A 115343-nucleotide genomic window follows, 5' to 3' on the forward strand; every position below is an offset into this window, starting at 1 on the left:
GGGCGGCCTGTTGGTGCCCGCGACCAAGCGCACACGGGGCGGCGGCAGGCGCGGGGGCGGAAGGCATGCGGCGTAGGTGCCGGTTCGGCAGCGCCTCTAAGGGGCGCGGGGCTGTGTCGATCTGCGGCTCCGCCGCGCGGGCGTGACCAGCCACGACGGCGCCGCAGCAAAACGACGGCACATCGCGGCACAGCCAGCGGAGCGCCTAGCGGCCGCTCGGCGCCTCCGGGAAGCCCAGTTGCGGGGCCAGCGCCCGCGCCTCTGCGGCCCACCCCGCGAGGAAAGCGAGGGTCAATCCCCGCTCCCGGTACCGGAGTTCGGCGGAGACGCTGCGCTCACCGCCGTAGTCCAGTTGTTGCTCCTCGCTCGCGCGGGCGAGCATGAGGGCGGTCAGCCAGTCGTACTTCACGGCGGAGGCACACACCCCGAGGCGGACGAGCCGTTCGTCGACCGGGACGAACAGGTCGAAGACGGAGTCGGGGAGGTAGTTGCCGAGGTCCTCGCCGAGGGCTCCGTCGCCGGCGAAGGCCCAGTCGAAGAGGACGCTGTCCCGGCCGTCCGAGCGGACGTTGGCGGGCCACTGGTCGAGATGGCTGAGGGCGCGTGGCAGCGCCTCCATGATCTGCAGGAACCACTCGCGGTCGTGGTGCAGCCGGACCATGTCCCGGCGCAGTCCGGCGGGGAAGTGGTCGCGGACCAGGGGCTGTTGCCAGGCCGCGTCGTCGTCGAGGAGGTCCTCGCCGAGCGTGTTGCTGCCGACGTACTGGCGCAGGAAGCGGCGCGTGAGCCAGGGTTCGTCGGAGGCGGGCGCGGCTCCCTGCGCGGCGCCGAGGCGGCGGGCGTGTGCGATGTGCCGGGCGAGCGGCCAGGCGGTGCCCGGCTCGCCCCGCACCTGCTCCAGCCACAACGCCACGTCCCCGTCGGCCCGTTCGACGCGGGCGAGCAGCCGGGGCGCGCGGATGCCGTACGGCTGCCAGCTCCGCGCGAGTCCGGAGTCGTAGATGTTCGCCTCGCGCAGCCAGTAGTTCCAGTGGCGGGGGTCGTCCGAGGACGCCCACCGGCCGATGGCGTCCTTGCTGCGGGTGAGGACCTTGAGGACGGCCGTGCGGTCGCCGGCGGTGACGGTCCAGACACCTGCCGTGACGCCGTTCTTCGGGTTGTGGGTGAGCGGTGTCGCGGAGACCGGTCCGGTGGCGCGACCCAGAACCTCGCGTGCTTCGGACTCCGTGATCTTCCACATGGTGAGCAATCCTTTCACCAGCTGGACGGGGAGCGATATGTACGGCCGTATCGACTAGCGTCGGCTGCATGACCAGCAACATCCTCGCCGACGCCCTCGCCGCCGGAACGCTCGTCCTTGACGGCGGTCTGTCCAACCAGCTCGGGGCCGCGGGGCACGACCTGAGTGACGAGCTGTGGTCGGCACGGCTGCTCGCCGACCGGCCCGAGGCGATCACCGAGGCGCACCTCGCGTACTTCGAGGCGGGCGCCGATGTCGCGATCACCTCCAGCTACCAGGCCACCTTCGAGGGCTTCGCGAAGCGCGGGGTCGGCCGTGAGCGGGCGGCCGAACTCCTCGCCCTGAGCGTGGAGTTGGCACGCGAGGCAGCCGTACGGGCCCATGCGAAGGGCGTCACCCGCCCGCTGTGGGTGGCCGCCTCCGTCGGCCCGTACGGGGCGATGCTCGCGGACGGCTCCGAGTACCGGGGGCGCTACGGCCTGACGGTCGACGAGTTGGCCCGCTTCCACCGGCCCCGCCTGGAGGTGCTGGCCGCCGCCCGGCCCGATGTGCTGGCCCTGGAGACGGTTCCCGACGCGGACGAGGCCGACGCGCTGCTGCGGGCGGTGCGCGGACTGGGCGTGCCGGCCTGGCTGTCGTACTCGATCGCCGGCGACCGCACCCGCGCGGGGCAGCCGCTGGAGGCGGCGTTCGCCCTGGCCGCCGACGCGGACGAGATCATCGCGGTCGGCGTCAACTGCAGTGCGCCCGAGGACGTCGACGGTGCGGTCGAGACCGCGGCCCGCGTCACCGGGAAGCCGGTCGTCGTCTATCCCAACAGCGGCGAGACCTGGGACGCCGAGGCCCGCGCGTGGACGGGCCGTGCCACCTTCACCGCCGAGCAGGTCGAGGGCTGGCGGACGTCCGGCGCACGGCTGATCGGCGGCTGTTGCCGGGTGGGGCCGGGGGCGATCACGTCGATCGCCCGGACGCTGACCTCTACGGCCTCCTGACTCGGCGCCTGTTCCCGAGCTCGTTGCACGCGCCCGTCAGCCGTGCTTGGCTCCCCCGATGAACCTTCTGTTGACGGCGAGCGGCCTGCGCAACGAGACACAGCGGGATGCGCTGCGGGACATGCTGGGAAAGCCGTTCGGATCGGCGAACATCGTGTTCGTTCCCACGGCATCCGTCGCCGAGCCCGGGGACCACGGGTGGCTCGTCGAGGACATGAACCGGCTGCACGGCCTCGGCTGGCGGGAGTTCGACGTCCTGGAGCTGAACGGCCTGCCCCGGCAGCTGGTGCTCGACCGGCTCCTCCACGCCGACGTCATCTATGTCGAGGGCGGCAACCACTACCACCTCGCACGCAGCATCACCGGCAACGGCCTGGCCGACGGCTTCCTGGAGGCGCTGGAGAACCGGGTCTACGTGGGGGTCAGCGCCGGATCAATGATCTTCAGCCGTCATCTCACCGCGCACTCCGCCGACGTCATCGGGGACACCGCGGACCTCCAGGTGCTGGGCGCGACGACCGTGGAGCCGCCGTTCGGCCTCTTCGACTGGTATCTCAAGCCCCACCTGTACTCGCCGAATTTCCCCGAGCGGGTCGACGCCTGGGCCGACCGCATCGTCGCGCGGGCGGACTTCCCGATCTACTTCATCGACGACGAGACGGCCGTTCGCGTCAGGGACGGCAAGGTGGATGTCGTTTCTGAAGGCCGGTGGCGATTCCATCCGTGACGCAACACGTGGACGCGACTCGTGGACGCAACGCGTGCGCGACGCTCAGGAGTTGACCGCCGTGATCGAGTCCCGCACCACCACATGCGTGCCCAGCAGCAGGTGCTCGTCCGGGGACTCCGGTGTGCGCCCCAGGGCGGTGCGTACGGCGAGGCGGCCCAGTTCCTCGTAGGGGACATGGACCGTGGTCAGGGCGGGGTACAGGTCGCGGGCGAAGGGGATGTCGTCGTAACCGGCCAGTGAGACGTCGCCGGGGACGGCAAGCCCCGCCTCGTGCAGCGCGGTGAGCGCGCCCGCCGCGACCATGTCGGTGGCGGCGACCACGGCCGTGAACTCCAGTTTCCGGCTCAGGGCGAGGCGCATCAGCCGGTGGCCCGAGTCGCGGGTGAAGTCGCCGTGGAGCAGGAGTTCCGGGTCGGGTTCGAGGCCTCGGGCGCGGTGGGCGGCGAGGTAACCGCGCTCGCGGCCCTGTGCCGTCGCGTGGTCCGGCTTGCCGCCGAGGAACAGGACGCGCTGGTGGCCCTGGGCCAGGACGTGCGCGACGAGAGCGTAGGCGCCGCCCTCGTTGTCGTACTCGATGACCGTGACCGGTGCGCCCGGGCCGAGCGGCGGGCGCCCGCAGAGCACGAGCCGCGAACCGGCCGCGGCCAGCGAGTCGGCGATACGGCGGGTGCGCTCGCGGTACTCGGGGGTGTCGGCGGTGCCGCCGACGAGGATCACGGCGGCGGTGCGCTGGGCGCGCATCGTCTCGATGAAGTCCAGTTCGCGCTGGACGTCGCCCTCGGTGCTGCACACCAGGCAGAGGTGGCCGAGCCGGGTCGCCTCGCGCTCCACGCCGTGCGCCATCAGGGCGAACGACGGTCCCGTGATGTCCTCCAGGACGAAGGCGAGGGTCGGCGTCCCGACGCCCGCCACGGCCTTGGCGCGGGCGTCGGCCACGTAGTCCAGTTCGCGTACGGCCCGCAGCACGCGCGTGCGGGTCGCGGTGCTCACCGGGTACTCGCCGCCGAGGACCCGCGACACCGTGGACGCGGACACCCCGGCGCGGGCCGCCACGTCCCGGATGGTGCTCCCGCTCGCGTCCTGGCTCTTCCTGGTCATGTACCGCCTCGTTCCTCCCCGGCCTGTGGCAACACGTCCGGCAACCGGTTCCCTGCGCGGAGGGTAGCAGTGGGCGATGGGCTGGAGGAGAGGCGTGCGTCGGCCAATTGGCCTACGTCAGCACGGCAGTTGTCGGCGGCCGACGGTGGGCAACCGGTTTCCGTCCTGTATCCGCACGCTCACGACGACCGCCGCACATCCCCGGTCCGCCGCAGCCGCCGTACGACGGACCGCAGTTCGGTGGCGCTCCGCGCGGGCGGCGTGCCCTCGACCGGAACCGGCGCCTCCTTGGCCTCGGCGTCGGCCGTCCACAGGGCGAACTCGGGGTCGCGCGGGCCGTACGCGACGTAGGGCGCGCCCTCCCCGAAGATCCGTACCGGGTGGGAGTCGTCCCAGGTCTGCCAGCCGGGGTCGCCGTCCACGGCGAACCGCACCCAGGCCCCGTGCATGGCGTCGGCGAGTTCTTGGGGTGCGCCCTGGCCCGCGAGTTTGGCGGACTCGGGGATGTCGCCCGTGTCGAAGACGAAGCCGAGTTCGAGGGCGTGGCAGGAGCCGAGGTCGGGGCGGTTGGAGGGCCAGGCGAACTCGTAGAGGTGGGAGGTGCCGGGGCGGGCGTCGGCGAGGCGGTGCAGCGGGTAGCGGAGGAGGTGGTCGGTGACCAGTTGGCCGACGGTCTCGGCGGTGCCGGCGTCGGGGTGCAGGGCGCGGTAGCCGCGCGGGACCTCGACGCCGCAGTGGCAGCGGGCCATCGCACCGGCCAGGGCGACCGCGCCGAGCCGGTCGACGCGCTCGTGGAGGCCGCCGGGGACCAGCCACAGCCGGTACTCGTCGCGGGTCCAGCCCATCATCAGGTCGACGCCCCGGCCCACCTCGCCGTCGACGAGCGCCTCCAGCGGGTCGCGGGGTACGAGGTCGCCGTCGATGACGATGCCGAACGTGGGTCCGCCGAGCACCGGGCTGCTGAGTCTGCCCACGTCGGCCTGGGTGCGCAGCAGCAGTTCGCGGTCGACGGCGGCGAAGGCCTCGGCGGTGGCGGGGATCTTGAGCCGGGTCGCCATCCGGCGCACCATCCGCCGTACCTTGTCGCGGTCGAAAGCTTCCGGGGGCCCGCTCTGCAGGACGGCCCGGCGGACCAGCCCCTGGGCCTGCGGGACGGCGAGCAGGGCGCCGGTGCTGATCGCGCCGGCGGACTGGCCGAAGAGGGTGATCCGGTCGGGGTCGCCGCCGAACGCCGCGATCGACTCGTGCACCCAGCGCAGTGCGGCGAGCTGGTCGCGCAGGCCGGGGTTGGCGGGGGCGTCCGGGAAGAGGCCGTAACCCTCCACGCCCAGGCGGTAGTTGACGGAGACGAGGACGACGCCGTCGCGGGCGAAGGCGCGTCCGTCGTAGACGGGGACGGCCGACGAGCCCCGGGTGAGCGCGCCGCCGTGCAGCCAGACCATGACCGGCAGCCGGGCGCCCGGGCCGGGTTCCGGGGTCCACACGTTGAGGTTGAGGCAGTCGTCGCCGGGCACGACGGGGTCGGACAGCAGTTTGGCGAAGGCCTCGGAGTACGGCGGTTTCGGCGGGGTCGGGCCGAAGGCGAGCGCGTCGCGCACGCCGGTCCAGGGCTCGGGCGGGACGGGCGGGCGGAAGCGGCGGGGGCCGAACGGGGGTGCCGCGTAGGGGATGCCCCGGAAGACCGCGATCCCGTCCTCGTAGCTGCCGCGTACCGCCCCGTACGGGGTGCCTACCACGGGGCCCGTCTGCTCTGCCGTCATCTGCCCACCAGCTCCTCACCAGGCTCGTGAACCACGCTGATCAGAGCATCACATCGCGTCCGGCTATTCCGGGGGACGAACTCCGCTGGACGGGTCATGCCCCGGCAGGCCGTACCCCTTCGGTCCCGGAACCGATCGAAATGTTTCCGCGTGCTGCGCCCGCTCTCACCGATTGACCCCCGCTCCACAGCAGATCTACGGTAGAAGACGCTTTCAGAAAACGTTTCTTACTCCGTACGGGAGGGTCATGCCCAGCGCCCAGCCGCCGAGGGCCGTGTTCGCCATGGATCCGGTGCACCTGCCCCTGCTCTTCCCCTCACCCCTGATGGCACGGCTCCGCCGGACGGCCGCGATCGACCCGGGGCTCGTCGTGCGGGACTTCGCCGCCCCCGAGACCGCCGTGGCCCTGGCCGACGCCGAGGTCCTGATCACCGGGTGGGGCTGCCCGCACCTCGACGCCGACGCCCTGGCGGCGGCACCCCGGCTGCGCACCGTGCTGCATGCGGCGGGCTCGGTCCGTTCGCTGGTCGGCGAGGCCCTGTGGGAACGCGGGGTAACCGTCTCCAGCGCGGTCACCGGCAACGCGCTCCCGGTCGCCGAGTACACCCTCGCGATGATCCTGCTCGCCGGGAAGGACACCTTCGCCCAGCGGGAACGCTTCCGGAACACGCACACGTACCCGACGCCCGCAGAGACCGCGCCGATCGGCAACCTCGGCCGCCGCATCGGCGTCATAGGCGCCTCCCGGGTGGGCCGCCGCCTGCTGGAACTGCTGCGGCCGTACGACTTCGAGGTCCTGCTGCACGACCCCTACGTCAGCGTCACCGAGGCCGCCGCGCTGGGTACCGAACTCCTGCCACTGGACGACCTGTTGAGCCGCAGCGACATCGTCAGTCTGCACGCCCCCGACATCCCCGAGACGCAGCGCATGCTGGACCGCGGGCGGCTCGCCCTCATCCGGGACGGCGGCGTGCTGATCAACACCTCCCGGGGCGCCCTGATCGACCACGACGCCCTCACCGACGAGCTGTTGTCCGGTCGCCTGACCGCGATCCTGGACGTCACCGAGCCCGAGCCGCTGCCCCCCACGTCCCCGCTGTACAAGCTGCCGAACGTCTTCCTCACGCCGCACATCGCGGGCTCGCTCGGCAACGAGCTGGCGCGGCTCGGCGCCATCGTCGTCGACGAGCTGGAGCGCCTGGCCGCGGGCCTGCCCCCCGCCCACGAGGTACGGCACGCGGACCTGGCCCGTGTCGCCTGATCCGCGCTGTCCACAGGCCGTCCTGCCTGGAACAACGATGGGATACGGTTTCCGGACCGGCGCGCGAGCAGGCCCTCGCGCGCCCGGCGGGGACCTGGTCACGGTGAAGGAGTCGCTACGGTGAGTCAGCGCAGGGCGTCCGGCGACGCCGGCCGGGCGACGATCCGGGACGTGGCGGAGCGCGCCGGGGTCTCCGTGGCGAGCGTCTCGCGCGTGCTGTCCGGCAACTACCCGGTGTCGGAGGAGCTGCGCCGCCGGGTGATGAAGGTGGTCGGCGACCTGGACTACGTGACCAACGCGCACGCCCGTTCCCTGGCCGGCGGGGGCACGCCCACGGTCGCCATCCTCATCAACAACATCACCGGCGCGGCATTCGCCCACGTGGCCAAGGGAGTTGAGGGCGCGGCCACGCTGCGCGGCTGGCTCTCCCTGGTCGGCACGACCGGCGACGACCCGGAGCGCGAGCTCGCGCTGGTCAACCTCATGCGCCAACAGGGCGTCGCCGCGGTGGTGTTGCTGGGCGGTGCGTACGACTTCGACGAGTACCAGTTGCGGATGGCCCGTTTCGCCCGCTCTCTGGACGCGGCGGGCTCGCATCTCGTGCTCGTCGGCCGCCCGCCGCTGGAGGGCGACGTCCCGGCGACGACGGTCGACTACGACAACGAGGGCGGCGCCTACGCCATGGCCAGCCACCTCCTCTCGGCCGGTCACCGCCGAGTCCTGGTGCTGCCGGGACACGCCGAACTCACCACGGCCCAGGGCAGGTTGAGGGGGGCGCAACGGGCCTTCGAGGCGTACGGCGTGCCGTTCGACCCGGGGATGGTGCGGCACGGTCCGTACGACTACGAGCACGGGTACGAGGCGGTGGAGGACACCCTGAAGGAGGGCGTGGACTTCACCGCGGTGCTCGCGGGGACGGACGTGGTCGCCGCGGGCGCCATGCAGGCGCTGCGTGCGGCGGGGCTGCGGGTGCCGGAGGACGTGTCGATCGTCGGCTACGACGACATCCCGCTGGCCTCCCAGCTCACGCCCCAACTCACCACCGTGCACGTCCCGTACGAGGAGATGGGCCGGGTCGCCCTGCGCGCGGTGGCCGACCGGCGCGAGGGCGGCGGCACGGGTCGGCGCAGGGGCAGCGACGGCGACCATCTGGTCCTGGGCACGCATGTCGTCGTGCGGAACTCGGTACGGCCGCCGGCCCGGCGGGACTAGTACAGGGACTGGCGCGACCCCCCTGCGGGACTGGCGCAGCACACGGAACCAGGGCGTTACGTAACCGGTTTCTCTTCAAATCCCCTGGCCAGACTGGGTCTGTCCAGGGCGATCGAAACAACTTGCTGCACACCTCTTGCTCCGAACAGGCCATCCTGCCTACCTTCCCAGCAACCGGTTTCTACCTCTTCTCTTCCGAAGGAACACGGTCTGATGAACTTCACCAGCCCCCGGAGAAGGTTCGCTCGTGCAGCCGTCGCGGGCCTCGCACTGACAGGTCTCCTCTGCGCCTGCGGCGGATCCGGCTCGGGAGACTCCAAGTCCTCGGGTCCGGTCACCCTCCCCCTCTGGGGCTGGGCCAACGGGCAGGACGCGGTCGTGAAGGCGTTCAACGCCGCCCACAAGGACGTCAAGCTCAAGTACACCAAGGTCACCGACCAGTTGACGATGCAGAAGCAGCTGACCAACGCGGTCAAGGCCGGCAACGCGCCCTGCCTGGTGCAGAACACGGCGGAGTACGTGACCACCTGGGTCTCGCAGGGCGCGCTCGCCGACATCTCGCAGTACGTCTCCGCCGACAAGGCCAAGTTCAACGCGGGCGCGTGGGCCAGTGCGCAGGTGCAGGGCAAGTCCTATGGCGTGCCGACCAGTTCGGCACCCGCGTTCACGATCTACCGCACCGACATCTTCAAGAAGTACGGCCTGAAGGCGCCGACGACCTGGGCCGAGTTCATCGCCGCGGGGAAGGTGCTCAAGAAGCACGGCGTCAAGATCACCAACTACGCCGGTGAGGACCCCAGCACCCTGGAGGTGCTCGCGATGCAGGCGGGCGCCCACTGGTACGCCATCGACGGCAACTCCTGGAAGGTCGGCTTCCAGGACGCGGGCAGCCTCAAGGCGGCCGAGGTGATCCAGGAGATCGTCGACAACGACCTCGCCTCCAAGCTGTCGTTCGCCGACTACGCGGCCGTCCAGCGCAACTACGACGACGGCGGCACCGCGACCCGGCAGATCTCCACCTGGCAGATGGCGGGCATGGTGCAGAACTTCACCAAGTCCGACGGCAAGTGGGCGCTGTCGCCCTGGCCGACGTTCCAGGGCGAGGCCGCCAAGACGCCCGCCGGCACCAACCAGAGCGGTGGCGTCACCCTGGTGACCAAGCAGTGCACTCACCAACAGCAGGCCACCGAGGCCGCGTTGTGGATGTCCACCAACACCGGTGCGGTGAAGACGATGGCGAGCCCGACCACCGGCAACGGTGTGATGCCGGCGCTGGCCGACAGCAACGCGTACGTCGACGAGGCGATCTCCGACAAGCTGCTCGGCACGAACTACGAGCCCGCGAAGAAGGTCGTCACGGACAGCCTGAACACCGTCACCTCCGACTGGGTGTTCGGCCCCGACTGGACCGCGATGTTCACCGAGTTGCAGACGGGCTGGGCGAAGGTGATGAACAAGCAGGAGAAGGTCACCGATCTGCTGGCGCACATGCAGGAGTGGACGGTCAAGGACCTGAAGTCCCGCGGTATCAGCGTCAAGGGCTGAGGCAGCGCCGATGATTCGCTCCCAGCGCTGGAAGGGTGCCGCGTTCACGGTGCCCTTCCAGCTCGGTTTCGTGTTCATCTACCTGATACCGATCGGGTACGCCGTCTACGAGTCGCTGTTCGTGGAGCACCAGTCCGGTCTCGGTCTGGGCGGCTCCACCGAGAGGTTCTCCGGCCTGGACAACTACCAACAGGGCCTGACCGACTCGGCGTTCATGAACTCGGTGCTGCGCGTGGTGCTGTTCGCCTGCGTGCAGATCCCGGTGATGCTGCTCGTCAGCCTGCTGCTGGCGCTGTTCCTGGACGCGCTGTCGTCGAAGGCGGCGGGCCGGTTCAGGATCTTCCTCCTCGTGCCGTACATGATCCCCGGAGTGGTCGCGGCGATCGTGTGGATCAACCTGTACAGCCCGGACGTGGGCCCGTTGACCCCGCTGGGCAAGGTGTTCGGACTCTCCTGGAACTTCTTCGCGCCCTCGATGGTGTGGCCGTCCATCGGCAACCTGCTGACCTGGCACGGCATCGGCTACAACATGGTGATCATCTACGCGGCGCTCCAGGGCGTGCCCCGCGACCTGTTCGAGGCGGCCCGGCTGGACGGTGCCTCCGAGTTCCGGGTCGCGCTGAGCATCAAGATCCCTTATGTACGGGGGGCGTTGGTGCTGACGGGGATGCTCTCGATCATCCAGATGCTGCAGATCTTCAACGAGCCCGCACTGTTCCGGAACGTCACCCCGCAGACGGTGGACGACAGCTTCACCCCGATCATGGTCATCTACAACCAGGCGTTCAACGCGGGCAACTACCACTACGCGGCGGCACTTTCCGTCCTCCTGGCCCTCATCCTCGGCCTCGCCTCCTTCCTCTTCTACCGGCTCACCGCGAAGGAGGCCGACTGATGACCCTCACCGAAGAACGCCGGAAGGCACATCAGGTCCGCCGCCTCAACAAGCCCGATCCGAGGGCACGTTCACACGGCGGCCAGCGCTTCCTGCTCGTCGGTCTGGTCCTGGCGAGCGCCTACAGCCTGTTCCCGGTGTGGTGGCTGATCGTCGCCGCGACCAAGAACCGCACGGGGCTGTACCAGAGCAACGGCCTGTGGTTCTCCGGCATGCACCTGTGGGAGAACCTGCGGCAGGTCTTCACCTACGAGAACGGCATCTTCCTCCGCTGGACCGCCAACTCCTTCCTCTACGCGGGCGTCGGCTCCCTGGGCGGCACACTCGTCGCCCTCGCGGCGGGCTACGGCCTCGCGCGCTTCGAATTCCCGGGCCGCAGCGCGGTGTTCGCGTGTGTGGTGGGCTCGTTCCTGATCCCGATCGCGCTGCTCACCCTCCCGCTGTACCTGATGTTCTCGAAGCTCGGCCTGGTCGACACCCCCTGGGCGATGCTGATCCCCTGCCTGATCAACCCGTTCAGCGTGTACCTCGCCAAGGTCTACACGGAGGCCACGGTCCCCTTCGAACTCCTGGAGGCGGCACGGCTGGACGGCGCGGGCGAACTCCGGATCTTCTTCAGCATCGTGCTGCGGATGATGACGACCGGCGGCGCCACGGTGTTCCTCCTCGCGTTCGTGAACACCTGGAACGCCTTCTTCCTCCCGCTGACCGTGCTGCGCGGCGAAAGGAACTGGACGCTCAACATCGGCCTCTACAACTGGTCCGGCAAACGGCTGGAGTCGGGCGTCGACCTCACCAGCCTGGTCCTGACCGGCGCACTGCTGTCGATCGTGCCGATGGCCGTGATGATGGTCGCGATGCGCCGCTACTGGCGTACCGGGGTCACCCTGGGAGCCCTCAAGTGACCTTGCTGCACAACCCTGTTGTCCGCGGATTCGCCCCCGACCCGTCCATGGTCAGGGTCGGCGACCGGTACTACGTGGCGAACAGTTCCTTCGAGTGGTTCCCGACGATCCCGATCCACCGCTCGCGGGACCTCGCGCACTGGGAGTACGCGGGTCATGTGCGAGGCGCGGCCCCCGGCGACTCCCTGGCCGGGGTGCCCGACTCGGGCGGCATCTGGGCCCCTTCACTCAGCTGGGACGGCGAGCGCTTCTGGCTGACGTACTCGATCGTCCGCTCGGTCGGCACACCGTACTTCGACCTGGACACCTACGTGACGACGGCGACGGATGTGGCCGGGAAGTGGACGGCCCCACGGCGGGTGACGAGTCACGGTTTCGACCCTGCGCTGTTCCACGACGAGGGCCGACTGTGGCTGCTCAACCTCCAGAACGACTGTCGCCCCGGCGGCCGGCGCTTCGCGGGCATCGTCGCGACCGAGCTGGATCGCGACACGCTCGCCCCGACCGGCCCGACCCACCTGCTCCTCCAGCACGAACGGCTCGTCGAGGGGCCGAAGTTGGTGCGGCGGGGCGGCTGGTACTACCTCCTCCTCGCGGAGGGCGGCACAGGGTTCGAGCACGGGGTGCTGGTGGCGCGCAGCCGTACGATCACCGGTCCGTACGAGTTGGACGACCGCCCCCTGCTCACGTCCCGGGACGACCCGTCGGTGCCGTTGCAGAAGGCGGGACACGGTGAGCTGGTCGAACTGCCGGGTGGCGACTGGGTGTTGAGCCATCTGGCGGCGCGACCGGTCCGGACGCCCGACGGACCGCGCTGCACCCTGGGCCGGGAGACCGCGATCCAGGCCGTGACGTGGGACGCGGAGGGCTGGCCGCGACTGCGGCACGGGGGTTGGCACCCGGCGGTGGAGGTGGCCGTACCGACGCCTCCCGCCGCCCCGAACGCCCAAGTCCCGGATTCCGGCGGTCCGTTGGGCTGGCCGTGGAGCAGTCCGCGTGGGTACCCGGACCCGTCCTGGGCCGACACCGCCACCCGCCCCGGCTGGATCCGGCTGCGCGGGCGGCACGGGCCGGAGTCGCGATGGGCGCACAGTCTGCTCGCGCAGCGGATCACGGAGCACCGTGCGCAGGTCGAAGTCACGGTCGAGGCAAGGCCGTTGACGTTCACGCAGGCGGCGGGGCTGGTGCTCTGGTACGGCGCCGAGGCGTACTTGAGCCTGCACCTGACGTGGGCGGAGCCCGAAGGTGAGGGGCAGCGCGGGCAACAGTGGCAGGACGGCGGTGGCCGTACGGTGCTGAGCCTGGTGGAGCGGGACGAGGACGGCACCCGCCAGGTGGCCGCCGTAGGGGTCGATGTCAGTGCTCCGGTGACGTTGGGGGTGACGGTCGAGGGGGCCGATGCCGGGTTCTGGTATGTGCGGGAGGGGGTGCGGACGGCGGTCGGGCCGGTGCTGGACTTCAGTCGGCTGTCCGACGACTACGGGTCGCGGCTGCGGTTCACCGGTGCGATGGCGGGGATCCATGCGTGGGATCTGGTCGACGCGGGGTTCACCGCCGATTTCGGCCGCTTCCGCCTCGACTGCACGGCCGGCTGACCTGTTCGGGGTTTCGAAAGATCGGGTCGGTGCCATCACGTGAATTCCCTGGTCTTCCCGCCGTGTTGACGCGCACCTATCGTAGGAAGCGCTTTCTGAGCGGTTGGTGGTCGGGCCGTGGAAGCAGCGCTGGTCGAAACTTTCGATGGCCCTCGGGCGGGCTGGAGAGGTGGTTCCCGATGGTCCGTACGGGGAGCGCGAGCATGACGGCAGGGCCGACGCTGGCGGTCGTGGCGCGGGAGGCCGGGGTGTCCGTGCCGACGGCGTCCAAGGTGGTCAACGGCCGGGAGGACGTGGCGCCGGAGACGCGGCGGCGGGTGACGGAGGCGCTGGAGCGGCTCGGGTATGTGCGCAGGCCCCGGTTCGACGCGAGCAAGGCGCCGGGGATGGTCGACCTTGTCGTGCACTCGTTGGAGAGTTCGTGGTCGGGGGCGGTGCTGCACGGGGTGGAGGAGGCGGCGTACGAGGCCGGCTTGGAGGTGGTCGTCTCGGCCGGGCTGACCCGGACCCGGGCCGACCGCCCCGAACGGGGTTGGCTGGACAAGCTGGTTGGCCGGGGTTCGGCCGGAGTCCTGTTCAATCTGGCCGAGTTGACGCCGTCCCAGTACGCCTGGCTCGACCAGCACCGCATCCCGTTCGTCATGATCGACCCGGTGCACGAGCCGCCGCCGGGTGTCGTGTCGGTCGGCGCGGCCAACTGGCAGGGCGGGGTGACGGCGACCGAGCACCTGCTTGCCCTGGGCCACGAACGCATCGCCGTCATCGCCGGCCACCGCCACAAGATGTGCAGCAGCGCCCGCGTCGCCGGCTACCGCTCCGCGCTCGCCGCCGCCGGAGTGCCCGTGCGCCCCGACTACATCCGCCACGGCGGCTTCGACCAGTCCATGGCCCGCACCCGCATGCACGAACTCCTCGACCTGCCCGAGCCGCCCACGGCGGTCTTCGTCTGCTCCGACCGGATGGCTCTCGGCGTCTACGAGGCCCTGGCGGACCGGCAGTTGAGCGTCCCGGACGACATCAGCGTGGTCGGCTTCGACGACCTTCCCGAGTCCCGCTGGGTGACTCCGGCATTGACCACGATCCGGCAACCCCTCTCGGAGATGGCGGCCACCGCTCTGCGGCTGCTGCTCCGGCTGATGGACGGGGACCGGCCGGAGGGGACGCGGACGGAGTTGTCGACGCGGTTGGTGGAGCGGGCGAGCACGGGGGTGCCGGGCGGCAGGTGAGGCCACCGTCTCGGCGTACGGGGCAGCGAGCAGGACGGGGCAGTGGACCGGTCGTCCGCTGCCCCGTCACGACGTGGCGTCGGGTGTCAGACGAACTGGCCTCCCACCGCACGGAGTTGTCTGCGCAGGATCTTGCCGTTCGCGTTGCGCGGCAGCGTGTCCAGCCGGACGACGTCCTGCGGGACCTTGTACCAGGACAGCCGGGACCGGGCCAAGGCGATCAACTCGGCGTCCAGGGCAGGGTCGTTGGCTCCGTTGCCCGACTCCTCCTTGTCGGGGACGGTCACCACGTAGGCGCGCAGGCTCGTGTCCCCGGCGGGACGGCGGACCGAACTGACCGCCGCTTCGAGCACGCGCGGATGGCTCTCAAGCAGCCGTTCGACCTCGCCCGGCACCACGTTCTGGCCGCCGATCACCTCGACGTCGTCCAGTCGGCCGTGCACGTGGAGGACTCCGTCGTCGTCGATCGACGCCAGGTCCCCGGTCGGCCACCAGGTGTCCCTCACTTGATCGGGGCCCAGACTCCCCCGCTCGACTCCCCGGGACGCGAAGTCGGCGTAGACGTGCAGCTCGCCCTGTCGGCCCGCGGGCATCGGATGGCCGTCCGCGTCGACGACGCGCACCGGCCGGCCGGGGACGGCGGGGCCGACCGCCGAAGGGGCCCTGTACGCGGCGGGCCGGCCCATGGAGATCACGCCGATCTCGGTAGCGCCGTAATTGTTGACCAGCCGGTCCCCCAGGATCGGTACCAGTCGCTCGCGCAACCGTAGCGAGAGGACCTCCCCCGCGCTCGACACCTCGCGGAGGCGGCCGAGCGTGTCCGCGTGGCCGGGCTCAAGGAGCATGCGGGCCAGGAAACTCGGCTGCGCGAAGAGGTCCGTGACCTGGTAGCGGTCGATGAGGTCGATCGCCGTGGCCGGGTTCGCCCGGGTGCGCGACAGGACGACGGTCTGCCCCGTGACGAGGGTGGTGAGCACCGAGAAGTGCAGTCCGCCCAGGAAATACATGCGAGACACCGACAGCCCAACTGTCGTACGGCCACCGCCGTTTGGACCGGGAGGGCCGGGAGGTGCGGCGAAGTTGCTGTGCAGGAAGAAGCAGAGTTTCGGGGCGCCCGTCGTGCCGGACGTGAAGACCGCCAACGCCGGAGCGTCCCCGCCCTCGGCGAACCCCGGGTCCGGTTCGCCCGCGACGAGTGTCGCGACCTTCATGGCGGGGGCGAAGCCCGGCAGCTCCAACTGCCCTGCGAGGTCCGGGTCGATGACGGCCAGCGCGGGCTCCACCGTCTCGACGGCCCGCGTCAGATCCTCCCCGCTCATCTGGACGTTGACCGGGACGGCGACGAGACCGGCCTGCCAGGCGCCGAGCACCGACCAGACCATCTCCAGGCTGTCGGGCAGCGCCAGCAGGACCCGGTCACCGCGGCGCAGTCCCGCGGACCGGTACCCCCTCGCGGCCCGTGCCGCGCCGTCGAAGACCTCGGCGTACGTCCAGGCACGGTCGTCGGCCAGGAAGGCGATCCGCTCCAACCACCCTCTGGCGTGGGCGAGTCGGGCCAGATCCTCGGTTACGTTCCCGGGCATGGCTACGGACGCTCCTCTCCGGCGGCGGACGGTGCCGCGGTCCGTTCCGGGATTTTCGGCGCCTCGTCGAGATGGATCCCGAACCAGGTCCCGAGTGCCTCCTTCAGCCCTTCTTCGGTGACGATCCGTTCCCTGGTCCGCTGCCCGCCCTGTTCCCTGATGAGGACCCTGTTCGCGAGAGTGACCCTTCCGTCCTCCCGGGGCTGGACACAGATCAGCCGGTTCCTGAAAGGCGATTCGGGGGCCGTCTGGTACCACCACATGGAAGGCAGGCCGAATTCGATTTTCCGGGGTTTCATTTCCATCCGGTACAGCGGCGAACCGTCACGGAACACATCGATGTCCCCTTCGGATGTCTCCGTGATGAGGTACACACCGTGCGGGTCGTTCTGCGGTGTGCGCAGATCCAGCCGCATGGGCCATCGGCTGTGACTTCCCTGCCCCACGTCCACCAGCCAGGAATGTCCGTCCGGTTCACCGGTCTCCACCCGAAGCGCCAGATGACCGATAGGGCTGTCCAGTACCTCACCGCGGTAGATGCACCCGGCCAGCAGGGTGACCTGGAATCCGAGAGCTTCCAGCAACATCGCGAAAGCAGAATTCAGCTCGAAACAGCCGCCGCCGCGCCGTTCCTGCACGATTTTCTTGACCGCGTCCAGCGAGTACGGGATCGGTTCGCCGAGAAGGAAGAACAGGTTCTCGAACGGAACGGACAGCACATGGCGTTCGTGAAGATGCCGCAGGGCGTCCGCGTCCACCCGCTCCGGCCGCTTGGCGCCTATGCGTTGCAGATAGGCGTCGATGAGTTCGTCGTCCATGGCGCTCTCACTTCTCCAGGCAGAACTCGTTGATGGGATAGCCGACATGGCGGTCCTCGGCGGGCAGATAACCCAACACACGGTCGCCCGGCTTGAGTTCGGTGCTGTTCAACACCGCCCCGCCCGGACCGAGCACCCGCACATGCCAGTCGTCCTGCAGAATCAGATTGACCGCGCGCCCGTCCTCGGACTTCGCGTCGATGGAAATGAGCGGCCGGCTCTCGATCTTGACCCGCCCGACAGTGACGATACGGGTCTGCCCCTTGACGTCGACGGCCATGACCTTGCTGCCGGATTTCAGCTCGCTGAGGTAATGGGTACGCCCGTCACGGGAAAGCGTGTAGGAGTGAATGGCGCCCGCGTTCACCCGGAACGGCCGGGTGGGCATATAGGGAAGCGGATGCGTCTCACTCACACAGAGGATCATTCCCTTGGAGTGCGAGCCGACCAGGATTCCCTCGTCCTCACGGAAGTGGCTGCACGTGTCGACGCAGGCCCGCTCCCCCATGCCCACGTGCTCGGTGGCGACGATGGTGAGCTCGACGAGGTCGAGGGGCTCGGTCACGACAGCGGATGCCTGCTTGAGTGCGGTGGCGTCGCCCACGGCGTTCGGCGCCATCATCACGCCGTCGGAACCGTGTTCGAGCACCCCGAAGATGATCTCCGCCTCCGTCACGTCCCCGGCGACGGTGATCAGACTGCCCTCGGCACCGGCAGCGGCGGCGATGACGATCTCCAGCGGAATCTTCGTGGGATCACGGAACAGCAGCAGGCTCCACTGTTCGGCACGAGCAGACTGACAGGCGTCCTCCAGAGTCTCCGCGTCGACGATCTCCACGAACCGTCCGAACTCGACTCCCGGATACGCCGACGAGAGCTCCGCAGGCGTCTGGTGCTCACGCGGGTCGACGATCACCACGTCGGCCGCACCGAGATCGTCGGGAAGCTCCTTGCCCAGCGGGAAGAAGACCTTCTTCACCGTAGGGGGCAGGTCGTCCAGATCCGCCAGGGTGTCGGAGACGATGCCGTCCAACCGCTGGTGCAGCGCCTCTTCGAGGATTGCCCGCTTGTCGTCGGCACCGCGAATATCAAGCCACGTGAGCTTCATGATTTCCCGTCTCTTTCATGTCTTTCATGTCTTTCATGTCTTTCATGTCTTTCATGTCTTTCATGTCTTTCATGCAGAACTCGACCGGAGCGGGCGGAGGCACATCCCCGTGCACGAGGCGGGCCAACTCACGTGTCGTAGCGGCCGGGTTGTCGGATTCGAAGATGTTCCGGCCCATGGCGATACCGGCCGCTCCGCCCCGAAGTGCGGAATCGACGAATTCCAGCAGTGCTTTCTCGTCGCCGACCCGTGGGCCGCCGGCCACCAGAATCGGTACCGGACAGGAGGCCGTCAGGCGCAGCATGTCCACATCGGATTCGAGGGCGTAGGTCTTGATCAGATCGGCCCCGAGTTCGGCCGCGACCGTCACAGCGGCGGAGACCAGCGCCGGATCACGAGGGTCGGTGACACGCGGCCCTCTCGGATACATCATCGCCATCAGCGGGATGTTCCAGCGGTCGCAGGCTTCTGCCACCACCGCCATATCGGCTATCTGCCGGGCCTCTTCCCGAGAACCGACGTTGACGTGCACGCTCACCGCGTCGGCACCGAGACGCAGCGCCTCTTCGACGGTCGCGACCAGACATTTCGCGTCGGGGTCGGGGGCGTGGGCGGTGCTCGCGCTCAAATGCACGATGAGCGACATCTGCGTGAACCAGGCCGGATCCACCCGGCGGACGCTTCCCTTGTGCAGGACCACGGCGTCCGCGCCATTCGTCGCCAACTGGCCGACCAGGCGATTGAGGCCGAAGCCACCCCCGGCGATCGGCCCGTCCGTCAAAGGATGGTCCAGGGGAACGACCAGCATGCGTCGCGGATTGCGTCGACAGAGCCGAAGCAGCCTCAGTTTGCGGGCGCTCGAAGCGCCGTCGAATATCTGCATCCAGTCCATTCCCATTTCCGTGCCTGGCCGGTTGTCCGGTCTCCGGAAGGGGCTCATCGGGCCGCCCTCCGTGGTCGGCTACGGCTGCCACCCGGGAGAGGTTCACTCCGCGATCCGGACAAGGGAGACCCGGCCGCCGCGGCGATGGGATGGGCCCGGTTCCCTCCTGCGAACAAGACGAACCAGGCCGCGGACACCGGCGACGGCACCGGCGCCCGCGTGTTGCTCGGACCGCCGGCTCAGCCCGACGGCCGAGTTGGTCCCGCCGAGCAGACGCGCGAGGAAGCCTGTTTCGCGTCGCGCGCGCTCAACCGCTGGTGCCCACGCTGTTGTTGGGTGCTCCGTCACCGGCCGTCGGCAGGTCACCGCGTTCCACGGGCGCGGTGGCCGTGCGGGCGGGCGGGAGGATGACCGGGAGTTCGCTCTTGTACGGGCGGCGGAGCGACTGGGCCGCCTTGTGCAGGACCGCGCGGGTCACCTTGCCCTGCTCGGCGTCGACGTGCACGAGATGGCCCTTCTGCGCCAGCACGTACTCGGCTTCCCCTCCGCCGGTGCGGTACCAGGCGTTCCCGTCGCGTACGCAGGTCATGTGCTCGCTGATCACCGCCTGCGTCGCGCAGTTCGCGTCGGTCATCGTGCCCGGCTCCACGCGCAGGTTGATCACGGCACCGGTCTTCGGCGACGTGTACGAGACGGAGAGACCGACGTCCGACACGCCGACCGACTGCTGGGCGAGGGTGAAGCCGGGCGGGTCGATGACGTAGACGAGGTCGGGGTCGAAGCCCAACGACCTTGCGCGGGAGGCGATTTCGGCGGACGTGGCAGGGACGGCCGAGGCCCTGGGGGTGCCGGGATCCGCGCCCGCCTTCTCGGTGCCGCAGCCGGCGAGCAGCAGGGGCAGTGCGGGCAGCAACAGCAGTGGCAGGGCGCGCACGGCACGGGTCATGCACCCATCCTGCCGTACAGGTGTTCCACCGTTTCAGGACTTTTCCCTCGTGCGGTGCGGTTCCGCCGCGTAGCCTCGGTGGGGATGAATGCCATTCCCGTACTCCTGGACCACCTCGTCCTCGCGACCCCCGAACTGGCGGCGACAGTCGCCGACTTCACGCTGCGCACGGGCATCGCACCGGTCGCCGGCGGAGCCCATGTCGGGCTCGGTACCCGCAACTACCTTGTCTCTCTCGGTGGTTCGCGCTACCTGGAGATCCTGGGTCCGGACACCGGGCAGGCCGAGCCGTCCGGGCCCCGCCCGTTCGGTGTCGACGGGCTGTCCGTCGCCCGGACGGTGACCTGGGCGGTGAGCCCGCCCGACCTGGACGCGGCGGTCGCGGCGGCCCGTGCCCAGGGGTACGACCCGGGGCCCGTGCGGGCGATGAGCCGCCGTCGGCCCGACGGCACGCTGCTGGAGTGGCGGCTCACCGACGGGGACACGGCGCACCCCTCCGGTCTGGTGCCGTTCCTCATCGACTGGAGTTCCTCGCCCCACCCGACCGCCTCGGGCCTGCCCGTCGCACCCCTGCTGGACCTGACCGCGACCTGCCCGGCCCCGGACGAGATCCGCCCGCTGCTGTCCGCGGTGGGCGGGGAACTGCCCCTGGCCGAGGGACCGGTGGGCCTCACGTTCACGCTGGACACGCCTCGCGGACCGGTGACCTTCCACTGAGGAGTCCGCTGGGAACGATGTCCGATTCCTTCAAGACCAGCCCCCCGGCCCCCGCCTACCGTGGCCCCATGACTCCACGATTCGACGCGATCGGCCTGGTCGTCTCCGACATGGCCGCCTCTGTCGCCTTCTACCGTCGGCTCGGGTTCGGGCTCCCCGAGGGTGCCGAGAACCAGCCGCACTCCGAGGCCCAACTGCCCGGTGGGCTACGGCTGTTGCTGGACACCGAGGACACGGTCCGCTCGTTCCATCCGGGTTGGCGGTCACCCAGTGGGAGTGGTCGGGCCGGGCTCGCCCTCCTCTGCGACGACCCCGCCGAAGTCGACCAGGTGTATGAGGAGTTGGTCGGCGCCGGGCACCACGGCGAGCTGAAGCCGTGGGACGCCTTCTGGGGCCAGCGGTACGCCGTCGTGCATGATCCCGACGGCAATGGCGTGGACCTCTTCGCTCCACTGAAGCCCGCCTAGCCGACCCCGGCCTGGCCGACCCGGCCGAGCAGCTCCCCCAGCGGCATCCCGGCCAACTCCCTGACGTCCCGGGCGAGATGGGCCTGGTCCGCGAAACCGGACCGGGCCGCGGTCTCCGCGAACGGCACTCCGGCGCGGGCCAGCGCGAGGGCCCGTTGCAGGCGCAGCACCCGGGCGAGTGTCTTGGGACCGTAGCCGAAGGCAGTGAGGGAGCGGCGGTGCAACTGGCGGGCGCCGAGGCCGAGTTCGTCGGCGGTGGCGGCGACGTGGCGACCGGTGTCGAGGGCCGCCACGAGGTGCCGTAGCAGCGGGTCGGGTGGGGGTGTCTGTGCCGCGCGTTCCAGTGCCAGTTCCTCCAACGCGGTCACCGGGTCGGGGGACTTGTCGACGCGGGCGCGCAGGCGTCGTACGGCAGCGGCGGGCCACAGGTCGGTCAAGTCGACGCGGCGGTCGCGGAGTTCGTGGGCTGGGACGCCCAGGAAGGTGGGTGCGGTGCCGGGGAAGAAGCGGACTCCGGCCCAGTGCGCGGGCTCGCCCTCGGGGACGTGGGCGCGGGTGTCGGGGCCGGCGACCAGCAGGCGGCCCTCGTTCCAGAGAAGGTCCATGCAGCCGTCGGGCAGGACCGGTCCGACGGTGGGGCCCTCGACGGTACGGCTCCAGACCACCGCGCCCGGCAGCCGGGACGCCCTCTCCACGTACACAGCGAAAAGGCTACGCCGACCGCGTCCGGTGCCCAGCCGGTGAGGTGCGTGAGCCTCCCCCATAGCCTTAAGGGCATGGGAGGTGCCCCCAATCGATGTGCGGGACATCGCAGACGTGGTCGTCGGTGTGCTGACGGCCGGGGACCGGTATGCCGGGCAGGCGGTCACCGTCTCCGGGCCGCGGCTGCTGACATTCAAGGAGGCGGTCGCTGAGGTCTCCGCGGCGGCGGGGCGTGCGTTGACGTATCGGGCGGTGTCGGCCCGTCAGTGCGGGGAGAGTCTCGCGGGGTTCGGGGTGCCGGCCGAGGAGGTCGAGTTCTTGGTGGAGCTGTTCGAGTCGCTGCTCGACGGGCGGAACTCGTATCTCTCGGACGGGGTTCAGGAGGTGTTGGGGCGGGAGCCGCGGGACTTCAGGGAGTTTGCGCAAGATGCCTCGGCGGCGGGCGTCTGGAAGGCCGGTGCGTAGTTCCCTGCGGGTTCGTTGGGGCTGGTCGCGCCGTTCCCCGCGCCCCTTTCAGGGGCGCTTCACTTCTCCGGTGAGTGAGAGTTCCCGGTTCCCTTGTGGGTGCTCTTCGCGTGGGTGCGGAGTCGGGACGTCACGTCCTCGGGGGGCAGGAAGCGGGACCAGCGTTCCGGGAACTCGGAGGGCATGTCGGGGTCGTCGGGGTCCTCGTCGTCCTGGGTGCGGGCCGCGGCCATGCGGGCGACGTACTCGGCGGCCTGTTCCTCGTGCCGGCGCTCGTTGGCGGCGCGGGCCGCGGCCGTCGCGGCGGCCGGCCAGACCCGGTCGATGGCCGCGTTGACGGCGGCCCCGACGAGTACGGCGAACGCGGACACGCCGATCCACAGCAGTACGGCGACGGGCGCGGCGAGGGAGCCGTAGATGGTGGGGCCCTCGACCGTGCCGGTGAGGTAGATGCGCAGCAGGTAGCTGCCGAGGACCCACATGGCGAGGGCGACCAGGGAGCCGGGTACGTCCTCGATCCACGGGGAGCGGACGGGGACGGACACGTGGTAGAGGGTCGTCAGGAAGACGACGGACAGGACGAGGACGACGGGCCAGTACAGGACCTGTACGACCGTCGCCGACCACGGCACCACGTTCACCACGGCGTCCGGTCCGGCCACCATGAGGGGCAGCGCGACGGAGCCGATCAGCAGGGCCGCGATGAACAGGGCGAAGGACACTATCCGGGTCTTGACGATGCCGCGTACGCCGTCCAGGCCGTACATCACGGTGATGGTGTCGATGAAGACGTTCACCGCGCGGGAGCCCGACCAGAGGGCGAAGAGGAAGCCGATGGAGATGACGTCGGGTCGGCCGCCCTTCATCACGTCGTGCAGGATCGGCTGGGCGATGTCGTGCACGCCCTTGTCGGACAGGACGGTGCGGGACGCCTCCAGGATGTTGTTCTCCAGGCCGGCGATGCTGTCGGCGCCGGTCCAGCTGTCGACGTAGCCGAGCAGGCCGATGAGGCTCAGCAGGAGCGGCGGCACGGACAGCAGCGTGAAGAACGCGGCCTCGGCCGCGAGGCCCAGGATGCGGTACTCCATGCAGGAGTTGACGGTGTCCTTGACCAGCAGCCAGGCGGTCCTGCGCTTGGAGACGTTCCGGTAGAGGGCACGTGCCCGGTGGAACCGGCTGGAGGGCCGCTCGGGGGTTTCACTTGCTGACTGCACGCCCTAAAGGTATCCGCCGTGCCGGGATGCACTCATCCCCCGGGGGCCTCGGCCGGGCGGGGCGCCCGCGACGGGAGTCGTGTCATGCTCGCGCTGGCTGAATTGTTCAGTCCGGAAATCGGATCCGTATTCGATTATTTCAGGCATGTTTCGGAGAGTGTCCCGGTGGAGCCTTCGGCCGTCAATTACAGTTGACCCGCCCATCGGTCGGCGCTGACGAAAAAGCGCCATTGACCGAAACAGCCTTGACCCGTTCCAGAATGTCCAGAAATAATCCGGACTGCATTCGTTGCGCGCGTTGGGACGACGTCAGCGCACACGACTCGGGGGAATCAATCGGCCCAGGACCAGGGCCTCGTCCAAATGGAAACTCTGTACACAATGCGGAACTCCACTCTCACGAATTCCCATTCACCACACCCGTTTCGCGTGCTTTTTATTTTGCTCCTGCCGTGAACAACGGGCGCGACTCCACCGTATTTGTCTTTGTCAATTCAAAGACGCGATCAGTATCAAGGAGCCACGTGGTGGGAAAACCCGGCACCGGCACCGAGACCGTTCTCGCAGAGGTCCTGGCCGGTGTCGTACGCAAGGAAGTCATACCGCTCGACAGTCACTTCTTCGACGATCTGGGCGCCAACTCGCTGGTGATGGCGCACTTCTGCGCACGGGTCAGGAAACGTGACGACCTGCCGTCGGTGTCGATGCGGGACGTCTACGGCTATCCGACGATCCGCAGTCTGGCGGCGGCACTCGCCGACACGTCCGAGCCTTCCGCGCCGGCCGAGGCCGAGGCCCCGCCGCCCGGCAGCACGGCACGCTATCTGCTGTGCGGGGCGCTGCAGTTCATCATTTTCGCCACGTACTGCGCGCTCGCCGGAATGGTCACGGGCCGCGGCTACGAATGGGTTTCCGGCGGGAACGGAGTGGCTCAGGTCTATCTGCGTTCCGCGATATTCGGTGGCTCGGTGTTCGTCGGCGTGTGCACGGTGCCGGTGGTGGCCAAGTGGGTACTCGTGGGCCGCTGGAAGGAGACCGAGTTCCCGGTCTGGAGCCTCGCCTACGTCCGTTTCTGGACAGTCAAGGCGCTGCTGCACGCCAACCCGATGATCCTGTTCGCCGGCAACCCGCTCTACGTCCTGTACCTGCGCGCCCTCGGCGCCCGGATCGGCAAGGGCGTCACGATCCTGTCCCACTCCGTACCGGTCTGCACCGACCTGCTGACCATCGGAGACGGAACGGTCATCCGCAAGGACTCCTTCTACCTCTGCTACCAGGCACACGCCGGCCGCATCCGCACGGGCCGCGTCACGCTCGGCAGCGAGGTGTACATCGGCGAGAAGACGGTCCTCGACATCGGCACGACCATGGGGGACGGGGCCCAACTCGGCCACTCCTCCGCCCTGTACGACGGCGCACACGTCCCGACGGGCGGGCGCGCGCACGGTTCGCCTGCCCAGCCCACGGACGTCCACTACGTCCGGATCCCGCACGCGGACTGCTCCACGGCGCGCCGCTTCGGCTACGGCCTGGTCGCGTTCCTGCAGATGCTGCTGGTCTACGTCCCGCTCGCGATCGGCGGCACCTACATGCTGCTGACCGTGGTCCCGGCCCTCGACCACCTGCTGGACCCGAACACCAAGGACCTCAACTCGGGCCGTTTCTACGTCGAGGCGCTGGCCCTGTCGCTCGTGGCGTTCGTCGCGTTCGTCGTCCTCGGCTTCGCCGGGGTGTCGCTGCTGCCGAGGCTCCTGCGTCCGCTGCTGCGCCCGGACCGGGTGTATCCGCTGTACGGCTTCCACTACTCGGTGCAGCGCGCGGTGGCCCGCATGACCAACCTGAAGTTCTTCAAGTGGCTGTGCGGCGACAGCTCGTACATCGTCGGCTATCTGAAGGCCATCGGCTACGACCTCGGCGAGGTGGAGCAGACCGGCTCCAACTTCGGTACGGAGGTGCAGCACGAGACGCCGTACCTGGCCACCGTGGGAAGCGGCACGATGGTCGCGGACGGTCTGTCGATCGTCAACGCGGACTTCTCCAGTACGTCGTTCCGTGTCTCGCGCGCCTCGATCGGGCCGCGCAACTTCCTGGGCAACAACATCGCCTACCCGTCGGGGGGACGCACCGGCGACAACTGTCTGCTCGCCACGAAGGTGATGGTGCCGCTCGACGGTGAAGTCCGGGAGGGCGTGGGCCTGTTGGGCTCGCCGTGCTTCGAGATCCCGCGCTCGGTGGAGCGCGACAGCCGCTTCGACCATCTGCGCGAGGGCGACGAGCTGAAGCGCCGCCTCGCCGCGAAGAACCGGTCCAACCTGCGCTCGATGGGCCTGTACCTGTTCGTGCGCTGGCTGCACTGGTTCCTGCTCACGGTGCTCGGCTTCGCGGCCGTCGACCTGTACGGGGGCGAGGGCATCGGCGGGGGGCTCCTGATCGGCGCGTCCCTGATGCTCGGGCTCGGCTTCACCGCCGGGTACTACGTGCTGGTGGAGCGCCTGGTCGGCGGGTTCCGGCCGCTGGAGCCGAAGTTGTGCTCGATCTACGACCCGTACTTCTGGTGGCACGAGCGGCTGTGGAAGGTGCCGGACACCTATCTGAACGTGTTCAACGGGACGCCGTTCAAGAACGTGATCTGGCGGCTGCTGGGCGTGCGGATCGGCCGGCGGGTCTTCGACGACGGCGCCTACATCACCGAGCGCACCCTGGCCGCGATCGGCGACGACTGCACGCTGTCGGCGCACACCAAGGTGCAGTCCCACTCGCAGGAGGACGGCACGTTCAAGTCCGAACTCATCACCATCGGCGCGGGCTGCACCCTCGGGGTGGGGGCGCTCGTGCACTACGGCGTGTCGATGGGCGACGGGGCCGTACTCGCCGCCGACTCGTTCCTGATGAAGGGCGAGGAGATGCCGGCGTTGTCCCGGTGGGGCGGGAATCCGGCGGTGGCCCAGCGCGGCGCCGTCCAGCACATGTCTCCCTGACGGCGCACGCCGTAGGGGGAAGGAAACAGGGGGGAAGAGAAAGATGGAGATCATTCCGCGGTGGACGCTCGCTCCGGTGCCCGGTGTGGCGGAGTACGAAGTGTCCCTGCCCGACGGGCTGTTGATCGAGCCCGCCGCATTGAAGACCGCTCACGCGAAGGTGCTCGGGGCGCTCTCCGGTGAACCTGTCGAGGAGGACCCCGCGGTGCGGGTGAGTGTCGGCGACGGCACCCTGCGACTGCGGTACCGCACGGACGTCCTCGACGCCGAGGCCGCCGCCCGGGTCGCCGGCTACCACGTCACCGCGCTCACCGAGCAGGATCGGCCGATCCTGCTCTCCGAGGCCGAACTCCGGTTCCAGCTGGACGAGTTGGCAGGCCCGGACCGCGAGCTGCCCGACCGGCGGGTGCACGAGCTGTTCGAGGAACGGGTGTCGGCGCATCCGGACGCCGTCGCCGCCGTGCAGGGCGACCGGCAGTGGACCTACCGGGAGCTCAACTCCCGCGCGAACCAGCTGAGTCGGGCTCTCCTGTCCCGGGGACTGACCCGTGAGGGTGTCGTCGCCGTGGTGCTGGAGCGGAACCTCGACTGGATGGCCGCCGTGCTCGCCGTGTTCAAGGCGGGCGGGGTCTACCTGCCCGTCGAGCCGCACTTCCCGGCCGACCGCGTCGCGCGGGTGCTCGACCGCGCCGGGTGCGAGGTGGTGCTGACCGAACACGGCAGCGACGGCGCGCTGAACCCGTCCGACCACACGCTCTACGTCGACGACGCGTACGCCGAGGGCCACTCGGACGGCGATCTCGGTATCGCGGTCTCCCCCGGTCAACTCGCCTACATCTACTTCACGTCGGGCTCCACGGGTGAGCCCAAGGGCGCCATGTGCGAGCACGCGGGTTTCCTCAACCACGTGTACGCCAAGCTCGACGACCTGGGGATCGGGGCCGGGCAGGTGGTCGCGCAGACCGCGCCCCAGTGCTTCGACATCTCCCTGTGGCAGCTGGTCTGCGCGCCGCTCGTGGGCGGGCGGACGCTGCTGGTGGAGCAGGACGTAATCCTGGACGTGGCGCGGTTCGTCGACACGATCGAGGCGGGGCGCGTCGACGTGCTCCAGGTCGTGCCGTCGTATCTGGAGGCCGTCCTGGCCGAGTTGGAGCGCCGGCCGCGTGAACTCCCGGACCTGCGGTGTGTGTCGGTCACCGGGGAGGCCGTGAAGAAGGAGCTCGTGGAGCGCTGGTTCGCGGCCCGGCCCGGGGTGCGGCTCGTCAACGCCTATGGCCTGACGGAGACTTCGGACGACACCAACCACGAGGTCATGGACCGGGCACCGGACGGGGCTCGCGTCCCGCTCGGGCGGCCGGTCTCCAATGTGCGGGTGTACGTCGTCGACGAGGATCTGGTGCCCGTGCCGCTGGGGGCGCCCGGCGAGATCGTGTTCTCCGGTGTGTGCGTCGGCCGGGGGTACGTCAACGATCCCGAGCGCACGCGGGCGGCGTTCACCGAGGACCCGTACCGGCCCGGTGAGCGGCTGTACCGCAGCGGTGACCACGGGCGCTGGCGTCCCGACGGCAAGCTGGAGTTCCTGGGACGCCGGGACAGCCAGGTGAAGATCCGCGGCTTCCGCATCGAGATCGGCGAGATCGAGAACGCGCTGCTTCGGGTGGACGGAGTGCGGGACGGTGCGGTGGTCGTCGTCCGCGGGACGCAGCTGGTGGCGTTCTGCACCGGCCCGCGGCCCGTCGGGGCCGACGCCGTGCGGGCCCGGCTCGCCGAGTCGCTGCCCGCGTACATGGTGCCGTCGGTCGTGCACTGGCGGGCGTCGCTGCCGTTGACCGCCAACGGCAAGACCGACCGCAGGACGCTCACCGCGCTCGCCGGTGACCTGGAGGCGGTCGGCGACGGGCCGGGTACGCCCGCCGAGCGCCGGGTGGCGGCCGCCTGGGCCGCGGTGCTCGGCATCCCGGCGGACCGGATCGGCCGCCAGGACCACTTCTTCGACCGCGGCGGCACCTCGCTGGCCGCCGTGAAGCTGGCGGTCGCCCTCGACCGGGCGGTCAGCCTCAAGGACGTCACCCGTCACCCGGTCCTCGCGGACCTGGCCGGACTGCTGGACCCGCCGGTCTCCTCCTGAGCCCAGCCGCACCCCCGGTCGAACGCTCAACTGCATCACCGAAAGGAACACCGAGATGTCGCTCTCATCCGCGACCCTTCTCCACGCCGTCACCCTGAGTCCGGACGGTCCACCGCTGCTGCAGGCCGACGCCGGCTCGGACCCGGTCGGCTGGGCCGCCGGGCACCGTGCGGCGCTGCGGGCCGTCGTCGCCGAGCACGGCTGCGTCCTGGTCCGTGGTCTCGGCCTCGCCGACCCGGCCGGCGCCGAGACCGTCTTCCGGCGGCTCACGGACTCCCTGATGCCCGACCGGGAACCGTTCGCGCCGCGCCGCACCTACGCGGAGGGCGTGTACTCCGCCACCAAGTGGCCCACCGACCAGCCGATGTGCCTGCACCACGAGTCGAGCTACGCCCTGGAGTTCCCCGGCCTGCTGCTCTTCGCCTGCCTCGACGCGCCGACGGAGGGCGGTGCGACCCCGGTCGCCGACGCCGAGGCCGTACTGACGTCGTTGCCCGCCCCGCTGGTGGAGCGGTTCGAGCGGGAGGGCTGGCTGCTGACCCGGACGTACCACGAGGAGATCGGGGCGTCGGTCGCCGAGGCCTTCGGCACCGAGGACCGTTCCGTCGTGGAGCGCTACTGCCGTACGCAGGGCATCGAGTTCGCCTGGCAGTCCGACGGTTCGCTGCACACCCGGCAGCACCGCGCCGCCGTGCTGCGGCACCCGGTCACCGGCCGCCGCTGCTGGTTCAACCAGATCGCGTTCCTGAACGAGTGGACGATGGAGCCCGAGGTGCGCGAGTACCTGATCGACGTCTACGGCGCCGACGCGCTGCCCTTCAACACCCGCTTCGGGAACGGCGATCCGGTCGACGCCGACATCGTGATGTCCGTCAACGAGGCCTACGACGCACACGTCAGGCGCGAGCCGTGGCGTTCCGGGGATCTGCTGCTGGTGGACAACGTCCGTACCGCGCACGGCCGGGACCCGTTCGAGGGCCCGCGCGAGGTGCTCGCCGGACTCGGCGACCCGGTGCGGCTGACGGACTGCGCTCCGACGGGAGGGGTGAGGGCGGCATGAGCGACTTCGGCACACCGTCGTTCACGGTCATCAGCGGCGAGCAGGTCCAACAGGCCCTGACCGGGCGGGAGTCCGAGATCGGCGCGCTCGTGGAGGCCACCTACCGGCTGCACGGCGCGGGCGAGTCGGTGAACCCGCCGTCGTTCTTCCTGCGCTTCCCGGACCGCCCGTCGTCCCGCATCATCGGGCTGCCCGCCTCACTGGGCGGGCCACTGCGGGTGGACGGCCTGAAGTGGATCTCCAGCTTCCCGGGGAACACCGGGTCGGGGCTGCCCAGGGCCTCGGCGGTGCTGATCCTCAACGACCCCGAGACCGGCTATCCGTATGCCTGCCTGGAGAGTTCGGTGATCAGCGCCACCCGTACGGCGAGTTCGGCGGCCCTCGCGGCCGACCGGCTCAGCCAGGGACGCGAACGGCCGCTGCGGGTCGGGTTCTTCGGCACCGGCCTGATCGCCCGCTACATCCACACCCATCTCCGCGCCACCGGCTGGGAGTTCGAGGAGACGGGCGTGTACGACCTGTCCGCGGAGAGCGCGGAGGGGTTCCGGGGGTATCTGGAGCGGTCGGGAGCGCAGGGGCGGATCACGGTGCACGACAAGGCCGAAGGTCTCGTCCGCTCCAGCGACCTGCTGGTCTTCGCGACGATCGCCGGCACGCCGCATGTGCACGATCCGGCGTGGTTCGACCACCATCCGCTGGTCCTGCACGTGTCGTTGCGGGACCTCGATCCGGCGATCCTGCTCGCGTCCGCCAACTTCGTGGACGACGTGGAGCACTGCCTGAAGGCCGACACCTCCCCGCATCTCGCCGAACAGGCCACCGGCGGGCGGGAGTTCATCGACGGCACGCTGGACGACGTGCTGACCGGGCGGGTGACCGTACCGACGGACCGGACGGTGGTGTTCTCGCCCTTCGGCCTCGGGGTGCTCGACCTCGCGGTCGGCAGGTTCGTCCATGACGAAGTGGCTCGACGGGGCGAACTGCGCGTCGTCGACGGGTTCTTCCACGAGCTGCGCCGGTACGGCTGACGGCGATCGTGGCGCACCACTAGGGGGAAATCATGACCGTCATATCCGATCCCGCGGAGTTCAACGAGGACGAGCTCTACGTCGATCTGCGGGCCTCACTGGGGTTGCCGCTCTATCTGAAGTGTGAGGGGTTCAACTTCGCCGGCTCGATCAAACTCAAGGCCGCCACCGAGATGGTGGACGCCGCCGAACGGGACGGCATCCTGCGGCCCGGCTCGGTGCTCGTCGAGTCGTCGTCCGGCAACCTGGGGGTGGCACTGAGCATGATCGCGGCGAGCCGCGGTTACGGCTTCCTCTGCATCACCGACAGACGGTGCAACCTGCCCACGGTGCAGCTGATGGAGGCGCTCGGCAGCCGGGTCCACATCATCGACCAGCCGGACGGACACGGCGGCTTCCTGGGCGCCCGGATCGCGTACGTGCGGGCGCTGTGCGCCTCCGACGAGCGGTACGTGTGGCTCAACCAGTACACCAACCAGGGGAATTGGCGGGCGCACTACCGCACCACGGCACCCGCCATCGCCCGCCGGTTCCCGCAGCTGGACGTGCTGTTCGTCGGGGCCGGCACCACCGGCACCCTGATGGGCTGCGCGCGCTGGTTCTGGCAGTGGCGGCGCCCGGTGCGGATCGTCGCCGTGGACGCCGTCGGCTCGGTCACCTTCGGCGGGGAGGCGCGGCCCCGGATGATCCCGGGGCTGGGCACCAGCGTGGGGTCGGCCTTCCTCGACGAGTCGTACGTCGACGACGTCGTCCACGTCGAGGAGACGGACACCGTGCAGACCTGCCACCGGCTGGCCGCGCGGGGCTTCCTGTTCGGGGGGTCCACCGGCACGGTCGTCAGCGGGGCCGGCCAGTGGCTGGCCCGGAACGGGTGGCCGGACAGGCGACACGGCCCGACCGCGGTGGCCATCGCCCCTGACCTGGGCGAACGCTATCTGGACACCGTGTACCGCGCGGGATGGCTGGAGGAGGAGACACCGGAGAGAGAGATGCTGACGGCCATGTCCCAGTCGGCCTGACGTGCACGGCGGTGGCTGTGTCAGTGTGGAGATCCAGACCACCGCCGTCCGCACGGGTAGGTTCCAGCCATGGCACGCACCACCCACACCGTGACGAACCAGACTCCCCCACTGGTCGGATACGACGTCTTCACCGCCGACCGTGTCCTCACGGCGGCGGTGGAGCGGCACACGGCACCCGAACTGCTCGGCGAGGTACGGGCCGACCTGTCCGCACTGGGCCGCTCCGCCGGTTCGGCCCAGCTGCAGGAGTGGGGTGCGCAGGCCAACGACAACCCCCCGGGCCTGCGCACCCACGACCGCTACGGCCACCGGATCGACGAGGTCGAGTTCCATCCGGCCTGGCACCGGCTGCTCGGCAAGGGTGTGGCGGCCGGGCTGACCGCCGCCTGGAACCGCCCGGCCGGCCATGTCCGCCGGGCCGCCGGACTCCTGGTCTGGACCCAGGTCGAGGCGGGCAACGTCTGCCCGCTGTCGATGACCCACGCGGCGGTGCCCGCCCTGCGCGCCGATCCGGCGCTCGCCGCCGAGTGGGAGCCCCGGCTGACGTCCATGGTCTACGACCGTGAGCTGCGGCCAGCCCACCTCAAGGCCGGGGTGGTCTTCGGGATGGGCATGACGGAGAAGCAGGGCGGCAGCGACGTCCGCGCGAACACGACGGCCGCGCGACCGCTCGCCGAGGACGGGACGTACGAGCTGACCGGCCACAAGTGGTTCTGCTCGGCACCCATGTCCGACGGTTTCCTCGTGCTGGCGCAGGCACCCGGCGGGCTCACCTGTTTCCTGGTCCCCCGAGTGCTGGCGGACGGCACCCGCAACGTGTTCCTCCTCCAGCGGCTCAAGGACAAGCTGGGCAACCGGTCGAACGCCTCCGCCGAGGTCGAGTTCGACGGGACCTGGGCGCGCCGGGTCGGCGACGAGGGGGACGGCGTACGGACCATCATCGGGATGGTCGCGGCGACCCGGCTCGACTGTGTGCTGGGCTCGGCCGGGCTGATACGGCAGGCGGTCGCGCAGGCCGTCCATCACACCGCCCACCGCGAGGCGTTCGGCGGCACGCTCATGGACAAGCCGTTGATGCGCAATGTGCTGGCCGATCTCGCCCTGGAGTCGGAGGCGGCCACCACGCTCGCGCTGCGACTCGCGGCCGCCTACGACGACGGTGGTGAACAGGAGCTGGCCTTCCTGCGGTTGGCGGTCCCGGCCGCCAAGTACTGGGTGACCAAGCGCTGTTCACCGGTCGCGGTCGAGGCGGCCGAGTGCCTCGGCGGCAACGGGTACGTGGAGGAGTCCGGACTGCCGCGCCTGGTACGGGAGTCACCGCTCAACTCGATCTGGGAGGGCGCCGGGAACATCCAGGCCCTCGACGTACTGCGCGCGCTGCAACGCGAACCGCAGGCACTGAACGCCTTCCTGATCGAGGTCGGCCGGGTGCGCGGCGCCGATCACCGGCTGGACGGGGCCATGAAGAACCTGCTCGTCGAACTCGCCGACCTGGAGGGCATCGAGGGCCGCGCCCGGCGCCTGGTCGAGCGGATGGCGCTCGTCCTCCAGGGGGCGCTGCTCGTGCAGCACGCGCCACCGGAGGTCGCCGACGCGTTCTGCGCCTCCCGGCTGGGCGGCGACTGGGGTGCGGCCTTCGGCACCCTCCCGCCGACCCTGGACCTCACGTCGATCGTGGAACGCGCCCGGCCGACGGCCTGAGCAGCACCGGTACATCGCGAGGGTGGTGCTGCGCCGACACGGCACCACCCTCGCAGCGTGGGACAAGTTTCAGACACCGTACGGCTGTTCACCAGGGTTGCAGAGGGTTGCAACTTGATGGCCACTGTGTCCGGACTGTCTCCCTCCGTCACCGCGGAGCGGCACTATGAGAACAACAGTCGATACGGGACCGGAGAGAAGGACCCATGGCGAACCCGCCGGCCGGCCTGTCGCAGCGCGCCACCGTCGACGCCGCGCGGACGGCACGGATGTTGAACGACGCCCGGCACACCACGCTCTCCGGACAGCGCGCCCGCACCGCACCGCGCCCGGTGATCGAGGAGTCCTGGGAGCGCGCGTTACGCGGCGGGACCCACCCCGACCACGATCTGCGGACCGGGCTGCTCTCCCGCGAGGAGGTGGAACGGCGGCGCGGCACCAGCCCGTTGCGGCACGTCCTGCCGGTGCTGCGGGAGGGCCTGGTGTCGGTCGCGGACGCCGCGCACCACATCGTGCTGATCGCGGACGACGAGGGCCGGGCACTGTGGCGGGAGGGCAGCGCGGCCGTGCTGCGCAAGGCCGACGAGGTCGGCATCGAGGTCGGCACGGACTGGCGCGAGGACGTCGTCGGCACCAACGGCGTGGGCACCCCGGCGGTCGTACGACGGCCCGTGCAGGTCTTCGCCGGTGAGCATCTCTCTCGCGCGCTGACCGCGTTCACCTGTGCGGGCGCCCCGATCACCGACCCCAGGGACGGCCGGCTGATCGGTGTCGTCGATGTCAGCGGCCCGCTGGAGACCATGCATCCGGCCACCCTCGCCTGGGTCGACTCGGTGGCCAAGCTCGCCGAGGCCCGGCTGCGGGAGCTGCACCTGACCTCGCTGGAGCGGCTGCGCGCGGTGGCGGCGCCGATCCTGCCCCGGATCGGCGGCCGGGCCCTGGTGGTGGACCGGGACGGCTGGACGGCCGCGGTCACCGGAATGCCGTACGTGAGGCGGGTCGCGTTGCCCAAGTCGCCTTCCGGGGGCCGCCGTTGGCTGCCCTCGCTCGGGCTGTGCTCGCTGGAGCCGCTGGCCGGGGGCTGGTTGATCCGTGCCGGGGACGAACCGGTGACGGGCGCCGCCACCCGGATCGTCCTCGACCTCGCGCTGCCGCGCCGCTGGTCGGTGACCGTCTCCGGCAGCGCCGGCTCCTGGACCCACGAACTGAGCCCCCGGCACGCCGAGTTGCTCTACCTCCTGGCCCTGCACCGCACCGGCCGCAGCGCCGCGGCCCTGGCAGAGGACATGTTCGGCGACCCGGGCCGCACGGTGACGGTCCGCGCGGAGATGTCGCGGGTACGGCGCTATCTCGGGGCGTTCCTGGAGCACCGTCCGTACCGCTTCCGCGAGGACGCGGAGGTCGAGGCGCTGCTGCCGGACGACCCGCGCGAGCTGCTGCCGCACTCCACGGCGCCGGGGGTGGCCGGGGGGCGGACGTCGGTCCGGGTGCCGTAGCGGACAGGTGGCGCAAAAGACACGTCCGGCAGCATCTTCCGCATATTTGCAGGGTCTTACCCATGGGGCGGCCACGACTGCCGTAGCATCCCCCTACGGGCCACCCCACCTGCTCCCTGGTCAACGCACGGATCACCAGGCGCAGTTGGCTCGCCTCGGGAGGACACTATGAGTGCACGTGGGCGACACCGCCGGCGCAAGCGGGGCAGGGCGCTGCGCGCCGTGCTGACCGGGGCCGCCCTCGGCCTCACCGCCGCGGCGACGATGATCAGCGCCTCGCAGGCGACGGTCGGTTCCGATCCCGGGGCGCTGAAGCCGCTCACCGCGGCCTCCGATCTGGGCGCGTTGCGGTTGCGGGAGACTCTGGAGCCACAGCAGTCCCTGGACCGGCTCGCCTCGGCGATGGGCCGCCCGGTGGGCGTCGACACCGTCCTGAAGAGCGCCGATCACACCCTGCGCGACGCCGCGGACTGCACGGCCGACGAGAAGACGGCGCTGCCCGTCGCACCGGCGGCCACGCGCGCGTACTGCTGGGACAGCGGCGACGCGGCCGACCCCGCCTGGACACCCCGCGCGGTGACCACCTCGGGCGACGCCGACGAGGACGGCTGGTGGGGTTCGAACCGGGTGATCCTCTCCGGCTGGACCGCGAACACCCGCGGCCTGGCCAAGGTCGCCTTCGTGAACGCCGCCGACCCCGCCCACCTGACCTACACCTGGGCCCTCCTCGCCGTACCGACGGACGGCGGACGCGACTACCGCGGGCTCGTCTCGAAGGTCTCCGGCATGGTCTGGTACGAGGACAAACTCCTGGTCACCACCACGAGCGGGACCCGCGACGCCCTCTACGTGTACGACATGAACCGCATCCAGCGCGCCACCGTGACGGCCGGTGCGGTCGGCCGGGTGCGTGACGGCTGGTCGGCGGCAGGGTACCGGTACGTACTGCCCGCGGTCGGGTCGTACCGGCTGACCGGCGGCACGTCGGCCGTACGGCCCGTGGGCCTCTCCCTGGACCGCAGCACGGTCCCGGACAGTCTGGTCGCGAGCGGAGCGAAGCGCCTGTGGCGCTACCCCTTCAGCCTGGATCCCACGCGGCCGGGGCTGCTCGCCACCGACTCGGCGGGGCGCGCGGTGCCCGAGGAGGCGTACGCGACGAAGGTCAGCGGTACCGGGGGCGTGCTCGCGAACCGGTCCGCCTGGTACCTGGGCGGCGCGGCCGGGTCGGAGAGCGAGCGCGGCTCGATGTGGCGCCAGAACACCGGCGGCGCGAAGGCCACCGAGTGCGGGGCCGACGAGACGCACCGGTGCTGGAGCACGCAGTCCGATTCCCTCTCCTACTGGCAGGAGACGGGCGAGGTCTGGTCGGTGTCCGGCCGGATGCTGTTCGCGCTGCCGCTGAACTCGATCGACAGCTCGCTCAATTGATCAGCTGATCGACAGATCCCCCGGCCGGATGATTCCCTGACGGGCATGACGAACATCCCGGTGACCACCTGGTCCCTGGAGCAGACCGACCCGAGCGACCTCCTTCCGGCCATCGCGCCGGACGGGGACGTGCGGATCGTCCGCTCCGAGGTGCCCTCCCCCGAGTTCAGCCGCTTTCTGTACGCGTCCGTGGGCGGGGACATCCTCTGGATCGACCGGCTGCACTGGACGTTCGCGCAGTGGCAGGAGCACCTCGACCGGCCGGGCGTGGAGACCTGGGTCGTGTACGACCGGGGCACGCCGGGCGGGTACGTGGAGCTGGAGCCGCAGGACGACGGGGTCGTCGAGATCGTCTACTTCGGCCTGGTCCCCGCCTTCCGCGGCCGGCGCCTCGGCGGCCACCTGCTCGCGTACGGTGCCGCCCGCGCCTGGGACCTCGCCGACCGCTGGCCCGGACGGGCGCCCACGAAGCGGGTCTGGCTGCATACCTGCAGCCTGGACGGCGTGCATGCAATGGACAACTATCAGCGCCGGGGCTTCAAGCTCTTCGACACGCAGGTCGAGGAGGTGACGCAGGCGCCCACCCCGGGCCCCTGGCCGGGGGCCTACCCTGCCTGACCTGCGCCGACAAGACAGCGTGCGTACCTTGTGACCGACGACACCCTCGTCTCACATAGTGGGACCAGGGTGTCCGCATGGCGGACGAAGCTGGACTGTGTCCAGAACGCCATGACACGCTTCCGTCATGTCCGGAACTGGAATTGCCTTGGTGAGTCGGCGGCACGTCGACCTCGGCCGCATGTCCAGCGCCATCTGTCCGGCCGTCTAGCCGAGCCGCAGCACCGCCGGATCTCCCCGTATCTGCCTCATACTGCGCAAAGACGCGCGCGTATGCCCGCATGCGCCCGTACGCGCAGGTCAGAGCCGATCACCCGCCTGTCCCGGAGGACGTAGAACCATGGCCGCCACCCCTGAGAACCCTGCAGCCGCAGCGCCCCGCCGCAAGGTGAGCCGTCACCGCGGTGAGGGTCAGTGGGCAGCCGGACACTTCACCCCGCTCAACGGCAACGAGCAGTTCAAGAAGGACGACGACGGTCTCAATGTGCGGACACGCATTGAGACGATCTACTCCAAGCGCGGGTTCGACTCGATCGACCCGAACGATCTGCGCGGCCGTATGCGCTGGTGGGGGCTGTACACCCAGCGCAAGCCCGGGATCGACGGCGGCAAGACCGCGATCCTGGAGCCGGAGGAGCTGGACGACAAGTACTTCATGCTGCGCGTCCGGATCGACGGCGGCCGGCTCACCACGGACCAGCTGCGGGTGATCGGCGAGATCTCGCAGGAGTTCGCGCGCGGCACGGCCGACCTCACCGACCGGCAGAACGTGCAGTACCACTGGATCCGCATCGAGGACGTGCCCGAGATCTGGAACCGCCTGGAGGCGGTCGGTCTCTCCACCACCGAGGCCTGCGGTGACACGCCCCGCGTGATCCTCGGCTCGCCCGTCGCGGGCATCGCCGAGGACGAGATCATCGACGGCACCCCGGCGATCGACGAGATCCACCGCCGGATCATCGGCAACAAGGACTTCTCGAACCTGCCCCGCAAGTTCAAGTCCGCGATCTCCGGCTCGCCGCTGCTGGACGTGGCGCACGAGATCAACGACATCGCCTTCGTCGGCGTGAACCACCCCGAGCACGGCCCCGGCTTCGACGTCTGGGTCGGCGGCGGCCTCTCCACCAACCCGAAGATCGGCCAACGCCTCGGCGCCTGGGTCCCGTTGGACGAGGTCCCGGACGTCTACGAGGGCGTCATCTCGATCTTCCGCGACCACGGCTACCGGCGGCTGCGCACCCGCGCCCGCCTGAAGTTCCTGGTCGCCGACTGGGGCATCGAGAAGTTCCGCCAGATCCTCGAAGACGACTACCTCAAGCGGAAGCTGATCGACGGCCCGGCCCCCGACCAGCCGGTCGCCCGCTGGCGCGACCACGTCGGCGTCCACCGCCAGCAGGACGGCCTGTTCTACGTCGGTTTCGCCCCGCGCGTCGGCCGCGTCGACGGCACCACGCTCACGAAGATCGCCGAACTGGCCCAGGCGCACGGCTCGGGCCGGCTGCGCACCACGGTCGAGCAGAAGATGATCGTGCTCGATGTCGAGGAGGGGCAGGTCGAGTCCCTGGTGGAGGGTCTCGAAGCGCTCGGCCTCACCGCCAAGCCCTCCCCCTTCCGGCGCGGCACCATGGCCTGCACCGGCATCGAGTACTGCAAGCTCGCCATCGTCGAGACCAAGCAGCGCGGCATCACGCTCATCGACGAACTGGAGCGCCGCATCCCGGAGTTCGACGAGCCGATCACCATCAACATCAACGGCTGCCCGAACGCCTGCGCCCGTATCCAGGTCGCGGACATCGGCCTCAAGGGCCAGTTGGTCCTCAACGACCAGGGCGAGCAGGTCGAGGGCTTCCAGGTGCACCTCGGCGGCGCGCTCGGACTGGAGGCCGGCTTCGGCCGCAAGGTCCGTGGCCTGAAGGTCACTTCGGAGGAACTGCCCGACTACGTCGAGCGGGTCCTCACCCGGTTCCAGCAGGAGCGCGAGGACGGCGAGCGCTTCGCCGTCTGGGCGACCCGCGCCTCCGAGGAGGCCCTCTCATGAGTGAGCGGGCCGCCCCCTTCTACTGCCCCTACTGCGGTGACGAGGACCTGCGTCCCAATGAGCAGGGCCATGGCGCATGGGAATGCGCGGCATGCAATCGGGCCTTTCAGCTGAAGTTCCTCGGGCTCCTCGCCCGGGGTCTCCAGCAGACCGAAGCAGGGGATGACGGGATATGACGACGACTCAGAAAGCGCGCCCCACCGACGACTTGAAAGCCCTCGCCGAGCAGGCGGGCCGTGACCTGGAGGACGCCTCCGCGCTGGAGATCCTCCAGTGGGCGGCTCGGACCTTCGGCAAGCAGTTCTGCGTGACCTCCTCGATGGAGGACGCGGTGGTGGCCCACCTCGCCTCCCGCGCGATGCCCGGCGTCGACGTGGTGTTCCTCGACACCGGCTACCACTTCCCCGAGACCATCGGCACCCGTGACGCGGTCGAGGCCGTGATGGACGTCAACGTCATCACGCTCACCCCGCGCCAGACCGTCGCCGAGCAGGACGCCGAGTACGGCCCCCGACTGCACGACCGCGACCCGGACCTGTGCTGCAAGCTCCGCAAGGTGCAGCCCCTGGAGCAGGGCCTCACCAAGTACGCGGCCTGGGCGACCGGGCTGCGCCGCGACGAATCCCCGACCCGGGCGAACACCCCCGTCGTCGGCTGGGACGAGAAGCGCCAGAAGGTCAAGGTCTCCCCCATCGCCCGCTGGACCCAGGACGACGTGGACGCGTACGTCGCCGAACACGGCGTGCTGACCAACCCGTTGCTGATGGACGGCTACGCGTCCGTCGGCTGCGCGCCCTGCACCCGCCGGGTCCTGGCGGGCGAGGACGCACGCGCCGGCCGCTGGGCGGGGCGCGGGAAGACCGAGTGCGGGCTGCACGAGTGACCATCACCGAGAAGGAGTTGCACGTGACGACCGGAGCCACCGTCTGGCTCACCGGACTGCCGAGTGCCGGCAAGACCACCATCGCGTACGAGCTGGCCGGCCGGCTGCGCGAGAAGGGCCAGCTCGTCGAGGTGCTCGACGGCGACGAGATCCGCGAGTTCATCTCGGCGGGCCTCGGCTTCAGCCGCGAGGACCGGCACACCAACGTGCAGCGCATCGGCTTCCTCGCCGAACTGCTCGCCCGTAACGGTGTCCTGGCGCTCGTCCCGGTCATCGCGCCGTACGCCGACAGCCGCGAGGCCGTCCGCAAGCGGCACCAGGAGAGCGGCGCCGCCTACGTCGAGGTGCATGTGGCGACCCCGGTCGACGTGTGCTCCGTACGCGATGTGAAGGGTCTCTACGCCAAGCAGGCCGCCGGTGAACTGACCGGGCTCACCGGGGTCGACGACCCGTACGAGGAGCCCGAGTCGCCCGACCTGCGGATCGAGTCGCAGCACCAGACCGTGCAGGAGTCGGCGGCGGCTGTCCACGCGCTGCTCACCGAGAGGGGACTGGCATGACGACGACCGTTGCCAAGGCCGACGAGGGTACGGACACGCCGTACGCCCTCTCGCACCTGGACGCTCTTGAGTCCGAGGCGGTGCACATCTTCCGTGAGGTGGCGGGTGAGTTCGAGCGGCCGGTGATTCTGTTCTCCGGCGGCAAGGACTCCATCGTCATGCTGCACCTCGCGCTGAAGGCGTTCGCTCCCGCGCCGGTGCCCTTCACGCTGCTGCATGTGGACACGGGACACAACTTCCCCGAAGTCCTTGAGTACCGGGACCGTGTGGTCGCCGCACATGGGCTCCGCCTCCATGTGGCCTCCGTACAGGACTACATCGACCGTGGTGTGCTGCGCGAACGTCCCGACGGGACCCGCAACCCGCTCCAGACCCTGCCACTCACCGAGAAGATCCAGAGCGAGAAGTTCGACGCGGTCTTCGGCGGCGGACGTAGGGACGAGGAGAAGGCCCGCGCCAAGGAGCGGGTGTTCAGTCTTCGCGACGAGTTCTCGCAGTGGGACCCGCGACGGCAGCGGCCCGAGCTGTGGAACCTGTACAACGGGCGGCACGCGGCCGGTGAACACGTCCGGGTGTTCCCGCTGTCCAACTGGACCGAGCTGGACGTCTGGCAGTACATCGCCCGCGAGGGCATCGTGCTGCCCGAGATCTACTTCGCGCACGAGCGTGAGGTGTTCGCGCGTGACGGCATGTGGCTGACCGCCGGTGAGTGGGGCGGGCCGAAGGAGACCGAGACGGTCGAGAAGCGGCTCATCCGGTACCGGACCGTGGGCGACATGTCCTGCACCGGGGCTGTCGACTCCGACGCGGTGACGCTGGAGCAGGTCATCACCGAGATCGCCGCCTCCCGGCTGACCGAGCGGGGCGCGACGCGTGCCGACGACAAGATGTCCGAGGCCGCGATGGAAGACCGCAAGCGCGAGGGGTACTTCTAACCATGAGCACCATCACGACCGAGGAACTCATCTCCACCACGCTGCTGCGGTTCGCCACGGCGGGCTCCGTCGACGACGGCAAGTCCACGCTCGTAGGACGGCTGTTGCACGACTCCAAGTCGGTGCTGACCGACCAACTCGAAGCCGTGCAGCGGGTGTCGGCCGACCGCGGCCAGGACGGTCCCGACCTCGCGCTGCTCACCGACGGCCTGCGGGCCGAGCGGGAGCAGGGCATCACGATCGACGTGGCGTACCGCTACTTCGCCACGCCGCGGCGCCGGTTCATCCTCGCCGACACGCCCGGTCACGTGCAGTACACCCGCAACATGGTGACGGGTGCCTCCACGGCCGAGCTGACGGTGATCCTCGTCGACGCCCGCAACGGTGTCGTCGAGCAGACCCGGCGCCATGCCGCGATCGCCGCGCTGCTGCGTGTCCCGCACGTGGTGCTCGCGGTCAACAAGATGGACCTCGTCGAGTACAAGGAGACCGTGTTCGCCGCCATCGCCGAGGAGTTCACGGCGTACGCGAGCGAGCTGGGCGTCCCGGAGATCACCGCGATCCCCATCTCGGCGCTGGCCGGCGACAACGTGGTGGACCCGTCCGCGAACATGGACTGGTACGGCGGGCCGACCTTCCTGGAGCACCTGGAGTCGGTGCCGGTCAGCCACGACCTGGCGCACTGCCACGCGCGGCTGCCCGTGCAGTACGTGATCCGGCCGCAGAACGCCGAACACCCCGACTACCGGGGGTACGCGGGTCAGATCGCGGCCGGTACGTTCCGCGTCGGCGACGCCGTGACGATCCTGCCGTCCGGGCGTGCCACGAAGATCTCCGGCATCGACCTGCTCGGCAAGCCGGTCAGGACCGCCTGGACCACGCAGTCGGTGACCGTCCTCCTGGAGGACGACATCGACGTCTCCCGCGGCGACCTCATCGTGCCCAGCAAGGACGCCCCGGCGACCACGCAGGACATCGAGGCGACCGTCTGCCATGTCGCCGACGCGCCGCTGACCGTGGGCCACCGGGTGCTCCTCAAGCACGGCACCCGCACGGTCAAGGCGATCGTCAAGGACATCCCGTCCCGGCTCACGCTCGACGACCTGTCCCTGCACCCGCATCCGGGACAGCTCGTCGCCAACGACATCGGCCGGGTGAAGATCCGCACCGCGGAGCCGCTGCCGGTCGACTCGTACGCCGACTCGCGCCGTACGGGCTCGTTCATCCTGATCGACCCGGCGGACGGCACCACGCTCACCGCCGGCATGGTCGGCGAGTCGTTCGCGGCGCCGGAGCCGGTCAAGGACGCGTCGGACGAGGACGGTTGGGACTTCTGACATGACGTCCATGGACTTCTACTCCACGTTCGCGAAGGAGGGCGGCCGCGTCGGCAGCGGCGCCCTCGGCAGCGGGCAGGGCGGAGTGGCGCGATGTGCGGGCTGACGTACGCGCACTGCCTGCGCGCCCCGTCCCCCCACCCGCCGTCCCGGACGCGACGAAAACGAAGACCTGCCGACCTCCCGGCCACGACCTGAGACCGTGACCGCCGGGCCAACGAGAGGAACACCTCCCGTGCCTGCCAACCGCTCGACATACCTGCGTCGCGGCATAGCCGTGATCGCCGCGCTCCCGCTGCTCACCCTCGCCGCCTGCGGTTACGGGTCGGACTCGAAGAGCACCAACACGAAGGAAAAGGTCGCCGCCGGGTCCTCGAAGATCGAGGGTCTCGACACCGTGAAGATCGGCTACTTCGGCAACCTGACCCACGGAACCGCGCTGGTCGGCCGTGAACAGGGCTTCTTCCAGAAGGCGTTGGGCGCGACCAAGGCGTCCTACGCGACCTTCAACGCCGGCCCGTCCGAGATCGAGGCGCTCAACTCGAACTCCATCGACATCGGCTGGATCGGCCCCTCCCCGGCGATCAACGGCTACACCAAGTCCGACGGCAAGAGCCTGAAGATCATCGGCGGTTCGGCGTCGGGCGGCGTGAAGTTGGTCGTCAACCCGAAGAAGATCAAGTCGCTCGCGGACGTCAAGGGCAAGAAGATCGCGACGCCTCAGCTGGGCAACACGCAGGACGTGGCGTTCCTCAACTGGATCGCGGACCAGGGCTGGAAGGTCGACGCGCAGAGCGGCAAGGGCGATGTGACCGTCGTCCGTACCGACAACAAGATCACCCCGGACGCCTTCAAGGCCGGTTCCATCGACGGCGCCTGGGTGCCGGAGCCGACCGCGTCGAAGCTGGTGGCCGAGGGCGGCAAGGTGCTGCTCGACGAGTCGACGCTGTGGCCCGACAAGAAGTTCGTGATCACGAACATCATCGTGTCGCAGAAGTTCCTCAAGGCGCACCCGAAGGTCGTCGAGGCCGTCCTGAAGGGCTCGGTCGCGGCCAACAAGTGGATCAACGCCAACCCGACGGAGGCGAAGGCCGCGGCGAACAAGCAGCTGGAGGCCGACTCCGGCAAGGCGCTGCCCGCCAACGTCCTGGACCCGGCGTGGAGTTCGATCCAGTTCACCAACGACCCGCTGGCCGCCACCCTCAACTCCGAGGCGCAGCACGCGGTGAAGGCCGGTCTGCTGGAGAAGCCCGATCTGAAGGGCATCTACGACCTCACGCTCCTCAACAAGGTCCTCAAGGCGGACGGCGACAGCACGGTCGACGCCGCCGGCCTCGGCACGAGCTGATCGAGGGAACCCGATGACTTCCCAGGAGGTGACGACCATGGCCACGACGTTCGCCAAGGAGACCACCGCGTCGGTCGAGTACGCGGCACGCCTTGAGCATGTCTCGAAGTCCTTCGCGACACCGGGTGGGCAGCAGCTCGTCCTGGACGACATCACCATCGATGTCGCGCCGGGCGAGTTCGTCACCCTCCTGGGGGCCTCGGGCTGCGGCAAGTCCACCCTGCTGAACCTGGTGGCGGGCCTCGACAAGCCCACCGCCGGGTCCATCACGACGGACGGCCGCCCCGCGCTGATGTTCCAGGAGCACGCCCTGTTCCCGTGGCTGACCGCGGGCAAGAACATCGAACTCGCCCTGAAACTCAGGGGAGTTCCGAAGGACGAGCGGCGCGGCAGGACCGAGGAGCTGCTCGAACTGGTCCGGCTGCAGGGCTCGTACGGCAAGCGCGTGCACGAACTGTCCGGCGGTATGCGCCAGCGTGTCGCCATGGCCCGTGCGCTCGCCCAGGAGAGCCGGATCCTGCTGATGGACGAGCCGTTCGCGGCGCTGGACGCCATCACGCGGGACGTCCTGCACGACGAACTGACCCGTATCTGGGGCGAGACGGGACTCTCCGTCCTGTTCGTCACGCACAACGTGCGGGAGGCGGTACGGCTCGCCCAGCGGGTCATCCTGCTGTCCTCGCGACCCGGCCGGATTGCCCGCGAGTGGACGGTCGGCATTCCGCAGCCGCGCCGCATCGAGGACGCGCCCGTGGCCGAACTGTCCCTTGAGATCACCGATGTACTGCGTGGGGAGATCCGCCGTCATGGCCAGCACTGAGACGACGACCGTCCAGGACGGCGGGAGCGTCGAGGCCGGCCTCGACGCTCTGGAGAATCAGGTCGCGGGCCGTCCGACCTTCCGGCAGACGTTCGTCAACAAGATCTTCCCGCCGATCGTCGCCCTCGCGGTCGTCATGGTGATCTGGTTCATCCTGACCCCGATCGTCGACGACCCGAGCAAGCTGCCCTCGCCGGGCGCCGTGGGAGCCGAGTTCAAGAACGCCTGGCTGCAGGGCAACCTGCTCGGCTACATCTGGACCAGCGTCTCGCGCGGTCTGCTGGGCTTCTTCTTCGCGCTGCTGATCGGCACCCCGCTGGGCCTGGTGGTGGCGCGGGTGAAGTTCATCCGCGCGGCGATCGGCCCGATCCTGTCCGGACTCCAGTCGCTGCCGTCGGTGGCCTGGGTGCCGCCGGCCGTGATCTGGCTGGGCCTGAACAACTCGATGATGTACACGGTGATCCTGCTCGGCGCGGTCCCCTCGATCGCCAACGGCCTGGTGTCCGGCGTCGACCAGGTGCCGCCGCTGTTCCTGCGGGCGGGCCGCACGATGGGCGCGACCGGCGTCAAGGGCATCTGGCACGTCACCCTGCCGGCGGCGCTCCCCGGCTATGTGGCGGGTCTGAAGCAGGGCTGGGCGTTCTCGTGGCGCTCCCTGATGGCGGCGGAGATCATCGCGAGCTTCCCCGATCTCGGCGTGGGTCTGGGCCAGTTGCTGGAGAACGGCCGTACCGCCAGCGACATGGCGATGGTGTTCGAGGCGATCGTCCTGATCCTGTTCGTCGGTATCGCCATCGACCTGCTGCTCTTCAGCCCGGTGGAGCGCTGGGTGCTGCGCAGCCGGGGTCTGCTGGTGAAGAGCTGAGCTGATCCCATGCACCAGAGGCCGGTCCTCCTCGTCATCGCCCACGGCAGCCGCGATCCGCGGCACGCCGCGACCGTCCACGCCCTCGTGCGGCGGGTACGGTCGCGGCGGCCCGGGCTGCGCGTGGAGGTCGGCTTCCTGGACTTCAACATCCCTTCCGTACACGGGGTCTTGGCGTCGCTGGCGGCGGAGGGCGTGCGGGACGTCGTGGCGCTCCCGCTGCTCCTGACCCGCGCGTTCCACGCGAAGGCGGACATCCCCGCGGTCCTCGCCGCCGCACCGCCGCAGCTGCGGATCAGGCAGGCAGAGGTCCTTGGCCCGTCGCCACTGTTGGTGCGGGCCCTCGAACGGCGGCTCTACGAGGCCGGGTTGACGTCCGCCGACAAGTCCTCGACCGGGGTCGTCCTGGCCTCGGCGGGGTCCACCGACCCGGAGGCGATCGCGGTGATCGCCGACCTCGCCCGGCAGTGGTGGGACACCGGTTGGTGCGCGGTGCGCCCCGCGTTCGCGTCGGCGGCCCTGCCCCGCACCGAGGACGCGGTCCGCGAACTGCGGGCCCTGGGCTGCGCACGCGTCGCGGTCGCGCCGTATGTCCTCGCGCCCGGTTTCCTCCCCGACCGCATCGCGCGGGGCGCGGCCGAAGCGGACGTCCTCGCCGATGTGCTGGGCCCCGCACCGGAGGTGGCGCGGGTTCTCCTGGAGCGCTACGACGCAGCCCTGACCCCGGCCCTCGTGACCGTCGGCGCCTGAGACCTTCACGGTTCCCACCTGCCCCGATTCCCGAAAAAGGGTCTCCCTCGGGCCCTGGATCTGCTGGGATGGTTCCTCGCGGAGCTAGCGGGGGAGCAGTACACGTGGCGGGTCGGGACTTCGGGCATCACTTGGGGCTGCCCCGAGCGCTGTCCGGGCTGCCGCTGAGCCCGCTCGTCGCGTCCTACGGCAAGCTCCTCGCCGCCCAACACGGGCTCGGCCTACGGCACTTGGGCGAGGTGCTGATGCCGCCGGGCGCCGGTGGGCTCGGTGTCCTCGACGGGGTGTACGTGCCGTCCGGCGCGCGCGGTCGCCGTCGTGTGGACCTTCCGTTCCTGGAGGACCTCGCCCGCGCCCCGACCCCGACCGCCGCACTCGCCGGCCTGCTGGCCGAGGTGCACCGCAGTGATCCGCAGGCGGTGCGCAGGGTCCTGCTCTACCAACTGATCGGCCTGCTCCAGGACCGGCCGGTGGCGGAACGTCCGCACCTGGCCGCCCAGTTGGGGGTGCACGCCGACGAACTCGCCGGGCTCGTGGCGGCGGCACGACTGCGGCCCGCCCTCGACAAGCGCCGACGGCACGCCGCCGAGTCCGTCGCCGGAGCCTGGGAACAGCACCGACTGCATCGGGTCCGCACCCTGCTGGAACGGCTGCCGGAGGGCGCCGACGACCCGGCTCTACGGTCGCTGCGGGCCGAGTCGGCCGCGCGGTTCGCCGTGGTCGACGGGGCGTTGCTCGCGGCGCGGCGGGCCGAGGACGACCGGGACGCGGAAACCGCCGGTGAGGAGTATCTGCGCGCCCTGCGTGAAGTCGCGGACGACCGGCGGGCGTTGCGCGGGCTGGTGCGGGTGCGTCGGCCGCGGGCCGCTGAGCGGGCGCCGCTGCGTGCCGAACTCGGTCTGGATCACGTCGAGTTGACGTGGGACGAGGACGACGCGGGCCGCGACTGGCGCCTGCTGTGCCTGCACCGCGACGAGCAGGGCGCGCCGACCGTGCGTGAGGTGTCGGCGCGCGATGAGGCGCTCGTGCTCGGGAGCCCGGTCCGCTACGCCGCCCTCCCCCTGCGCGACGGGCTCGTGGACGGCCCGCCGCTCGTGTCGCACCAGTTGCTCGTCACCCCCGAGGTGGGCGGGCTCTCGGTGACGGACGGGCCGGAGCGGATCGAGGGTTCCTGGGAGCGGCCACCGGGTGCCACGGACGTCACGGTCGAGCGCACCGGTCCTGACGGCACGGTCGAGCAACTGAGCTGCCGCCAGGACGGGTTCACCGCGAAGGGCCTGCCGACCGGCAGCCACGGCATCCGCGTCGTCTGCCACTACCGAGCCCCCGACGGACAGCCGGTCACCTCCCCCGGCGTCCGCGCCACCCGCACCGTCCACCCCTGGCCCTCCCCCGTCCGCACCCTCACCGCACAACCCGAGGGCGACGCCGTCCGGTTCGCCTGGACGGGGGCCGAGGACGCGGACGTACGGCTGGTGGAGTGGCCCGGCGAGGCCCCGGCCCCCGGCGTCGAACTGCGCACGCGGGAGCTGCCGGCCGGGCTCGGCTGGCCCGAGCGGGACGGGGCCCGGCGTCCGCCGCCCGGCCTGCACGTCCGGGTCGCCGCCGTCGCCGTGCTCGGTGAGCGGGCACTGGCGGGTCCCACGGTGGAGGTCGAGGTGCTCCGTCCGGTGACCGGGCTCGCGGCCCGGCGGCTGCCTGGCGGGGAGGCGGAGGTCACGGTGGACTGGCCCGACGACACCGGTCATCTCAGGGTGAGTTGGGACACCGGTGAGCGCAGTGTCACCGCGCACGCCTACCGGCGCGGCGGGCTGCGCCTGTCCGTGGGACCGCAGGCCGTACGGATCCGGGCCGCCGCCGCTCCCCAGGTGCCCGGAGCGGTCGTCGTGGCGCCGGACGCGGCCGAGGCGCTGCTGCCGCCCGACACGGCCATCGGCTATCAACTGGTGCGCGCGCCACGCCGGTTGCTCGGGCGGGGCCGTACCCTGCTGCGGGTCACCCTGTCCGCGCCGGAGGGCGGCGACGGCCGCGACGCCCCCGAGTTCGTGTGTGTCGCCCGCAGCGGCACGCTCCGGCCGCGCAGCGCGGCCGACGGCACCACTCTGCTGCGGATCCCCGGCACCGACCTGCTGCGCCTCGGCACGGTGGAGCAGGAGTTGCCGGCCGCGCCCTGCCCGGCGCCGTACACCTTGCGCGGCTTTCTGCTGGGCGAGCACGCGGCCTCGGTACGACTCGAAGAACCGTCCCCCGCGACCCTGGTGGTGCGCTGAGCCATGACGACCGTCATCTGCCCCTACTGCTTCGCCCGCAACTCGGCGGCCAGACTGCCCTACCGGTGCCTGATGACCCGGAGCGGAGTCCGCGGGGACACACCCTGCGGGCCCCAACGGGACGGCGCCTGGGCCGGGTTCGTGGGTCCTGGCGTCAATCCGGCGGCCCTGATGCGGGGGCCGGTGTTCGCCCCGGCGCGCGGGATGACCGCGCTGGCGTCCGGGCTGCGCGGCGGCTCCGGGAGCAGCGTGCCCTGCCCGGACTGCGGGGTGACCACCACGGTCCGGGTCTGCGCGTCCTGCCACAGCGACCTGCCCAGTGACTACTGCGACCAGGACAGCCGCATCATCGCGCTGGTCGGCGCGAAGGCCTCCGGCAAGAGCACCTATGTGTCCGTGCTGGTCAACGAGTTGAACCAGCGCGTCGGGCAGGCCTATCACGCCTCGCTGGCGGCGATGGGGCAGTCAACGCAGCAGCGGGACAGGGAGATGGCGGAGGACCTGTACGAGCGGCTGCGGCTGCCCGACGCGACCCGCCCGGCGGCGCTCGGCTTCAACGACCCGCTCCTGTACCGGCTCAGCGTGCCCCGCCGCAGGCGCCTCGGCAACGGCACCCGGCACACCACGCTGGTCTTCTTCGACGCGGCGGGCGAGGACCTCGCGGGCGCCGAGGCGATGGACCGGTACACCCGCTACCTCAGTGCGGCCGACGGCATCGTCCTGCTGGTCGATCCGCTGCAACTCGGCTCCGTGCGCGACCGGTTGCCGCTCCAGGACGGTCCGCCGCTGCCCACCGTGGAGACACCTCCGCAGCAGATCGCCGCCGACCTCGCGGCCCAGCTGCGCGCCCACGGCAAGGGCGGCGCGCGAGGCCGGGTGACCACACCGATAGCGGTGGCGGTGACGAAGACGGACATGCTGAAGCCGCTGCTCGATCCGCACTCGCCGGTGCTGCGCAACGCCCCGCATCCGGAGGGCATGTTCGACGAGGACGACCGGCTCGCCGTGCACGAGGAGATCCGGTCGCTGATGGCGGACTGGGACTCGGGCGCGCTGATGCGCCAACTGGAGCTGGACTTCGCACAGTTGTCGATGTTCGGGCTCTCGGCGCTGGGTGCGCCGCCGCCCGCCGACGCGCCCGCCGACGTACCGAAGTCGGGGCCGCAGCCAGTACGGGTGGAGGATCCGCTGCTGTGGCTGCTGGCGCTGCGCGGGGTGCTGCCGGTCCGTACCGCCGGGAAGGGACGAGCCAAGTGACCCTGGCCCAGCTGCACTACACCTCGGCGCCGCCCGGCCCCGACGGCTCCGGCTTCCGGTTCACGGCGGTGAGTCCGGGTGTGCCGCAGGGGTTGTTGCGGGAGGCCGAGCAGCTCATCGGGTACGAGCCGCCGCGCGACTGCCCGGCCCGGCCCGACGCCGAACAGCTCAAGGGCTTCCCGAAGGCCTTCAGTTTCAGCGAACTCGCCGACGGCGGACGGCTGTTGAGCCGGTCCGTGTACATCGGCGCCGACTACAGCGGGCGTTGGGGCAACTTCCACGCGCACGCCGTCCATCTGCCGTCCGGTACCCGGCTGCCGGACGGTGCGTTGCCCATCACCGCGTGGGAGTCGCCGCGTTGGGCGGATGCGACTCCCCCGGACGGCAGGCCGGAGCCGGTCGACCGTATCGAGCCGTCCGGGCTGCTCCGCAAGGAGGCGCTGGTCGCGTTCGCGATGTCCCGGGCGGGGTGGCTCGCGCCGTTCTTCGCCGATCTGCGGGCGGTCGCGGCGGACCCGGGTGCCGGGCAGATCGTGGTGGTGGAGCACGACAGTGCCGACGTGGCGCAGTGGATCGCGCTCGCCTGCGCGGTCCTGCCCCGTGAGCAGGCGCACCGGCTCACCTTCACGACGTACACCCGCCGCCCGCAGCAGGCCCGTCAGCAGATCGTCGGCGCGCTGCCGTCCTCCGAGTCGGTGGCCCACGACCACCGCTACCGCGTGCACGACTGCACCGGGCGGCAGCCGTCCGGCCCGGTCACGGACACCTGGGCCGAGGTGTGCGCCCGGATCTGGCGGGCGGGCCGCACCGACCTGTTCCGCAACGCCCCCGAAGACCTGGGGCAGTTGGCGGTGACGGCGCTGACCGCGGGCATCGACCTGCGCGCCGACGCCCGTGCGACGGCGGCCCGTTGGGCGGCCGAGCACGCGAGCGCACTGTCGGACGAGACACTGACGGCGCTGGTCGCCGGGCTGTGCGCCCGACCGCCGGCCAGCTCGGGGTGGGCGGGCGACGAACGGTCCTCGTCGGCCGGGGGCCCCGGAGGTTCGGCGCACGACGGACCCGCCTCGCTGCCCGCCTCGGGCTCGGCGGACGACGAACAGGCCGCGCTCGCCGCCCTGTTGGCCCGGTTGGACGGGCAGGTACCGGCCGTCGTGTCGGCACCGCTCGCCGCGTGGGTGCTGGCGTCGGCGGTGCTCGGCAAGGGCCCGGTGCCCACGCTGCGGGCCGGGTCGCTGACCCCGCGCGCCCATGACGACCTGGCCCGCGATCTCGCCCCCGCCCTGCGGGCCGGCCTCGCGGACCCGGCGGAGCAGCCCGCCGGACGGCCGCTCGCCCTGCTGCGGGTCGCCGACCTGCTCGACATCGACTGCCAGGACCAACTCCCCGAGCTTGCCGGGCGGTTGGCCCGGACGTTGGTGAGCGAACCGTCGACCGACCCGACGGGCACCCGCAAGCCGGACGGCGACCTGCACCGGTCACGGGACCTCCCCGCGCCCGGTCAGCCCACGCCAGAAGCCCGGCAGGGCGACGCCCGTCCCGCCGTGGGCTGCCCGCCCGCGCTGCTCGACGCGGTGCACGCTCATCCCGGGTTGCGGGTGGCCCTGTTCGGGTCGCTCAACGCGCTCGCCGCCGCCGAACCGACGGCCGTATCAAGGGCGTTGACGGGCTCCGGGCTTCCCGTCGGCCTCCAGCCCGGCTTCCCGCATCTGCGGATGTGTGTCACACCCGCCGGGTCGCGTGACCGGCTCGCGCGGTTCCACGAGGTGCTCCGCACCGCGGGCGTCTCCCCGCACGCAGACCCTGCCGTACTGCGCACCGCACTTCGTCTCACCTGGCCCGGCGAGCTGCCGACCGGCCTGGAGGCGAGCCTGCTGCTGAACGAACTGGGGTCCGACACGCATCGCGCGGCCGGCACCCGGGACTTGTTGATCGAGGCCGCCCTCGCCGCGCCCCCGGACGACCGTGACGTACCGGCGCTCGCCGTCGACCTGCTGCGCTGCTTCAGCACGGACCTGCGGCAGGAGCAGCGGGCAGCCCTGCTTCTCCTTGAGTTCACGGGGCTGTTGGGCACCGACGGCGAGGGAGAGGAGTGGGTCGGCCGGGTGCTGAGCCTGAAGAACGGTGCCGCCGAACCGGTGCCGGACACGGTTGTCGAGCGTGCCTTCCAGGTCCTCGCGTGGCGGCTCCTCGACGGGGTGGTGCCGGAGAACGAGCTGTACGCGCTGGCCCGTTCGGGCGAGCCGCGCCTGCTCGCGGCGTACGAGCGGGCGGGCCGTTCGGACCGGGTGGGCGACCGGCTGCGGACCGTGCCGGGGTATGTCGCCGCCCGGTTCTGCGACTGGAGCGCGTTCCCGGGGACGCATCCGGCCTGGGACGAGACCCGGAACGCCCTGCTGACCAAGGTGCTGCGGCCGATCGTGCGGATGCTGCCCGCCGAGGACCAGACGGAGGTCGAGGCGGCGCTCGGCCGCGCGGGCCGCGGCAAGCTCGACGCGTACCGCGCCTGGAACCGCCCCGGCGCCCTGGGGCGTCTCGCGGGACGGCTGTCCGGGCGCGGGCGGCGCGCCGACCAGCCCGGAGTGTGGCCCGGGGACGTGGAACCACCGACCGAGGGAGGCCGCCGATGAGCGCCCTGGCGCCGGTACTGATCCTGGCCGTCTGGACCGCCGTCATCGCCGTCGGCCTGTGCCTGGGCCGGGTGCTGTGGGTGTTCCTCCGGTTCGGCGCCCGGGCCGTCTGGCGAGGTCTCGGACCGTGGCAGCCGGGCCGCGCCGACCAGCGGGTCCCGCGGGTCGCCCCGGGCGCCGAACCGGCCCATCTCAGCTACTACTGGCGGCAGTTGTGGGTGGACGCCTGGTCGGCCGCCGGCTTCGGGATACGGGTCGTGTGGAAGGAGTTCTCCGATCCATGGGTGCACCGGACCGTGCGGAACCTGTTCCGCGGACGGCACCCGTCGGGCCGCCCGGGCCGGGCGCCGATCAACCGGTTCGGATACGTCGTCCTCGTCGCGCCCGGCACCTACCTCGGCGCCCTGCTCGGCGCGGTCCTCGCCACCGTCCTGCTCGGCGTGTCCCTGGCGTTCTTCGGACTGCTGGTCGGCCTGGTGTGGCTGGGCTGCGCGACGGCGGTGCCAGTACTGCGCGGGGTGGAGCGCGGCTGGGCGCTGGCCCGGGGCATCCGCGTCAAGTGCCCCTATCCCGGCTGCTATCGCCCGGTGCCGCTGGCCGTGCACCGCTGCCCCGGCTGCCGGGCCTCGCACGGTTCACTGCGGCCCGGACGGTACGGCGTGCTGTGGCACACCTGCGTGTGCGGGCACCGGCTGCCCACGACCCGGCTCGCGGGGCGCGGCAAGCTCACCGCCCTGTGCCCGCACTGCGAGCGGGTGCTGCCCGAGGCCGTCGGCACCACCCGCGTCGTGCACACCCCCCTCGTCGGCGGCACCTCTTCCGGCAAGACGATGCTGATGGCCGCCATCGTCGAGGGCCTGCACGCCTGGGACCGGAACGGCGACCTGAGCGTCGAGTACGCCTCGGCGGACGACCGGCACGCCTTCAACGACCTCAACCAGGAGCTGAACAGCACCGGTTGGGCCCACGCCACGACCGGCGGCCAGCCGCGCGCCCTGATGCTGACGGTGACCCGTGGCCGTCGGCGCCGGCTGCTCTATCTCTACGACCCGATGGGCGAGTCGGTGAGTGATGCCGAACGGGTGCGCGCCCAGCAGTACTTGAAGCACGCGGACGGCATCGTCCTGGTCGCCGACGTGCTGGCCGACTCCGCGGTGCGCCGGCGGCTCGGCCCCGAGGACACCGAGCGGGCCGGAGCGGCTCGTCCCTCCGCGCAGGGCCCGTGGGAGACGTACCAGAAACTCACCGGCGAGCTCAACGCGCTGACCGGCCGGCGCAAGCGGCTGCCCGTGGCCGCGGTCGTCACCAAGCGGGACGTCCTCGACCAGCTGCTCAAGCTGCCGAAGCCCGGAGCGCGGGTCGATGCCTGGCTGGAGCTGGAGGAGATCGGTCTCGGCCGGCTCGTCCGGGCCCTGGGGCACGACTTCAAGGCGGCCCGCTACTGGGCGGTGAGCGCCCGGGCCGCCACCGGCACCGCACCGCTGGAGGGCGAGCAACTCCGGGCCGCGGAGCCGGTGTTGTGGTTGCTCGCGGCCTCGGGCATGAAGACCGCCGCACTCAGCGCGCCCGGCCCCGAACCCGAGAAGAGGTACACCCCGGCATGACGAAGGTGACCCCACCGATCGGACACGGACGACGGCTGATGGCCGGCCTGTTCGTCACCTCCCTGGTGCTCACGGCGGCCACCCTGGCCTACTTGGCCTATCTGTTCCTCCCTCGATCGTTCTGACCTGTTCCTCCCCAACTCCCAGAAAGGACACGGAGTGAGCGACATTCCCGGCGGGCCCATGGCGAACCGGCCGGTCCACTTCATCTGGCTGCTCGACTGCTCGTACTCGATGCAGGGCGAGAAGATCGCCCGGCTCAACTACGCGATCAGAGAAGCGATTCCGGAGATGCGGTCGGTGGCGCACGACAACCCGGCGGCCCAACTGCTGCTGCGGACCGTCACGTTCTCCACCACGGCCCAGTGGCACCACCAGACCCCGGTCCCGGTCGACGACTTCACCTGGCAGGACGTCGAGGTGGACGGCATGACCAACCTCGGCGAGGCCCTGCACCTGGTCTCGCGCGAGCTGCAGAGCCCGCCGATGCCGCAGCGCGCCCTGAAGCCGGTACTGGCGCTGGCGTCGGACGGAGTACCGACGGACGACTGGCGGGCGGGCCTGAAGGCGATCGACGCGACACCGTGGGGCCGCAAGGCGGTACGGGTCGCCATCGCGATCGGCGCCGACGCGGACCGCAGTGTGCTGCAGGAGTTCCTGGGCAACCCGGAACTGCAACCGCTGGACGCCAACAGCCCCAAACAGCTTGCGGCGGCGATCCGTTGGGCGTCGACGGCGGCGGTCAAGGCGGCCTCGCAGCCGGTCGCGGGCGACTCCTCGGGGCTGACCCTCGCCAAGCAGCCGTACGCGCCGCCGGTCATCGACGACGACGATGACGACGACGTGTGGTGACGCTCGGGGTGCGACGTTGGGAGACGCTGGCCGAGAGTGTGCGGGGCGTCGGCAAGAAGCTCAACCAGGACTGGTTCGCGTGCGAGGGCACCGGTTCCGGCGACGACCCGCTGCTGCTGGCGGTGGCCGACGGCCACGGCTCGGCCGCCCACGCCCGCAGCGAGATCGGCGCGCGCTTCGCCGTGGACCGGTTCCTGGGCCGGGCGGAGATGTTCGCCCGGGCGGCCCGCGACTGCCATGAACGGGGCCGCCTGACCCGGCTGATGACCTACGCCCGGGACGACTTCCCGCGCGCCCTCGTGCAGGACTGGCGGGAGGAGGCCCTCGGCCACTGGGACCGGCACCGCCCGGCCGCCGACACCGGCGCGCCGGAACCCCGCCAGGGCGAGAAACTGCTGCTGTACGGCACGACGCTGATCGGCGCCGTCCTCACGCCGTGGCTGTTCGTGGCCTGGCAGATCGGCGACGGGGACCTCGCGGTGGTCGAGCACGATGGCACGCTGAGCCGGCCGCTGGCCCCCGCCGAGGAGGATCTCGGCGACGAGACGGAGTCGCTGTGCGGCCGGGAGGCCTGGAGCGCGGTGCGGATGCACTGGGCGCCGGTGTTCGACGAGGCCCGCAGCCCGCGCCTGGTGGTGCTGTCCACGGACGGACTGTCGAAGAGCTTCGCCTCGGCCGACGGCTACCGGCAGTTCGTGGCGGGCCTGGACGGCCGGCTGACGACGGAGGGCAGCGAGGGAGTACGTGCCGTGCTCCCGGAGTGGCTGCGGCAGGCCTCGCAGTACTCGGGCGACGACACGACCCTGGCGGCCGCGCTGCGCCACGCGTCGACGCCGTCGGAGGCGGTGCGGGACGTCCCCGCGCCCATGCATACGGAACGGAAGACGGAGACATAGATGAGCGGCATGCTCGACAGCGGTACGCGGCTGACCGCGCAGAACGGCGAAGAGATCCAGATCGTCGACATGCTGGGCGCGGGCGGCCAGGGCGAGGTGTACCGGGCCAAGACCCCGGGCGGGGACAAGGCCCTCAAGTGGTACTACCCGACCTGCGCGACCGCCGAACAGGAGGCGATCGTACGGGAGTTGGTGGACCGGGACTTCGACGACGACCGGTTCCTGTGGCCCGAGGCGTATGTGCCCGCGTACCGGGGTTCGTTCGGGTATCTCATGGGGCTGCGCCCGGACCACTTCAAGGGGCTGCCCGCGCTGTTCCGGCGCCAACTGCGCACCACACCGCGCGCGTTGCTGACGGCGTGCCTGTACACGGTGGAGGCGTACCAGGCGCTGCACTCACGGGGCATCGCCTACCGGGACATCTCCTGGGGCAACATCTTCTTCGACCCGGACACCGGTGACGTGCTGGTCTGCGACAACGACAACGCGGTGGTGGAGGGGGACGTCAGCGGCATCTCCGGGACGATGGAGTTCATGGCCCCGGAACTGGTGCGCGCCGAGCCGGGCGCCCGCCCCGGCACCCAGTCCGACCTGCACTCGCTCGCCGTGCTGCTGTTCATGTTCCTGATGAACCATCACCCGCTCAAGGGGAAACGCGAGTTGGGCATCCACTGCCTCGACGAGGCGGCGGAGCGCAAGCTGTACGGCAGGAGTCCGCTGTTCGTCTTCGACCCGGCCGACGACTCCAACGCGCCGGACCCGATGGAGCACGCGACCGTGCTGGCGACCTGGAACGCGGCGGCCGGGAAGTTGCAGGACCTGTTCCGGCGCGGGTTCACGGTCGGGCTGCACGATCCGGCGGCCCGGGTCCGCGAGTCGGAGTGGCGGGACGCGCTGCGGGCGGTACTGGACTCGGTCGTGGAGTGCGCCTCGTGCGGGCGGCAGAACATGACGGAGCCGGGCGAGAACCCGCCGGCCCGCGCCTGCTGGGGCTGCGCAACCCAACTCGCCCTCCCGCCCCGCCTGGTGGTTACCACTCCCCCGCCGCGCGCCGAGCACCACATCCGGCTGCGCCGGGCGGCCCGGGTGCAGGCCCACCACCTCCAGCCGGAGCCGACCCGGCACGACTGCTCGGACGCGAGCCTGGTCGCGGAACTGGTCGAACACCCCTCGAAACCGGGCCGGTTCGGCATCGCCAACCGCTCGCAGCAGTCCTGGACGGGGACACGCTCCGACGGCGACTCCCAGCAGATCGGCCCCGGCCAGACGGTGCCGCTCCGGTCGGGCCTCGAACTGGACCTCGGGGGCGGGGCACGGGCGGTGGTCAGGGCCAAGTGAGGCCGAGGTCGTGTCCGCAAAGTCCCGTCGTCCGCCCGAAGGGCGGGCCCCGCGGCGTCCGGTGCGTGCTCTCGGCGTGCCGGGCGGGAGCCCTCGTACTGGGCGTACTTGGGCTTTCGCCCGGTGCGGCGAGAGTGCGTGCCGGGCGTCGCGGGGCAGGCGGGACTTTGCGGACACGGCCTAGGGGCGCCGCGTTGGCCTCCGGCGCCCCTGTCTTCTCCGCGTTTCTACGGCCTCACAGGCCGAGCGCGTGCTTCAGCTGCTCGACGAGGGCGATTCCGCCGCTGCCCGCCCCGACGCCGATGGTGATGGTCTCCAGCGCGGCCCGGATACGGCCCCGGTTGGCGGCCCGCCCCTCCTCGCCCGCCTGGACCAACTCGCCCTGGATGACCTGCGCCTGAGGGACGAGCGCCGGGTTCTCGCCGCGCATCCGGTCGACGAGTTGTTCGGCGAGCCCGAGGACGGCCGCGGGGTCCGTTCCGTAGTTGTTCTCGACGCGGCCGTTGTCGCCGATGTGGCTGTTGGTGATGTTGCCGCCGTTGAAGTTGAACGTGCTCATGTCCTGCTCCCCGTTCGTGTTCAGGGCTGTGGTGCCCCGCTCTGACCCGAAGGCCCTTGGCCCTGTGGCCCGTTGTTGGTGACGTGGCCCTGGTTGCCCACGGCGCTGTTGTGGATGTCCCCGGAGATGTTGTAGGTCTGCGTGCTGATGTTGGCCTGTGCCTTGTCGAAGGAACTCGTGTCGACGTGGTGGTCCTTGAGGAACTTCTCGGTGGCGACGAGCACACCGCCCTGAAGCCTGAAGAGGAAGTCCTGCGAGTCGATGCGTTCCGCGTAGCCCGCCTCGCCCCAGTCCCCGATCCGTTCGCGCAGGCTGTCGGTCGCGCCGACGTCGAGGACGATGTGGTGGTCCAGGATCTCCCGCCGTCGCTCCGCCATGAACTTCTCGCGGTTCCGCCGGACTCCGCGCCGCCGCAGCAACCGTCCGACGGCGCCCCTGAGTTCGGGCCAGGTACGCGAGTTGGCGTACCGGACAAGGCTCCACCACCGCTTGGCGGGGGTCACGGGCAGACGGTCCACCAGGTAGAAACGCCCGCCCAGCGGAGGAATCGCATAGGCGGCGACTTCCCAGGTCAGGCTGGGCCCGCTGAGGATCGCCCGCAGGTACATGGAGACGATGATCCGCCCGCCGTCACCGACCCTCTCCAGGCACAGATGGGTTCTCATGCCCGCCCCCGGGGTCTGCACGCCCGCCTGCACCAGTCGGCTGGGGATCTTCGGGAGCGGGCGCTCGGTACGGTCGGGCAGCAGCTCGGGAAGCAGGTAGGCGTTGCTGCCGAGGACGTAGAGCCGGTTCTTGGTCCGCAGACCGTCCAGCCCGGAGAGGCCCTCCATCTCCTTGGCCACATAGGTGTGGAGATCGACGGCGTCGAAGGGACGGATGGTGAGCTTGCCGCCCTGCGGCGCGTCGGCCGGTTTGCTGACGTCGATCGGCTGCCAGACGACTTCCTTGATCTTTCTGCCGCTGCCGACGAACGGGTTGGTGCGAGCGGCCGCGTCGGCGTACGGCAGGACGTTGGCGCGCTTGATCGAGTGCTCCTGCAGCCAGGCCTCGGTCTCCGTCTCCACGGGCGGGGCCAGCTTCTCGACCTTGTCGGGGTTGCGGAACACCTCCTGCGCCGCCTCGCGGGCCTGGGACTCCGCGCGGTGGACCAGCCACCAAGAGGCGCAGAGAACGCCGACGGGGCCGTAGACGCCGACCAGGGCGACCGATCCGAGCCCGTCCGCGAGTCCCCAGACCGCCACCAGCAGCGAGGTGCCGAACGCGACGCTGAGCCAGCGGAGTTGGCGGTCCAGGGTCTCGCGGCGCAGCAGGGCGGCGCGGGCGTGCCTGGCGAGGGCGACGAGGTTGATGCCGAGCGTGAGGCCCAGGGCGTTGAACCGGTCCCCGGTGAGTTCGTGGTCGACCTCGCGGGCGAACTCCTCGTCGAGATGGACCGACGCGCACAGCCGCCGGGTCACCCCGTCCTTGCGGTACTGCGGCAACGACGGTAGGACTCTGCCCGCCACTGTGACCTGCCCTTCCGTCCGAACTCGCGCACTTTACCCTAGGGACAACAAGCCTATTTTGTCCCGGAGTTCGGCGAGTCGGCGAGGTGCCGGCCGGAGGGCGTGCGGGGGGCGTCCGGTTTCCGGCACTCCCCTGTGATGTCGGACCCCGGACGACCCGTCCGCAGCGCCGCCCCCCGGTCGGCGTGAGCCTTTACGGAGGGCGGCTTTCTGTACTGCGTCTCTTCCGGCGATCTTGTCACTCCGCCACCGCGTCCGGTCAGCCCGCGGAGTCGAAGGACAGCCCTCCGGTACGGGTCCGCTTCAGCTCGAAGAAGTCGGGGTGCGTGGCCAACACCCGGAAACTGTCGAAGAGTTCGGCCGCCTTCGCGCCGCGCGGAATCGCCCGCAGCACGGGGCCGAACCACACCGTTCCGTCGACATGCAGGGTCGGCGTCCCCACATAGCCGCCCGACTCCTCCTCTACGCCCGCCTCATGACTGCGGCGCACGGCGTCGTCGTACGACGGATCGTGGGCGGCGTCGGCCAGTTCGGCGGGGAGTCCGAGTTCGGCGAGGGACTCGGCGATCACCGCGTCGAAGTCGTCGAGGCCCCGCTCGTGGATGCGGATGCCGAAGGCCGTGTACAGGTCCCGCAGGACCTTGTCGCCCTGCTGCTCGGCGGCGGCCACGGCGACACGCACCGGGCCGATCGACTTGTCGACCAACTCCCGGTACCAGTCGGGGAGTTCGTTGCCGATGTTGTGGAGGTAGAGGCTCATCGCGTGGAAGCGGAGGTCGAGCGGGCGCTCGCGCTCGACCTCCAGCAGCCAGCGGGAGGTGATCCAGGCGAAGGGGCAGGCGGGGTCGAAGTAGAAGTCGACGCGGACCGGGTTGTCGTGGCTCATACAGAGAACGCTAGCCGTCGATTGGGCCGAATACTCGACCCAATCGGTCAATCCCCTACTGGTCCACTTTGCTCATGGCCTTCTGCCGCGGGTCCCGTCCGCTGGACCCGAGGGCGCGGTCGAAGACGGGCGCGTCAGCCGGTACGGGCACCGGGTCGGCGAAGCCGTCGTACTGGCGGTAGAGCTCGCCGTGCTGCTCGACCACGTCGAGGACGAGGCGGGCGGCGCCGTCCGAGACGCGGTACTCCTGGCCGGTGGCCGTGGCGACGTCCCAGCCGTGCACCGCCAGCTCCTTGATGATCATCGGGGCGATCTCGTCGGCCGGCATCTTCGCCATGCCGAGGTCGATCTCGCCCTCCCAAACCGCCGGGTCGGCCCAGGCGGCGACGGCCCGGTCCAGCTGGGCGGCGTACGCCTCCGCCCAGTCCGGATCGGCGGTGAAGTCGCGGGCGGTCAGCTCCTCGGAGAGCTGCTTGCGCAGGGCGCGGTGCTCCATGCCGTGCGAGGTGTAGAGGACCCAGTGGTTGACCATCGCACGGACGTCCCAGTCGGGGCAGTGCGTCGGGTCGTCCAGCTGTGCCGCCGTGACGCCACGCGCGACACGGGCCGCCTCGGCGGCGCATTCGATCATGTACGGGTGCAGGTCGTGGTTGCTCATGCACCCCACGCTAGGGAGCGCGCCGTCAGGACTCTTGAACAAACGCGACAGCCTCGTCGGCGAGCCGGACCAGCTCGTCGAACGGCAGCGAACCGGCCGCCCGATGCTCGCGCGCGAACCTGTTCGCCAGCCGTTGCAGCAGGTCGTTGAGCGGTGTCGGCACGCCGTGCAGCCGCCCCAGCAGCGCGATCTCGCCGTTGAGATAGTCGGCCTCGATGGTGCCGGTGCCCCGGTTCAACGACTGCCAGGAGGAGCCGCCGCCGCGCGGGGCGCCGTCGATCTCCACGAGCTGGATCTTGTCGCCGCGCGCCTCCTTCTCCTCCTCGGCGCTCGCGTACGCGATACCGGCCGCGTCGAGCACGGCCGCGCCCTCGACCCGCACCCGCCGGTAAAGGGCCAGGCCCGCCTCGCCGCCGAGCGGCCCCGCGACCGCCTCGATCGCGTTGGCGAGGTTGCCGAGCAACTTGGCGTACTGCCAGCGGGTCACGTCCGGCACGACCGGCGCCTCGAACCTCGACTTCTCCAGGTCGGCGGCGATCAGCTTCGCGGTCTCGTCCATGCCGTGCGGGTAGCGGCCCAGGTGCAGGATGCCGGTGAGCGGGGCGCCCTCGGCGGCGACCACACCCGGTTCGACGAAGGTCGCGGGCAGCCAGACGCAGACGCCGTACACCCGCCGGAACCTGCGCAGCGCCAGCCGCCCGCTCTCCACCCCGTTCTGCGCGCAGACGACCGGCAACCGCTCGGCCGCCGTACCACCACCGGCGACCGGCGCGGCCCCCCAGACCGCCAGCGCCGCCTCACTGTCCTGTGTCTTGACGGCCAGCACGAGCACGTCGTCAGCCCGCAACTCACCCAGTTCGGCGGGCCCTTCGACGACCGGCAGCCGATACGTCGACTCCCCCTCCGGCACCTTGAGCCGCAACCCGCCCTCGGCCAGCGCCGCCTGTTGCGCACCCCGTGCGACCAGTACGACCTCGCACCCCGCCCCGGCCAGCCGACCACCGATGGCCCCGCCGACCGCCCCTGCTCCGATGATGATGTAGCGCATGGGACGAGCCTCGCACAGCGCTGATCTCCCCCTCCACGGCGGGAGGTCGCTCAACTGCCGGTCAGCTCCACGAGCTTGAGGACCGTGTTCCAGTTGCGGCTCGTCGCGATCAGCCCCTTGGTCCGCCGCGGCCGGGACAGCTCCACGGCGAGCTTGGAGCGGCCGAGGCCGTCGGGGGCGTAGAGGTACAGTGCGCGGTCGCCGAGACGGAACTCCTCGGGGAGGAACGCGGCCCGGTCCAAGTCCGCGAAGCGGTCCTCCGCGACCGGTGCAGAGCAGTACGTGACGTGGAGCTGCTTGCCCTCCAACTCGGCGGCCGGGAAGGGGCAGTTGTCGGCGATCGCCGCCAGATAGGCGTGGTCGCGGACGATGACGTCGACCGTGAAGTCGAACCGCTTCTCGATCGCCTGCGCGAGTTCCGCCGCGAGGGACTCCTCGTTCCCATGACCGCTCGCGAACACGGCCTGGCCGCTCTGCAGATAGGTGCGGACGCCGTCGTGGCCGAGGCCTTCCATGAGCGTGCGCAGCTCGGCCATCGGGAGCTTCTTGTTGCCGCCCACGTTGATTCCGCGCAGGAGCGCCGCATACGTCGTCGTCATCCGCACACCATAAAGCGGCCTTCGTGCCCCGTGGGGGTGGGCACGACGGCCGTTCCATGTGGTGTGCGGGTGTGCGGAAACTCTGGCGGATGAGGTGGCTCCGGATCAACACCTACAGGCACACCTACCGACACCTGTGACTTGTTCAACAAGGTTTCGTAATAACAAAGCGGACCCCGGCCGACGCATCGGACACCCTGATCATCACCCCCGAGCCGGCCGGATAGATGTAGGGGGCCGTCGTCCTCCCCAGTGGTGAGGGCCCGGGGTCCGTGCGGAGGAGCCGGTCGTCCGATACCTCACCGGTCAGCACGAGGGGACGTTCTTATTCCGCGCATACCTTCGAACCATGAGGTGGCGGCAGGGGGCTGTCACCGTGCACAAGGGGGCAAGCCCGTCATGGGGAACGGAGATTCGCGGGTACGGGGGCTCGCCGCCCGGGCCGGCGGCTGGAGCGCCCGGCATCGGTGGGCCGCGGTCGGCATCTGGATGCTGTTCGTGGTGCTGGCGATGGGAATCGGTTCGGCGGCGGGCCGTGTCGATGTCGACGAGAGCGACCAGCTCAGGGGCGAGACGCACACCGCCGCCACGATCATCGACGACGCCGGGATCAAGGAACCGGCCGGTGAGACCATCCTGATCCAGTCGAAGGACGCGTCGGTCACGTCCACCGACAGCGAGTTCCGTACCGCGGTCACCGCCGTCGTCACGGCCGTCGAGGGGACCGGCAAGGTCACCGACGTCACCTCGCCGTACGACACGAGGACGATCTCGAAGGACGGCCGCAGCGCGCTCGTCCAGTTCGACATGCGGGGCGACGCGGACACCGCCGGTGACCGGGTGGAGCCGGTGCTGAAGGCCGTCGCCGGGGTGCAGAAGGACCATGGCTCGCTGCGGATCGAGGAGATCGGCGGCGCCAGCATGGCGAAGCAGTACAAGGACGCGTTCGGCAACGACTTCAAGCGGGCCGAGTACTCCGCCGTACCCGTCGCCTTCGGCATCCTGCTGATCGCCTTCGGCGCGCTGGTGGCGGCGCTGCTGCCGGTAGCTCTGGCCATGACCGCGATCGTGGCGACGATGGGTCTGATGGGCCTCGTCAGCCACATCCAGCCGATGAGCGACACCGCCAACTCCGTGATGCTGCTTGTGGGGTTGGCCGTCGGCGTCGACTACTGCCTGTTCTATCTGCGCCGCGAACGCGAGGAGCGCGAGGCCGGCCGCGACGCCGGGGCCGCGCTGCGGATCGCCGCCGCGACCAGTGGCCGCGCCATCATCGTCTCCGGCGTCACGGTGTGCGTGGCGATGGCGGGCATGCTGTTCACCGGGCTCGCCGAGTTCGAGGCGATGGGCCTGGCCTCGCTGATGGTCGTCGCGGTCGCCATGGTCGGCTCGGTGACCGTACTGCCCGCGCTTCTCTCGCTGTTGGGCGAGCGCGTCGAGAAGGGCCGTATCCCGTTCCTGCGTCGGCGCGGTCGCCGGGGCAACGGGGAGAGCCGGTTCTGGACCGCCGTCCTACGACGCGTGCTCGCCAAGCCGCTCGTCTCCGTCCTCGTCGCGGCCGGCGCGCTGCTCGCCATCGCCGCTCCCGCGGTCGGCATGAAGACCGAGAACCTCACCCTGGACCAGGAGTTCGGCAACTCCCTGTCCATCGTGGGCACTTACAACCGCGTCAACGACGCCTTCCCCGGCGGCTCCGATCCGGCCGAGGTGGTCGTCAGGGCGAAGGACATCAACGCACCTGAGGTCAAGCAGGCGTTGGCCGACTTCAAGGCCCAGGCGGTCAGTTCGGGTGCCTCGCGCGGCCCGGTCGACATCAAGCTGCACGACGCGCAGAACGTCGCCTTCGTCTACGTCCCGCTCGTCGGCGGCTCCGACCAGGACAAGGCGGCGAAGAGCCTGGAGAAACTGCGCGACGAGGTACGGCCGGCCACCCTCGGCAAGGTCGACGGCGTCCAGGCGCCGATCACCGGACAGGTCGCCGGTTCGAAGGACTTCAACGACCAGTTGATCGGGTCGGTCGTACCGGTCTTCGCGTTCGTCGTGGTCTTCGCCTTCCTGCTGATGCTGCTCTCGTTCCGCTCACTGACGGTCGCGATCACCTCGATCGCCCTCAACCTCCTTTCCGTGGGCGCCGCCTACGGCATCCTCGTCGCCGTGTTCCAACACGGCTGGGGCGCCTCGCTGGTGGGCGCGGAGGGCGTCGGCGCCATCGTCACCTGGCTGCCGCTGTTCCTCTTCGTCATCCTGTTCGGCCTGTCGATGGACTACCACGTGTTCGTCGTCTCCCGCATCCGCGAGGCGCGCCTGCGCGGCCGTACGACACAGGACGCGATCCAGCACGGCGTGGTCACCACAGCCGGCGTCGTCACCAGCGCCGCCGTCATCATGGTCGCCGTCTTCGCGATCTTCGGCACGCTGTCCATGCAGTCCATGAAGCAGATGGGCGTCGGCCTCGCGGCGGCGGTCCTCATCGACGCCACCGTCATCCGAGGCGTCCTGCTCCCCGCGGTGATGGCCCTGCTCGGCGAGCGCAACTGGTACTTCCCGAAGTGGCTCCACCGCCTCCCCGACCTCACCCACGACGAGTCCCCGGAGGAGGCCACGTCCACCGTGGCGGGCGAGGGTGAGCCCCTGCGGGTGTAACTCCCCCTGACTGAGGGCCTGTTGGTATCCCGGGGGAACCAACAGGCCCTCACCCATGTCCTACGGCTGCTCTACGACGCCAGCGCCTCGTGCAGCCGTAGCCAGTGGTCCGGCGGCACCTCGCCCACGAGGACGTGGCGGTCGAGCCGCGCCGCACGGAACGCGGCGTCCAGGCGGCGTCTCGGGTGTGCCCGGCGCAGCGAGGCGTGCAGCGAGCCGCCCACCCCCGAGAAGCCCAGCTCGACCAGGTGCCGCCAGTCGTGCAGCGCCGCCGGTTCGAGCAGCGGGGTCCGGCGGCGCTCGATCCGTACGATCCCGGCGTCGACGCGCGGCACGGGACTGAACCGGCGCCGGTCGACCCGCCCGACCAGCCGCCACTCGTACCGGGGCCAGCTGCGCACTGTCAGCAGGGTCCAACTCCCGTAGTCCCCGGTGCGTTTGCGGGCGTACTCCAGCTGGGTGAGCAGGGTGGCGTCGGTGAGGGCGGGGGCGCGCAGACACCAGTCGACGATGTCGGCGGTACGGGAGAAGGGCACGTTCCCGGCGACGGCGAACGGGGTGCGTGGGGGCCGGGTGTCCATGAAGTCCCCGGCGACCACGCGCACTTGGGGTGTGGTGGAGAAGCGGGTGCGGAGCTTCGGTACGAGGCGGGGGTCGATCTCGTGGGCGTGCAGTTCGTGGCAGTGGGGCGCGAGCTTCTCGGTCAACGCGCCTTTTCCTGCGCCCACTTCGAGGAGAAGGGGCACCTGTCGTCCGTGCGGGACGGCGAGGCGGGCGACGTATGCGGTGGTGGCGCGGTCGGCGAGGAAGTTCTGCGAGAGCGCGCGGGAAACGTGGGTGGGGCGGGCCATGGCCTGCGGTCCTTGTCATCCGTGAAGGGCATACGGGCAGACGAAGGCCCTGACCGGAAGAACAGGGAGAGGAGTCAGCGGGCGTGCATGCCCGGGCCGGTCAGGGCACCGGGGCTGCGGCGGATGCGGATCGCATACGTGCAGCTCCGGCCGAGACCGGAGTTGATGATCGCGTTCGCGGCTGACATGTGGGGAACGCTAGGGGGTTCGGGTGGGGTGGGGCAACGGGGTTTTCGTGGTGGGGAGCGCCATCCGGGGAGGGGGGTGCGGTTGTTCGGCGGGTGCGGGCCTGTGGGGGCTGGTCGCGCCCACGCGGCGGAGCCGCATATCGATACAGCCCCGCGCCCCTAAAAGAAGGGCGTCACCCTCATCAGCGTTGATATCTCGCCAGGACCAAGTTGCCGTCCTTCTCCAGGCGTTGGCGTAGGTCGGTCAAGGTGATCGCGCCGCTGTAGTACTCCTGGAACGCCGGGGTTGCCACCTTGTCCTTCCACTCCGGGTAGCCGCGTACGGATTGCGCGGGCGCCGAGTTGAGGTCCCCGGCGAGTGCGGTGCCGGTTGCCCAGTCGTCCTTGGTGGTGTGCAGGGCCGGGTCCTTGAGGGCCTGGGTGCCGGTGGGGAGCATCCAGTCGCCCAGGGCCAGCCGGACCATGTTCTTGGGCTGGAGGAGGAAGTCGATGAACTCGGCGGCCTCCTTCTTGTGCGGGCTGTCCTCGGCGACGGACAGGGTCTGCGGGCTGACGCCCTGGGTGAGCCCGTCGGCGCCGGCCGGGGCGGGCAGCACCTGCCAGTCGAAGCCCTTGGGCGCCTGCTGCACGATCTGCTGGCGGTAGGAGAAGCCGAGCGGGATCATCGCGTATTTGCCGCCGAAGAACCCGGGCAGGGTGTCCGAACCGCCGCTCCCGAGGGTCGTGGGCGAGGCGCTGTGGTCCACGTCCACCTGGTCGTGGATCGTGCGCGGCACGACCTGGTCGGCCGCGTCGAAGCGGACGGTCACCTTGCCGTCGGCGCCCCGGTGGAACAGCTCGCCGCCCGCCGACAGCGACAGGTTGAGCGTGGCGGACACGGGCTCCTTGAGCGGCCAGGCCACGCCGTACTTCCCGTCCCCGCTCAGCCGCCGGGTGATGTCCCTGAACTCCGCCCAGCTCCAAGGGTGTTCGGGGGTCGGGATGCGTACGTCCGCCTTCTTCAGCCAGGTGGCGTTGGCGATGAGTACCCGTGGCTCCTGGAGGAACGGTACGCCGTAGATCCCGTCCCCGAAGGTCGCCGTATCCCAACTCCGTTGCGGGATCTCGGACTTGAGCCGCGAGGGCAGCAGGTCCCTCAGATCCGCGAGGTAGCCGCCGTAGGCGAAGTCCGCGAGGTCGTCGGAGGCGTCGTGGATGATGTCCGGTGCCTCGCCGCCCTCGAAGGAGGTGAGCAGCTGGTCGTGGACGCTGTCCCAACTGCCCTGTACGTACTCGACCTTGACGTCCGGGTGGGTGGCGTTCCACTCCTTGACCAGTTCCTTGTTGGCGGTGACGGACTCGTCCTGCCAGGCCAGGGACTGGAAGCGGAGGGTGATCCTGCCGTGCGCCGAGCTGTTTCCGCCGCCGCCCGTGCAGCCGGCCAGGAGCAGGATCAGGGCGGCGAGGGCGAGGATCCATCGGGGGCGCATCAGCTCTTCACCGCCCCGGTGAGCATGCCGCCCGTGATCCGCCGTTGGATCAGCGCGAAGACGACGAGTGAGGGCAGGGTCGCGAGGAACGCGGCGGCGGCCAGCGGGCCGAGGTCGGCGACGCCCTCCGCGCCGATGAAGTGGGTAAGGACGACCGGGAGGGTTTGTTTCTCCGGGGTCTTGAGGAGCACCAGCGCGAAGAAGAACTCGTTCCACGCGGTGACGAACGCGAACAGCGCCGTCGCCACGATCCCCGGCGCGAGCAGGGGCGCCGTCACCGACACGAGCGTGCGGAGCCTCCCTGCGCCGTCGACCGCCGCCGCTTCCTCCAACTCGGTTGGTACTGCCCGTACATAGCCGACGAGCATCCACAGCGCGAACGGCAGCGACCACACCACGTACACCAGCACCAGCCCGGCCAGGGAGTCGATCAGCCGCAGGTTCTTCAGCACCAGGAACAGCGGGATGATCACCAGCACGAACGGGAACGCCTGGCTGACCACCACCCACCCGGTCGCGGCCCGCGCGAGCACCGTACGGCGCCGGGCCATGACCCACGCCATCGGTGTCGCGATCACCACGGCGATCAGTGCGGCTCCGAGCGCCGCGAGCAGGGAGTTCAACGCGGCGCGCAGCAGCGGCTGTTCGTCGAAGGCCTGGCGGAAGTTGGCGAGGGTGGGGTGCCTCGGGATCCAGGTGGGGTGCAGACTGCCCAGCTCCTGCGGCGACTTGAAGGCCGTGGAGATCAACCAGAGGAGGGGGAAGACGAGGAAGACGAGGTACGCGAGCAGGGCGACGTACTGTCCGGCTCGGGCTCCGGTGCTTGTCCGCATCCCTGATGTGTTGCCGGTCCTCATGAGTCGTCTCCTCCCCTCAGGCGGCCGACAAGGAAGACGGCGAGGAGCACCGAGATCACCGCGACCATCACGCATCCCATCGCCGCCGCGTAGCCGAACTGCCCGTAGCGGAAGGCCTCTTCGTAGGCGAAGAGCATGGGCAGCCGGGTGCGTCCGCCGGGTCCGCCGTTGGTCAGGACGTAGACCAGGGCGAACGAGTTGAAGTTCCAGATCAGGTTGAGCGCCGTGATCGCCAGCGCGACCGGTCTGAGGGCGGGCCAGGTGACCGTGCGGAAGCGGCGCCAGGCGCTGGCGCCGTCGACCGCCGCCGCCTCGTGCAGTTCGCGCGGGGTGTTCTGCAGCCCGGCGAGCAGGGCGACCGTGGTCTGGGGCATTCCGGCCCAGACGCCGACGACGATCACGGCGGGCAGCGCGGTCGTCAGGCTGCTGAGCCAGTCCCGGCCGTGCCCGAGACCGAGGTTGCGCAGGGTCTCGTTGAGGATGCCCGCGTCCGGGTTGTAGACGATGCGCCACATGATGCCTACGACGACCTCGGGCATCGCCCACGGGACGATCGCCAGCGCCCGGGCCAGCCAGCGCAGCCGCAGGTCCTGGTTGAGCAGCAGGGCGAGGCCGAGGGCGAGCAGGAACTGCGGCACGGTCACCCCGACCGCCCACACCAGCCCGATGCGGAACGACTCCCAGAACAGCGTGTCGTGCAGCAGATCACGGAAGTTGAGACCGCCGATCCACTGGGTGGGCACGGTGCGGCCCGACTGGGAGTCGGTGAAGGCCAGCAGGATGCCGTAGAGGAGGGGTCCGACGCTGAGCACGAGGATCGGGATCAGGGCGGGTAACACCAGGAACCAGGCCGCGTGGTCGGGGGCGCGCCGCTGCCCGCCCCGGCTCGGCGCGCGGTTCGATGGCCTCCTCACCTCCGTCACCGATGTCATAAAATCAGCCCCTTTGCGCGACCCGGTCGGGCCCCGTCATGGTCGTGAACACGTCGTACCTCGTCAAGGCACCTCGCACGCCGTCCCACCTGTGCGAATGCGACACTGGCCGTCGGATGGCGGGAACCCGACGCCGTACGCACACGCACAGGGATCACTCGGAGGCGGACGATGGACGAGGCACGGGCCCGGGACGTACTGGCCGCGGCGGACGTACTGCCCGGCCCGGCGCGGGACGCGCGGCTCCTCGCCCTCGGCGAGAACGCGGTGTTCGCCGCCGGTGACCTGGTCGTCAAAGTGGGCCGGGACACCGAACTCCTCGACCGCGCCCGGCGCGAGCTGGACGTCGCGGTGTGGCTCGCCGAGTCGGGCGTCCCCGCGGTGCGGGCCGCGGACCCGAAGGCACGGCTGGTCGAGGGACATCCGGTGACCGTGTGGCACCGGCTGGCCGATTCCGTACGCCCGGCCGACGCCCGGGATTTGGCCGAACTGCTACGGGTCGTCCACGCGCTCCCCGCTCCCCCCTTCGACCTCCCGCCCCGCGAGCTGCTGGGCGGTGTGGAACGCTGGCTGCGGCTCGCGGGCGATGCGATCGACCCTGCGGACGCGGCGTATCTGCGGGAGCGCCGGGACGGTTTCGCGGCTGCCGCCGCCGCGCTCACGCCGCGTCTGGCGCCCGGCCCGATCCATGGCGACGCGCTGCCCCGCAATGTGCACGTCGGGCCGGACGGGCCGGTCCTGGTCGATCTGGAGACCTTCTCCTCCGACCTGCGCGAGCACGATCTGGTGGTGATGGCTCTGTCTCGCGACCGGTATGCCTTCCCGGCACGGGCGTACGACTCGTTCACCGAGGCGTATGGCTGGGATGTGCGGGAGTGGGACGGCTGCGGGGTGCTCCGCGGTGCTCGGGAGACTGCCAGCTGCGCCTGGGTCGCCCAGCATGCGCCGAGCAACCCTGAGGCGCTGGGTGAGTTCGAGCGCCGGGTGGGGTCCTTGCGGGACGGGGACGAGACGGTGCGGTGGTTTCCGTTCTGAGCGCCTATTGATTGGGGCCAGTCGGTATTCGGGCGACTGACGGTGCTCTGTGGCTGGTCGCGCAGTTCCCCGCGCCCCTTACGGGGCGCTCGCCGACTCAGACGGTCTCGTCCTCCAGCTCGCGCAGTGGCCACGTGCCGTCGATCACCGCGTCCTGGTCGCCCTTGCGGCGGAGGAAGCTCTGGAAGTCCGCGGCCCATTCCGCGTACCACTCGATCTGGCGGCGGTGCAGTTCCGCCGGGCCGAGGGCCGCGACCTTGGGGTGGCGGTCGGCTATCGCGCCGGCCAGCCGGGCGGCGGCGAGGGCGTCGGCCGAGGCGTCGTGCGCGGAGTCGAGGACCACGCCGTACTCCTGGCAGACCGCTTCGAGGTTGCGCTTGCCGCGGCGGTAGCGGTCGACGGAGCGGTCGATCGTGTACGGGTCGATGACCGGGGCCGGGTCTGTGCCGCCCAGGCGGTCGCGCAGGGACGGCAGTCCGTGCCGGCGCAGCTCGGCGGAGAGCAGGGTGAGGTCGAAGGCCGCGTTGTAGGCGACGACGGGGACGCCTGTCTTCCAGTACGTCACGAGGACGTCCGCGATCGACTCGGTGACCTGGTCGGCCGGGCGGCCCTCGGCGGTGGCCCGCTCGTTCGTGATGCCGTGCACGGCGACGGCGTCCGCCGGGATCTCCACGCCCGGGTCCGCCAGCCACTCCCGGCGGCCCATCGACCGTCCGCCCTTGACCTCGATGACCGCGCCCGTGACGATGCGCGCCTCGCGCGGATCGGTCCCCGTCGTCTCCAGGTCGAAGCCGATGAGCAGCTCCTGGTGCCAGGCCATGACGGCCCCCCTTCTCGGTGGTGCTTTCCCCCAGTGGTCTCCACGATCGCATGAGCCACTGACAATCCGAGGACCGCGTTCCGCTTGGCCCGCTCAGCGGCTAACCGGCCCGGTGACAGGTCAGGACACCGGTCGCGAATCCGCCCACATCTGCTCGAACTCATCGCGATAGGTGGGGAAAAGTGCGCTGTCATCCATTTCGTCCGACTTGACGAGTCGGCTGCCGTTCCGCAGCACCAGCACCGGCGCTTCCATGCCGCGGGTGCGGCGCAGATAGGACTGCACGACGGCTATGCCGTCCGAGCCGTCGCCGTCGACGAGGTACGCGGTGAAGCGGGGCGTCTCGTCGAAGACCTGGATCTCGAAGGCCGCCGGATCGCGCAGTTTGGAGCGCACCCGGCGCATGTGCAGGATGTTCATCTCGACGGCGCGGCTCAACTCGCCCCGCTTGATGCCGAGTTCACGCTCGCGCCGCTTCACCGCACTGGAGGCGGGGTTGAGGAACAGCAGGCGTACCCGGCAGCCCGACTCGGCGAGGCGGACCAGCCGGCGGCCGGAGAAGTTCTGCACGAGGAGGTTGAGGCCGATGCCGATGGCGTCGACCCGGCGGGCCCCGCCGAAGATGTCCTCGGCCGGGAACTGCCGCATCAGCCGCACCCGGTCGGGGTGTACGGCGACCACGTCCGCGAACCGGTCGCCGATCAGCTCCTCGACCGCGTCCACGGGCAGCCGGCGCGCCGAGGGCACGTCGCTGCCGGCGCCGAGGGTCTCCAGGAGTTTCGCGGAGGCCCGCTCGGCCTGGTTGAGGACGGCCTCGGACAGGGCGCGGTTGCGGGAGACGACGTTGCGGGTCACTTCCAGTTCGTCCAGGGCGAGTTCGACGTCCCGGCGCTCGTCGAAGTACGGCTCGAAGCACGGCCAGTGCTGCACCATCAGCTCGCGCAGCTGCGGCAGGGTGAGGAAACTGATGACGTTGTCGTCGGCCGGGTCGAGCAAGTAGCCCTTGCGGCGGCTGACTTCGCGTACGGCGACCGCGCGCTGCACCCACTCCTGCCCGGCCGGTCCGGCTGCGGCGACCACCCACTCGTCGCCGTGGACGGGTTCGTAGATGGGACGCAGAACGGCGGCCACGACAGCTCGCAGCCGCTGTTCGACGAGGTTCAGCCAGATGTAGGCGCGGCCGGCTCGCTGGGCGCGCGTACGCACCTCGCGCCAGGCGTCGGCGTCCCAGTCCAGCTCCGGACCGATGGAACCAGCCGCGTCCATCGGACGTGCCAGGGACACCGCGCCGGGCGGGACTTCTGCGGAGTTCCCCTCGTGACCCTCGTCACCAGGGGGCAGCTCCAGCCCTCCCGAGCCCACCCGTGCACCGCCTTCCGCTCCCCCGAGCTCTCCCCAGTCTCAACGATCAAGGAAGGGTACTCCGGGACCGGTCGGCGGTGCAGCCGGATGGACAGGGTCGTTTCTCAACTTCCGCCGTTCACATTGCCGTTCTGGTTGGCGAGCGCGGGCGGAGTGAGCGGATTCATAGCGGTGACGTCACGCGGGGCGATGGAGAATCCCTGCCAGTGGACCGGCATCGGCTGCTGGTCCTCGTCGCGGGCGATGTGGTGGAAGCCGACGTTCACCCAGACCACAGGGTGGGTGAGGGTCTGTCCGTCGACCCACTTGTCGACCTGCTTCGGGTGCCCCGCACCGCAGTTGGGCAGGTTGTCGCTGGCGAACTGCTCGCACTTGTTGTACTCGGTGAAGTAGACGTCGTGCGTGGTGAAGCTGCGGCCCGGGTACTTGGTGGAGACGCCGGGGACTATCTCGTAGGACCGGGCGTGGTCGTCCTTGTTCTTGCCGGTCGCGCTGACGACACGCCACCAGCGCATGTTCTTGGCGTCGCCCGCGAGTTCCTTGGTGACCTTGGTCAACGTGGTCTTGTTGGTGGGCGTGTTGGCGCCGCGCGGGGTGACCACGGAGTCGTACTGCTCGATCCGGCCCTTGGAGGAGCCGTCGAGGGCGAAGTCCAACTTCCAGAAGACGTCGTGCTGGTGGCTCGTCGCGTACGCCTTGGCGCCCTTGCCGAGCGGCCAGCCGCGGCCGTCGCCCGCGTCGTAGTCGTAGGGCGAAAGGCTGCCGGTGGCACCGACGTTCATGTTGATGGTGCCGTCGTCCTGGAAGCGCCACTCGGTGATGTACTCGTACCAGCCGACCTGGTTGACCGTGTAGACGAGGAAGTCCTTGCCCTGGGTCTGGAAGACCTTGTTGGCGCTGTCGCCCTGCATGCGGAAGGCGTGGCCGCGCGAACGGGTCGTCGTGCAGAGGCCCTTGACGTTCGGGTGGTCCGGGTCGATGGCGTCGGGGACCTTGACGGTCTTGATGGTGCCGCCGGGGCACTCGCCGGGCGCCATGTTCATCAGGCCCGTGCCGAAGCCGTACTGGGTGAGGTCGCTGTACTCGTTCTTGCCGTCGTCGTACGGGACATGGATCTGGGCGAGCTTCGCGTCGGCGAGCACCTTGATGGGGGTGGCCTGGCCGGGCGGCTGGTAGGAGATGTTCTCCAGGACGAGGCCGGCCTCGCGCTCGTAGTGCCAGCACATCCGCCAGGTGGTGCCGGTGGAGAGCTTCTGCTCGATGGTGTAGGCGGCGCTGCAGCTGGGTGCGGCGGCGGCCGGGGCGGTTGTCGGCTGGGCGACGGCCGGGCCCGCGCCCGCGGTGGCGCCGGCGGCCAGGGCGGCCACCGCGAGGCCCACGGCCCCGCGCCTGCGGGCACGGTTGACTCTGTTCACGCGCATGAAGAAGTGACTCCCTTACAGGAGAAGCAAGTTGGGACAGTGGACGAAGGACTGCGCGGTCGACTCAGCCGGTGAGCTTGCCGACCTTGCGGGCGCTCAGATCGATGACGAAGTCGCGGGCGTCGATCCACGGCCCGTTCTTCACCTTCGGGAACAGCCGCACGCACCGGTGCTCGCCGCACTGGTCGAGGACGCCCGACTGGGCACCCGGAGTGGCCTTGTAGATCATGGCGGTCAGCAACAGCTGGTCGGGCGAGGTGAGTTCGTTGCCGGTGGCGTCCTTGTAGTCCGCCTTCAGACCCGCGCCGAGCGGGTCCTTGAGCAGCAGCTCGGCCGCTTCGACGTCCTCGGCATGGCTGGCCGGCGGCTGCACTCCGTGCTGGGTGCCGGTCTGCTCGACCTTGCCGGTGTCGAGGTTGACGGTCTTGGTGACGACCGTGTCGTCCTTGTAGTCGTAGAACGTCACGTCGGCGCGGCGCGGCGCGTTCGGGTTGTCCAGCTCGCTCGTCTCGGGGTCGGCGAGTTCGACGTCGAGGCGCTGCGGGCCGCGCTTCCCTTCCACGTTCTCACTGGAGTTGAGCAGTTGTTGGTTCACGGCGATCTGCTCGACGCGCTTCATCTCGTCGTCGGTGAGCGGGTCGCGGCCCTTGCCCTTCTCCCCCTCGGCCGGGACCTGTTGTACGACACCGGGTGCCGCGCCCTGCCCGTCCGCGGCCTGCTGGGCGGACCCGGCCGCCTTGCCGGTGCCGCCCGACTCATCGGCCCCCGCCGTGCCCGGCAGGGTGATGCCGACCATCACGGCGGTCCCCGCCACCGCTATGGCCGCACCGGCCACCACCTTGCCCAGGTGGCGGTGCACTGTCTTCCGCACTTCTCCCCCTACTCCCCCTGGATCCTTCCCCCTGGATCGCTGGGAGTGGTGTCTGTCCCACTTGGCTCGGCATACGGCATACGTCGTATGCACTGGTCATTTGGTAAGAGGGACGTAAGTCATAGGTGGTTCCCTCACTTTCGGGGAGACTCAGGACCAAGGCGCCCCGGCAGCGGGGCCCGGCTGAGAGAGTCGTGACCATGCAGGTCTGGCCTGGAGAGGCATATCCACTCGGTGCCACGTACGACGGCGCCGGCACCAACTTCGCGGTCTTCACCGAAGCCGCGGACCGAGTAGAGCTGTGTCTGCTGCACGACGACGGCTCGGAGACGGCGGTCGAGCTGCGGGAGAGCGACGCGTTCGTGCGGCACGCGTACGTGCCCGGCATCATGCCCGGACAGCGCTACGGCTTCCGCGCGCACGGCCCGTACGCCCCCGAGCGCGGCCAGCGGTGCAACTCCGCGAAACTGCTGCTCGACCCGTACGCGAAGGCGGTCAGCGGATCGATCGCCTGGGGCGAGGAGGTGTACGGCTATCACTTCGACGCCCCCGACAAGCGCAACGACCTGGACTCGGCGCCGCACACCATGTCGTCGGTCGTGGTCAACCCGTACTTCGACTGGGGCGACGACCGGCTGCCCCGGCACGGTTACCACGAGACGGTGCTCTACGAGGCCCATGTGAAGGGCCTGACGATGCAACACCCGGGGCTGCCGGACGAGTTGCGCGGCACGTACGCGGCGCTCGCGCATCCGGCGGTGATCGAGCACCTGGTGGAGCTGGGGGTGACCGCCCTGGAGCTGATGCCGGTGCACCAGTTCGTGAACGACCACCGGCTGGTCGACATGGGCCTGAACAACTACTGGGGCTACAACACGATCGGTTTCTTCGCCCCGCACAACGCGTACGCCTCCTGGGGCGACCGCGGCCAGCAGGTCCTGGAGTTCAAGTCGGCGGTGCGGGCGCTGCACGAGGCCGACATCGAGGTCATCCTGGACGTCGTCTACAACCACACCGCCGAGGGCAACCACCTGGGCCCGACGCTGTCCTTCAGGGGCCTCGACAACCCCTCCTACTACCGTCTCGCCGAAGACCCCCGCTACTACACGGACACCACGGGGACGGGCAATTCACTGCTCATGCGGTCCCCGCACGTGCTCCAGCTGATCATGGACTCGCTGCGCTACTGGGTCACCGAGATGCACGTCGACGGCTTCCGCTTCGACCTCGCGGCCACGCTGGCCCGGCAGTTCCACGAGGTGGACCGGCTGTCGTCGTTCTTCGACCTGGTCCAGCAGGACCCGGTGGTCTCCCAGGTGAAGCTGATCGCGGAGCCCTGGGACGTCGGCGAGGGCGGCTACCAGGTGGGCAACTTCCCGCCGCTGTGGACCGAGTGGAACGGCAAGTACCGCGACACCGTGCGGGACCTGTGGCGGGGCGAGCCGCGCGCGCTCGCGGAGTTCGCGTCCCGGCTGACCGGCTCCTCCGACCTCTACCAGGACGACGGCCGTCGCCCCCTGGCCTCCATCAACTTCGTGACCTGCCACGACGGGTTCACGCTGAACGACCTGGTGTCGTACAACGACAAGCGCAACCAGGCCAACGGCGAGGACAACCGCGACGGTGAGAGCCACAACCGGTCCTGGAACTGCGGTGCCGAGGGCGACACCGACGACCCCGCCGTCCTGGAGCTGCGCGCGCGCCAGATGCGGAACTTCGTCGCCACCCTGATGCTGTCCCAGGGCGTGCCGATGATCAGCCACGGGGATGAGTTCGCGCGCACCCAGAAGGGCAACAACAACGCCTACTGCCAGGACAGCGAGCTGGCCTGGGTGAAGTGGCCCGAGGACGACGCCGAGTTGTCGGGGCTGCCGGCCTTCACGCGCGCGTTGGTGTGGCTGCGCAAGGAGCATCCCGTGTTCCGGCGCCGGCGCTTCTTCCACGGGCGGCCCGTGGAGGGCACCCACGACGAGCTGTCGGACATCGCCTGGTTCACCCCGGAGGGCAAGGAGATGACGCAACGGGACTGGGACTCCGCGCAGGCCTCCGCGCTGTCGGTGTTCCTGAACGGCAACGCCATCTCGGAGCCCGGCCCGCGCGGGGAGCACATCGCGGACGACTCCTTCCTGATGATGTTCAACGCCTCTCCGGAGACGCTGGAATTCGTCGTGCCGGTCAATCACGGCCGCCAGTGGGAGGTGGTCGTGGACACGGGCCGCGCGGAGGGGGTGCCGTCCGGCACGGGCGCGAAGGTGAAGGCCGGGGACCGGCTGACTTTGGTGGACCGCAGCATGACGGTGCTGCAACGGCCCACCTAGGAGCACGCGCGGTCGGCCGATCAGCGGACCGGATGCGGGGGCGATGACACGAAAGACGGCCGGGCGGGTACGTAGGTCTGCATGACACCTGAGCGACCCGACCCGGCAGTCCCCACGGCCACCTACCGGCTGCAGCTGCAGCCCGAGTTCCCGTTCGCGGCGGCCGCGGCGGCCGTGCCGTACCTGGCGTCGCTCGGCGTCTCGCATCTGCACCTGTCCCCCGTCCTGGAGTCCGTCCCGGGTTCGACGCACGGCTACGACGTCGTGGACCACGCGCGCGTACGGGGCGAACTCGGCGGCGAGGACGGCCTGCGGGCCCTCGCGCGGACCGCGCGGGAGCACGGACTCGGCCTGGTCGTGGACATCGTGCCGAACCACATGGCCATGGCCCCGCGCCACAACCACGCCCTGTGGGAGGTGCTCCGGGAGGGCCCCAAGTCGCCGTACGCGCGCTGGTTCGACATCGACTGGGAGGCGCAGGGCGGACAGCTGCTGCTGCCGGTGCTGGGCGGTCCGGTCGGCGCGGAGATCGACCACCTTGAGGTCGACGGCGACGTCCTGCGCTACTACGACCATGTGTTCCCGCTGCGTGCGGGCACCGCGGAGCTGCCGCTGCCGCAGCTCCTGGACGCGCAGTGGTACCGCCCCTCGTGGTGGCGGCTGGCCCGTACCGAGCTCAACTACCGCCGCTTCTTCAGCATCTCGGAGCTGATCGGGGTGCGCGTCGAGGACCCTGAGGTCTTCGACGCCACGCACGGCAAGATCCTTCAGTTGCTGCGCGAGGGCGTGCTGGACGGGCTGCGCGTCGACCATCCCGACGGCCTCGCCGACCCCGACGGCTACCTCCAGCGGCTGCACGAGGCGACCGGTGGCCGCTGGACGGTCGTGGAGAAGATCCTCGCGGACGGGGAGCACCTGCCGGCGTCCTGGCCCGTCGCGGGCACCACCGGCTACGACGCCCTCCGGCATGTCGACGGGCTGTTCACGGACCCGGCGGGCGCCGGTGAACTCCTCGGCCAGTACCGGAGGTTCGCGGCCCCGCAGACGGACCGCGGCGGGCACTGGGAGGCGACGGCGCGGCGGGCGGCGTACAAGGTGCTCACGCACGAACTGGCCACCGAGACGGACCGGTTGACCCGGGTCGCGAGCCATGTGTGCGCCACGTCCCCGGATCCGGCGCTGCGCGACCGGGCCCCCTGGGCGTTGCGGACCGCGCTGCGGGAGTTCCTGGTCCGCATGGAGGTCTACCGGCCGTACACCTCTGGCGACACCGCAGCCGTCGTCACCGAGGAGGCGGCGGCCGAGGCCCGGCAGGCGTTCGTCGTCCCGGAGGAGGCGGGCGCCGTCGACGTCGTTCGGGATCTGCTGCTGGGGCGGTACGGGGACGGGCCCGAGCAGGTCGAGTTCCGGACCCGGTTCGCGCAGACCGCTTCCGCGCTGCGGGCCAAGTCCGTGGAGGACACGGCCTTCTACCGCTATGTGCCGTTGCTGTCGGCGACCGAGGTGGGCGGGAACCCGGGCAGCCCCGCCGTGGCCCCGGAGGACTTCCACGCGTACTGCGCGCGCGTGCAGCGCGACTGGCCCGCGGCGGGCACCGTGCTGTCGACCCACGACACGAAGCGCAGCGCCGATGTGCGGGCCGCGCTGGCGGTGCTCACCGAGGTGCCGGAGCGCTGGGCGGACGTGCTGGCCGAGGTGACGCGCACCAGCGACGGCGTGCCGGACGCGCAGCTGGCGTGGGCGGCCTGGCAGACGGTGTTCGGCCTGGGCCCGGCGGATGCGCGGCGCGTCCAGGAGGCCCTGTTGAAGCATGTGCGCGAGGCGGGCCTGTACACGAGCTGGACGGAGCAGGAGCCGCCGTACGAGGAGGCGGTGGCGGCGTTCGTCGCGGCGGGCCCGTGCGGGGCGCCCGGAGAGCACGTGGCCGCCTTGCGCGCGGCTTTGGAGCCGCACATCCGGGCGAACGTGCTGGGCGCCGCCCTGCTCCACCTGACGATGCCGGGCGTGCCGGACCTCTATCAGGGCACGGAGGCCGAGTACCTCGCCCTGGTCGACCCCGACAACCGGCGGCCCGTACCGTTCCCGCCCCCGGAGCCGGGCGACAAGGGCGCGCTGACGGCCGCCGCGCTGCGGCTGCGGGCCCGGCGGCCCGAGGTCTTCGGCGACACGGCGACATACGCCCCGCTGGCCGCGGAAGGCCTTGCGGCGGCGCACTGTGTGGCGTTCGCGCGCTCGGGGAGCGTGGTCACGGCCGTGACCCGGCTGTCGTCGCGGATCGCGGAGGCGGGCGGCTGGCGCGACACACTGCTGCCGCTGCCGCCGGGCCGATGGGCCGATGTGCTCGCTCCGGAGCGGGAGTTCACGGGCCACGCACGCGTGGAGGCCCTTTTCGGACGGTTGCCGGTGGTGCTGTTGGAGCGGGTGGAGGGGCTGGGCGGGAGCTAGCTGCAGGGCGCTGCTCGCGAACCCCTACCCGATGCGCACCGGAAGCGTCGCAGGTGAGCGGCGGACGAGGTCCGCGGGGGCCGGTCGGGCGCCCGGTGCGCGGTGGAGGCCCGGCAGGGCGGTCAGCAGGGCCCGTAGGCCGTGTTCGGCCGTGAGGCGGGCGAGCAGGGCGTCGGGGCGGGTGTGGCGGCCGGTGCCGTGGGCGAGCGGGCCGGGGGCGGTGCGGAACGCGTCGTAGCGATCGGCGTCCGTGAACCGTTCCGGGTCGCGGCCGGCGGCGCCGAGCAGGCACGCGACGGTGGCTCCGGCGGGTATCGGGCCGACGGGTTCGACGGCCCGGCGCAGCACGACGTGCAGCGGCGGATCGCGGCGCAGGGACTCCGCCCAGGCGCCGGCCGTGAGCTCGGGGCGGGTGCGGAGCACGTCCAACTGCCGTGGATGGTCGAGGACGTTGGCGAGGAACGACGCGAACGCCCGCGCGGTGGTCTCGCCCGCCGCGCCGAGCAGCGTGCCCACCAGCCTCGTGACGGTCTCGTCCGGCAGCGGGCCGTCGTCGGCCCGTGCGGTGCACAGGACGGACAGCAGGTCGCCACCCGGGTGGGCGCGGCGCCGGGCCATCAACGGCCGCAGGAAGGCGCCCAGTTCGGGACGGCCGCCCCGGGAGCGGCCCGGTCCCGTGCGGCACCAGCGATGCACGCGCGCGGTCTCCTCGTACGGCAGCCCGAGCGCGGCCACGGCCGTGGCGGTGGGCAGCCAGTCGCAGAACTCGGCCACGAGGTCGGCCTCGTCGCGGGCGGCCAGCCGACGGGCGAGGACGTAGGCGCCGCGCTCGACGGCGGCGGTCAGGGCGGCCAGCGCGGGCCCGCGCAGCGCCCGGTCGACGAGCCGGGCCGCCTCGGGTGCGGCCGGGAGCCCTCCGCCCGGCACGGCGACCAGCCGCGGGTCGGCGAGCGCGGCGCGGACGTCGTCGTAACGGCTGAGGAGCCAGGCGCCGAACGGCTCGTCGTACACGAGCGGGTAGTGGGCACGGAGGGTGCGGTACAGCGGATACGGGTCCTGTACGACCGTCCGCAGGCTCGGCGGCGCCGGTGGACGGGTCGGGGCGCCCGCGGTCCGGGGGACGGTCACGCCCGTGAGACACAGCACCGCCGTCCGCTCCCCGTGGTCGTCGCTCCGCCACGCACCGTGGAGGAGGCGCGCGGCCGGTCGTCCGCGCCATGCGCACACGCGGCTGCCCCCAGCCGACCACCGCACCGCGCGGGCCGCAGCCCTCGTACGGCCGTTCGGGTGAAGCAGTCGTCCCTCCGGTCGCACGGCGTACGCGGACGCGCCGCACGCCGTAGGACCGTCCCGGCCACCGGCTCGCACCCGCGTACGGACCCGGGGCGCGTACCGGACGGCAGGCGTGCGGTGACGAGCCGCGACGGCGGTGTTCCCGGTGCGGGGGTACGCGCGCGTGCCCGAAGGGGACGGCACCGGCGGTGAACGCCCGTGCCCGCGAACCCCCCTGGCGATCCCCGGCCCCCTGCTGGCACCACCTCGCCTACCGGCTGCCGGTAAATGCCCCTGGGCGCCCCCGGTAGCCTCCCCCATGGTCTTCTTGACAGTTCACAGAGGCCGTGGGGTACTGCGGTTGCGAAGCCGGGGCGGACAAGTCGGGGGTGAGTCTCCTGCCGGAGTTGCGATACCCCAGTGTGACCGAACTGGTCTCGTCCGCAAGGGCGTTGGCCGCGCACCGGCCGGCCCTGTGCACCCTGAGGCAGGTGGGTGTCTCCCGCGCGGGCAGACCACTCCATCTGCTGTCCGTGGGGCACGCCCAGCGCGCCGTACTGGTGGTCGCGGGCGCCCACGCCAATGAGCCGACCGGTGGCTCCACACTCCTCGCACTCGCCGAACGGGTCGTCGGCGAACGGGAGTTGCGGTCGGACACCTCCTGGCACTTCCTGCTCTGCGCGGACCCGGACGGGGCGAGCCTGCACGTCACCCCGGCGCCGCGCAGCCTGTTCGACTACCACCTCGGTTTCTACCGCCCGGCCGGCCCCGAACAGCCGGAGTGGTCGCCGTCGGTGCTGCCGCCCGACCGGCTGCCGCCCGAGACCCGCACCCTGACCCGGGTGATCGACGAAGTGCGGCCCTACCTCCAGGTGACCCTGCACGGCACCGATCTGGGCGGCAGCTGGGTCCAGTTGACGAAGGACATACCGGGGCTCGCCGAGCCGTTCGCCAAGTCGGCGGCCGAGCTGCGCATCCCGGTGGAGACGGGCGCCTCGGACGCGGCGGGCTGGCCCGCTTCGGGACCCGGGGTGCATGTGATGCCGGCGCCCGGCTCGGACGTGGCGTACCCGAGCATGCCGGACGACGCGCGGCACAGCACCTGGTACCACGCGCACCGCTACGGCGGTCTGACCGCGGTCGTGGAGGTGCCGATGTGGGCGAGCGACCTGGTGGACGACCCCGCGCCGCATCCCGCCCCGGCGGCGGCGATACGACGGCTGGCGCGCCGCCTGCTGCGGGACGCGTGGGAGGTGGAGCGGGTGCTCGCCGAGGCGCTGCCGCGCCTCCAGGGCGTCGACGGGCCGCTGCTGCGGGCCGCGAAGTGGGCCCTGGAGCTGGTGCCCGGCCTGGCCGCGGACTGGACGCACACCCCGCCGGCCGACACGACGATGGCGTACGTGGGCAGCGTGGACGCGTTCGGGCGCCGGCTGCCGTTACGGGCCGCGGCGATGCTGCTGCGGGTCCTGCGGGAGACCGACGACCGTGCGGCGCCCGTGCTCGAACACCTCGTCGCGAACTGGAGCGACGCCTTCGAGGCACGCTTCCGCGCCCGCTGGGTGCCGCTGGAACACCAGGTCGAGCATCAGGCCCGCACGGTCGTGGCGGCGGCGCTGCACGCGCGCGAGCAGGCGGGCGGAGTCGGGGACGTCTCCCGCGCGCGTGCCCGACGCCCGGCCTGAACCCGCCCGTTCCTCAGCTGTCGAGCGCGAAGACCGATCCCGTCCGGGCTGCCATGACGCATACGTTCGGGAAGGTCTTCGAGTAGTCGACCTGGCGCCCCTTCCACTCCCCGCGCGCGTGGGCGGTCACCGGGGCGTAGATCATCGGGCAGAACACGCTCTTGGCCGGGATGGCGTCGATGTCACCGGCCGCCGCGCCCAGTTCGGCACAGGCGTCGGCCGCGTGGGCGTGGCCCTGGGGCGGGTCGCAGAGGAGCAGGGTGCCCCGGGTGTCGCTGGACCGGCTGTCGCCGCGGGTGACGGTGAGGTAGAGCCAGTCGCCCTGGACGCCGTGCCGGGGTGCGGCCTGGGCGGGTGCCTGGCCGGCGGCGAGGAGTACTACGACGGCGAGCAGGGCGCCACGGAGCGCGGTCGCTTTCGAGGTGTGGCGCTCGGAGATGTTCGTCTTCGGGGTGTGCGTCATTCCCGATGCATCGGCACCGCGGTCTCCGTACCCCAGCCCGGCTCACCCGAACGGGAGCGCACCGGCGCGTACCGCCGGGCCAGTTCGAACGCGCTGAGCACGACGCGCGACTGGTACTCGACCTGGCGCGCGACCGGGATCCAGCGCGCCCCGCACCCGTCGCGGTAGTCGGCGCACCACTCGTCGATCAGCCGGTCCAACTCCGGGAGCGCACCGGCCTGATCGTGCCCGGAGGCGACCACGACCTGGTAGAGCAGCCCGGCCGTGCGCAGGGCCAGCCGCCGCCCCGCGATGCGCAGGGCCGCCAGATGGGCGGAGTTGAGCGGCGGCAGCGGGCGGGCGCCGCCGGTGTCGACATCGGGGTCCCACGCGTCGGCGAGACCCGGACACACCAGTAAATAGTCGTCGACCGGCGCGAGCAGCCGTGCGGCGTCGGGCACGACGAGGGTTCGGGGGCGGGTCCCGGCGGTGTTCCGCGCGGGCGGTGCCACCGGGTCGGCAGCGGGCCGCGGCCAGGCGTCCTTCAGCCCGACGCCCGTCCCCGTCTCGGTTCCGCTCTGCACGAACGGCCGTATCCGCGCGAGGAGTTGTTCCAGGATGCGGGTGTCGTGGCGCAGGGTGTGGCTCACGGTGCGGAGGAACGCGTCGGCGTCGGCGGGCGGGGTGTCGTCCTCGACGCCGGCGACGCCCCACATCGGCGCTTCCACGACCGCGGTGACCGTGCCGTGCCGGTGCGGGTGGTACCAGGTCGACTCGACGGCGGCCTCGGTGATGGCGGCGGCGAGGTCGCCCCGGCGTGGCGGTGGGATGCGGTAGACGGCGGGGCCGAGGCTCGGCCAGTACAGGGTGTCGTACGGCCCGAGTTCGCGCGGGATGCCGAGGCGGGCCGCGGTGTGCGCGACGCGTCGGGCGAGGCCCGGGAGGTCGCGGGTCAGTTCCACGAAGCCGCCGCCGACGTCGACGCCGTGCAGGGAGCACTGGAGGAACGGCCGCAGTTCGTCCTGGACCTCCAACAGGGCGCGCGTTTCCGGGAGTCGGGCCCCGGCCGCGCCGTCCGGCAGCCACTCGGGCTGTTCCAGGAAGCCGGGGCGGAAGAAGTTCCGGAAGTACCGGCCGAGGGTGTAAGGGCCGGGCAGCCAGCCCTCGTTGCGGCGCGAGCCGTCGGGGTCGAGGCACAGCAGCAGGTTCCAGGTGGCGTCGGCGCCCTCGCTCAACCGGGGGTCGGCGAGGACCCGTTCGGCCAGCCGCAGCGCCGTCGCGCCGCCCACGGGCTCGTTGGCGTGCGGTCCGGCGACCACGAGGGCCTGGCAGCTGCCGTGGCCCACGGAGAGCAGCCACAGGGGCGTACCGGCGCGGGAGGTCCCGACGCGGCGCAGCCGGGCGTCCTGGGGGCGGCGGGCGACGAGTGCGGCGGCCTGGGCGCCCAACTCGTCCACGGACGGGTAGCGGAGGAGTGGCGGCAGGGCGCACCTCCACAAAAGTGGTGCCGTCGGTTCACCTGGTGTGCATGGTGTACGCACAGTCAGTCACGGCGCGAGGGGTACGTCAACACCGCCGTACGCAAAGGGATTTGGCACCCGCCCAAGGTCACCACATCGGGTAATGCCCAGGCCAGAGGTGAGGCAGGGCTACGTTCGGGCTCAGCTGCCGGCGATCCGGAACGCCATCCGTCCGAAGCCGATCTGATCGCCCTCGCGGACGACGGCCGCGCCGATCACCCGTCGGCCGTTGACCGTCGTGCCGTTGGTCGAACCGAGGTCGCGCAGGACCCACATGCCGCCCTGGCGGCTGAGTTCGGCGTGCACCCGGGACACCGTCTCGTGGGTCAGGCGCAGCCCGTTGGCGGGGTCGCGGCCGATGCGCAGTGGATGTCCGTTGCCCGGGTGGGGCAGCAGCAGCTTGGGGAGCCGCTCGGCCTGCCAGGCCCTGCGCAGCCGTACGGTGAAGCCGGAGACGGCCTCCACGGTGCCGAACAGCACGCGGGAGAGGCGGCTCTCGGTGGGCAGGTCGGCGGTGAGCACCGCGAGTTCCTCGGAGCGGCGGGCGGCGAGTGCCAGCTCCATGCGCCGGATGAACGTTTCGTGCGAGAGGCGCCCCATGGCGACGCCGTCATGGAGAACCTTGAGCGCCTTGTCGCGCTCCGCGTCGGACAGCCGCGCGGGGTACGTGTGGAACTCGAAGGACGACGTCACGCTCGTGATTGTCGGGCAGTGAACCCCGGGTGTCCAGAAGACGCGGAAACGGCCCGCACGCGCGCGAAGATGACGACACCTGCGCCAAAGGGGTGGATTCAAAAGCGGATTGATCTCGTTTGAAGCACGATGGACGGGCTACATCCCGGTGAGCAGACGAAGGGGAACCGTCCGTGCAGTTCGAGGTGTGGGCACCAGAGGCAGAGCGTGTGACGCTCCATTGCGAGGGCGCCACGCGCGCGTTGGAGCGCGATCCCGGGCGGGTGGGGTGGTGGAGCGGCGAGGCGGAGGCGCGGGACGGCACGCGGTACGGGTTCGCGGTGGACGACGGTCCGCCGCTGCCCGACCCGCGCTCGCGCCGGCAACCGGACGGCCCGGACGGCCTGAGCGCGGTCGTCGACCACGAGCGGTACGCGTGGCGTGCCGCGTGGTCCGGGCACCCGCTGCCCGGCGCGGTCCTCTACGAGCTGCACGTCGGCACGTACACACCCGAGGGCACCCTGGACGCAGCCGCCGACCGGCTCGGCCACCTCGTCGAACTGGGCGTCACGCACGTAGAGTTGATGCCCCTGTGTCCGTTCCCCGGCCGGCACGGCTGGGGATACGAGGGCGTCTCCCTCTGGGCCGTGCACGAGCCCTACGGCGGCCCCGAAGGGCTCAAGCGGTTCGTCGACCGGGCCCACGAACTGGGCCTGGGCGTCGTGCTCGACGTGGTGCACAACCACCTGGGCCCGTCCGGGAACTACCTGCCCGCGTTCGGCCCCTACTTCACGGACACGCATCACACCCCCTGGGGCAGCGCCGTGAACCTGGACGCGCCCGGCTCGGACGAGGTGCGCGCGTTCCTGCTGGGCAGCGCGCTGGCGTGGCTGCGCGACTACCGGATCGACGGGCTGCGGCTGGACGCGGTGCACGCGCTGAAGGACACGCGCGCGTGCCACTTCCTGGAGGAACTGTCGGCCGCCGTCGACACGTTGGCCGCCGAGACGGGCCGGCCCCGCTTCCTGATCGCCGAGTCCGACCTGAACGACCCGCGCGTGGTGACCTCCCGCGGGGAGGGCGGTCTGGGGCTGCACGCGCAGTGGAACGACGACTTCCACCACGCCCTGCACACCGCCCTGACCGGTGAATCGCAGGGCTACTACGCGGACTTCGCGCGGGCCCCCCTCACGGCGGTCGCCAAGACACTGACCGGCGGCTACTTCCACGACGGCACCTATTCGAGCTTCCGGGACCGGCACCACGGCCGCCCCCTGGACCGCAACCGCGTGGCCGCCCACCGGCTGCTCGGCTACAGCCAGACCCACGACCAGATCGGCAACCGCGCCCAGGGGGACCGTCTCTCGGCGTCCCTCTCCCCCGGGCTGCTGGCCTGCGCCGCCGCACTGACCCTGACCGGACCCTTCACGCCGATGCTGTTCATGGGCGAGGAGTGGGCGGCCGGCACGCCCTGGCAGTTCTTCACCGACCACACCGACACGGACCTCGCGGAGGCCGTACGGCGGGGCAGGCGGCGGGAGTTCGCGGCACACGGCTGGGCCGAGGAGGACGTACCCGATCCGCAGGACCCGGCGACCCGCGACCGCTCCTGCCTCGACTGGTCCGAGCCTCAGAACGAGCCCCACGCGCGCGTGCTGGCCTGGTACCGCCGGCTCATCGCGCTCCGGCACGAGCAGCCCGACCTCACGGACCCCGACCTCAGCGACACCAAGGTGGCCTACGACGAGGAGGCCCGCTGGCTCGCGCTCCGCCGCGGAGACGTACGCGTCGCCGTGAACCTCGGCAAGGCACCGGCCGCCATTCCCCTGGGCACCCGCCCGGCAGAGGTCCTGGCCGCGTGGGAGCCCGTGGAGGCGCCGGGGGCGGAGGGGTTGCTCCGGCTGCACGGGGAGTCGTGCGTGGTGCTGCTGCAGGCGTAAACGCTTGCGCAAGCGTTTACGCCTCACCACCGCAGACGCCCTACAGCTCCGCGTCCCCGCCCCCGTCCCGCAGCTCCGTCACCCGCTCCAGCAGGATCGCCTCCCAGGTGCGCCGCAGTTGGGTTCTGAGGAGCGGCAGGGGGCCGGTGTCGCGGCCTCCGAGGTGGTCGGCGAGGCGGACGACGGTGTCGCAGCGGGCGAGCCAGAGGCCGCGCAGACAGGGGCGGGCGCCGTACCCGGCGAGGGTGGCGGCGCGTACGGCGGCGGGGGAACCGACGGCCAGGGCGAGCCCGGCGATGTCCTCGGCGGGGTCGCCGAGGACCGCGTCGGTCCAGTCCAGGACGCCGCGGACCCGGCCGTCGGAACTCACCACAAGGTGTTCGCCCTTCAGGTCGTGGTGGACGAGGACCGCGGTGCCGGGCTGGGCGGCGAGCTGGATCGCGCCGGGCTGGGTGAGCTGGTCGAGGCGTGCGGCGTCGAACTCGTCGGCGGCGGCGAGCCGTTCGGCGGCCCGCTCCGCGGCGCGGCGCAGCGCCTCCAGGGAACGCGGGGCGGTGCGCGGGACACCGAGCGTCTCGGTCTGCCGGGCGGGCACCTCGCGCAACCCGGTGAGCAGCCCGGCCAGGTCGGCCTCGCCCACTGCGGAGACGTCCTGGTCCTCGCCGGACCGGCCGGGCACCTTGGTGTCCAGCGTGTACGTGAGCCCGGGCGCCCACTCGCCGTGCGCGACGCTCGTCGGAACCGCGACAGGGAGGTACGGCCGTACGAGGTCGCGCAGGCGCAGTTCACGGCGCTGGCGCTGGGCGGCCCCGCGGTCCGGGGCGAGGCGCAGCACATGGCGGGTGCCGACCCACCACGTGCCGTGCTCGCCGCCCTCGGCGACGGGCCGGATCTCGGGTCCTGAGCTGTCGGCCGCACCGTCCTTGAGCAGGGAACGGACCAGTCGTCGGACGGTGTCCGCGGTGGGTGTCGGTGCCTGGGTCATGGTCGCGCCGTCGCCGTTCGGGGTGTCGGGGGCACCTGGTCTTCGTCAGTCCACCAGTGCCATCTCGCGGGCCGTGTTGTTGAGCCGCCGACCGCCGTCCTCGGTCACCGTGACGATGTCCTCGATGCGCACCCCGAAGCGGCCGGGCAGGTAGATGCCGGGCTCCACGGAGAAGCACATCCCGGGCACGAGGGGCTGTTCCTCGCCCTCGATCATGTACGGCGGCTCGTGCGTGGTGACGCCGATGCCGTGGCCGGTGCGGTGGATGAAGTACGGGCCGTATCCGGCGTCGTCGATGACCGCGCGGGCGGCGCGGTCGACCTCCTGGCAGGCGACTCCGGGGCGCACGGCGCGGAAACCGGCCTCCTGGGCCTCGCGGACGAGGTCGTGGACACGCTGTTCCTCGTCGCCGGGTTCGCCGACGTGGACGGTGCGCGAGGTGTCGGAGCCGTAGCCGTCCTTGAGGCCTCCGAAGTCGAGGACGATCATGTCGCCCTGCTGGATGACACGGTCGCCGACCTCGTGGTGCGGGTTGGCTCCGTTGGGGCCCGAGGCGACGATGGTGAAGTCGACCTGGGAGTGCCCGAACTGCCGTAGCAGATCGGCCAGATCGGCGCCGACGTCGGACTCGCGGCGGCCGGCGAAGGGAACCTTCCGGATCTCCTCGTACGTCGCGTCGGCGGCTTCTCCGGCGGCGGCCATGAGTTGGAGTTCCGCCGCGTCCTTCACGGCGCGCATCATCGGCAGTGCGTCGGTGAGGGAGGCGTAGGTGGTGTCGGGCAGCGTCTTCTGGAGTCCCAGGAGGTGCATGGACCAGGCGTTGTCGCTGATGCCGAAGCGACCCGTCGCGTCGAGGAGGGCGGCGGTGGCGGCGTAGGGGTCCTTGCCGTCGGTCCAGTCGCGCAGGGTGAGGGCGCCGGCGCCGGGCGCCTTGGCCGCGTCCGGGGCCTCCAGGGTGGGGACGACGAGGACCGGGGAGCGTCCGGCGGCCAGGACGAGCACGGTGAGCCGTTCGGTGATCGCGGTGGGCGCGTAGCCGGTGAGCCACACCAGGTCCGGTCCCGGAGCGACCAGCAGCCCCGCGAGACCGGCGTCGGCGGCGGCCCGCGCGGCGCGGTCCATGCGGGCCCGGTAGTCGGCGGCGGTGAAGGGCGCGGGCGGGCTACCGGTCATTCAGGCCTCCGAGAACGGGCGAAAGGTGGCTACGGGCAGCATCCTGCCCGCACCCGGAGGCCCACGCGAGCCGATCGGCGGGTCTTTCGGCCCCGGACGCGGTCACGGTGTCAGCTCTCCAGGGCCATCCGGACCCCCAGGAGCAGCAGCACACCTCCGGAAACCTGCTCCAGGCGCCGGCGCACACCGGTCCGGGACAGCACGTTCTTGAGCCGGCCGACGAACCACACGTAGAGGCCGTAGTAGCCGACTTCGTAGACGGCCCACAGCGCGGCGAGCCCGATCTCCCCCACTGCCTTAAGGGCGTGGGAGGTGCCCCCAGGGGAGATGCGGGGCGCCTTCGGGCACGAACTGCGGGAGGAAGGACATCGCGAAGATCGCCGCCTTGGGGTTGGCGAGGTTCAGGAACAGTCCGCCTCGGTAGGAGGCCCAGGCGCTGCGGTCGGCGACCTCCCAGCCGTCGTTCTCCTCGCCGTCCTTGGTGCGGCGCGCGTGGCCCAGTGTCTGGATGCCGAAGCCGACGAGGACGATCGCGCCGACGATGCGCGTGACGTCGTAGGCCACCTCGGAGGCGGCCAGCAGGGCGGTCAGGCCGAAGGCGGCGACGAGGGCCTGTCCGGCGGATCAGGTCGCAGGAGAGCAACGGCACCTGATCAGCGCCGGTGAGCGGGGCCTGGTGCGTGCAGCTGCAAGGCGGAGGAGGGCGTCAACGCGATGGGGGTCCCCCCGCGCGAGGTTGTTCGAGCGTGGGGAAGTTGGCAACCGACGACAACGCGGCAGATGTGCGTGCCAGGCCCCGCGTCTGCGGCATGATCCGCCGGACAGGTCCTGGGCCCCAGACGAAGACGCCGGTCTCGTTGCCGAGCACGGTGAGGAAGCCGGAGCGCCTGCTGCGCAGCGACCGCTTGATGATCAGCACGGTGCTCGGGCCGGGCGAGGCGGCGATGAGCGTGCAGGCGCCGAGGAAGGCGAGGAGGGTGCTCAGCATGGGGTCATCGTGGCCCCTGCCGGGGAGACGGGACCAGTGCTTTTCATGAGGCGTGCGACTCATGGCCAGGTCTGCGTCAGACGACGAAGCCGGGGACGACGGTGAACTGCTGGTAGCCGCCGCTGTGGTGGCGCACCGTGACGGTGACCTCGTCCCCGGGGTGGGCGCGGGCGACGGCACGCGCGAGGTCGGCCGCCGAGTCGATGCGGGCGCCGCCGAACGTGAGCAGGACGTCGCCGCGGATCAGGCCCGCCGTGTAGCCGGGGCCGGGGAGGTGGACGCCGACGATCAACGCGCCCGCCTTCTCGGCGTCCACGGCCTCCACACCGAGGGTCGCGGTGGCGGGTGTCGGCGAGGGTGTCGGTGTCGGGCTCGCGGAGGACGGCGGCGTGCCGGACGGGCCGGTCGTCCGTGCCGGTTGCCGGGCCGCCTGGCGCTGCATTTCGGCGAGCTTGCTCATGCCGATCACCGTGGCGCCGACCGTGCCGAGTCCGACCCCGGACAGGACCAGGACGGTCCCGACGAACAGGCTGAACAGCAGGGTCATGAGCCGTCGGCCGCGGCGCCGCGCGGCATGCGGGCGCCGGGCGGCAGCGGGCTTGACGCCGGCACCGGGTTCCTGACCGGGCATCGGCTTGGGACGCAACGCAGTCTGTTCCATGGATCGCCTCCGGCTGATGCTCTACCCGGCGCACCGGCACGCGACGTGCCACGAACGAGTGAGACTGACCGACGGTCAGGAGCGGGAAGCCATGCGCGTCGCACGCGCGCGTGGCGCCTCACTCCCGTTCCCGCTCCACCAGGCGCCCCACCAACCGCGCCGCCGCTCCTCGCGGCGCGCCCCCGTGCACCAGTTCCGTCCGGTGCACGACACGTGGTTCGGTGAGCGGGACGGCGACCGCGCCCGGTACCCCGGTGGCCGCCGAGCGGGGCAGCAGGGTCAGGCCGTGGCCCGCGGCGGCGAGGGCGATGAGGACGCGGATGTCGGTGCCGTCGTAGCGGAGGGCGGGGCGGAAGGCGCCGCCGCCGTTCGCGGCGCGGAGTCGTGCGAGGGGCACGCCCGCGTCGGGGGCGTCCAGCCAGCGGGCGGCGGCCAGGTCGCCGAGGCGCAGGGCCGGGCGGCCGGCCAGGGGATGGGTGTCGGGGAGCAGGACGCAGACGGCTTCCTCGGCGACGGCGTGGGTGGTCAGCGGGGCCACGTCGGGCAGCCGCAGCGGGTCGTTGGGCGCCGCGATCCCGTCGACCAGGCCCAGGTCCGCGGTGCCGGTGGCGACCTCGACCGGCACCGCGTCACGGGCGAGCACACGAAGCGTCACACCCGCGCGCGGGAGGGCGGCCAGGACGCGTGGCCCGAGCGCGGTCGACGTGGCGGCGAGGGTCAGCCCGCGTTCGGGGGCGGCGGCCATCCTGACGACGTCGGCGCGAGCGGCGTCCAGGCGCAGCAGCAGCGGGCCCGCGTGTTCCAGGAGCCGGTCGCCCGCCGCCGTGGGGGTGACGGGGCGGCGGGTGAGCAGCGGGGCGCCGAGGTCCTGTTCCAGGGCGGCGATGTGCTGGGACACCGCGGACTGGGTGTAGCCCAGCTCGCGTGCGGCCTCCGAGAAGGAGGCGAGCCGGGCCACGGTGACGTACGTACGCAGGAGATGCGGGTCCATGCCGGACAGGATGCCGCATCACATCAGCGCTGCTTATCGCGAGTGCAGAAATCATCGTTGGACGTGAACCTCGGGCCGCGCCCAGGATGTGGGGCATGACGAACTCCGCAGCTCGGACCGCCCGCGTCGCCCTGGTCGGTGACCGCTCCCCCAACGTCGTCTCGCACTCCCGGCTCCCCGCCATCCTCGACGCCCTCGCCGAACACGACCGGCTCGTCCTGGACGCCTACTGGATCCCGTCCGAGGACGCCGAAGTGACGGACGCGGTGCGCGGGTTCGACGCCGTGTGGGTGCTGCCGGGCAGCCCCTACCGCAGTGAGGCGGGTGTCCTGTCCGCGATCCGCACCGCGCGCGTGGAGGGCATTCCGTTCCTCGGCACCTGCGGTGGTTTCCAGCACGCGCTTCTGGAGTACGCCCGTGACGTGTGCGGGCTGACGCGGGTCGCGCACGCCGAGAACGACCCCGAAGCCGAGGACTTCCTCATCGAGCCGCTGGCCTGTTCGCTCGTCGGCCACGAGGCCGCGGTGACGATCGAACCGGGCTCGCTCGCCGAGTCCGTGATCGGCTCGGAGCGCACGGTCGAGCGCTACTTCTGCTCCTACGGCCCGACCCGCCACCTCGACACGCTGCGCGCACACGGGCTGCGCTTCTCCGGGCACGACGAGGACGGTCATGTCCGGATCGCCGAACTCCCCGGCCACCCCTTCTTCCTGGCCACCCTCTTCCAGCCGGAGCTGTCCGGCGACGGCTCGCGCCCGCATCCGGTGGTCCGGGCGCTGGCGTGGGCCGCGGTCGAGCACGCCTCGCGGGAGCAGGCGGCGGCCGTCTGACCTCCCGGCTCGACAGGCCCCGCGCTCCGCCGTCCGAGCCCGTTGTCAGTGGCCGCTGTTACGTTCTGTGACATGACCGATCACGCCCTGCGGCTGCTCCGACTCCACGCCCACCTGGCCGAACTGGCCGCGTTCCCCTTCGACTTCGACCTGGACCGGGCCGACCACGTCGAGCCGGTCCGGCTGGCCTCGGACGGTCCGCTGCGTCCGGTCGCGGGCGACGGCGCGGGCGGTACGTACTTCGTGTGCGCGGACGGGTCCGTGCTGTACGCCGACTCCGAGGGCTCGGCCGGGATCATCGGCTCCGGTGTCGACGAGGCCTTGGAGATCGTGATCGGACTGCCGGGCTGGCGCGACCACCTGGACCTGTCCCCGGCCGACGGCCCGGAGAAGATCCTGGCCCGGGTCGCGGAGACGGAGGAGGAGTTCCGCGAGGACTACGGAATCGACGAGGCGAGGCCCGAACTGCGCGCCGCCCTGGGCCTGTCCGAGCGTTCCCCGGTCGAGCTGATCGGCATGCTGTACACCGCCCTGCTGCGCACAGAGCCCGACTTCCTGCTCCTCAACGCCGAGGAGGGCTGCGCCTACGACCTCCTGGACCGGCATCCGCGTCCCCCGCTGTGGGAGCCGGTGCTCGCCCAGGGGCGGGCGGATCTCGCGGCACTGCGGGCGGGCGACCGTACGGTGTGGGACACGATGGCCGAGGACCCCGTACGGCGCCGACTCGTGCTGCGGGCCGCGCAGTTCGACCGCGCGGACGGCGATCTGGAGCTGCTGCGGTATCTGCTGCGGCACGAGGCCGCGTCGTCGATGACGGACGAACTCCGGCTCGCCGCCGTGCTGGTGGGGCTGCGCGGGCACACGGGCGATCTGCCGCTGCTGCACGAGGTGCGGGAGACGGACTTCGACACCGCGTGCGGGCTCAGCGAGATGCCGGGGCCCGACGCGGACGAAACCGCCCTGCGGGAGTGGGCGCTCGGCCTGGACGACTGCCTCTTCGGCTCGGACCCTTCCGACGAGCCGTCGGACACCTGGACCGAACTGGCCGCCGCCCAGGGCCTGACCGAGCTGGCCCGGGTCGCCCTGATCCGCAGGCTCGACGAGATCGTCATGGACCAGGGCCTGCTGCGGCGACCGAATACTCCGAAGGCGCTCGACACCTCTCACCTGTCCTCGCTCGCCCACGAGTTGGAGCAGCTGGGCGATCTCACCCAGGCGCTGCGCGCCCGGCGCCTCCACGCCGCCCTTCAGGACACGGCGTGGGACCGCGTCTCGGCGCGGCTGACCCAGGCCCGGCTGGAGCGCCAGACAGGCCAACTCGCGCAGGCGGGCGAGACGTTGACGGCTCTTCGGGAGATCCTGGCCGCCCCCGCCGACAACTCACTGCGGCACTGGCAGGGCGTGAACCTCGGCCGGTTCATCGCCGAGGAGCACTACGCCCTGGCGCGCGACCTGGCCGACGCGGACCTCCCCGAGGAGGCCCGCGCGACCCTGGCCGCCGCCGACGAGATACGCGACGAGCTCTCGGGGGCCGCCGCGACGGCCGTACGGGAACTCGCCGCGGACGTGTCGGACCGGGTCCGGGACCTCCGGTGAGGGACGTCAGCTGAACGGCAGAGCCGGCACCCGGTCCGGGACGAAGCCGTGCGAGCGCCGGGCCAGGTACTCGGCCTTGTAGCGGTCGACCTCGCGGTGCCAGTTCAGGATGCCCGCCATCCAGTGCTGAAGGTCCGTCACATAGCCCTTCATGATCTCGCGCGCTTCGTCCGAGAGGTCGAAGTCGTCGTAGACGATGGGCAGTTCGTGTTCGGCGACGTGTTCGAACTGGCGCATGCGCTGGGTGATCAGGTCGTGGACGACGCCGAGTGCGGTCGGGTAGTCGATGCCGAAGAAGTTCTGGACGACGAGGATGGCGTTGTGGATCTCTCCCTCGTACTCGATCTCCTTCTGGTAGGAGAAGACGTCGTTGAGGAGGCAGGCGTAGTCGATGGCCGCGTTCTCCAGGGCGCGGACGGGGCCGGTGCGATAGACCTCGGGCGGGACCTTCGGGCCGTGGCCCATGCGGCACAGGCTGAGGGTGAGGTCGGAGCCGAAGGTGGCGCGGCGCATCTCCAGGTAGTCGACCGGGTCGGGGATCCGGTGCTGGATCTGGTTGGCCAGCTCCCAGACCCAGCTCTCGGTCATCGTGTTGATCGCGTCCTTCAGGGTGCGCCGGTCGTCCAGGGGCATCTCGGCGGTGGTGAGGGCCCAGAGGTCGATGAGTCCGCGTTCCATGCCGTTGACCGGCACGAGGGCCGTCGCTCCCTCGATGGGCATGCAGTCCGACAGGCGTGCCGTGGTGACGCGGGCGGCGGCCAGGTCGCCGCGGATGCCGTAGACGAGGGGGTAGTAGTCGTCGCCGTACGTGCCCCAGGCGAGCCAGCGCGAGCTGAGGTCGAGGGCCGCCTCGGTGGCGTCCGGGTCGATGCCCGCCGAGCAGAGCGGGAGGTCGGCGGCGGCGAGTTTCTCCTCGTCCCAGACGCCCTCCTGCAGCATGCCCACCGCGTGCATCCAGTCGACGAGGCGGTGGCGGGCGCCGTCCAGGTGCGGGCTGAGTTCGACCTGGAACGGCATGTGGAAGTCGGGGAGTTGAGAGGGTCCGACCTTCTGGAAGGGCACGTGTGTGTAGGCGCGCAGCCGTTCGGCGCCGGCCGAGGCGAGGAGGGCGCCGATGTCGGCGGCGGAGGTGCCGATGCCGGTCGGTCCGTTCAGCGGCGAGTTGTCGAGGGCGCCTTCGTTCATGTAGCGGCTGGAGCGCAGGTGCCATTCGTGGCCGCCGGACTGCCAGTCCTGGAGGCCTTGGGTGTAGGCGGCGACCGCGCGGACCTCGTCGGGGGTGAGACCTTTCTCCAGGGCCACGGCGGGCACTTCGGTGAACGCGGTGTGCTCGAACTGGTGGAGCCGGGAGGTCAGGACGTCGTTGACGGTGTCGGCGGCCTCCTGGGTGGTGCAGCCGAAGAAGGTCTCCAGGACGAGCACGCCGTTGCTCAACTCGCCCTCGTCCTCGACCTCCCGTTGGTAGGAGAACAGGTCGTTGCGCAGGTGGACGCCGTCGGAGAAGGTCTCCATCAGCACCCGCAGCGGCCTCGACTCCGCGACGGCCGCGGGCACTTCGGCGGTCGCGTACTCCACAAGTCCCGCCGACCAGGGCGCACCGCCCACCTTGCGGCGCATCTCGATGTACTCGACGGGGTTGGCGACCCGCCCCTCGTTGATGTTGGACAGCTCCCACAGGGACTCGTTGAGCAGGTGTTCGGTGGCGACGGCGAAGCGGCGGCGCCAGTCCACGGACATCGACGGCACGGTGCGCGCCCACAGGTCGGCGAGCCCCGCCTCGACCGGATTCTCCGGCTCCGGTACGGGAGTTGCCAGGTCGAGCGGCATGAACAGCGGCAGCCGGTCCAGGTAGGACTTGCCGCCGGCGCGGTCCTGGCTGCGCTTGAAGGTCTCCAGGAAGTGGTCGTCGAAGAAGAAGACCCACACGTACCAGTCGGTGATCAGCGACAGGGCGGGCCCGTCGCAGTCGGGGTGGGTGTAGGCGCAGAGCAGGCCGTAGTCGTGCGCGTCGAGGTCGGCCTGCTCCCAGATCCCGGAGCCCTCCAGCATGCCCATCTCGCGGGCCCACGTGGACGAGTGGGCGCGGGCCTCGTCCAGATGCGGGTTGAGGCGCGCGGGATACGGCATGTAGAAGTGCGGGAGTTCGAACGGCTGGGTCATGGCCGGGCCCTACCCGTCGCCCTCAACACCCATCCCGGGCAGGGGACATGATCACACCATCGCGTGAATCGACGGCGAACCCCTGAGTTTCCCCCGCATCTTGTGACGTTCGCGCTCCTGGGCTACGGCTGGGCGCGGCCCGGCGTGCGCACCGCGCGGCCCACCCGGGTGCGCAGGGCCACGAACTCCGGGAGTCCCCGCGTCCCTATCTGGTCGCGGGGACCGGGGAGTTCGACCGGCAGGTCCAGGGCGATCTTCGCGCCGGGGCCCGGTGTCAGGACGACGACGCGGTCGCCGACGTAAACGCTTTCGTCGATGTCGTGGGTGACGAAGACGATGGTCGTGCGGTCCGTGCGGTGCATCTCCAGGAGGAGGTCCTCCAGGTCCTCGCGGGTCTGGGCGTCGAGGGAACCGAAGGGTTCGTCCATCAGCAGCAGGGAGGGGCGGCAGACCAGGGCGCGGGCGATGGCCACGCGTTGCTGCATACCGCCGGAGAGCTGCCAGGGGTGGCGGCGGGCGGCGCCGGTCAGGCCGACGCGGTCCAGGATGCGTTCCGCCTCGGTGCGTCGCTCGGCTCGGCGCAGGCCCTGGCGGCGCAGCGGCAGGGCGACGTTGTCGCGGACGGTGAGCCAGGGCAGCAGTGAGCGGCCGTAGTCCTGGAAGACGACGGCCAGGCGGTCGGGTACGCCGGTGACCGGTGTGTCGTCGATCGTGATCGTGCCCTCGCGCGCAGGCAGCAGACCCGCGACGGTGCGCAGCAGCGTGGACTTGCCGCAGCCCGACGGGCCCACCACGCACAGGAGTTGACCGTCGGGCACGGTGAGGGTGATGTCGCGCAGGACCGGTTGGTCGCCGTAGTGCTGGCTCAAGGAGTCGAGGCGGAGCATCGGGGTCGGTCACCTGGCCCAGGGTTCGGTGTAGAGGGCGTCCTCGCCCGCGGCGACCCGGACGTGCAGCAGGTGCGGGCCGTCCTCGTCGGGCAGGTGGAGGGTGCGGTCCAGGACTTCGGGGAGTACGGCGGGGTCGTCGACGTAGGTCGCCGGGCAGCCGAAGGACTCGGCGAGGGTGACGAAGTCGACGCCCTCGATGTCCGTCCCCGGTACCGGGGCGATGCCGATCCGGCGGCCCAGGGCGCGGACGGCGGCGTAACCGCCGTTGTCGAGGACGACGTAGGTGACCGGCGCCCGGTGCCGGGCCGCCGTCCACAGGGCCTGCACCGAGTAGAGCGCGGAGCCGTCGCCGATCACGCAGACCACTCGGCGGCGGTCGGCGAGCGCGCGGCCGACGGCGAGCGGCAGGCCCCAGCCGAGCGCGCCGCTGCCCGTGGTGAGGAAGCCGCCGGGGCTGTCGACGGGCACGCGCGCGTGGAGCGCGTCCCGGTGGCTGGGTGCCTCCTCGACGAGGACCCGGTCCCCGGGCAGCCGGGCCCGGAGCTCGTCGAGGACCAGCTCCGCGGTGAGACCCGCGCCGGGTTCCAGCGGTGCGGGTGCCGGTCGGGGCGGGGGCGGTTCGCGGTCCGACCGGCCGAGCAGCGCGGCGAGTTGGGCGAGGGCGGGCTTGAGGGTGGTGACGATGCTGGTGCCGGTGGGCAGCCAGGCCGCCTGCGCCGGGTCGCAGTCCAGGTGGTGGAGTTCGGTACCCGGGTGGAGGAGTGGTCCGCCGTCGTCCACGTGGTAGGTGAAGACGGGCGCGCCGAGGGCCACGACCACGTCGTACGGCCGTAGCCGCGCGGCCAGTTGGCCCGCGACCGGTGGCAGGAAGCCCTGGAAGAGGGGGTGGGACTCGGGGAAGCCGGAGCGGCCGGAGAGGGGGCTGATCCAGACGGCCGCGCGGGTCCGTTCGGCGAGGGCGAGGACCTCGGGGAGGGCCTCCTCGTCGTCCACGCCGGGGCCGACGACCAGGGCAGGGCGGGCGCAGTCGTCCAGGCGGGCCGCGAGGGCGGACAGGGTGTGCGGGTCCGCGGTGAAGCCGGTGTGCACGGTGCGCGAGGCGACGGGCTGGGCCGGCTGGTCCCAGTCGTCCTCGGGGACGGAGACGAACACCGGTCCGCGTGGGGGCGTCATCGCGATGCGGTGGGCCTCGGCGAGTACGGCGGGCACGTCGGCGGCGCGTTCCGGCTGGTGGGCGAACTTGACGTAGGGGCGCGGGAATTCGGCCGGCCGGTCGGCGCCGAGGAACGGGCGGAGCTGGAGCAGGGAACGCGCCTGCTGGCCGGCCAGGATCACCAGCGGGACGCGGTCGCGGTAGGCGTTGAACACGGCGCCCAGCGCGTGGCCCACACCGCCGGCCGAGTGCAGGCTGACGAAGGCGGCACGGCGGGTGCCGAGCGCGTGGCCCGCGGCCATCGCGACGACCGTGGACTCCTGGAGGCCGAGCACGTAGGTGAAGTCGTCGGGCCAGTCGCGGAACATGCGCAGTTCGGTGGAGCCCGGGTTGCCGAAGACCGTGGTCATCCCGGTGTCGCGGAGGAACTGGACGACGGCGTCCAGGACCGTTCCCTTCATGTGGTCGACCTTCCGTTGCGGCTTCCCTTGCTGCTTCCCCTGCCGGTGAGCCGTTTCTCGACCGCCAGCAGACCGGTGTTGAGCAGATACCCCAGGGCGCCGAGCAGGACCAGTACCGCCCACACGGTCAGCAGGTCGGAGCGCGACTGGGCGTCGGTGAGCGCGAAGCCGATGCCGTTCGCGGTGCCCGGCAGCAGTTCCGAGAAGACCATGAGGATGAGGCAGAGCGAGAGGCTGAGCCGCAGGCCCGCGAAGATGCGGGGCAGGGCCGAGGGCAGCAGCAGGAACCACAGACGTTCGGGCGCGGTCAGGCGCAGTACGGCGGCGACGTCGAGCCGGAGCGGGTCGGTGTCGCGGGCGCCCTCCGCGGTGTTGATCAGTACCGGCCAGACGGCGCTGAACACGATCGACGCGAGCTGCATCGGCGTACCGAAGTCGAAGACGACCACGAAGACCGGGACCAGGGCGGGCGGCGGGACGGCCCGCGCGAACTGCAGGACCGGGTTGCACAGGGCGTAGGCCCGGCGCGAACGGCCGACCAGGACACCGAGGGCGATGCCGGCGACGGCGGCGAGCGCGAAGCCGGCGGACATCCGGCCGAGGCTGGGCAGGATGGTGTCGACGGCGGCCGGGGTGAGGAACAGGTGCCCGACGGGGCCCGAGAACCACAGGACGTAGGCGTGGTGGGCGATACGGGCGGGCGGCGGGAAGTAGACGCTGCCGTGCACACGGGCGGCCAACTGCCAGGCGGCGAGGGCGAGTACGAGGACCAGCCAGCGCAGAAGGGCACCGCGGGCGAGGACCACTGCGCTCCGGGTCAGGTGTGCGGCTCGCCCCGCCGTGCCGCGGATCAAGGGCTTGCTTCGGCCCGCGGGGCGGGGCACGGAGTTCGGCGCCTTGCTCATGTCGGCAACCCGCCCTCGGCCCGATCGCCACCGCTGCCTGCCGGGCGCCCGGCATCAGAACCGTCCCCCGACCCGGTGGCCTCCCCCGCCCTCTCCCGGCGTTCCGGTGTCCACGGAAACACCCGTCGCTCCACCCACACCAGCACCCCGTTGATGACCAGCCCCAGCACTCCCGCCCACACCACCCCCGCCAGCACGTCCCGGGTACCGTCCGTGGCCAGTTGGGCCTGGGCGATGAAGATGCCGAGGCCCTGGCCGAAGCCGGAGAGGAGTTCGGTGGCCACGGCGAGGACGAGGGCGATGGACGCCGAGATGCGGACGCCTGCGGCGATGAACGGGGCCGTGCCCGGGAGTTCGACGCGCAGGAGCACCGAGAGACGGCCGAAGCCGAAGGCGCGCAGGGTGTCCTTGGCGAGGGGGTCGGTCTCGCCCAGCCCGTAGACGGTGTTGAAGAGGATGGGCCAGACCGACGCGTACGTGATGAGCGCGACCTCGGTCTCGGTGCCGGAGCCGAGCAGGAGGGAGACGAGGGGGATCAACGCGACGGACGGGAGCGGGCGCAGGAACTCGATCACGGCGCGTACGGCGTCGTCGACCACCGGCACGCTGCCGAGCAGCAGGCCCACTGGAACCGCGATCGCGCAGGCGAGTCCGAGGCCGAGCGCCCAGGCGCGCAGGGTGACGCCGACGCCGTCCAGGAAGGCGCGGTCGCCCGCCAACTCGACGGCGCGGGCGAGGACTTCGGAGGCGGGCGGCAGGTAGCTGCGTCGCACGACGCCTGCCCGGCCGACCGCCTCGCAGATGCCGAAGGCCAGCAGTACGCCGAGGCCGCCGAGGGCGAGTTCCTGGCGCCGGTTCACTTGACGAGCAGCGTGGCCGGGTCGATCGCCTTCTTCAACAGCCCCTGTTTCTGCATGAGTTCGACGAGTCGGCGCAGTTGGGCTGGATCGGTGGCGACCGGATAGGCGGGCAGGTCGATGGTCTTGGCCTGGGCCGCGGTCACCTTGGTGTACTTGGGGAGTTCGGCGCGTACGGCGGAGGGGTCCTGGGCCGCGATCTTCGAGGCGGCCTCGATCGCGCGCCGGAACGCCGCGGCGGCCTTGGCGTGCTTGTCGGCGAAGGCGCGGGTGGTGACGTAGCCGCTGATCGGCAGGGACTGGACGGGTGCGGACGCTCCGTCGATCAGCACGCGTGCCTTCAACTCGCCCTGGATCGCGCTGTCGAAGGGCTCGACCGCGTGTACGGCGTCGACCTGGCCCTTCTGCAGGGCAGGGCCCATCTGCGGGAAGGCGATCTGCCGGTAGACGGGGTGACCGGCGCCCTGCTGGTCGAGGATCGCGTTCAGGGTGAGCGACTGGATGTTGTTGAGGATGTTGACGGCGACCGTCCTGCCCTTGAGGTCGGCGGCGCTCTTGATCGGCGAGTCCTTCGGGACCAGTACGTCCATCATGTGCGGTGCCGTGCGGACACCCTCGGCGAGGATGCGGAGGTCGAGGGTGCCCTTCTCGTCGGCCTGGAGGAAGGTGACGTAGTTCGCGCTCGCGATCACGTCGACCTGCCCCTTGGACAGCGCGGGCAGGGCCTGGATGCTCTGCTGGACGGGCTGGATGGTGACGTCCAGCCCCTCCTTCTCGAACAGTCCGCGGTCCCGGGCGATATAGAGCGCAGCCGCGTCCGTCAACGGGAGCGCGGCTACGGTGACCTTCTGACTCCCGCCGCCGGAGGACCCGGAGCCCCCGCCTCCGCCGCAGGCGGCGAGCACCAGCGCCAGCACGGTCGCGCCTGCCGTCAACTTCCCTGTTCCCACTCGTAATTGACGTGACGTCGTCATACGAGCAAGAAGTACCAGCGTTTTGACATGATCACCACAGGGAGGCCAGAGAAAACTTCACTCCCCGGAAAAAGGCGAAACGAGTTCCCCTGCGGCCCACGCGAGCGCGTCGGGCAGCGCCTCCGTGGCCACCGGCAGCCACAGGGAGGCGGACGTGAGCCCGGCGTCGGCCAGCCGGCCCAGCTCGTCCCGCACGCTCTCGGCACTCGCGTCGGCTCCGCCCAGCGGCCGGCCCGGCACCTTCACCGCGGGGGCGAACCCGGGCGGCACGAGGAACAGACCCGCCGTCAACTCCAGCGTCGCCGGATCGCGGCCCACCTCGTCATCGAGCGCGTCGAGCCGCGCCCGTACGCCGGTGAGCGCCTCGGCGTCGACCCCGGAGCCGTGCCACGCGTCACCGAACCGCAGGGCCCGGCGCAGTGCCGCGTCGCTCCCCCCGCCGATCCACACCTGCGGACCGCCCTCCGTGCGCGGCAGCACTCCGAGGCGCGGCGATCCCTCACCCCGCCACAACTGCCGTACGACAGCGAGCTGTTCGTCGGTCCGGCGGCCCCGGCCCGCGAAGGGGACGCCGACGGCCGCGTACTCCTCGGTGTCCCAGCCGGTGCCGACGCCCAGGGTGAAACGGCCTCCGGAGAGCCGGTCGAGCGTGGCGGTCTGGTGGGCCACGACGACCGGGTTGTACAGCGGCAGCACCAGCACGCTGGTGACCAGCCCGATCCGCCGTGTCGCCCCGGCCACCGCCGCCAGCAGGACCAGCGGGTCCGGGGTCACACCTGTCGCACCGGCCACCGCGTGACCGCTCGCGAAGACATGGTCGAACCCCAACTCCTCGGCCCTGACGGCGATTTGGAGAACAGCGTCCAGCTCGTCCTCCCGGTCCGGCCACAGCCGGTGCGGTGCTACCCCGATACGCATCTCGGTCGTACTCCCCTCGTGCGACAAGAACGTCAGTGGCCGAGCCAACTACACGACGGGCGCCGAAGACACCCCCCGCACCTGGATCAGCGCACGGGTGCCGCCCGTGCGCCAGCGCTGTCCCTCCGCGGCGACCAACGCGGCCTCGGTGCGGGCGTCGAGGCCGGTGATCACGTCGGACTTGAGGGTGCGCAGGGCGGCGACCGGGCCCGGGAAGTAGGCGGTGACATCCGCGAAGGGAGTGGTCGGGGCCCAGAGGCAATCGCCCACCAGGCGCCGGTAGTTGAGATCGCCCTTCACGATGGTCAGGGTGGCTGCGGCGAACTCCGCACGAAGGTCGGCGGGCATGTCGGCGTAGGGCAGCGGGCCGCAGGAGAAGGGGTGGGCGCGCACAGTCAGGCGGCCGTCCGCCATGGCCGACCAGAGGCGGCGGCCGTACGTCGCCGCCGCACCCGGCGCCCCGGTCAGCCGGTGCAGGGCGTCGACGACGTCGGCGGTGGTGGCGTCGGAGACGTAGTACGGGTGCGGCTTGATGTGCAGGACCGCGCGGTCGACGCGTCCCTGGTCGAGGAGGTGGGCGATCAGCAGCAGGTCGGGGATGAGTTCGCGGCCCGCGTTGTCGGCGACGAGGCAGAGCGTGCCGGTGCCGGAGAGGAGTGACCACAGCCGCTCGCTGTCGTCGGCGACCAGGGCCGGGACGGGTGCCTGTGCGGCCGACTCGGCTCCGGCCGCGGAGAGGCGGAAGCCGAGGTCCGCGCGGTTGCCCCACAGGGAGCCGTGCAGCAGGGCCTGGGCGCGTTCCTCGGACGGTCTGCCGTCCAGCGCGTCGAGTGCGGCCAGTTCCTCGTCGGTCTCGGGGGCGTCGAGTTCGGCGCGTTTGAAGGGGCGGAACGGGTCAATGCCCTGCCAGACGCCGGGGCCGAAGTAGCCGACGGCGTCCAGGAGTTGGCGGTAGAAGTAGCTCTCGGACCAGAGCCAGGGCACGTCGTACCAGGAGTGTCCGGCGTACTCGTCGGTGCCCCAGGCCGCCCACTGTGCGTGGTCGGGCGCGTCGGTGGGGAGGGGTTCGATCGTGCCCTCGGTGCAGTTCTTCAGCAGGGCGTCGAGGGCGCGGTGCTGTTCAGGGCCGTACGGGAAGGCGTCGCGTACCTGGTCGATGATCGCGGGGTGCCGTTCGGCCAGCACGCTGCGGGGGAACGAGCCGGGCTCGTTGCCGAGGATCACGGGCGCGGCGGGGGTGTCGGGCATGCGCCTCACCGTACCGGGCGGGTCAGTCGGCCCCGATCTCCCGCTCCAGTCGCGCGGCGAGGCTGAGATAGCGGGCGCGGCGGGGGACGGGGACCACGCCCCGGATCACCAGGTGCCACATCTCGGCCGTTCTGCGGGGCTGCAGCGCCACCGGTTCGAGGGTGCGGCCCAGGACGCGGATGCCGACGAAGAGGCCGATGAGGGTGCGGGCGACGGCGTCCACGTCGATATCGGGGTGCGCGTCGGCTTCCGCGACGGCGCCGGTGAGTTTGCGGGCGGCGATGTCCAGCCACTCCGTGAAGGGGTGCGGCATCGAGGGGCGTAGCTCGATCTCCCCGGCGGCGAGGCGGAGTCCGGCCCGCGGGATGGGGCCCTCGACGGCCTGGCGGGTCATGCCGAAGGTGACACGTATCAGTGTCTCCAATGAGGAGTAGCCCCGGCTGTCCATGTCCTTCGAGATCTGGCGCGAGGCCCTGGCCTGCATCTCCAGGATGGTGTGGGCCAGGTCTTCCTTGGCCGCGAAGTGGAAGTACAGGGCGCCCTTGGTGACTTGGGCGTGGTCGACGATGTCGCTGAGGCTGGTGGACTCATAGCCCTGCCGGTCGAACAGCTCGGCGGCGGCCGTGATGATTGTTGTGCGGGTCTGTTCGGCCCGTAGCTGCCTCACCATCGACTGAAACACTCCCGTGAAGGAAAAAACAACGGCCCGTGCCGTTTTTTCTTACCCCCTGTACACAGTAGCTCACCGTCCGACGGCGTCGACCTTGCACCCGAAGACCCCCAACTCCCCTCACGTTCCCATCACTTGCGTCTCTGTGTCACCCCTGACCCGACTCTTGACCACTTTCGGTAGCTACAGCACGTGTCAGCGACCGTTCTCGGCCAAACGAACGACCGGCCGCCCCGACGAGACACACGCAGGGGCGCATCTCTACGTACGGGTCGGCCGGTCTGTTTCTGTGCGTTCCTTGTGCTGTCAGAAGGTGAGCTTCCAGTTGTTGAGGGTTCCGGTGTCCTGCGCGGCCGTGTCCTGGACGCGCAGTTTCCAGGTGCCGTTCGCGGTCTCGGTGGAGGCGTCCACCGCGTAGGTGGTCTTCACGTCGTCGGCGGAGTCCGAGGTGCTCGCGGACTCCAGGCGGTACGTGGAGCCGTCCGGCGCGACCAGGTCGAGGACGAGGTCGCCGCGGAAGGTGTGGGTGATGTCGACGCCGACCTGGAGGGTGGCGGGCGCGTTGCCGCTGCGGCCGGTGACGGCGAGCGAGGACTCGACGGCCGAGCCCGCGTCGGGGACGGCCACGGCGGTGGCGCTGGAGAAGGTCGTGCCCGTCGTCGTACCACCGCTGCTGGTGCTCACGGCCTGGACGGTCTTGGCCGCGTCGGCGAGACCGGCTCCGCAGCCGCCGGAGCAACTGCCGGGCAGGGCGCGGGCGTTGGCCTTGACGGCCGACTCGATCTGGGCCGGGGTGAGCGAGGAGTTCGCGGACTTCATGAGAGCGACCAGGCCCGCGATGTGCGGGGTGGCCATGCTGGTGCCCTGGTAGTAGGCGTACGACTCGGTGGACGGCGTCTTGGTGCCGGAGTTCAGCGTGGAGTAGATGCCGTTGGCGGTGCCGGTGCTGGTCTGGCCGCCGGGGGCCGAGATGTCCACGCCGGAGCCGTAGTTGGAGTAGGACGCCTTGGCGCCCGCGCGGTTGGTGGCGGCGACCGAGATCACGTTGGCGCAGTTGCCCGGGGAGTGGTTCGCGACGTTGTCGTTGTCGTTGCCGGCGGCCACGACGACCGTGGTGCCGCGGTTCACTGCGGCGGTGATCGCGCTCTGGGTGGCCGAGGTGCAGGCGCCGTCGCCGCCCAGGCTCATGTTGATGACCTTGGCGATGTTGCCGTTGGCGGGGACGCCGGAGACGGTGCCGCCGGACGCCCAGGTGATGGCGTCGATGATGTCGGAGTCGTAGCCGCCGCATTTGCCGAGCACGCGCAGCGGGGAGATCTTCGCGCCGTAGGCGATGCCCGCGATGCCCTTGCTGTTGTTGGTGGCGGCGGCGATGGTGCCGGCCACATGCGTGCCGTGCCAGGAGGAGTTGCTCGCCCCGATGCCCGAGCCGCACTCGTTGGCAGCGTAGTAGTCGCCGGGGTCGGCCGGGTTGCTGTCGCGGCCGTCGCCGTCGACGGAGACGGCTGTGTCGGTGATGAAGTCGTAGCCGGCGACGATGTTCGCGGCGAGGTCGGAGTGGGTGACGTAGCCGGTGTCGATGACCGCGACGGTGACGCCGCTGCCGGTCGAAGTCGGCCACGCGGCGGGCACGTTCATGCCGGCCGTGGACTCGAAGAGGTCCCACTGCTTGCCGTACTCGGTGTCGTTCGGGTCGGCCTGCGGGGTGTTCAGCCGGTCCGGTACGACGTAGGAGACCTGCGGGTCGGCTCTGAACTCGGCGATGACGTCGGCGACTTCGGTGGTGCTACGCGCGTCACCCAGACCGACGAGGGCGGCGCCGGTGCCGAGGCGGCGCTGGAAGCCGACGTCCTCGCCGGTCTCCTTGCCCTTGGCGGTGGCGTCGGCCGCGGCGGCCTTGTTCGAACTGGCTTCCGCTGCACCGGACTTGTAGCCGACGATGAGGCGCTCGGCGAGGGTGCCGGGGGCGGCCTCGGTCTGTCCGGAGAGGGCCGGGGCGGCGGCCTGGGTGGGGGGTTCCTGGGCGACGGCGACCGAGGTGGCGGCCGTGGCGAGGAGGGCCGCGGAGACCGCGGCGGCGGATATCAGGGCTCGTCCGGTGGGAAATGCCGTGGGAGTGCGCAAGGGCTTGCCTTTCGTGGCCGTACTCCAAGCAGCGCGGAGCAGCGGTCGATTCGCTTCGTCGTCGAAGCGGCGGGGGGTCATCGAGAAAGCGGCACGTGGGCCGACCAGGCGCTGGAAGCCGACCGACCAGGGGTGGCCTGTGGGTCAGCTGTGACCAAACGATAGGCAAAGAAAAGGTCATGCGGATACGGGGAAAACCCTCGATCCGGCCGGAAACCGACCCTAGACATCGGCCGGTTGACCGGATGTGCCCCGGTTCACGGCGGCGGACCGGGCTGAACGCGCGGGGCCGCGTTCCCGTATTGCACGAACAGACCGTTCCCGCCCCGGCCGAGGAGACGTTCCGGATGTCCCGGATGACCGCACATCGCACTGCCATGGCGGCCGCCGCCATGGCCCCGCTGCTGCTCACCGTCTGGGCGGCGGGTCCGGCGCAGGCGCACGGGGCGCCGACCTATCCGGTCAGCCGGGTCTACGCCTGCTCGCCCCAGGGCGGCAGCGCGGCCGGGTCGACGGCGTGCAAGGCGGCCGTGGCGGCGAACGGGGGGCCCTTCACCTTCTGGGACAACATCCGGGTCCCCGACGTCAACGGGCGGGACCGGCAGTCGATCCCCGACGGGAAGCTGTGCAGCGGTGGCCTGGCCGACTACAAGGGGCTGAACCTCGCGCGCACCGACTGGCCGTCGACGCGGCTGACTCCGGGGGCGAAGCTGACGATGACGTACGCGTCGACGATCGCTCACACCGGCACGTTCAAGTTGTATCTGACGAAGGCCGGTTACGACCCGTCGAAGCCGCTCACCTGGTCCGAGCTGCCGACGACGCCGTTCGCCGAGGTGAAGGACCCGCCGCTGACCGGCGGCGCGTACCGCATCAAGGCGACTCTGCCGACGGGCCGGACCGGGCGCCAACTGATCTACACCATCTGGCAGAACAGCAGCACCGAGGACACGTACTACTCGTGCTCGGACGTGGTGTTCCCCGGTGGCGGCAGCGCTGCGTCGACTCCCTCTTCGGGGTCGGCCGGTTCGAAGGACAAGGCGGCGAGTCCGTCGTCGTCGGCCGCCAAGTCCCCTACGGCCGCGAGCCCTTCGGCCCAGGAATCCACTACGGCGCAGAAGTCCACGGCCTCCCCCGCCGAGGAGAGCACCACGCCGGGCAGCAGCCCGGTGGCGTCCGACACCGACGCCGGTTCGGGCGGCCCGTCGGCGCCCATGGTGGCGGGCGGCGCCGCCGCGGTGCTGGTGCTCACCGGGGGCGCCGCCCTGGCCCTGCGACTGCGTCGACGCTGAACTCGACGCGCACAGGCCCTACTTGCTCCTTGGTCGGTGCTCCTTAGTTGGTGTAGACCGCGGCGCCGCCGTCGGTCACCGGGGCGTACTTCGCGGTGAAGTAGCCCGCGCTGAAGCACAGGGACGAGCCGGAGGTCTTGGTGAAGGCCTGGCTGGTGAAGTTGATGCTGGTGTCGCTGTTGGCGGACGTGCCGCTCAGGCTGGGCGCCTGGTAGACGCAGGTGATGCTGCCCAGCAGGGTGGTCAGCTTGACCGTGGTCTGGATGGTGGAGCCGCTGGCCGGGGTGACGGTCAGGGTGCCGTCCGAGACGGCCGCGGTGGTGTACGGCAGGTTGTCGACCGTGATGCTGGTGACACCGGTGACGCCGAGGACGTTGCTCGTGCAGCTGCTGCTGTCGAAGGTCTGCCCGGAGACGGACTCGGTGGCGGTGCCCGGCGCGGTCGGGTTGTCGGTGACGGTCGCGGTGAACGTCGACGAGGTGCACTTGATGCCGCTGGTGCCGGTCGCGCTGGAGTACAGGGTGGCGGTGGTGCCGGTGGCCAGGGGCGCGGTCAGCACATCGCCGACGGCGACGGCACTGCCGCCGAGGCTGCCGGTGGTGAGCACGGTGTCGGCCGCCGACGCAGGGGCGATGAAGGGGAGGGTGAGCGCGGCGACGGAGCCGACGAGGGTGAGGACGGTGCGAGTGCGCATGCGGGTGTACCTCTTCTTTCGAAGTGGAGGGTCGAACCAGGGGGTTCTTGGGGGGTGGGGTAACTGGGGGTTGAGGAGCGCGAGTTCGCCGTTGCCGGCCCGTCACGCCTTCTCCGTACGTGACGGGCCGGCAACGGCAGCCGGCCGGTGACCGGCCGGAGACCCACGGGGGTTGGGGGTCTCCGGCCGGGCCGGGCGGTGGGGCGGACGGCACGACCAGGGGGAAGCGGCCGTGCCGGGCCGCGGGGTTCGGACTCTGGGGGGCGGTGAAGTGCCCCTGCGGAATGGGAAGTCCGGGAACGCGGCTCGTGCCGCGTGCCGGATCCGGCGCCACGGATCCGGCAAACAAGGGAGAGTTGTAGACCTGAGTGTCAGTCAACGTCAAGGCATGCAGGGCAAGTTGATGTACAACTCGGGGCTTTGCGGGAAGTACGGGAAGGCCTTGCCTCACAGGTGGCGCATGACCAACACTCTTTTTTCACAACTCCCTTGACCCTCCAATGTAACCCCCGGTAACTTCCTCGACGGCTACTGCTGCGTAACCTGAAAGCCCTTGCACCCGCCGGGAGTTGTGAGGAGGGATGCGCCGCACCCGCTGTCCGCGCCAGGACAACGCGCCACTTCGATACCGACTCGCGTTGAACCAGAGCAGCACATGGGAGCAGACATGGCTTCACCCTCGGACGCCAACTCGTCCAACGGAAACACCCCTGATCAGCCGGAAAGCGGTTCCACACCCGAGACCGCCGAGGGGCCCGAAAGACGCGGACAGGTCCGACTGCGCCGTGCCGCGATCATGGCGGTGCCGGCCACGCTGGTCGCCGCGACCCTCGCGGTGCTCACCGCGCAGGGCGCCCTGGGGGTGCAGTTCTCCATCTCGGGCATGCCGTTCACGGTCACCGCCAAGTCGCTCGACGGCACCGGCTTCGAGCAGTTCGGCGACCTCGACAACATGATCCCGAACAGCCCGAACGCGGGTGACACCGGCGGGCAGGTGCTGATCATGACCTCCGCCATCAAGACCGCCACCCTCGACAGCCTCTGCCAGAGCGTCGACCTGGGCGGCATCAACCTGTTGATCAAGGCGGGCAGCGGCTCGACGAAGGTGACGGCGAACAACCTGACCACGGACTCGACCGAGCTGTCGGGTGACGCCGCCTTCACCAACATGGAGATCGGCAACGACGCCAGCACACTCACCAAGGCGGGTGTCCAGGGCAAGAAGGGCGTCTTCAGCCAGCAGTCCGACACCGTGCACATCGACAACCTCCGCCAGACCAACTACGCCACCACGGCGGGTGTGTTCAAGCTGCCGGGCCTCAAGCTCAGCTTCAGCGACTCGGGTTGCTGATGTCGGAGAACCTGCCACAGCAGGGGAAAGGGCCCGCCTTCCGGCGCTGGCGGGCCCGCCGTCCGTTCTGGGGCGGGCTGTTGCTCGCCCTGGGCGGGGCGGAGATCCTGCTCACGGAGAAGGTGTCGCTGAAGGTCGCGATGCACATCGGGATGCAGGGCATGACCGGCTACCTGCTCCCCGTGATGATGCTGCTGTGCGGACTGCTGATCCTCTTCAGCCCGGGCCAGCGGCTCTTCTACTCGATCGTCGGGATCCTCTGCTCCCTGGGCAGCTGGCTCACCTCGAACCTCGGCGGCTTCTTCATCGGGCTGCTGCTGGGCATCGTGGGCAGCTGCATGACGTTCGGCTGGCTGCCGGACCAGGAGCCGAGGTCGGAACGCAAGCGTCGTAAGCGCGAGGCGAAGACGGCCACGAAGACAGAACTCCAGCAGCAGGCCTGACCCGTCACCTCGGCCCCGGCAACAGCCGGGGCTCGACGCGTTCCTCGACCGCCGAGTCTCCGTCGCGCGTGACGACGTAGGCCCCCTTGCCGGGCAACTCACTGACGGCCTCGACCAGTTGAGTACCGCGATAGACGAGACCGACCCCGTCGTCCGTGCAGTGGGTGACGGGGAGGGTCCCGTCCGCGACCATCCGGTGCACCAGCGGACGCCGGCCCGGATCACTGTCGTAGTGCACCCCGTTGCCGTACGGCAGAAATCCCAACGCGTCGGTCACCGGCCGGAGTTCGGGGCCGAAGGAGTCGGTGGGGCCACCCTGGAACCAGCACAGGGACCCCGCGCTGACGCCGCTCAGCACGACGCCGGACTCCCAGGCCCTGCGCATGATCCGGTCGAGGCCGTGGACGCGCCACACGGCGAGCAGGTTGGCCACCGAGCCGCCCATCACCCAGACGACGTCCTGGTCGAGGACGGCACCCTCGACGTCCTCCAGGTTGGGCATGGGGAAGAGGTGCAGCGGCGTCAGGTCGAAGCCCGCGACCCGCGCCGCCTCCGTCATACGGAACGTGAAGTGTTCGGCGTCCCCGACGGCCGTGCCGACGTACATGACGCGCGGACGGCGGCCGTGGGCACCCGAGAGGTCGACCGCGTGATGCACCAGGGCGTCGAAGAGCACCCTGGTCCGGCCACCCACGCGGTGGCCGCCGGACGTGGCGACGATGGTGGGTTCACGAGCGGTCATGACCGTGACCCTAACCAGCTCCGGTAACCGCCGCCGACGCTGATCAGTGGGCGGTCGCCGGCGGCTCCGTCGGGGAGTCGGCGCGGCGAGCGGGTGCGGTGCGTGTGGTTGCGAGGCGCGGGAGACGTCGGCGTCCGCCACCGCCGGCTACGCGACGGGTCCCCGCGCCTTCACCCTGGTCCGGCCACCCACACGGTCATACCCGTACCTGTAACCACCGCCGACTCGGTTCAGTGGGCGGTCGTCGGCGACTCCGTCGCGGTGGTCGTCGGGGAGTCGGTCACCGTGTGCACAGTTGTCGGCTCCGCAGGGAGCGGCTCTGTCGCGTTGCTCTCCTCCTTCATCGCCTTCGCCTCGCTCTTGAGGATGCGCATGGACTTGCCCAGCCCGCGCGCGGCGTCCGGGAGCTTCTTCGAGCCGAACAGCAGGATGACCATGATCGCCACGACCAGCAGGTGCCATGGTTCCAGTCCGTTGCGGAGCATGATCTCGCCCTTTCGTCCCTGACAACAGTTGCTATGTTGCGCAACTGTACAACCCACGGGTGACCCGCAGACCCCTCAGGGCCAGGGCATACAGACCGAGCACGGCGGCCAGCAACAGGTAGTAGGGAAGCGCCAGCCCCGTCATGCCGAGCGCAGCGCCCAGCGGGCTCGGCGGCAGCAGCACTCCCACGGCGGCGAGCACGGCCGCCGCCCGGCCGACCGGACCCGGTGCCCCGCCGCCGGTCCGCAGGAGCAGCATCACCAGGGCCTGGGTGAGCAGGTTCTCGGTGAACCAGGCCGAGTGGAACAGCACCTCGTCGTCCACGGCGTCGGGACCGCGCAGCGCGAGCGCGAGCACGGCGAAGGTGGCGAGGTCGGCGACCGCGTTGAGCACGCCGAACCCGGCGATGAACCTCAGGAAGGCCCGCGGTCGCAGCACGGTCGGGCGGCGCAGCACCTCGGCACCGGGCCGGTCGTGGGCGAAGGCCAGTTGGGCCGCGTCGAAGCAGAGGTTCTGGGCGAGCACCTGGGCCGGGAGCATCGGCAGGAAGGGCAGCAGCAGACCGGCGGCGAGCATCGCGATGACGTTGCCGAGGTTCGAGGAGAACGTGATCCGCAGATACGAGGCGATGTTCGCGCTGCTGTGCCGCCCGGCCGTGACGGCGAACCGGATCGCGGCGAGATCCTTCCCGGCGAGCACGACGTCGGCGGCCTCCCGGGCCACGTCGACGGCGGCCCGCGGCGCGATCCCGACGTCGGCGGCGTGCAGTGCGGGTACGTCGTTGAGGCCGTCCCCGAGGAAGCCGACGGTGTGTCCGGCCGCGCGCAGGGCGGCGACCGCGTCGGCCTTGTCCTGGGGCGTGCAGCGCGCGGCGACCCGCACCTCCCCCGGCTCCAGCCCCAATTCCCGGCACACCCGCGCCGCCGTCGCCGGATGGTCGCCCGTGAGGATCCGCACGCCGACACCCAGGTCGGCAAGGGCCCGCAGGGCTTCCCGGGCGTCCGGGTTCAGGGCGTCGTGGAAGGTCACCAACCCCCGGAAGGTCAGGCCGCGTTCGTCGGCGGGGGTGTACTCACGCGCGCGTGCGGGGCGTTCGGCGGTGGCGACCGCCAGGAGGCGCAGGCCGGTCTCCGCCTCCCGCTCGGCCAGGGCCAGCAGGCGGTCGCGGTCGGCCCGGTCGAGCGCACACCGCTCCAGTAGGTCCTCCACCGCGCCCTTGACGATCAGGGTGTGCGTGCCGAGGGCCTCGCCGCGCACGACCGCCGTCGCGAGCCGCCGTACCGGATCGAAGGGCACGGCCCCGACCCCGTCGTACTCCTCCCCCACCGGACCCGCCGCGTCCAGCAGTGCCTCGTCGAGGGCGTCGGGCACGGGTGCCTCGGCGAGTTGGAGGGTCCACCAGGCGGCTGTGGCGGCCAGGTTCAGGACGTCGGGATCGTCGCGGCCGTCGGGGCCGAGAGCGCGTTCCACGACCGGCCGGTCCTGGGTGAGCGTGCCGGTCTTGTCGAGGCAGAGGACGTCCACGGCGCCCAGGTCGTGCAGCGCGGGGAGCCGTCTGACGACGACGCCGTGCGTACGGGCGAGCCGTGCGGCCCCGCGCGCGAGGCAGGTCGTCACGATCACCGGGAGCATCTCGGGCGTCAGCCCGACGGCCACCGCGACGGCGAACGGCAGCGTCTCCAGGCCCCGGCCGCGCAGCGCCGCGTTGGCCATGAGGACCAGCGGGGGCGTCAGCAGCATGAACCGGATCAGCACCCAGGAGATGCCGTGCACGGAGCGGTCGAACGCGCTCGCCTCGCGCCGCACCGGCCCGCCGTGCGCGGCGGCGAACCGGGTCCGTGCGCCCGTCTCCAGCACGACCGCCGTGGCGCTGCCGGAGACGACACCGCTGCCCTGGAAACACAGGTGCGGCTGCGCGAACGGGCCCTCGTCCCCGACACCCGGCAGTTCTACGACGGCCTTGGCGACCGGCGCGGACTCGCCGGTGAGCGCGGCCTGGTGCACGGTCAGCCCGCTCGCGCGCAGCAGTCGTACGTCCGCGGGGACGAGGTCGCCGGGACCGAGCCGCACCACATCGCCCGGCACCAGCTCCGCGACCGGTATCTCCCTGGCCCGCACCGGCGCCGCCTCGTCCGCGCGCCGCAGCACGCACGCCGTCGAGCCGACGAGCTCGCGCAGGTCGTACAGGGAGCGGTCGGCCCGGTGCTCCCCGCTCGTGCGCAGCACGCAGCTCACCGCGACCAGGGCGAGGATCACCGCGGCGGTGCCCCAGGAGGCGACGAGCGCCGAGACCAGGCCGAGGCAGAGCAGTACGGCGGTGAAGGGGTCGCGCAGACTGCGCAGGAACAGACGGTGCCAGGAGGTCGTACGGCGCTCGGGAACCGTGTTCTCGCCGGTCACCGCGAGCCGGGCCGCGGCCTCCGGGTCGGTCAGTCCGCGCGGGCCCGTGTCGAGGCGCCGTAGCACCTGCAACGCGGTGTGCCGGTGCGCGGCGGCTTCAGAGGCCACGGAGGCGGGGAGCGGGCACGGCGTCGGCGTGGGTCGCGCGGTCGGTGCGGCGGGCGACCGCGAGCCGGACCACGTCGACCACGTCGGGGTCGTCGACGAAGTACACCTGCCGGCGGCCCTCGCGGCGGGACCGGACGAGGCCCGCGAGCTTGAGTTTGGTGAGGTGCTGGCTGACCGCGGGCAGCGCACCGCCGACCCGCTCCGCGAGCCCGGTGACATCGCTCTCGCCCTGGGCCAGCGCCCACACGATGTGCAGCCGCGCGGGCGAGGCCAGCAGTCCGAAGGCCGCGGCAGCTTCCGCGAGCACGTCGGCGGACGGATCGTCGAAGCCGCTGCCGGCTGTCTGCACCGTCGTCGCCTCCCGTCGCGGGCCGTTCCTTTCGTACGAACCGCACCAGTCTAGGCGGCCGGAACTTCTCCCCGGTCCGGGGAGTTTCCACGGTGCTGCAGCCACGGATTCGTATACGCACGACTACTACGCATGGAGTTCGCATGGCCCTGTGGGACCGCTTCAAGGAGTCCGCGTCCACGATGCAGACCCAGCTCGTGGCGAAGAAGAACGACCTGAAGAGCGGGGCGTTCCGCGACGCGAGCATGGCGATGTGCGCCCTCGTGGCGGCTGCCGACGGCACCGTCGACCCGTCGGAGCGGCAGCGCGTCGCCCAGCTCATCGCGAGCAACGAGGTGCTGCAGAACTTCGACGCGATGGACCTCCAGCGCCGTTTCGACGAGAACCTGAACAAGCTGACGGCCGACTTCGCCTTCGGCAAGGTCAGCGTGTTGCAGGAGATCGCCAAGGCGAAGAAGAAGCCCGCCGAGGCGCGTGCGGTGATCCAGATCGGCATCGTGATCGGCGGCGCGGACGGCGACTTCGACAAGACCGAGCAGGCCGTGGTCCGCGAGGCCTGCTTCACGCTCGACCTGCCGCCGCACGAGTTCGACCTCTGAAATCTCGTATCACTCCTCAACTCCCTTCTGATTCTGGGAGGTTGGTGTCGACGTGGGTCGACACCAACACAGGAGCCGCACCGTGCCCGAGCA

Annotated in this window: 100 protein-coding genes and 3 pseudogenes (2 of these 103 only partly in view); 54 read left to right on the top strand and 49 right to left on the bottom strand. The window is 71.0% G+C overall.

The genetic code is table 11. From position 1 onward, the window contains the following. Positions 1-76, top strand: partial view of an autotransporter gene (locus AB0I69_RS10785; RefSeq protein WP_363095576.1) — the 3' end only. It extends 2033 nt beyond the left edge of the window; 76 of the gene's 2109 nt are visible here — the last part of the coding sequence; its start codon lies beyond the left edge, outside the window; the stop codon is at positions 74-76. Positions 77-205: 129 nt separating this feature from the next. On the opposite strand, the gene AB0I69_RS10790 is transcribed toward AB0I69_RS10785, so the two are convergent. After that, a complete protein-coding gene (locus AB0I69_RS10790) occupies positions 206-1240 on the bottom strand; it encodes an aminoglycoside phosphotransferase (RefSeq protein WP_363095249.1) in 1035 nt (344 codons plus the stop codon). A gap of 68 nt (positions 1241-1308) precedes the next feature. On the opposite strand from AB0I69_RS10790, the gene mmuM reads away from it, so the two are divergent. Continuing rightward, positions 1309-2232 (top strand): homocysteine S-methyltransferase, encoded by a 924-nt coding sequence (mmuM, locus tag AB0I69_RS10795; protein ID WP_363095250.1) that lies wholly within the window; start codon positions 1309-1311, stop codon positions 2230-2232. Positions 2233-2290: 58 nt separating this feature from the next. Next, positions 2291-2959 carry a Type 1 glutamine amidotransferase-like domain-containing protein gene (locus AB0I69_RS10800; protein WP_363095251.1) on the top strand — a complete coding sequence of 223 codons (669 nt, stop codon included), beginning with the start codon at positions 2291-2293 and terminating at the stop codon, positions 2957-2959. Between the two features lie 45 nt (positions 2960-3004). Here the strand turns inward: AB0I69_RS10800 and AB0I69_RS10805 are convergent, their stop codons facing one another. Further along, a complete protein-coding gene (locus tag AB0I69_RS10805) occupies positions 3005-4060 on the bottom strand; it encodes a LacI family DNA-binding transcriptional regulator (protein ID WP_363095252.1) in 1056 nt (351 codons plus the stop codon). A gap of 179 nt (positions 4061-4239) precedes the next feature. Beyond that, positions 4240-5820 (bottom strand): carboxylesterase family protein, encoded by a 1581-nt coding sequence (locus tag AB0I69_RS10810; protein ID WP_363095253.1) that lies wholly within the window; start codon positions 5818-5820, stop codon positions 4240-4242. 247 nt (positions 5821-6067) lie between these two features. Here AB0I69_RS10810 and AB0I69_RS10815 point away from each other — a divergent pair, with 247 nt between their 5' ends. The 7 genes from AB0I69_RS10815 to AB0I69_RS10845 all read left to right on the top strand — a co-directional run bounded on the left by AB0I69_RS10815 (position 6068) and on the right by AB0I69_RS10845 (position 14459). Next, complete coding sequence (locus tag AB0I69_RS10815) at positions 6068-7081, top strand: hydroxyacid dehydrogenase (protein WP_363095254.1); 1014 nt, start codon at positions 6068-6070, stop codon at positions 7079-7081. Between the two features lie 120 nt (positions 7082-7201). Continuing rightward, a complete protein-coding gene (locus AB0I69_RS10820) occupies positions 7202-8293 on the top strand; it encodes a LacI family DNA-binding transcriptional regulator (RefSeq protein ID WP_363095255.1) in 1092 nt (363 codons plus the stop codon). A 213-nt stretch (positions 8294-8506) separates the two neighbouring features. Then, positions 8507-9838, top strand: coding sequence for an extracellular solute-binding protein (locus AB0I69_RS10825; RefSeq protein ID WP_363095256.1), 1332 nt, complete (start codon positions 8507-8509; stop codon positions 9836-9838). 10 nt (positions 9839-9848) lie between these two features. After that, positions 9849-10733 carry a sugar ABC transporter permease gene (locus AB0I69_RS10830; protein ID WP_363095257.1) on the top strand — a complete coding sequence of 295 codons (885 nt, stop codon included), beginning with the start codon at positions 9849-9851 and terminating at the stop codon, positions 10731-10733. Then, entirely contained in the window at positions 10733-11638 is a 906-nt protein-coding gene (locus AB0I69_RS10835) for a carbohydrate ABC transporter permease (RefSeq protein WP_363095258.1), read from the top strand. Before AB0I69_RS10830 ends, AB0I69_RS10835 begins: the two co-directional genes overlap by 1 nt. Then, on the top strand, positions 11635-13233 hold the full coding sequence (locus tag AB0I69_RS10840; RefSeq protein WP_363095259.1) for a family 43 glycosylhydrolase: 1599 nt from the start codon (positions 11635-11637) through the stop codon (positions 13231-13233). The genes AB0I69_RS10835 and AB0I69_RS10840 overlap by 4 nt, the downstream gene beginning before the upstream one ends. Positions 13234-13412: 179 nt before the next feature. Next, positions 13413-14459 (top strand): substrate-binding domain-containing protein, encoded by a 1047-nt coding sequence (locus AB0I69_RS10845; protein WP_363095260.1) that lies wholly within the window; start codon positions 13413-13415, stop codon positions 14457-14459. An 86-nt stretch (positions 14460-14545) separates the two neighbouring features. On the opposite strand, the gene AB0I69_RS10850 is transcribed toward AB0I69_RS10845, so the two are convergent. From AB0I69_RS10850 to AB0I69_RS10870, 5 genes are all read right to left on the bottom strand, one after another. Continuing rightward, a complete protein-coding gene (locus AB0I69_RS10850) occupies positions 14546-16042 on the bottom strand; it encodes a class I adenylate-forming enzyme family protein (RefSeq protein WP_363095261.1) in 1497 nt (498 codons plus the stop codon). A gap of 2 nt (positions 16043-16044) precedes the next feature. Then, a complete protein-coding gene (locus AB0I69_RS10855; protein WP_363095262.1) occupies positions 16045-16860 on the bottom strand; it encodes an arylamine N-acetyltransferase in 816 nt (271 codons plus the stop codon). 7 nt (positions 16861-16867) lie between these two features. Further along, positions 16868-17968 carry a 3-dehydroquinate synthase II gene (locus AB0I69_RS10860; RefSeq protein WP_363095263.1) on the bottom strand — a complete coding sequence of 367 codons (1101 nt, stop codon included), beginning with the start codon at positions 17966-17968 and terminating at the stop codon, positions 16868-16870. Continuing rightward, entirely contained in the window at positions 17949-18860 is a 912-nt protein-coding gene (locus AB0I69_RS10865; protein WP_363095264.1) for a 2-amino-3,7-dideoxy-D-threo-hept-6-ulosonate synthase, read from the bottom strand. Before AB0I69_RS10865 ends, AB0I69_RS10860 begins: the two co-directional genes overlap by 20 nt. 298 nt (positions 18861-19158) lie before the next feature. After that, positions 19159-19797, bottom strand: coding sequence for a hypothetical protein (locus AB0I69_RS10870; protein WP_363095265.1), 639 nt, complete (start codon positions 19795-19797; stop codon positions 19159-19161). Between the two features lie 84 nt (positions 19798-19881). Here AB0I69_RS10870 and AB0I69_RS10875 point away from each other — a divergent pair, with 84 nt between their 5' ends. Together AB0I69_RS10875 and AB0I69_RS10880 are read left to right on the top strand one after the other, a co-directional pair. Then, positions 19882-20514: a VOC family protein gene (locus tag AB0I69_RS10875; protein WP_363095266.1), complete on the top strand. Its 633-nt coding sequence runs from the start codon at positions 19882-19884 to the stop codon at positions 20512-20514. A gap of 68 nt (positions 20515-20582) precedes the next feature. Next, positions 20583-20981: a VOC family protein gene (locus AB0I69_RS10880; protein WP_363095267.1), complete on the top strand. Its 399-nt coding sequence runs from the start codon at positions 20583-20585 to the stop codon at positions 20979-20981. Here AB0I69_RS10880 and AB0I69_RS10885 read toward each other — a convergent pair. Further along, positions 20978-21682, bottom strand: coding sequence for a helix-turn-helix transcriptional regulator (locus AB0I69_RS10885; RefSeq protein ID WP_363095268.1), 705 nt, complete (start codon positions 21680-21682; stop codon positions 20978-20980). The genes AB0I69_RS10880 and AB0I69_RS10885 overlap by 4 nt on opposite strands. An 85-nt stretch (positions 21683-21767) precedes the next feature. Here AB0I69_RS10885 and AB0I69_RS10890 point away from each other — a divergent pair. Continuing rightward, positions 21768-22148, top strand: a pseudogene (locus AB0I69_RS10890) (NmrA family transcriptional regulator); the annotation flags it as partial. Between the two features lie 59 nt (positions 22149-22207). Here AB0I69_RS10890 and AB0I69_RS10895 read toward each other — a convergent pair. After that, positions 22208-23362, bottom strand: a complete 1155-nt coding sequence (locus AB0I69_RS10895; protein WP_363095269.1) for a YihY/virulence factor BrkB family protein — start codon at positions 23360-23362, stop codon at positions 22208-22210. Between the two features lie 527 nt (positions 23363-23889). Here AB0I69_RS10895 and AB0I69_RS10900 point away from each other — a divergent pair. The 28 genes from AB0I69_RS10900 to AB0I69_RS11035 all read left to right on the top strand — a co-directional run bounded on the left by AB0I69_RS10900 (position 23890) and on the right by AB0I69_RS11035 (position 57204). Continuing rightward, positions 23890-26340, top strand: a complete 2451-nt coding sequence (locus AB0I69_RS10900; protein ID WP_363095270.1) for a Pls/PosA family non-ribosomal peptide synthetase — start codon at positions 23890-23892, stop codon at positions 26338-26340. A 43-nt stretch (positions 26341-26383) separates the two neighbouring features. Beyond that, positions 26384-28468: a non-ribosomal peptide synthetase gene (locus tag AB0I69_RS10905; RefSeq protein WP_363095271.1), complete on the top strand. Its 2085-nt coding sequence runs from the start codon at positions 26384-26386 to the stop codon at positions 28466-28468. Between the two features lie 55 nt (positions 28469-28523). Further along, positions 28524-29528 carry a TauD/TfdA family dioxygenase gene (locus AB0I69_RS10910; protein ID WP_363095272.1) on the top strand — a complete coding sequence of 335 codons (1005 nt, stop codon included), beginning with the start codon at positions 28524-28526 and terminating at the stop codon, positions 29526-29528. Beyond that, positions 29525-30556, top strand: coding sequence for a 2,3-diaminopropionate biosynthesis protein SbnB (gene sbnB, locus AB0I69_RS10915; RefSeq protein WP_363095273.1), 1032 nt, complete (start codon positions 29525-29527; stop codon positions 30554-30556). The genes AB0I69_RS10910 and sbnB overlap by 4 nt, the downstream gene beginning before the upstream one ends. A gap of 32 nt (positions 30557-30588) precedes the next feature. After that, on the top strand, positions 30589-31575 hold the full coding sequence (gene sbnA, locus AB0I69_RS10920) for a 2,3-diaminopropionate biosynthesis protein SbnA (RefSeq protein ID WP_363095274.1): 987 nt from the start codon (positions 30589-30591) through the stop codon (positions 31573-31575). Between the two features lie 69 nt (positions 31576-31644). Beyond that, the gene (locus tag AB0I69_RS10925) at positions 31645-33279 is read left to right on the top strand and encodes an acyl-CoA dehydrogenase family protein (RefSeq protein ID WP_363095275.1); all 1635 of its coding nucleotides are present in this window, start codon (positions 31645-31647) and stop codon (positions 33277-33279) included. Positions 33280-33485: 206 nt separating this feature from the next. Beyond that, positions 33486-34775 (top strand): GAF domain-containing protein, encoded by a 1290-nt coding sequence (locus AB0I69_RS10930; RefSeq protein ID WP_363095276.1) that lies wholly within the window; start codon positions 33486-33488, stop codon positions 34773-34775. 168 nt (positions 34776-34943) lie between these two features. After that, complete coding sequence (locus AB0I69_RS10935) at positions 34944-36203, top strand: hypothetical protein (protein ID WP_363095277.1); 1260 nt, start codon at positions 34944-34946, stop codon at positions 36201-36203. A 45-nt stretch (positions 36204-36248) separates the two neighbouring features. Further along, positions 36249-36821 carry a GNAT family N-acetyltransferase gene (locus AB0I69_RS10940; protein WP_363095278.1) on the top strand — a complete coding sequence of 191 codons (573 nt, stop codon included), beginning with the start codon at positions 36249-36251 and terminating at the stop codon, positions 36819-36821. Positions 36822-36948: 127 nt separating this feature from the next. Continuing rightward, on the top strand, positions 36949-37032 hold the full coding sequence (locus tag AB0I69_RS10945; protein ID WP_317774501.1) for a putative leader peptide: 84 nt from the start codon (positions 36949-36951) through the stop codon (positions 37030-37032). Positions 37033-37161: 129 nt separating this feature from the next. Continuing rightward, positions 37162-38859 (top strand): nitrite/sulfite reductase, encoded by a 1698-nt coding sequence (locus AB0I69_RS10950; protein ID WP_363095279.1) that lies wholly within the window; start codon positions 37162-37164, stop codon positions 38857-38859. Continuing rightward, positions 38856-39035: a hypothetical protein gene (locus AB0I69_RS10955; RefSeq protein ID WP_363095280.1), complete on the top strand. Its 180-nt coding sequence runs from the start codon at positions 38856-38858 to the stop codon at positions 39033-39035. The genes AB0I69_RS10950 and AB0I69_RS10955 overlap by 4 nt, the downstream gene beginning before the upstream one ends. After that, positions 39032-39742 carry a phosphoadenylyl-sulfate reductase gene (locus tag AB0I69_RS10960; protein ID WP_363095281.1) on the top strand — a complete coding sequence of 237 codons (711 nt, stop codon included), beginning with the start codon at positions 39032-39034 and terminating at the stop codon, positions 39740-39742. Before AB0I69_RS10955 ends, AB0I69_RS10960 begins: the two co-directional genes overlap by 4 nt. After that, positions 39739-40302, top strand: a complete 564-nt coding sequence (cysC, locus tag AB0I69_RS10965) for an adenylyl-sulfate kinase (protein ID WP_363095282.1) — start codon at positions 39739-39741, stop codon at positions 40300-40302. The genes AB0I69_RS10960 and cysC overlap by 4 nt, the downstream gene beginning before the upstream one ends. After that, positions 40299-41237: a sulfate adenylyltransferase subunit CysD gene (gene cysD, locus AB0I69_RS10970; RefSeq protein WP_363095283.1), complete on the top strand. Its 939-nt coding sequence runs from the start codon at positions 40299-40301 to the stop codon at positions 41235-41237. The genes cysC and cysD overlap by 4 nt, the downstream gene beginning before the upstream one ends. Positions 41238-41239: 2 nt before the next feature. Beyond that, the gene (locus AB0I69_RS10975; RefSeq protein ID WP_363095284.1) at positions 41240-42574 is read left to right on the top strand and encodes a GTP-binding protein; all 1335 of its coding nucleotides are present in this window, start codon (positions 41240-41242) and stop codon (positions 42572-42574) included. Positions 42575-42809: 235 nt separating this feature from the next. After that, complete coding sequence (locus tag AB0I69_RS10980; protein ID WP_363095285.1) at positions 42810-43922, top strand: aliphatic sulfonate ABC transporter substrate-binding protein; 1113 nt, start codon at positions 42810-42812, stop codon at positions 43920-43922. A gap of 13 nt (positions 43923-43935) precedes the next feature. Then, entirely contained in the window at positions 43936-44742 is an 807-nt protein-coding gene (locus AB0I69_RS10985) for an ABC transporter ATP-binding protein (protein ID WP_363095286.1), read from the top strand. Further along, positions 44729-45607, top strand: coding sequence for an ABC transporter permease (locus AB0I69_RS10990; protein ID WP_363095287.1), 879 nt, complete (start codon positions 44729-44731; stop codon positions 45605-45607). The genes AB0I69_RS10985 and AB0I69_RS10990 overlap by 14 nt, the downstream gene beginning before the upstream one ends. Before the next feature lie 9 nt (positions 45608-45616). Next, positions 45617-46357: a sirohydrochlorin chelatase gene (locus tag AB0I69_RS10995; RefSeq protein ID WP_363095288.1), complete on the top strand. Its 741-nt coding sequence runs from the start codon at positions 45617-45619 to the stop codon at positions 46355-46357. Positions 46358-46461: 104 nt separating this feature from the next. Then, on the top strand, positions 46462-48627 hold the full coding sequence (locus AB0I69_RS11000) for a hypothetical protein (RefSeq protein WP_363095289.1): 2166 nt from the start codon (positions 46462-46464) through the stop codon (positions 48625-48627). Positions 48628-48630: 3 nt separating this feature from the next. Continuing rightward, on the top strand, positions 48631-49884 hold the full coding sequence (locus AB0I69_RS11005) for a hypothetical protein (protein ID WP_363095290.1): 1254 nt from the start codon (positions 48631-48633) through the stop codon (positions 49882-49884). After that, on the top strand, positions 49881-52514 hold the full coding sequence (locus AB0I69_RS11010) for a GTPase-associated protein 1-related protein (protein WP_363095291.1): 2634 nt from the start codon (positions 49881-49883) through the stop codon (positions 52512-52514). Before AB0I69_RS11005 ends, AB0I69_RS11010 begins: the two co-directional genes overlap by 4 nt. Continuing rightward, positions 52511-54118, top strand: a complete 1608-nt coding sequence (locus AB0I69_RS11015; protein WP_363095292.1) for a hypothetical protein — start codon at positions 52511-52513, stop codon at positions 54116-54118. Before AB0I69_RS11010 ends, AB0I69_RS11015 begins: the two co-directional genes overlap by 4 nt. After that, a complete protein-coding gene (locus tag AB0I69_RS11020; RefSeq protein ID WP_363095293.1) occupies positions 54115-54243 on the top strand; it encodes a hypothetical protein in 129 nt (42 codons plus the stop codon). The genes AB0I69_RS11015 and AB0I69_RS11020 overlap by 4 nt, the downstream gene beginning before the upstream one ends. A 58-nt stretch (positions 54244-54301) precedes the next feature. After that, a complete protein-coding gene (locus AB0I69_RS11025; RefSeq protein WP_363095577.1) occupies positions 54302-54970 on the top strand; it encodes a tellurium resistance protein in 669 nt (222 codons plus the stop codon). After that, positions 54964-55866 (top strand): PP2C family serine/threonine-protein phosphatase, encoded by a 903-nt coding sequence (locus AB0I69_RS11030; RefSeq protein WP_363095294.1) that lies wholly within the window; start codon positions 54964-54966, stop codon positions 55864-55866. Before AB0I69_RS11025 ends, AB0I69_RS11030 begins: the two co-directional genes overlap by 7 nt. After that, the gene (locus tag AB0I69_RS11035) at positions 55867-57204 is read left to right on the top strand and encodes a protein kinase (protein WP_363095295.1); all 1338 of its coding nucleotides are present in this window, start codon (positions 55867-55869) and stop codon (positions 57202-57204) included. A 235-nt stretch (positions 57205-57439) separates the two neighbouring features. Here the strand turns inward: AB0I69_RS11035 and AB0I69_RS11040 are convergent, their stop codons facing one another. From AB0I69_RS11040 to AB0I69_RS11065, 6 genes are all read right to left on the bottom strand, one after another. Next, positions 57440-57763 carry a hypothetical protein gene (locus tag AB0I69_RS11040; protein ID WP_363095296.1) on the bottom strand — a complete coding sequence of 108 codons (324 nt, stop codon included), beginning with the start codon at positions 57761-57763 and terminating at the stop codon, positions 57440-57442. Positions 57764-57783: 20 nt separating this feature from the next. Then, entirely contained in the window at positions 57784-59271 is a 1488-nt protein-coding gene (locus AB0I69_RS11045) for a hypothetical protein (protein WP_363095297.1), read from the bottom strand. A gap of 259 nt (positions 59272-59530) precedes the next feature. After that, positions 59531-60157, bottom strand: a complete 627-nt coding sequence (locus tag AB0I69_RS11050) for a DsbA family protein (RefSeq protein WP_363095298.1) — start codon at positions 60155-60157, stop codon at positions 59531-59533. Positions 60158-60212: 55 nt separating this feature from the next. Next, positions 60213-60815, bottom strand: a complete 603-nt coding sequence (locus tag AB0I69_RS11055; protein ID WP_363095299.1) for a TIGR03086 family metal-binding protein — start codon at positions 60813-60815, stop codon at positions 60213-60215. Positions 60816-60840: 25 nt separating this feature from the next. Further along, entirely contained in the window at positions 60841-61863 is a 1023-nt protein-coding gene (locus tag AB0I69_RS11060; protein ID WP_363095300.1) for a 2-dehydropantoate 2-reductase N-terminal domain-containing protein, read from the bottom strand. 50 nt (positions 61864-61913) lie between these two features. After that, complete coding sequence (locus AB0I69_RS11065; RefSeq protein WP_363095301.1) at positions 61914-62462, bottom strand: DUF1697 domain-containing protein; 549 nt, start codon at positions 62460-62462, stop codon at positions 61914-61916. Positions 62463-62861: 399 nt separating this feature from the next. Between AB0I69_RS11065 and AB0I69_RS11070 the strand changes: the two genes are divergently transcribed. Beyond that, positions 62862-65105: an MMPL family transporter gene (locus AB0I69_RS11070; RefSeq protein WP_363095302.1), complete on the top strand. Its 2244-nt coding sequence runs from the start codon at positions 62862-62864 to the stop codon at positions 65103-65105. 71 nt (positions 65106-65176) lie between these two features. On the opposite strand, the gene erm is transcribed toward AB0I69_RS11070, so the two are convergent. From erm to AB0I69_RS11090, 4 genes are all read right to left on the bottom strand, one after another. Further along, complete coding sequence (gene erm, locus AB0I69_RS11075) at positions 65177-65956, bottom strand: ErmE/ErmH/ErmO/ErmR family 23S rRNA (adenine(2058)-N(6))-methyltransferase (protein WP_363095303.1); 780 nt, start codon at positions 65954-65956, stop codon at positions 65177-65179. Positions 65957-66326: 370 nt separating this feature from the next. Next, the gene (locus AB0I69_RS11080) at positions 66327-67613 is read right to left on the bottom strand and encodes a sugar ABC transporter substrate-binding protein (protein WP_363095304.1); all 1287 of its coding nucleotides are present in this window, start codon (positions 67611-67613) and stop codon (positions 66327-66329) included. Then, complete coding sequence (locus AB0I69_RS11085) at positions 67613-68446, bottom strand: carbohydrate ABC transporter permease (RefSeq protein WP_363095578.1); 834 nt, start codon at positions 68444-68446, stop codon at positions 67613-67615. Before AB0I69_RS11085 ends, AB0I69_RS11080 begins: the two co-directional genes overlap by 1 nt. A gap of 20 nt (positions 68447-68466) precedes the next feature. Further along, positions 68467-69402: a sugar ABC transporter permease gene (locus AB0I69_RS11090; RefSeq protein ID WP_363095305.1), complete on the bottom strand. Its 936-nt coding sequence runs from the start codon at positions 69400-69402 to the stop codon at positions 68467-68469. A 171-nt stretch (positions 69403-69573) separates the two neighbouring features. Between AB0I69_RS11090 and AB0I69_RS11095 the strand changes: the two genes are divergently transcribed. Continuing rightward, a complete protein-coding gene (locus AB0I69_RS11095) occupies positions 69574-70437 on the top strand; it encodes an aminoglycoside phosphotransferase family protein (RefSeq protein WP_363095306.1) in 864 nt (287 codons plus the stop codon). 97 nt (positions 70438-70534) lie between these two features. On the opposite strand, the gene AB0I69_RS11100 is transcribed toward AB0I69_RS11095, so the two are convergent. The 4 genes from AB0I69_RS11100 to AB0I69_RS11115 form a co-directional block, all read right to left on the bottom strand. Further along, positions 70535-71257: a 3'-5' exonuclease gene (locus AB0I69_RS11100; RefSeq protein ID WP_363095307.1), complete on the bottom strand. Its 723-nt coding sequence runs from the start codon at positions 71255-71257 to the stop codon at positions 70535-70537. 120 nt (positions 71258-71377) lie between these two features. Next, complete coding sequence (locus AB0I69_RS11105; RefSeq protein WP_363095308.1) at positions 71378-72619, bottom strand: SAV2148 family HEPN domain-containing protein; 1242 nt, start codon at positions 72617-72619, stop codon at positions 71378-71380. A 104-nt stretch (positions 72620-72723) separates the two neighbouring features. Beyond that, on the bottom strand, positions 72724-74040 hold the full coding sequence (locus AB0I69_RS11110; RefSeq protein ID WP_363095309.1) for a copper amine oxidase: 1317 nt from the start codon (positions 74038-74040) through the stop codon (positions 72724-72726). A gap of 64 nt (positions 74041-74104) precedes the next feature. Then, positions 74105-74911: a Tat pathway signal sequence domain protein gene (locus AB0I69_RS11115; RefSeq protein WP_363095310.1), complete on the bottom strand. Its 807-nt coding sequence runs from the start codon at positions 74909-74911 to the stop codon at positions 74105-74107. Positions 74912-75111: 200 nt separating this feature from the next. Here AB0I69_RS11115 and glgX point away from each other — a divergent pair, with 200 nt between their 5' ends. Both glgX and treY read left to right on the top strand, forming a co-directional pair. Then, the gene (glgX, locus tag AB0I69_RS11120; protein ID WP_363095311.1) at positions 75112-77229 is read left to right on the top strand and encodes a glycogen debranching protein GlgX; all 2118 of its coding nucleotides are present in this window, start codon (positions 75112-75114) and stop codon (positions 77227-77229) included. An 81-nt stretch (positions 77230-77310) separates the two neighbouring features. Then, entirely contained in the window at positions 77311-79674 is a 2364-nt protein-coding gene (gene treY / locus AB0I69_RS11125) for a malto-oligosyltrehalose synthase (RefSeq protein WP_363095312.1), read from the top strand. A gap of 24 nt (positions 79675-79698) precedes the next feature. Here the strand turns inward: treY and AB0I69_RS11130 are convergent, their stop codons facing one another. Then, entirely contained in the window at positions 79699-80802 is a 1104-nt protein-coding gene (locus tag AB0I69_RS11130) for a cytochrome P450 (protein WP_363095313.1), read from the bottom strand. Positions 80803-81335: 533 nt separating this feature from the next. On the opposite strand from AB0I69_RS11130, the gene AB0I69_RS11135 reads away from it, so the two are divergent. Beyond that, a complete protein-coding gene (locus AB0I69_RS11135; RefSeq protein ID WP_363095314.1) occupies positions 81336-82628 on the top strand; it encodes a M14 family zinc carboxypeptidase in 1293 nt (430 codons plus the stop codon). A gap of 13 nt (positions 82629-82641) precedes the next feature. Here AB0I69_RS11135 and AB0I69_RS11140 read toward each other — a convergent pair whose 3' ends face one another. The 3 genes from AB0I69_RS11140 to AB0I69_RS11150 all read right to left on the bottom strand — a co-directional run bounded on the left by AB0I69_RS11140 (position 82642) and on the right by AB0I69_RS11150 (position 85283). Further along, positions 82642-83091 carry an SSI family serine proteinase inhibitor gene (locus tag AB0I69_RS11140; RefSeq protein WP_363095315.1) on the bottom strand — a complete coding sequence of 150 codons (450 nt, stop codon included), beginning with the start codon at positions 83089-83091 and terminating at the stop codon, positions 82642-82644. Further along, complete coding sequence (locus tag AB0I69_RS11145) at positions 83088-84527, bottom strand: M14 family zinc carboxypeptidase (protein ID WP_363095316.1); 1440 nt, start codon at positions 84525-84527, stop codon at positions 83088-83090. The genes AB0I69_RS11140 and AB0I69_RS11145 overlap by 4 nt, the downstream gene beginning before the upstream one ends. A gap of 204 nt (positions 84528-84731) precedes the next feature. Continuing rightward, positions 84732-85283 (bottom strand): DUF1707 and FHA domain-containing protein, encoded by a 552-nt coding sequence (locus AB0I69_RS11150; RefSeq protein ID WP_363095317.1) that lies wholly within the window; start codon positions 85281-85283, stop codon positions 84732-84734. Between the two features lie 173 nt (positions 85284-85456). Between AB0I69_RS11150 and treZ the strand changes: the two genes are divergently transcribed. After that, positions 85457-87202, top strand: a complete 1746-nt coding sequence (treZ, locus tag AB0I69_RS11155) for a malto-oligosyltrehalose trehalohydrolase (protein ID WP_363095318.1) — start codon at positions 85457-85459, stop codon at positions 87200-87202. 40 nt (positions 87203-87242) lie between these two features. Here treZ and AB0I69_RS11160 read toward each other — a convergent pair whose 3' ends face one another. The 6 genes and pseudogenes from AB0I69_RS11160 to AB0I69_RS11185 all read right to left on the bottom strand — a co-directional run bounded on the left by AB0I69_RS11160 (position 87243) and on the right by AB0I69_RS11185 (position 92000). Continuing rightward, positions 87243-88187: an aminoglycoside phosphotransferase family protein gene (locus tag AB0I69_RS11160; protein WP_363095319.1), complete on the bottom strand. Its 945-nt coding sequence runs from the start codon at positions 88185-88187 to the stop codon at positions 87243-87245. Positions 88188-88232: 45 nt separating this feature from the next. Further along, positions 88233-89360, bottom strand: a complete 1128-nt coding sequence (locus tag AB0I69_RS11165) for an aminopeptidase P family protein (protein WP_363095320.1) — start codon at positions 89358-89360, stop codon at positions 88233-88235. A gap of 110 nt (positions 89361-89470) precedes the next feature. After that, positions 89471-89969 (bottom strand): annotated as a pseudogene (locus AB0I69_RS11170) (LysE family translocator); the annotation flags it as partial. A 223-nt stretch (positions 89970-90192) separates the two neighbouring features. After that, positions 90193-90348: pseudogene (locus AB0I69_RS11175) on the bottom strand (LysE family translocator); the annotation flags it as partial. Between the two features lie 76 nt (positions 90349-90424). Further along, positions 90425-91009 (bottom strand): PDZ domain-containing protein, encoded by a 585-nt coding sequence (locus AB0I69_RS11180; protein ID WP_363095321.1) that lies wholly within the window; start codon positions 91007-91009, stop codon positions 90425-90427. Between the two features lie 118 nt (positions 91010-91127). Beyond that, the gene (locus tag AB0I69_RS11185; RefSeq protein WP_363095322.1) at positions 91128-92000 is read right to left on the bottom strand and encodes a LysR family transcriptional regulator; all 873 of its coding nucleotides are present in this window, start codon (positions 91998-92000) and stop codon (positions 91128-91130) included. A 95-nt stretch (positions 92001-92095) separates the two neighbouring features. Between AB0I69_RS11185 and AB0I69_RS11190 the strand changes: the two genes are divergently transcribed. Both AB0I69_RS11190 and AB0I69_RS11195 read left to right on the top strand, forming a co-directional pair. After that, the gene (locus AB0I69_RS11190; RefSeq protein WP_363095323.1) at positions 92096-92830 is read left to right on the top strand and encodes a hypothetical protein; all 735 of its coding nucleotides are present in this window, start codon (positions 92096-92098) and stop codon (positions 92828-92830) included. 72 nt (positions 92831-92902) lie between these two features. Beyond that, positions 92903-94426, top strand: coding sequence for a hypothetical protein (locus AB0I69_RS11195; RefSeq protein ID WP_363095324.1), 1524 nt, complete (start codon positions 92903-92905; stop codon positions 94424-94426). A 6-nt stretch (positions 94427-94432) separates the two neighbouring features. On the opposite strand, the gene cyc2 is transcribed toward AB0I69_RS11195, so the two are convergent. The 10 genes from cyc2 to AB0I69_RS11245 all read right to left on the bottom strand — a co-directional run bounded on the left by cyc2 (position 94433) and on the right by AB0I69_RS11245 (position 106786). Continuing rightward, positions 94433-96586, bottom strand: a complete 2154-nt coding sequence (gene cyc2 / locus AB0I69_RS11200) for a germacradienol/geosmin synthase Cyc2 (RefSeq protein ID WP_363095325.1) — start codon at positions 96584-96586, stop codon at positions 94433-94435. Between the two features lie 122 nt (positions 96587-96708). Beyond that, positions 96709-97473 carry an ABC transporter ATP-binding protein gene (locus tag AB0I69_RS11205; RefSeq protein ID WP_363095326.1) on the bottom strand — a complete coding sequence of 255 codons (765 nt, stop codon included), beginning with the start codon at positions 97471-97473 and terminating at the stop codon, positions 96709-96711. Between the two features lie 9 nt (positions 97474-97482). Continuing rightward, positions 97483-99090 carry a benzoylformate decarboxylase gene (gene mdlC, locus AB0I69_RS11210; protein WP_363095327.1) on the bottom strand — a complete coding sequence of 536 codons (1608 nt, stop codon included), beginning with the start codon at positions 99088-99090 and terminating at the stop codon, positions 97483-97485. Beyond that, positions 99087-99995, bottom strand: a complete 909-nt coding sequence (locus AB0I69_RS11215; RefSeq protein WP_363095328.1) for an ABC transporter permease subunit — start codon at positions 99993-99995, stop codon at positions 99087-99089. The genes mdlC and AB0I69_RS11215 overlap by 4 nt, the downstream gene beginning before the upstream one ends. Then, positions 99992-100855 (bottom strand): ABC transporter permease, encoded by an 864-nt coding sequence (locus AB0I69_RS11220; protein ID WP_363095329.1) that lies wholly within the window; start codon positions 100853-100855, stop codon positions 99992-99994. The genes AB0I69_RS11215 and AB0I69_RS11220 overlap by 4 nt, the downstream gene beginning before the upstream one ends. Next, positions 100852-101787, bottom strand: coding sequence for an ABC transporter substrate-binding protein (locus AB0I69_RS11225; RefSeq protein ID WP_363095330.1), 936 nt, complete (start codon positions 101785-101787; stop codon positions 100852-100854). The genes AB0I69_RS11220 and AB0I69_RS11225 overlap by 4 nt, the downstream gene beginning before the upstream one ends. 96 nt (positions 101788-101883) lie before the next feature. Then, positions 101884-102744: a TIGR03619 family F420-dependent LLM class oxidoreductase gene (locus AB0I69_RS11230; RefSeq protein ID WP_363095331.1), complete on the bottom strand. Its 861-nt coding sequence runs from the start codon at positions 102742-102744 to the stop codon at positions 101884-101886. A gap of 48 nt (positions 102745-102792) precedes the next feature. Continuing rightward, the gene (locus AB0I69_RS11235; protein ID WP_363095332.1) at positions 102793-103992 is read right to left on the bottom strand and encodes a damage-control phosphatase ARMT1 family protein; all 1200 of its coding nucleotides are present in this window, start codon (positions 103990-103992) and stop codon (positions 102793-102795) included. 22 nt (positions 103993-104014) lie between these two features. Next, entirely contained in the window at positions 104015-104662 is a 648-nt protein-coding gene (locus tag AB0I69_RS11240; protein ID WP_363095333.1) for a ScbR family autoregulator-binding transcription factor, read from the bottom strand. A gap of 306 nt (positions 104663-104968) precedes the next feature. After that, positions 104969-106786, bottom strand: coding sequence for a S8 family serine peptidase (locus AB0I69_RS11245; RefSeq protein WP_363095334.1), 1818 nt, complete (start codon positions 106784-106786; stop codon positions 104969-104971). A gap of 347 nt (positions 106787-107133) precedes the next feature. Here AB0I69_RS11245 and AB0I69_RS11250 point away from each other — a divergent pair, with 347 nt between their 5' ends. Further along, positions 107134-108078: a lytic polysaccharide monooxygenase gene (locus tag AB0I69_RS11250; RefSeq protein WP_363095335.1), complete on the top strand. Its 945-nt coding sequence runs from the start codon at positions 107134-107136 to the stop codon at positions 108076-108078. Between the two features lie 43 nt (positions 108079-108121). Here the strand turns inward: AB0I69_RS11250 and AB0I69_RS11255 are convergent, their stop codons facing one another. After that, the gene (locus tag AB0I69_RS11255; protein ID WP_363095336.1) at positions 108122-108772 is read right to left on the bottom strand and encodes a Tat pathway signal sequence domain protein; all 651 of its coding nucleotides are present in this window, start codon (positions 108770-108772) and stop codon (positions 108122-108124) included. 667 nt (positions 108773-109439) lie between these two features. On the opposite strand from AB0I69_RS11255, the gene AB0I69_RS11260 reads away from it, so the two are divergent. Beyond that, positions 109440-110123: a DUF6230 family protein gene (locus AB0I69_RS11260; protein ID WP_363095337.1), complete on the top strand. Its 684-nt coding sequence runs from the start codon at positions 109440-109442 to the stop codon at positions 110121-110123. Next, complete coding sequence (locus AB0I69_RS11265; protein ID WP_363095338.1) at positions 110123-110566, top strand: DUF6114 domain-containing protein; 444 nt, start codon at positions 110123-110125, stop codon at positions 110564-110566. The genes AB0I69_RS11260 and AB0I69_RS11265 overlap by 1 nt, the downstream gene beginning before the upstream one ends. A gap of 4 nt (positions 110567-110570) precedes the next feature. Here the strand turns inward: AB0I69_RS11265 and AB0I69_RS11270 are convergent, their stop codons facing one another. From AB0I69_RS11270 to AB0I69_RS11285, 4 genes are all read right to left on the bottom strand, one after another. Continuing rightward, positions 110571-111308: a peptidase E gene (locus AB0I69_RS11270; protein ID WP_363095339.1), complete on the bottom strand. Its 738-nt coding sequence runs from the start codon at positions 111306-111308 to the stop codon at positions 110571-110573. 230 nt (positions 111309-111538) lie between these two features. Beyond that, complete coding sequence (gene tatA / locus AB0I69_RS11275; RefSeq protein WP_363095340.1) at positions 111539-111793, bottom strand: Sec-independent protein translocase subunit TatA; 255 nt, start codon at positions 111791-111793, stop codon at positions 111539-111541. Between the two features lie 31 nt (positions 111794-111824). Further along, positions 111825-114302 carry an HAD-IC family P-type ATPase gene (locus AB0I69_RS11280; protein WP_363095341.1) on the bottom strand — a complete coding sequence of 826 codons (2478 nt, stop codon included), beginning with the start codon at positions 114300-114302 and terminating at the stop codon, positions 111825-111827. Next, a complete protein-coding gene (locus tag AB0I69_RS11285; protein ID WP_363095342.1) occupies positions 114292-114651 on the bottom strand; it encodes a metalloregulator ArsR/SmtB family transcription factor in 360 nt (119 codons plus the stop codon). Before AB0I69_RS11285 ends, AB0I69_RS11280 begins: the two co-directional genes overlap by 11 nt. A 143-nt stretch (positions 114652-114794) precedes the next feature. Here AB0I69_RS11285 and AB0I69_RS11290 point away from each other — a divergent pair, with 143 nt between their 5' ends. Both AB0I69_RS11290 and AB0I69_RS11295 read left to right on the top strand, forming a co-directional pair. Continuing rightward, positions 114795-115250, top strand: a complete 456-nt coding sequence (locus tag AB0I69_RS11290) for a TerB family tellurite resistance protein (RefSeq protein WP_043686538.1) — start codon at positions 114795-114797, stop codon at positions 115248-115250. An 82-nt stretch (positions 115251-115332) separates the two neighbouring features. Next, a protein-coding gene (locus AB0I69_RS11295) for an SAM-dependent methyltransferase (RefSeq protein ID WP_363095343.1) crosses the window boundary here: on the top strand, positions 115333-115343 show its 5' end (the start). The gene runs 793 nt beyond the window's last position; the window shows 11 of its 804 coding nt (coding positions 1-11); the start codon lies at positions 115333-115335; the stop codon falls past the right edge of the window.

It is taken from the genome of Streptomyces sp. NPDC050508, from assembly GCF_040655155.1.
GTDB lineage: Bacteria > Actinomycetota > Actinomycetes > Streptomycetales > Streptomycetaceae > Streptomyces.

Excerpts from the sequence above, each read along its gene's own strand:
- AB0I69_RS10790 (WP_363095249.1), bottom strand. The coding sequence starts at position 1,240 with ATGTGGAAGATCACGGAGTCCGAAGCACGCGAGGTTCTGGGTCGCGCC.
- mmuM (WP_363095250.1), top strand. The coding sequence starts at position 1,309 with ATGACCAGCAACATCCTCGCCGACGCCCTCGCCGCCGGAACGCTCGTC.
- AB0I69_RS10800 (WP_363095251.1), top strand. The coding sequence starts at position 2,291 with ATGAACCTTCTGTTGACGGCGAGCGGCCTGCGCAACGAGACACAGCGG.
- AB0I69_RS10805 (WP_363095252.1), bottom strand. The coding sequence starts at position 4,060 with ATGACCAGGAAGAGCCAGGACGCGAGCGGGAGCACCATCCGGGACGTG.
- AB0I69_RS10810 (WP_363095253.1), bottom strand. The coding sequence starts at position 5,820 with ATGACGGCAGAGCAGACGGGCCCCGTGGTAGGCACCCCGTACGGGGCG.
- AB0I69_RS10815 (WP_363095254.1), top strand. The coding sequence starts at position 6,068 with ATGCCCAGCGCCCAGCCGCCGAGGGCCGTGTTCGCCATGGATCCGGTG.
- AB0I69_RS10825 (WP_363095256.1), top strand. The coding sequence starts at position 8,507 with ATGAACTTCACCAGCCCCCGGAGAAGGTTCGCTCGTGCAGCCGTCGCG.
- AB0I69_RS10830 (WP_363095257.1), top strand. The coding sequence starts at position 9,849 with ATGATTCGCTCCCAGCGCTGGAAGGGTGCCGCGTTCACGGTGCCCTTC.
- AB0I69_RS10835 (WP_363095258.1), top strand. The coding sequence starts at position 10,733 with ATGACCCTCACCGAAGAACGCCGGAAGGCACATCAGGTCCGCCGCCTC.
- AB0I69_RS10845 (WP_363095260.1), top strand. The coding sequence starts at position 13,413 with ATGGTCCGTACGGGGAGCGCGAGCATGACGGCAGGGCCGACGCTGGCG.
- AB0I69_RS10850 (WP_363095261.1), bottom strand. The coding sequence starts at position 16,042 with ATGCCCGGGAACGTAACCGAGGATCTGGCCCGACTCGCCCACGCCAGA.
- AB0I69_RS10855 (WP_363095262.1), bottom strand. The coding sequence starts at position 16,860 with ATGGACGACGAACTCATCGACGCCTATCTGCAACGCATAGGCGCCAAG.
- AB0I69_RS10860 (WP_363095263.1), bottom strand. The coding sequence starts at position 17,968 with ATGAAGCTCACGTGGCTTGATATTCGCGGTGCCGACGACAAGCGGGCA.
- AB0I69_RS10865 (WP_363095264.1), bottom strand. The coding sequence starts at position 18,860 with ATGGACTGGATGCAGATATTCGACGGCGCTTCGAGCGCCCGCAAACTG.
- AB0I69_RS10870 (WP_363095265.1), bottom strand. The coding sequence starts at position 19,797 with ATGACCCGTGCCGTGCGCGCCCTGCCACTGCTGTTGCTGCCCGCACTG.
- AB0I69_RS10875 (WP_363095266.1), top strand. The coding sequence starts at position 19,882 with ATGAATGCCATTCCCGTACTCCTGGACCACCTCGTCCTCGCGACCCCC.
- AB0I69_RS10880 (WP_363095267.1), top strand. The coding sequence starts at position 20,583 with ATGACTCCACGATTCGACGCGATCGGCCTGGTCGTCTCCGACATGGCC.
- AB0I69_RS10905 (WP_363095271.1), top strand. The coding sequence starts at position 26,384 with ATGGAGATCATTCCGCGGTGGACGCTCGCTCCGGTGCCCGGTGTGGCG.
- AB0I69_RS10910 (WP_363095272.1), top strand. The coding sequence starts at position 28,524 with ATGTCGCTCTCATCCGCGACCCTTCTCCACGCCGTCACCCTGAGTCCG.
- sbnB (WP_363095273.1), top strand. The coding sequence starts at position 29,525 with ATGAGCGACTTCGGCACACCGTCGTTCACGGTCATCAGCGGCGAGCAG.
- sbnA (WP_363095274.1), top strand. The coding sequence starts at position 30,589 with ATGACCGTCATATCCGATCCCGCGGAGTTCAACGAGGACGAGCTCTAC.
- AB0I69_RS10925 (WP_363095275.1), top strand. The coding sequence starts at position 31,645 with ATGGCACGCACCACCCACACCGTGACGAACCAGACTCCCCCACTGGTC.
- AB0I69_RS10930 (WP_363095276.1), top strand. The coding sequence starts at position 33,486 with ATGGCGAACCCGCCGGCCGGCCTGTCGCAGCGCGCCACCGTCGACGCC.
- AB0I69_RS10935 (WP_363095277.1), top strand. The coding sequence starts at position 34,944 with ATGAGTGCACGTGGGCGACACCGCCGGCGCAAGCGGGGCAGGGCGCTG.
- AB0I69_RS10940 (WP_363095278.1), top strand. The coding sequence starts at position 36,249 with ATGACGAACATCCCGGTGACCACCTGGTCCCTGGAGCAGACCGACCCG.
- AB0I69_RS10945 (WP_317774501.1), top strand. The coding sequence starts at position 36,949 with ATGTCCGGAACTGGAATTGCCTTGGTGAGTCGGCGGCACGTCGACCTC.
- AB0I69_RS10950 (WP_363095279.1), top strand. The coding sequence starts at position 37,162 with ATGGCCGCCACCCCTGAGAACCCTGCAGCCGCAGCGCCCCGCCGCAAG.
- AB0I69_RS10955 (WP_363095280.1), top strand. The coding sequence starts at position 38,856 with ATGAGTGAGCGGGCCGCCCCCTTCTACTGCCCCTACTGCGGTGACGAG.
- AB0I69_RS10960 (WP_363095281.1), top strand. The coding sequence starts at position 39,032 with ATGACGACGACTCAGAAAGCGCGCCCCACCGACGACTTGAAAGCCCTC.
- cysD (WP_363095283.1), top strand. The coding sequence starts at position 40,299 with ATGACGACGACCGTTGCCAAGGCCGACGAGGGTACGGACACGCCGTAC.
- AB0I69_RS10975 (WP_363095284.1), top strand. The coding sequence starts at position 41,240 with ATGAGCACCATCACGACCGAGGAACTCATCTCCACCACGCTGCTGCGG.
- AB0I69_RS10985 (WP_363095286.1), top strand. The coding sequence starts at position 43,936 with ATGACTTCCCAGGAGGTGACGACCATGGCCACGACGTTCGCCAAGGAG.
- AB0I69_RS10990 (WP_363095287.1), top strand. The coding sequence starts at position 44,729 with ATGGCCAGCACTGAGACGACGACCGTCCAGGACGGCGGGAGCGTCGAG.
- AB0I69_RS10995 (WP_363095288.1), top strand. The coding sequence starts at position 45,617 with ATGCACCAGAGGCCGGTCCTCCTCGTCATCGCCCACGGCAGCCGCGAT.
- AB0I69_RS11005 (WP_363095290.1), top strand. The coding sequence starts at position 48,631 with ATGACGACCGTCATCTGCCCCTACTGCTTCGCCCGCAACTCGGCGGCC.
- AB0I69_RS11015 (WP_363095292.1), top strand. The coding sequence starts at position 52,511 with ATGAGCGCCCTGGCGCCGGTACTGATCCTGGCCGTCTGGACCGCCGTC.
- AB0I69_RS11020 (WP_363095293.1), top strand. The coding sequence starts at position 54,115 with ATGACGAAGGTGACCCCACCGATCGGACACGGACGACGGCTGATGGCC.
- AB0I69_RS11025 (WP_363095577.1), top strand. The coding sequence starts at position 54,302 with ATGGCGAACCGGCCGGTCCACTTCATCTGGCTGCTCGACTGCTCGTAC.
- AB0I69_RS11035 (WP_363095295.1), top strand. The coding sequence starts at position 55,867 with ATGAGCGGCATGCTCGACAGCGGTACGCGGCTGACCGCGCAGAACGGC.
- AB0I69_RS11040 (WP_363095296.1), bottom strand. The coding sequence starts at position 57,763 with ATGAGCACGTTCAACTTCAACGGCGGCAACATCACCAACAGCCACATC.
- AB0I69_RS11050 (WP_363095298.1), bottom strand. The coding sequence starts at position 60,157 with ATGAGCCACGACAACCCGGTCCGCGTCGACTTCTACTTCGACCCCGCC.
- AB0I69_RS11055 (WP_363095299.1), bottom strand. The coding sequence starts at position 60,815 with ATGAGCAACCACGACCTGCACCCGTACATGATCGAATGCGCCGCCGAG.
- AB0I69_RS11060 (WP_363095300.1), bottom strand. The coding sequence starts at position 61,863 with ATGCGCTACATCATCATCGGAGCAGGGGCGGTCGGCGGGGCCATCGGT.
- AB0I69_RS11065 (WP_363095301.1), bottom strand. The coding sequence starts at position 62,462 with ATGACGACGACGTATGCGGCGCTCCTGCGCGGAATCAACGTGGGCGGC.
- AB0I69_RS11070 (WP_363095302.1), top strand. The coding sequence starts at position 62,862 with ATGGGGAACGGAGATTCGCGGGTACGGGGGCTCGCCGCCCGGGCCGGC.
- erm (WP_363095303.1), bottom strand. The coding sequence starts at position 65,956 with ATGGCCCGCCCCACCCACGTTTCCCGCGCGCTCTCGCAGAACTTCCTC.
- AB0I69_RS11080 (WP_363095304.1), bottom strand. The coding sequence starts at position 67,613 with ATGCGCCCCCGATGGATCCTCGCCCTCGCCGCCCTGATCCTGCTCCTG.
- AB0I69_RS11085 (WP_363095578.1), bottom strand. The coding sequence starts at position 68,446 with ATGCGGACAAGCACCGGAGCCCGAGCCGGACAGTACGTCGCCCTGCTC.
- AB0I69_RS11090 (WP_363095305.1), bottom strand. The coding sequence starts at position 69,402 with ATGACATCGGTGACGGAGGTGAGGAGGCCATCGAACCGCGCGCCGAGC.
- AB0I69_RS11095 (WP_363095306.1), top strand. The coding sequence starts at position 69,574 with ATGGACGAGGCACGGGCCCGGGACGTACTGGCCGCGGCGGACGTACTG.
- AB0I69_RS11100 (WP_363095307.1), bottom strand. The coding sequence starts at position 71,257 with ATGGCCTGGCACCAGGAGCTGCTCATCGGCTTCGACCTGGAGACGACG.
- AB0I69_RS11110 (WP_363095309.1), bottom strand. The coding sequence starts at position 74,040 with ATGCGCGTGAACAGAGTCAACCGTGCCCGCAGGCGCGGGGCCGTGGGC.
- glgX (WP_363095311.1), top strand. The coding sequence starts at position 75,112 with ATGCAGGTCTGGCCTGGAGAGGCATATCCACTCGGTGCCACGTACGAC.
- treY (WP_363095312.1), top strand. The coding sequence starts at position 77,311 with ATGACACCTGAGCGACCCGACCCGGCAGTCCCCACGGCCACCTACCGG.
- AB0I69_RS11140 (WP_363095315.1), bottom strand. The coding sequence starts at position 83,091 with ATGACGCACACCCCGAAGACGAACATCTCCGAGCGCCACACCTCGAAA.
- AB0I69_RS11160 (WP_363095319.1), bottom strand. The coding sequence starts at position 88,187 with ATGACCCAGGCACCGACACCCACCGCGGACACCGTCCGACGACTGGTC.
- AB0I69_RS11165 (WP_363095320.1), bottom strand. The coding sequence starts at position 89,360 with ATGACCGGTAGCCCGCCCGCGCCCTTCACCGCCGCCGACTACCGGGCC.
- AB0I69_RS11180 (WP_363095321.1), bottom strand. The coding sequence starts at position 91,009 with ATGGAACAGACTGCGTTGCGTCCCAAGCCGATGCCCGGTCAGGAACCC.
- AB0I69_RS11185 (WP_363095322.1), bottom strand. The coding sequence starts at position 92,000 with ATGGACCCGCATCTCCTGCGTACGTACGTCACCGTGGCCCGGCTCGCC.
- AB0I69_RS11190 (WP_363095323.1), top strand. The coding sequence starts at position 92,096 with ATGACGAACTCCGCAGCTCGGACCGCCCGCGTCGCCCTGGTCGGTGAC.
- AB0I69_RS11195 (WP_363095324.1), top strand. The coding sequence starts at position 92,903 with ATGACCGATCACGCCCTGCGGCTGCTCCGACTCCACGCCCACCTGGCC.
- cyc2 (WP_363095325.1), bottom strand. The coding sequence starts at position 96,586 with ATGACCCAGCCGTTCGAACTCCCGCACTTCTACATGCCGTATCCCGCG.
- AB0I69_RS11205 (WP_363095326.1), bottom strand. The coding sequence starts at position 97,473 with ATGCTCCGCCTCGACTCCTTGAGCCAGCACTACGGCGACCAACCGGTC.
- mdlC (WP_363095327.1), bottom strand. The coding sequence starts at position 99,090 with ATGAAGGGAACGGTCCTGGACGCCGTCGTCCAGTTCCTCCGCGACACC.
- AB0I69_RS11215 (WP_363095328.1), bottom strand. The coding sequence starts at position 99,995 with ATGAGCAAGGCGCCGAACTCCGTGCCCCGCCCCGCGGGCCGAAGCAAG.
- AB0I69_RS11230 (WP_363095331.1), bottom strand. The coding sequence starts at position 102,744 with ATGCGTATCGGGGTAGCACCGCACCGGCTGTGGCCGGACCGGGAGGAC.
- AB0I69_RS11235 (WP_363095332.1), bottom strand. The coding sequence starts at position 103,992 with ATGCCCGACACCCCCGCCGCGCCCGTGATCCTCGGCAACGAGCCCGGC.
- AB0I69_RS11240 (WP_363095333.1), bottom strand. The coding sequence starts at position 104,662 with ATGGTGAGGCAGCTACGGGCCGAACAGACCCGCACAACAATCATCACG.
- AB0I69_RS11250 (WP_363095335.1), top strand. The coding sequence starts at position 107,134 with ATGTCCCGGATGACCGCACATCGCACTGCCATGGCGGCCGCCGCCATG.
- AB0I69_RS11255 (WP_363095336.1), bottom strand. The coding sequence starts at position 108,772 with ATGCGCACTCGCACCGTCCTCACCCTCGTCGGCTCCGTCGCCGCGCTC.
- AB0I69_RS11260 (WP_363095337.1), top strand. The coding sequence starts at position 109,440 with ATGGCTTCACCCTCGGACGCCAACTCGTCCAACGGAAACACCCCTGAT.
- AB0I69_RS11265 (WP_363095338.1), top strand. The coding sequence starts at position 110,123 with ATGTCGGAGAACCTGCCACAGCAGGGGAAAGGGCCCGCCTTCCGGCGC.
- AB0I69_RS11270 (WP_363095339.1), bottom strand. The coding sequence starts at position 111,308 with ATGACCGCTCGTGAACCCACCATCGTCGCCACGTCCGGCGGCCACCGC.
- tatA (WP_363095340.1), bottom strand. The coding sequence starts at position 111,793 with ATGCTCCGCAACGGACTGGAACCATGGCACCTGCTGGTCGTGGCGATC.
- AB0I69_RS11290 (WP_043686538.1), top strand. The coding sequence starts at position 114,795 with ATGGCCCTGTGGGACCGCTTCAAGGAGTCCGCGTCCACGATGCAGACC.